The 115,343-nt window shown below is 64.3% G+C and carries 101 protein-coding genes and 1 pseudogene (1 of these 102 running past the window's edge); 58 read left to right on the top strand and 44 right to left on the bottom strand.

The window, feature by feature from the left end; translation table 11 throughout:
• Together DN387_RS02005 and pdeM are read left to right on the top strand one after the other, a co-directional pair.
• Positions 1 to 1,571 carry the 3' portion of a ligase-associated DNA damage response DEXH box helicase gene (locus DN387_RS02005; protein WP_054914744.1) on the top strand. Its footprint begins 889 nt before the window's first position, so only the last 1,571 of its 2,460 coding nucleotides appear in the window; its start codon lies beyond the left edge, outside the window; its stop codon occupies positions 1,569 to 1,571.
• Positions 1,572 to 2,231, top strand: coding sequence for a ligase-associated DNA damage response endonuclease PdeM (gene pdeM / locus DN387_RS02000; protein ID WP_100633607.1), 660 nt, complete (start codon positions 1,572 to 1,574; stop codon positions 2,229 to 2,231).
• A gap of 2 nt (positions 2,232 to 2,233) precedes the next feature.
• Here the strand turns inward: pdeM and DN387_RS01995 are convergent, their stop codons facing one another.
• Both DN387_RS01995 and dcd read right to left on the bottom strand, forming a co-directional pair.
• Positions 2,234 to 2,461 (bottom strand): hypothetical protein, encoded by a 228-nt coding sequence (locus DN387_RS01995; RefSeq protein WP_043861959.1) that lies wholly within the window; start codon positions 2,459 to 2,461, stop codon positions 2,234 to 2,236.
• Between the two features lie 100 nt (positions 2,462 to 2,561).
• Complete coding sequence (dcd, locus tag DN387_RS01990; protein ID WP_028943496.1) at positions 2,562 to 3,128, bottom strand: dCTP deaminase; 567 nt, start codon at positions 3,126 to 3,128, stop codon at positions 2,562 to 2,564.
• A 350-nt stretch (positions 3,129 to 3,478) separates the two neighbouring features.
• Between dcd and DN387_RS01985 the strand changes: the two genes are divergently transcribed.
• Entirely contained in the window at positions 3,479 to 3,688 is a 210-nt protein-coding gene (locus DN387_RS01985; protein ID WP_008365925.1) for a cold-shock protein, read from the top strand.
• A gap of 180 nt (positions 3,689 to 3,868) precedes the next feature.
• Here DN387_RS01985 and apbC read toward each other — a convergent pair whose 3' ends face one another.
• Positions 3,869 to 4,963, bottom strand: coding sequence for an iron-sulfur cluster carrier protein ApbC (gene apbC, locus DN387_RS01980; RefSeq protein ID WP_054914745.1), 1,095 nt, complete (start codon positions 4,961 to 4,963; stop codon positions 3,869 to 3,871).
• A 151-nt stretch (positions 4,964 to 5,114) separates the two neighbouring features.
• Here apbC and metG point away from each other — a divergent pair, with 151 nt between their 5' ends.
• From metG to DN387_RS01940, 8 genes and pseudogenes are all read left to right on the top strand, one after another.
• The gene (gene metG, locus DN387_RS01975) at positions 5,115 to 7,154 is read left to right on the top strand and encodes a methionine--tRNA ligase (RefSeq protein WP_043861961.1); all 2,040 of its coding nucleotides are present in this window, start codon (positions 5,115 to 5,117) and stop codon (positions 7,152 to 7,154) included.
• A gap of 91 nt (positions 7,155 to 7,245) precedes the next feature.
• Complete coding sequence (locus tag DN387_RS01970; RefSeq protein WP_054914746.1) at positions 7,246 to 7,821, top strand: Rnf-Nqr domain containing protein; 576 nt, start codon at positions 7,246 to 7,248, stop codon at positions 7,819 to 7,821.
• Positions 7,818 to 8,633, top strand: a pseudogene (locus tag DN387_RS01965) (RnfABCDGE type electron transport complex subunit B); the annotation flags it as partial. The gene DN387_RS01970 and the pseudogene DN387_RS01965, both read left to right, overlap by 4 nt.
• A gap of 16 nt (positions 8,634 to 8,649) precedes the next feature.
• A complete protein-coding gene (locus tag DN387_RS01960; protein WP_054914748.1) occupies positions 8,650 to 9,633 on the top strand; it encodes an RnfABCDGE type electron transport complex subunit D in 984 nt (327 codons plus the stop codon).
• Positions 9,630 to 10,244, top strand: a complete 615-nt coding sequence (locus tag DN387_RS01955; RefSeq protein WP_054914749.1) for an RnfABCDGE type electron transport complex subunit G — start codon at positions 9,630 to 9,632, stop codon at positions 10,242 to 10,244. Before DN387_RS01960 ends, DN387_RS01955 begins: the two co-directional genes overlap by 4 nt.
• Positions 10,237 to 10,758 (top strand): Rnf-Nqr domain containing protein, encoded by a 522-nt coding sequence (locus DN387_RS01950; RefSeq protein ID WP_082405709.1) that lies wholly within the window; start codon positions 10,237 to 10,239, stop codon positions 10,756 to 10,758. Before DN387_RS01955 ends, DN387_RS01950 begins: the two co-directional genes overlap by 8 nt.
• 4 nt (positions 10,759 to 10,762) lie before the next feature.
• Entirely contained in the window at positions 10,763 to 11,401 is a 639-nt protein-coding gene (gene nth / locus DN387_RS01945) for an endonuclease III (protein ID WP_054914750.1), read from the top strand.
• A gap of 104 nt (positions 11,402 to 11,505) precedes the next feature.
• Entirely contained in the window at positions 11,506 to 11,685 is a 180-nt protein-coding gene (locus DN387_RS01940) for a PA3496 family putative envelope integrity protein (protein WP_043861968.1), read from the top strand.
• 75 nt (positions 11,686 to 11,760) lie between these two features.
• On the opposite strand, the gene DN387_RS01935 is transcribed toward DN387_RS01940, so the two are convergent.
• Complete coding sequence (locus tag DN387_RS01935) at positions 11,761 to 12,387, bottom strand: response regulator transcription factor (protein WP_043861969.1); 627 nt, start codon at positions 12,385 to 12,387, stop codon at positions 11,761 to 11,763.
• Positions 12,388 to 12,854: 467 nt separating this feature from the next.
• Here DN387_RS01935 and DN387_RS01930 point away from each other — a divergent pair, with 467 nt between their 5' ends.
• Positions 12,855 to 13,382, top strand: a complete 528-nt coding sequence (locus DN387_RS01930; RefSeq protein ID WP_043861970.1) for a hypothetical protein — start codon at positions 12,855 to 12,857, stop codon at positions 13,380 to 13,382.
• Between the two features lie 51 nt (positions 13,383 to 13,433).
• Here the strand turns inward: DN387_RS01930 and DN387_RS01925 are convergent, their stop codons facing one another.
• Together DN387_RS01925 and DN387_RS01920 are read right to left on the bottom strand one after the other, a co-directional pair.
• Positions 13,434 to 14,651, bottom strand: coding sequence for an argininosuccinate synthase (locus DN387_RS01925; protein WP_043861971.1), 1,218 nt, complete (start codon positions 14,649 to 14,651; stop codon positions 13,434 to 13,436).
• A gap of 134 nt (positions 14,652 to 14,785) precedes the next feature.
• The gene (locus tag DN387_RS01920) at positions 14,786 to 15,754 is read right to left on the bottom strand and encodes an OmpA family protein (RefSeq protein WP_043861972.1); all 969 of its coding nucleotides are present in this window, start codon (positions 15,752 to 15,754) and stop codon (positions 14,786 to 14,788) included.
• Positions 15,755 to 15,885: 131 nt separating this feature from the next.
• Here DN387_RS01920 and pyrC point away from each other — a divergent pair, with 131 nt between their 5' ends.
• Positions 15,886 to 16,932, top strand: coding sequence for a dihydroorotase (gene pyrC / locus DN387_RS01915; RefSeq protein ID WP_043861973.1), 1,047 nt, complete (start codon positions 15,886 to 15,888; stop codon positions 16,930 to 16,932).
• Between the two features lie 53 nt (positions 16,933 to 16,985).
• Positions 16,986 to 17,597 (top strand): ribonuclease T, encoded by a 612-nt coding sequence (gene rnt, locus DN387_RS01910; protein ID WP_173925077.1) that lies wholly within the window; start codon positions 16,986 to 16,988, stop codon positions 17,595 to 17,597.
• Between the two features lie 110 nt (positions 17,598 to 17,707).
• Here the strand turns inward: rnt and DN387_RS01905 are convergent, their stop codons facing one another.
• Positions 17,708 to 18,310 (bottom strand): peroxiredoxin, encoded by a 603-nt coding sequence (locus tag DN387_RS01905; RefSeq protein ID WP_043861975.1) that lies wholly within the window; start codon positions 18,308 to 18,310, stop codon positions 17,708 to 17,710.
• Between the two features lie 236 nt (positions 18,311 to 18,546).
• On the opposite strand from DN387_RS01905, the gene DN387_RS01900 reads away from it, so the two are divergent.
• Both DN387_RS01900 and bfr read left to right on the top strand, forming a co-directional pair.
• Entirely contained in the window at positions 18,547 to 18,765 is a 219-nt protein-coding gene (locus tag DN387_RS01900) for a bacterioferritin-associated ferredoxin (protein WP_043861976.1), read from the top strand.
• Positions 18,766 to 18,966: 201 nt separating this feature from the next.
• Positions 18,967 to 19,437, top strand: coding sequence for a bacterioferritin (gene bfr / locus DN387_RS01895; RefSeq protein ID WP_043861977.1), 471 nt, complete (start codon positions 18,967 to 18,969; stop codon positions 19,435 to 19,437).
• Between the two features lie 140 nt (positions 19,438 to 19,577).
• On the opposite strand, the gene grxD is transcribed toward bfr, so the two are convergent.
• Entirely contained in the window at positions 19,578 to 19,913 is a 336-nt protein-coding gene (gene grxD / locus DN387_RS01890; RefSeq protein WP_038999109.1) for a Grx4 family monothiol glutaredoxin, read from the bottom strand.
• Positions 19,914 to 20,005: 92 nt separating this feature from the next.
• Positions 20,006 to 22,114 (bottom strand): molybdopterin oxidoreductase family protein, encoded by a 2,109-nt coding sequence (locus tag DN387_RS01885; protein ID WP_054914751.1) that lies wholly within the window; start codon positions 22,112 to 22,114, stop codon positions 20,006 to 20,008.
• Between the two features lie 390 nt (positions 22,115 to 22,504).
• On the opposite strand from DN387_RS01885, the gene argF reads away from it, so the two are divergent.
• Both argF and DN387_RS01875 read left to right on the top strand, forming a co-directional pair.
• Positions 22,505 to 23,425 carry an ornithine carbamoyltransferase gene (argF, locus tag DN387_RS01880; RefSeq protein ID WP_043861979.1) on the top strand — a complete coding sequence of 307 codons (921 nt, stop codon included), beginning with the start codon at positions 22,505 to 22,507 and terminating at the stop codon, positions 23,423 to 23,425.
• The gene (locus DN387_RS01875; protein WP_054914752.1) at positions 23,422 to 24,531 is read left to right on the top strand and encodes an ABC transporter ATP-binding protein; all 1,110 of its coding nucleotides are present in this window, start codon (positions 23,422 to 23,424) and stop codon (positions 24,529 to 24,531) included. The genes argF and DN387_RS01875 overlap by 4 nt, the downstream gene beginning before the upstream one ends.
• Positions 24,532 to 24,613: 82 nt before the next feature.
• Here DN387_RS01875 and DN387_RS01870 read toward each other — a convergent pair whose 3' ends face one another.
• On the bottom strand, positions 24,614 to 25,393 hold the full coding sequence (locus DN387_RS01870) for a PhzF family phenazine biosynthesis protein (RefSeq protein ID WP_054914753.1): 780 nt from the start codon (positions 25,391 to 25,393) through the stop codon (positions 24,614 to 24,616).
• A 92-nt stretch (positions 25,394 to 25,485) separates the two neighbouring features.
• The gene (gene ybaK, locus DN387_RS01865; protein ID WP_043861982.1) at positions 25,486 to 25,956 is read right to left on the bottom strand and encodes a Cys-tRNA(Pro) deacylase; all 471 of its coding nucleotides are present in this window, start codon (positions 25,954 to 25,956) and stop codon (positions 25,486 to 25,488) included.
• Between the two features lie 302 nt (positions 25,957 to 26,258).
• On the opposite strand from ybaK, the gene DN387_RS01860 reads away from it, so the two are divergent.
• The 11 genes from DN387_RS01860 (at position 26,259) to DN387_RS01810 (ending at position 38,451) form a co-directional block, all read left to right on the top strand.
• Complete coding sequence (locus tag DN387_RS01860) at positions 26,259 to 27,110, top strand: MIP/aquaporin family protein (protein WP_043861983.1); 852 nt, start codon at positions 26,259 to 26,261, stop codon at positions 27,108 to 27,110.
• 66 nt (positions 27,111 to 27,176) lie between these two features.
• A complete protein-coding gene (glpK, locus tag DN387_RS01855) occupies positions 27,177 to 28,676 on the top strand; it encodes a glycerol kinase GlpK (RefSeq protein ID WP_043861984.1) in 1,500 nt (499 codons plus the stop codon).
• A 162-nt stretch (positions 28,677 to 28,838) separates the two neighbouring features.
• On the top strand, positions 28,839 to 29,594 hold the full coding sequence (locus DN387_RS01850) for a DeoR/GlpR family transcriptional regulator (protein ID WP_043861985.1): 756 nt from the start codon (positions 28,839 to 28,841) through the stop codon (positions 29,592 to 29,594).
• A gap of 172 nt (positions 29,595 to 29,766) precedes the next feature.
• Complete coding sequence (gene glpD, locus DN387_RS01845; RefSeq protein ID WP_043861986.1) at positions 29,767 to 31,305, top strand: glycerol-3-phosphate dehydrogenase; 1,539 nt, start codon at positions 29,767 to 29,769, stop codon at positions 31,303 to 31,305.
• A gap of 339 nt (positions 31,306 to 31,644) precedes the next feature.
• On the top strand, positions 31,645 to 32,559 hold the full coding sequence (locus DN387_RS01840; protein ID WP_043861987.1) for a glutamate/aspartate ABC transporter substrate-binding protein: 915 nt from the start codon (positions 31,645 to 31,647) through the stop codon (positions 32,557 to 32,559).
• 99 nt (positions 32,560 to 32,658) lie between these two features.
• Positions 32,659 to 33,405, top strand: a complete 747-nt coding sequence (locus DN387_RS01835) for an amino acid ABC transporter permease (protein WP_043861988.1) — start codon at positions 32,659 to 32,661, stop codon at positions 33,403 to 33,405.
• The gene (locus DN387_RS01830; protein WP_043861989.1) at positions 33,405 to 34,076 is read left to right on the top strand and encodes an ABC transporter permease subunit; all 672 of its coding nucleotides are present in this window, start codon (positions 33,405 to 33,407) and stop codon (positions 34,074 to 34,076) included. Before DN387_RS01835 ends, DN387_RS01830 begins: the two co-directional genes overlap by 1 nt.
• Positions 34,073 to 34,807, top strand: coding sequence for an amino acid ABC transporter ATP-binding protein (locus DN387_RS01825; protein WP_043861990.1), 735 nt, complete (start codon positions 34,073 to 34,075; stop codon positions 34,805 to 34,807). Before DN387_RS01830 ends, DN387_RS01825 begins: the two co-directional genes overlap by 4 nt.
• 66 nt (positions 34,808 to 34,873) lie before the next feature.
• Positions 34,874 to 36,781, top strand: a complete 1,908-nt coding sequence (locus DN387_RS01820) for an ATP-binding protein (protein WP_043861991.1) — start codon at positions 34,874 to 34,876, stop codon at positions 36,779 to 36,781.
• Entirely contained in the window at positions 36,778 to 38,103 is a 1,326-nt protein-coding gene (locus tag DN387_RS01815) for a sigma-54 dependent transcriptional regulator (protein WP_043861992.1), read from the top strand. Before DN387_RS01820 ends, DN387_RS01815 begins: the two co-directional genes overlap by 4 nt.
• Before the next feature lie 21 nt (positions 38,104 to 38,124).
• Positions 38,125 to 38,451 carry a GlpM family protein gene (locus DN387_RS01810; RefSeq protein WP_173925076.1) on the top strand — a complete coding sequence of 109 codons (327 nt, stop codon included), beginning with the start codon at positions 38,125 to 38,127 and terminating at the stop codon, positions 38,449 to 38,451.
• Here DN387_RS01810 and DN387_RS01805 read toward each other — a convergent pair.
• Positions 38,448 to 39,440: an alpha/beta fold hydrolase gene (locus DN387_RS01805; protein WP_054914754.1), complete on the bottom strand. Its 993-nt coding sequence runs from the start codon at positions 39,438 to 39,440 to the stop codon at positions 38,448 to 38,450. The genes DN387_RS01810 and DN387_RS01805 overlap by 4 nt on opposite strands.
• A 180-nt stretch (positions 39,441 to 39,620) precedes the next feature.
• On the opposite strand from DN387_RS01805, the gene metR reads away from it, so the two are divergent.
• Entirely contained in the window at positions 39,621 to 40,538 is a 918-nt protein-coding gene (gene metR, locus DN387_RS01800; protein ID WP_043861995.1) for a transcriptional regulator MetR, read from the top strand.
• 18 nt (positions 40,539 to 40,556) lie between these two features.
• Here the strand turns inward: metR and DN387_RS01795 are convergent, their stop codons facing one another.
• Together DN387_RS01795 and DN387_RS01790 are read right to left on the bottom strand one after the other, a co-directional pair.
• On the bottom strand, positions 40,557 to 41,195 hold the full coding sequence (locus tag DN387_RS01795) for a LysE family translocator (RefSeq protein ID WP_054914755.1): 639 nt from the start codon (positions 41,193 to 41,195) through the stop codon (positions 40,557 to 40,559).
• On the bottom strand, positions 41,192 to 41,599 hold the full coding sequence (locus DN387_RS01790) for an NUDIX domain-containing protein (RefSeq protein ID WP_043861997.1): 408 nt from the start codon (positions 41,597 to 41,599) through the stop codon (positions 41,192 to 41,194). Before DN387_RS01790 ends, DN387_RS01795 begins: the two co-directional genes overlap by 4 nt.
• A 202-nt stretch (positions 41,600 to 41,801) precedes the next feature.
• Between DN387_RS01790 and DN387_RS01785 the strand changes: the two genes are divergently transcribed.
• Both DN387_RS01785 and DN387_RS01780 read left to right on the top strand, forming a co-directional pair.
• Positions 41,802 to 46,070, top strand: a complete 4,269-nt coding sequence (locus DN387_RS01785; protein WP_054914756.1) for a DEAD/DEAH box helicase — start codon at positions 41,802 to 41,804, stop codon at positions 46,068 to 46,070.
• A gap of 130 nt (positions 46,071 to 46,200) precedes the next feature.
• Complete coding sequence (locus DN387_RS01780) at positions 46,201 to 47,817, top strand: FMN-binding glutamate synthase family protein (protein WP_054914757.1); 1,617 nt, start codon at positions 46,201 to 46,203, stop codon at positions 47,815 to 47,817.
• 96 nt (positions 47,818 to 47,913) lie between these two features.
• On the opposite strand, the gene DN387_RS01775 is transcribed toward DN387_RS01780, so the two are convergent.
• The gene (locus tag DN387_RS01775) at positions 47,914 to 49,338 is read right to left on the bottom strand and encodes an amino acid permease (protein WP_043862000.1); all 1,425 of its coding nucleotides are present in this window, start codon (positions 49,336 to 49,338) and stop codon (positions 47,914 to 47,916) included.
• 439 nt (positions 49,339 to 49,777) lie between these two features.
• Here DN387_RS01775 and DN387_RS01770 point away from each other — a divergent pair, with 439 nt between their 5' ends.
• From DN387_RS01770 to DN387_RS01760, 3 genes are all read left to right on the top strand, one after another.
• Positions 49,778 to 52,924, top strand: a complete 3,147-nt coding sequence (locus tag DN387_RS01770) for a transglycosylase domain-containing protein (RefSeq protein ID WP_054914758.1) — start codon at positions 49,778 to 49,780, stop codon at positions 52,922 to 52,924.
• A gap of 166 nt (positions 52,925 to 53,090) precedes the next feature.
• Entirely contained in the window at positions 53,091 to 53,663 is a 573-nt protein-coding gene (locus tag DN387_RS01765) for a PadR family transcriptional regulator (protein WP_054914759.1), read from the top strand.
• Positions 53,660 to 54,424: a siderophore-interacting protein gene (locus DN387_RS01760; protein WP_054914760.1), complete on the top strand. Its 765-nt coding sequence runs from the start codon at positions 53,660 to 53,662 to the stop codon at positions 54,422 to 54,424. Before DN387_RS01765 ends, DN387_RS01760 begins: the two co-directional genes overlap by 4 nt.
• A gap of 10 nt (positions 54,425 to 54,434) precedes the next feature.
• On the opposite strand, the gene DN387_RS01755 is transcribed toward DN387_RS01760, so the two are convergent.
• Together DN387_RS01755 and DN387_RS01750 are read right to left on the bottom strand one after the other, a co-directional pair.
• Positions 54,435 to 55,094, bottom strand: a complete 660-nt coding sequence (locus DN387_RS01755) for a Pr6Pr family membrane protein (protein ID WP_054914761.1) — start codon at positions 55,092 to 55,094, stop codon at positions 54,435 to 54,437.
• 4 nt (positions 55,095 to 55,098) lie between these two features.
• Positions 55,099 to 55,320, bottom strand: a complete 222-nt coding sequence (locus tag DN387_RS01750; RefSeq protein ID WP_054914762.1) for a VF530 family DNA-binding protein — start codon at positions 55,318 to 55,320, stop codon at positions 55,099 to 55,101.
• Between the two features lie 197 nt (positions 55,321 to 55,517).
• On the opposite strand from DN387_RS01750, the gene DN387_RS01745 reads away from it, so the two are divergent.
• From DN387_RS01745 to DN387_RS01725, 5 genes are all read left to right on the top strand, one after another.
• Positions 55,518 to 57,560, top strand: a complete 2,043-nt coding sequence (locus DN387_RS01745) for a TonB-dependent receptor (RefSeq protein WP_054914763.1) — start codon at positions 55,518 to 55,520, stop codon at positions 57,558 to 57,560.
• Positions 57,561 to 57,760: 200 nt separating this feature from the next.
• Positions 57,761 to 59,113, top strand: coding sequence for a carbohydrate porin (locus DN387_RS01740; RefSeq protein ID WP_054914764.1), 1,353 nt, complete (start codon positions 57,761 to 57,763; stop codon positions 59,111 to 59,113).
• A gap of 46 nt (positions 59,114 to 59,159) precedes the next feature.
• Entirely contained in the window at positions 59,160 to 61,568 is a 2,409-nt protein-coding gene (locus DN387_RS01735) for a glucose/quinate/shikimate family membrane-bound PQQ-dependent dehydrogenase (protein ID WP_043862008.1), read from the top strand.
• 197 nt (positions 61,569 to 61,765) lie between these two features.
• Entirely contained in the window at positions 61,766 to 64,186 is a 2,421-nt protein-coding gene (gene lon / locus DN387_RS01730; RefSeq protein WP_043862009.1) for an endopeptidase La, read from the top strand.
• A gap of 135 nt (positions 64,187 to 64,321) precedes the next feature.
• Positions 64,322 to 64,720: a protease inhibitor I42 family protein gene (locus DN387_RS01725; protein WP_043862010.1), complete on the top strand. Its 399-nt coding sequence runs from the start codon at positions 64,322 to 64,324 to the stop codon at positions 64,718 to 64,720.
• A gap of 18 nt (positions 64,721 to 64,738) precedes the next feature.
• On the opposite strand, the gene DN387_RS01720 is transcribed toward DN387_RS01725, so the two are convergent.
• The 3 genes from DN387_RS01720 to DN387_RS01710 all read right to left on the bottom strand — a co-directional run bounded on the left by DN387_RS01720 (position 64,739) and on the right by DN387_RS01710 (position 67,922).
• Positions 64,739 to 65,653, bottom strand: coding sequence for a hypothetical protein (locus tag DN387_RS01720; protein WP_054914765.1), 915 nt, complete (start codon positions 65,651 to 65,653; stop codon positions 64,739 to 64,741).
• Positions 65,654 to 65,731: 78 nt separating this feature from the next.
• Complete coding sequence (locus DN387_RS01715) at positions 65,732 to 66,736, bottom strand: alpha-xenorhabdolysin family binary toxin subunit B (protein WP_054914766.1); 1,005 nt, start codon at positions 66,734 to 66,736, stop codon at positions 65,732 to 65,734.
• A 10-nt stretch (positions 66,737 to 66,746) separates the two neighbouring features.
• Positions 66,747 to 67,922 carry an alpha-xenorhabdolysin family binary toxin subunit A gene (locus DN387_RS01710; protein ID WP_054914767.1) on the bottom strand — a complete coding sequence of 392 codons (1,176 nt, stop codon included), beginning with the start codon at positions 67,920 to 67,922 and terminating at the stop codon, positions 66,747 to 66,749.
• A gap of 198 nt (positions 67,923 to 68,120) precedes the next feature.
• Here DN387_RS01710 and cmoA point away from each other — a divergent pair, with 198 nt between their 5' ends.
• The gene (cmoA, locus tag DN387_RS01705; RefSeq protein ID WP_054914768.1) at positions 68,121 to 68,864 is read left to right on the top strand and encodes a carboxy-S-adenosyl-L-methionine synthase CmoA; all 744 of its coding nucleotides are present in this window, start codon (positions 68,121 to 68,123) and stop codon (positions 68,862 to 68,864) included.
• Positions 68,861 to 69,817, top strand: a complete 957-nt coding sequence (gene cmoB, locus DN387_RS01700; RefSeq protein ID WP_043862015.1) for a tRNA 5-methoxyuridine(34)/uridine 5-oxyacetic acid(34) synthase CmoB — start codon at positions 68,861 to 68,863, stop codon at positions 69,815 to 69,817. Before cmoA ends, cmoB begins: the two co-directional genes overlap by 4 nt.
• Before the next feature lie 71 nt (positions 69,818 to 69,888).
• On the opposite strand, the gene DN387_RS01695 is transcribed toward cmoB, so the two are convergent.
• The 4 genes from DN387_RS01695 to DN387_RS01680 all read right to left on the bottom strand — a co-directional run bounded on the left by DN387_RS01695 (position 69,889) and on the right by DN387_RS01680 (position 75,836).
• Positions 69,889 to 70,095 carry a co-regulatory protein PtrA N-terminal domain-containing protein gene (locus DN387_RS01695; RefSeq protein ID WP_043862016.1) on the bottom strand — a complete coding sequence of 69 codons (207 nt, stop codon included), beginning with the start codon at positions 70,093 to 70,095 and terminating at the stop codon, positions 69,889 to 69,891.
• Between the two features lie 70 nt (positions 70,096 to 70,165).
• Entirely contained in the window at positions 70,166 to 73,318 is a 3,153-nt protein-coding gene (locus tag DN387_RS01690) for a CusA/CzcA family heavy metal efflux RND transporter (RefSeq protein ID WP_043862017.1), read from the bottom strand.
• Positions 73,319 to 73,337: 19 nt separating this feature from the next.
• Entirely contained in the window at positions 73,338 to 74,558 is a 1,221-nt protein-coding gene (locus DN387_RS01685) for an efflux RND transporter periplasmic adaptor subunit (protein WP_054914769.1), read from the bottom strand.
• A 27-nt stretch (positions 74,559 to 74,585) separates the two neighbouring features.
• On the bottom strand, positions 74,586 to 75,836 hold the full coding sequence (locus tag DN387_RS01680; protein ID WP_054914770.1) for a TolC family protein: 1,251 nt from the start codon (positions 75,834 to 75,836) through the stop codon (positions 74,586 to 74,588).
• Between the two features lie 191 nt (positions 75,837 to 76,027).
• On the opposite strand from DN387_RS01680, the gene DN387_RS01675 reads away from it, so the two are divergent.
• On the top strand, positions 76,028 to 76,702 hold the full coding sequence (locus DN387_RS01675; RefSeq protein WP_043862020.1) for a heavy metal response regulator transcription factor: 675 nt from the start codon (positions 76,028 to 76,030) through the stop codon (positions 76,700 to 76,702).
• Complete coding sequence (locus DN387_RS01670; RefSeq protein WP_043862021.1) at positions 76,699 to 78,078, top strand: heavy metal sensor histidine kinase; 1,380 nt, start codon at positions 76,699 to 76,701, stop codon at positions 78,076 to 78,078. The genes DN387_RS01675 and DN387_RS01670 overlap by 4 nt, the downstream gene beginning before the upstream one ends.
• 82 nt (positions 78,079 to 78,160) lie before the next feature.
• Here the strand turns inward: DN387_RS01670 and pdxJ are convergent, their stop codons facing one another.
• From pdxJ to lepA, 7 genes are all read right to left on the bottom strand, one after another.
• Positions 78,161 to 78,904 (bottom strand): pyridoxine 5'-phosphate synthase, encoded by a 744-nt coding sequence (gene pdxJ / locus DN387_RS01665; RefSeq protein ID WP_054914771.1) that lies wholly within the window; start codon positions 78,902 to 78,904, stop codon positions 78,161 to 78,163.
• Positions 78,905 to 78,948: 44 nt separating this feature from the next.
• A complete protein-coding gene (gene recO, locus DN387_RS01660; protein WP_043862023.1) occupies positions 78,949 to 79,632 on the bottom strand; it encodes a DNA repair protein RecO in 684 nt (227 codons plus the stop codon).
• A 57-nt stretch (positions 79,633 to 79,689) separates the two neighbouring features.
• Entirely contained in the window at positions 79,690 to 80,592 is a 903-nt protein-coding gene (era, locus tag DN387_RS01655; RefSeq protein ID WP_043862024.1) for a GTPase Era, read from the bottom strand.
• Positions 80,585 to 81,274, bottom strand: a complete 690-nt coding sequence (gene rnc / locus DN387_RS01650) for a ribonuclease III (RefSeq protein WP_043862025.1) — start codon at positions 81,272 to 81,274, stop codon at positions 80,585 to 80,587. The genes era and rnc overlap by 8 nt, the downstream gene beginning before the upstream one ends.
• Positions 81,271 to 81,411 carry a hypothetical protein gene (locus tag DN387_RS01645; RefSeq protein WP_156326207.1) on the bottom strand — a complete coding sequence of 47 codons (141 nt, stop codon included), beginning with the start codon at positions 81,409 to 81,411 and terminating at the stop codon, positions 81,271 to 81,273. The genes rnc and DN387_RS01645 overlap by 4 nt, the downstream gene beginning before the upstream one ends.
• 96 nt (positions 81,412 to 81,507) lie before the next feature.
• Complete coding sequence (gene lepB, locus DN387_RS01640; RefSeq protein ID WP_043862027.1) at positions 81,508 to 82,362, bottom strand: signal peptidase I; 855 nt, start codon at positions 82,360 to 82,362, stop codon at positions 81,508 to 81,510.
• A gap of 5 nt (positions 82,363 to 82,367) precedes the next feature.
• Positions 82,368 to 84,167 (bottom strand): translation elongation factor 4, encoded by a 1,800-nt coding sequence (lepA, locus tag DN387_RS01635; protein WP_043862028.1) that lies wholly within the window; start codon positions 84,165 to 84,167, stop codon positions 82,368 to 82,370.
• Positions 84,168 to 84,345: 178 nt separating this feature from the next.
• Here lepA and DN387_RS01630 point away from each other — a divergent pair, with 178 nt between their 5' ends.
• The gene (locus DN387_RS01630; RefSeq protein ID WP_177332938.1) at positions 84,346 to 85,629 is read left to right on the top strand and encodes a delta-60 repeat domain-containing protein; all 1,284 of its coding nucleotides are present in this window, start codon (positions 84,346 to 84,348) and stop codon (positions 85,627 to 85,629) included.
• Between the two features lie 71 nt (positions 85,630 to 85,700).
• On the opposite strand, the gene DN387_RS01625 is transcribed toward DN387_RS01630, so the two are convergent.
• From DN387_RS01625 to rpoE, 4 genes are all read right to left on the bottom strand, one after another.
• Entirely contained in the window at positions 85,701 to 87,131 is a 1,431-nt protein-coding gene (locus DN387_RS01625) for a DegQ family serine endoprotease (RefSeq protein ID WP_043862030.1), read from the bottom strand.
• Between the two features lie 249 nt (positions 87,132 to 87,380).
• Positions 87,381 to 88,346: a MucB/RseB C-terminal domain-containing protein gene (locus tag DN387_RS01620; RefSeq protein WP_043862031.1), complete on the bottom strand. Its 966-nt coding sequence runs from the start codon at positions 88,344 to 88,346 to the stop codon at positions 87,381 to 87,383.
• Positions 88,347 to 88,358: 12 nt separating this feature from the next.
• On the bottom strand, positions 88,359 to 88,952 hold the full coding sequence (locus tag DN387_RS01615; protein WP_043862032.1) for a sigma-E factor negative regulatory protein: 594 nt from the start codon (positions 88,950 to 88,952) through the stop codon (positions 88,359 to 88,361).
• Between the two features lie 31 nt (positions 88,953 to 88,983).
• A complete protein-coding gene (gene rpoE / locus DN387_RS01610) occupies positions 88,984 to 89,565 on the bottom strand; it encodes an RNA polymerase sigma factor RpoE (RefSeq protein ID WP_010220971.1) in 582 nt (193 codons plus the stop codon).
• 449 nt (positions 89,566 to 90,014) lie between these two features.
• Here rpoE and nadB point away from each other — a divergent pair, with 449 nt between their 5' ends.
• A complete protein-coding gene (gene nadB / locus DN387_RS01605; RefSeq protein ID WP_054914774.1) occupies positions 90,015 to 91,631 on the top strand; it encodes an L-aspartate oxidase in 1,617 nt (538 codons plus the stop codon).
• Here nadB and DN387_RS01600 read toward each other — a convergent pair.
• Both DN387_RS01600 and DN387_RS01595 read right to left on the bottom strand, forming a co-directional pair.
• On the bottom strand, positions 91,600 to 92,052 hold the full coding sequence (locus DN387_RS01600; protein WP_054914775.1) for a protein YgfX: 453 nt from the start codon (positions 92,050 to 92,052) through the stop codon (positions 91,600 to 91,602). The two genes, nadB and DN387_RS01600, sit on opposite strands and share 32 nt — an antisense overlap.
• A complete protein-coding gene (locus DN387_RS01595) occupies positions 92,036 to 92,293 on the bottom strand; it encodes a succinate dehydrogenase assembly factor 2 (RefSeq protein WP_043862035.1) in 258 nt (85 codons plus the stop codon). Before DN387_RS01595 ends, DN387_RS01600 begins: the two co-directional genes overlap by 17 nt.
• A 134-nt stretch (positions 92,294 to 92,427) precedes the next feature.
• Between DN387_RS01595 and DN387_RS01590 the strand changes: the two genes are divergently transcribed.
• Both DN387_RS01590 and DN387_RS01585 read left to right on the top strand, forming a co-directional pair.
• Positions 92,428 to 93,369: a folate-binding protein YgfZ gene (locus DN387_RS01590; RefSeq protein ID WP_054914776.1), complete on the top strand. Its 942-nt coding sequence runs from the start codon at positions 92,428 to 92,430 to the stop codon at positions 93,367 to 93,369.
• A 58-nt stretch (positions 93,370 to 93,427) separates the two neighbouring features.
• Positions 93,428 to 94,234, top strand: coding sequence for an HDOD domain-containing protein (locus DN387_RS01585; protein ID WP_054914777.1), 807 nt, complete (start codon positions 93,428 to 93,430; stop codon positions 94,232 to 94,234).
• Here the strand turns inward: DN387_RS01585 and DN387_RS01580 are convergent, their stop codons facing one another.
• Positions 94,235 to 95,617, bottom strand: coding sequence for a sensor histidine kinase (locus DN387_RS01580; RefSeq protein ID WP_043860097.1), 1,383 nt, complete (start codon positions 95,615 to 95,617; stop codon positions 94,235 to 94,237).
• Positions 95,610 to 96,281, bottom strand: coding sequence for a response regulator (locus tag DN387_RS01575; RefSeq protein WP_043860096.1), 672 nt, complete (start codon positions 96,279 to 96,281; stop codon positions 95,610 to 95,612). The genes DN387_RS01580 and DN387_RS01575 overlap by 8 nt, the downstream gene beginning before the upstream one ends.
• Before the next feature lie 202 nt (positions 96,282 to 96,483).
• Here DN387_RS01575 and DN387_RS01570 point away from each other — a divergent pair, with 202 nt between their 5' ends.
• From DN387_RS01570 to DN387_RS01550, 5 genes are all read left to right on the top strand, one after another.
• The gene (locus DN387_RS01570) at positions 96,484 to 97,773 is read left to right on the top strand and encodes an OprD family porin (RefSeq protein WP_054914778.1); all 1,290 of its coding nucleotides are present in this window, start codon (positions 96,484 to 96,486) and stop codon (positions 97,771 to 97,773) included.
• 35 nt (positions 97,774 to 97,808) lie between these two features.
• Positions 97,809 to 98,789: a tripartite tricarboxylate transporter substrate binding protein gene (locus DN387_RS01565; protein WP_043860094.1), complete on the top strand. Its 981-nt coding sequence runs from the start codon at positions 97,809 to 97,811 to the stop codon at positions 98,787 to 98,789.
• 127 nt (positions 98,790 to 98,916) lie between these two features.
• Positions 98,917 to 99,375 carry a tripartite tricarboxylate transporter TctB family protein gene (locus DN387_RS01560; RefSeq protein WP_043860093.1) on the top strand — a complete coding sequence of 153 codons (459 nt, stop codon included), beginning with the start codon at positions 98,917 to 98,919 and terminating at the stop codon, positions 99,373 to 99,375.
• Between the two features lies 1 nt (position 99,376).
• Positions 99,377 to 100,891 (top strand): tripartite tricarboxylate transporter permease, encoded by a 1,515-nt coding sequence (locus DN387_RS01555; RefSeq protein ID WP_043860092.1) that lies wholly within the window; start codon positions 99,377 to 99,379, stop codon positions 100,889 to 100,891.
• Positions 100,884 to 101,927 carry an AbrB family transcriptional regulator gene (locus DN387_RS01550; protein WP_043860091.1) on the top strand — a complete coding sequence of 348 codons (1,044 nt, stop codon included), beginning with the start codon at positions 100,884 to 100,886 and terminating at the stop codon, positions 101,925 to 101,927. Before DN387_RS01555 ends, DN387_RS01550 begins: the two co-directional genes overlap by 8 nt.
• Before the next feature lie 50 nt (positions 101,928 to 101,977).
• On the opposite strand, the gene DN387_RS01545 is transcribed toward DN387_RS01550, so the two are convergent.
• From DN387_RS01545 to ung, 4 genes are all read right to left on the bottom strand, one after another.
• Entirely contained in the window at positions 101,978 to 103,768 is a 1,791-nt protein-coding gene (locus DN387_RS01545) for an autotransporter outer membrane beta-barrel domain-containing protein (RefSeq protein ID WP_236171646.1), read from the bottom strand.
• A gap of 714 nt (positions 103,769 to 104,482) precedes the next feature.
• Entirely contained in the window at positions 104,483 to 106,684 is a 2,202-nt protein-coding gene (locus tag DN387_RS01540) for a hypothetical protein (protein WP_043860090.1), read from the bottom strand.
• A 233-nt stretch (positions 106,685 to 106,917) separates the two neighbouring features.
• Entirely contained in the window at positions 106,918 to 108,939 is a 2,022-nt protein-coding gene (locus DN387_RS01535) for a hypothetical protein (RefSeq protein WP_054914780.1), read from the bottom strand.
• A gap of 119 nt (positions 108,940 to 109,058) precedes the next feature.
• Positions 109,059 to 109,757 carry a uracil-DNA glycosylase gene (gene ung, locus DN387_RS01530; protein ID WP_054914781.1) on the bottom strand — a complete coding sequence of 233 codons (699 nt, stop codon included), beginning with the start codon at positions 109,755 to 109,757 and terminating at the stop codon, positions 109,059 to 109,061.
• A 129-nt stretch (positions 109,758 to 109,886) separates the two neighbouring features.
• Here ung and DN387_RS01525 point away from each other — a divergent pair, with 129 nt between their 5' ends.
• On the top strand, positions 109,887 to 110,993 hold the full coding sequence (locus DN387_RS01525; protein ID WP_043860088.1) for an enoyl-CoA hydratase/isomerase family protein: 1,107 nt from the start codon (positions 109,887 to 109,889) through the stop codon (positions 110,991 to 110,993).
• An 18-nt stretch (positions 110,994 to 111,011) separates the two neighbouring features.
• On the opposite strand, the gene DN387_RS01520 is transcribed toward DN387_RS01525, so the two are convergent.
• Positions 111,012 to 111,425, bottom strand: coding sequence for a hypothetical protein (locus DN387_RS01520; RefSeq protein ID WP_054914782.1), 414 nt, complete (start codon positions 111,423 to 111,425; stop codon positions 111,012 to 111,014).
• A gap of 213 nt (positions 111,426 to 111,638) precedes the next feature.
• Here DN387_RS01520 and DN387_RS01515 point away from each other — a divergent pair, with 213 nt between their 5' ends.
• The 4 genes from DN387_RS01515 to DN387_RS01500 all read left to right on the top strand — a co-directional run bounded on the left by DN387_RS01515 (position 111,639) and on the right by DN387_RS01500 (position 115,285).
• Positions 111,639 to 113,108 carry a sensor domain-containing diguanylate cyclase gene (locus tag DN387_RS01515; protein ID WP_043860086.1) on the top strand — a complete coding sequence of 490 codons (1,470 nt, stop codon included), beginning with the start codon at positions 111,639 to 111,641 and terminating at the stop codon, positions 113,106 to 113,108.
• A gap of 25 nt (positions 113,109 to 113,133) precedes the next feature.
• Entirely contained in the window at positions 113,134 to 113,355 is a 222-nt protein-coding gene (locus tag DN387_RS01510) for a cysteine-rich CWC family protein (RefSeq protein ID WP_043860085.1), read from the top strand.
• A gap of 32 nt (positions 113,356 to 113,387) precedes the next feature.
• The gene (locus DN387_RS01505; RefSeq protein ID WP_043860084.1) at positions 113,388 to 114,080 is read left to right on the top strand and encodes a pseudouridine synthase; all 693 of its coding nucleotides are present in this window, start codon (positions 113,388 to 113,390) and stop codon (positions 114,078 to 114,080) included.
• A 320-nt stretch (positions 114,081 to 114,400) separates the two neighbouring features.
• Entirely contained in the window at positions 114,401 to 115,285 is an 885-nt protein-coding gene (locus tag DN387_RS01500) for an alpha/beta fold hydrolase (RefSeq protein ID WP_043860083.1), read from the top strand.
• Positions 115,286 to 115,343: the final 58 nt, after the last annotated feature.

Here is a 115,343-nt window from a genome sequence, read left to right as displayed (position 1 = left end):
ACTGGGTCGAGCAGAGCCTGAAACAGGGCCAGCTCAAGGCAGTGGTATGTACCTCAAGCCTCGACCTGGGGGTGGATTTTCTGCCCGTCGAACGGGTGTTGCAGATCGGCTCGGCCAAGGGCGTGGCGCGTCTGATGCAGCGCGCCGGACGCTCGGGGCACGCGCCGGGCCGCCCTTCGCGGGTGACCCTGGTACCGACCCACAGCCTGGAGCTGGTGGAGGCCGCCGCCGCCCGCGAGGCCGTGGCAGCACGCCAGATAGAGGCAAGGCGCTCTCCGGCGCTGTGCATGGATGTGCTGGTGCAGCACCTGGTGAGCATGGCCCTGGGGGCCGGGTTTCGCCCCGCGCAACTGCTCGAGGAAGTGCGCAGCACCTGGGCCTATCGGCACCTGCGCGACGAACAGTGGCAATGGGCGCTGGAATTCGTGCGCAACGGCGGTGCCTCGCTGGGCGCCTACCCTGACTATCACCGGGTCATCGAAGCGCCGGACGGGGTATGGCGGGTGGCCAACGCGCGCCTGGCGCGTCGCCACCGCATGGGCATCGGCACCATCGTCAGCGATGCGAGCATCCAGCTGAAGTTCTGGAGCAAGGGAGGCGGCGGGCGCAACCTGGGCAGTGTCGAGGAAGCCTTCGTTGCCCGCCTGCGCCCGGGCGATGCCTTCCTGTTCGCCGGGCGCACGCTGGAGCTGGTGCGCATCGACAACATGACCGCCTATGTGCGTCGCAGCACCGCACGCAAACCTGCCGTACCACGCTGGAACGGCGGGCGCATGCCGCTTTCCAGCGAGCTGGCCAGGGCCGTGGTCGAGCAGCTCGACAGCGCCGCGCACGGTCGCTACCACGGGCCGGCCATGCAGGCGGTCAAGCCATTGCTGGAGCTGCAGCGGCGCTGGTCGGTGATCCCCACCCACGACATGCTGCTGGCCGAGACCTGGACCTCGCGTCAGGGCTGCCATCTGTTTCTCTATCCATTTGCCGGGCGCACCACCCACCTTGGGCTGGCCAGCCTGCTGGCGTGGCGCTACAGCCGCAGCCAGCCGGCGAGTTTCTCGATTGCGGTGAACGACTACGGCCTGGAACTGCTGTGCCCTGGCGAAGTGCCGTGGGCGGCCATGCTGCCGGATCTGCTGAGCCCCGATGAACTGCTCGAGGACGTGCTGGCCAGCCTGAATGCCGGCGAAATGGCCATGCGCCGTTTTCGCGAAATTGCGCAGATCTCCGGGCTGGTGTTCGGCGGTTATCCCGGCTCGCACAAGAGCACCCGGCAGATCCAGGCGTCCAGCGGCCTGTTCTTCGAGGTGTTCCGCCAGCACGACGCGGGCAACCTGCTGCTGGGCCAGGCCCGTGACGAGGTGCTGAACGCAGAGCTTGAGATCGACCGCCTGGCGCAGGTACTGAGCCGGCTGGGCGGTTTGCGCCTGCATCTGCAGCCGCTTGCGCGCCCGGGCCCGCTGGCCTTTCCGCTGCTGGTGGAAGGCATGCGCGAAACCCTGAGCACGGAAAAGCTCGCCGACCGCATCGCCCGCATGGTCGCCGACCTGGAAAAGGCCGCGAGCCGGGAGCGCTGAATGAGTCACTGCCTGAACATCGACGTACACGGCGAGCAGCTCTGGCTGCTGGGGGACAAGGCGCTGTACTGGCCGGCGCGCAGGGTGATGCTGGTGGCCGATGTGCATATCGGCAAGGCGGCGGCATTTCGCGCCCAGCACCTGCCCGTGCCCCGCGGCACCACGCAATCGACCCTGCAACGCCTGGACCGGCTGCTGACCAGCTACCCATGCGAAGAGCTGATCGTGCTGGGCGACTTTCTGCACGCACGCACCGGCCGCGCCGCGGCCACGCTGGAACGCGTGCGACAATGGCGGGAGCAGCACGCCCGACTGAAGATCACGCTGATACGCGGCAACCACGACCTGCATGCCGGCGACCCGCCCGAGGGGCTGCGCATCGATGTGCTTGACGGCCCGCTGCTGCTGGGGCCGTTCGCCTTGCAGCACGAGCCCGAGCCCCATGCCACGCACCTGGTGCTGGCCGGCCACGTACATCCGGTGTATGTGCTGCGGGGGCGCGCGCGGCAACGCCTGCGCCTGCCCTGCTTCGTGATCGGCGAACGGCTCGGCCTGCTGCCGGCCTTCGGGGACTTCACCGGCGGCTGGGCAGTGCAGCCTCAGCCGGGTGAGCGCGTGTACCTGACGGCAGACGCGCAGGTATGGCCGGTCAAGCCCTAGGCTCAGGCAACCGGTGCCGGTGGCGGTTCATCAGGGAGTGTGGGTTCACCCGGTTCCATCGGCGGGTTATCGCCTGGCTGCGCCGGCGACGGGGTGTCCGGGCCAGGCTGGCCGGGGACGCCACCGGCCTGCATCAGTGGCGGCTGCGCGAGCAATGACCAGGCCACCAGCCCGATCTGATTGGGCTGCAGCACGGCAAGTTTGGCGCTGATTGAGGGGTCGAGTTTCATAGGCGGCTCCTGAGCGAAGTCCGACACGCCTCCTGGCGTGCCGGGACGGTTCATCTGCTTGGAGTGCCTTGCCGGCGAGTAATTCCCTCGCTTCGTCGGCTCAGGTGCGCGGCAGGGTCACACCACGCTGGCCCTGGTACTTGCCGCCGCGGTCCTTATAGGACACTTCGCACTCTTCGTCGGACTCCAGGAACAGCATCTGCGCCACGCCTTCGTTGGCGTAGATCTTGGCCGGCAGGGTGGTGGTGTTGGAGAACTCCAGGGTCACGTGGCCTTCCCACTCCGGCTCGAGCGGGGTGACGTTGACGATGATGCCGCAACGGGCATAGGTGCTCTTGCCCAGGCAGATGGTCAGCACGTTGCGCGGGATGCGGAAGTACTCGACGGTGCGCGCCAGGGCGAAGGAGTTGGGCGGGATGATGCACACGTCGCTCTTGACGTCGACGAAGCTGCCGGCGTCGAAGTTTTTCGGATCGACGGTGGCCGAATTGATGTTGGTGAACACCTTGAACTCGTCGGCGCAGCGCACGTCGTAGCCGTAGCTGGAGACGCCGAAGGAGATCAGCCGGTTGTCGCTTTCGCCGCGTACCTGACGCTCGACGAAGGGCTCGATCATGCCGTGTTCCTGCGCCATGCGGCGAATCCACTTGTCCGATTTGATGCTCATGGCGGGTGTCCTGAAATAGCGTGGTGAAGAAATTCTGTGGGGCATCTTACCGGGCCCGGCGCCGGGTTCAAAGTTCCGTGCGGTGTTGGCGGCAAGATCCGCGTCATACGGGGCCCGCGCGGGGTATCGCGGCGCCGTCAGTCTTGAATTGCACGAAAGCTGAACAAGACCATTGGCACGTTCTGGAAAAAGGGTTATGGTGACGCCACTGTGCTGCACGTGTCACTGAGAATCTCTACCTGATGCAAGATCTCGATCAACCCATCTTCATGAATTTTCTGCCTCTTTGCACTCAGTCTCGGCCAGGGCGTTTCCTGAGCCGTAATTAACTTTGTCCAAGGAGACAGACCATGTCCAATCGCCAAACCGGTACCGTTAAGTGGTTCAACGATGAAAAAGGCTTCGGCTTCATCACCCCACAATCCGGTGACGACCTGTTCGTACACTTCAAAGCCATTCAAGCTGACGGCTTCAAAAGCCTGAAAGAAGGCCAGCAGGTCTCTTTCGTCGCTACCCGCGGCCAGAAAGGCATGCAAGCTGAAGAAGTACAAGTTATCTAACTTGCGCTTCACTGCTTGAAAAAAGCCCTGCCCTCACCGGCGGGGCTTTTTTTTGCCTTGCCGGTGGGGCTGCCCGTAGGAGCCGGCGTTGCCGGCGAAGGCAACACCGCAGTGCCTGCCTGGTGAAGCAGTGGGCCCTTCGCCGACAACGCCGGCTCCTACACAGGCGAGGGTATCGACTCAGTCTTCGCTGATGGTGATATTGGGCATCGCCGGCGCCGCCGCTTCCTGCAGCACGATGCGCGCCCCCACCTGCCGTGCCAGGTCCTGGTACACCATGGCAATCTGGCTTTCAGGCTCGGCAATCGCGGTCGGCTTGCCGCTGTCGGCCTGCTCGCGAATCAGCATCGACAGGGGCAGCGAAGCCAGCAGCTCCACACCGTACTGCGCCGCCAGCTTCTCGCCACCACCTTCACCGAACAGGTGCTCGGCATGCCCGCAGTTCGAGCAGATATGCACGGCCATGTTCTCGACCACGCCCAGCACCGGGATACTCACCTTGCGGAACATCTCCACACCCTTTTTCGCGTCCAGCAGCGCAAGGTCCTGCGGCGTGGTCACGATCACCGAACCGGCCACCGGCACCTTCTGCGCCAGGGTCAGCTGGATGTCGCCGGTGCCCGGCGGCATGTCGATCACCAGGTAGTCGAGGTTGTCCCAGGCGGTCTGGGTCACCAGTTGCAGCAACGCACCGGAGACCATCGGGCCACGCCATACCATCGGCGTGTTGTCGTCGGTAAGAAACGCCATCGACATGACTTCCACGCCATGCGCACGCAACGGCACGAACCACTTCTGGTCGCGGATCTGCGGCCGGGTCCCTTCGGCGATACCGAACATCACGCCCTGGCTGGGGCCATAGATGTCGGCATCCAGGATACCCACCCGCGCCCCTTCACGGGCCAGGGCCAGGGCCAGGTTGGCGGCGGTGGTGGACTTGCCCACACCGCCCTTGCCCGAGGCAACGGCCACGATGTTCTTGACGTTGGCCAGGCCCGGAATCTGCGCCTGGGCCTTGTGCGCGGCGATCACACAGGTGATCTCGACCTGTGCCGAGGCCACGCCCTCGATCCCCTCGACGGCGGTCTGCAGCACCTGGGCCCAGCCGTTCTTGAACAGGCCGGCGGCATAGCCCAGCTCCAGGGTCACGCTGACCCGGTCGCCCTGGATATCGATGCTGCGCACACACCCGGCGCTGACCGGGTCCTGGTTCAGGTAAGGGTCGGTGTATTGGCGAAGGACGGTTTCAACCGCTGCGCGAGTGACGGCGCTCATGGAGACTCCCGATAAAAGACTGAATGAAACAGGTCGCTATGCTAACCCGTGAAACAACGGCAGATACGTCCATGGGGTGAAATATATTTCCCATCGTTTTATAGTGGCCGATCACCGTTCATACCCTGTAGCCGAAAGTAGCCGAGCCCCCATGTCCGAGCCACGCCAGATTCTCGTCACCAGCGCCCTGCCCTATGCCAACGGGTCGATCCACCTTGGCCACATGCTCGAGTACGTTCAGACAGACATGTGGGTGCGCTTCCAGAAGTACCGCGGCAACCAGTGCACCTACGTGTGCGCCGACGACGCGCACGGTTCGGCGATCATGCTGCGCGCCGAGAAAGAAGGCATTACCCCCGAGCAACTGATCGCGAACGTGCAGGCCGAGCACTGCGGCGACTTTGCCGACTTTCTGGTGGAGTTCGACAACTACCATTCGACCCACGCCGACGAAAACCGCGAGCTGTCGAGCCAGATCTACCTGAAACTGCGTGACGCCGGGCATATCGCCACGCGCTCGGTCACCCAGTATTTCGACCCCGACAAGCAGATGTTCCTGGCCGACCGCTTCATCAAGGGCACCTGCCCCAAATGCGCGGCCGACGACCAGTATGGCGACAACTGCGAAAAATGCGGCGCCACCTACGCGCCGACCGAACTGAAGAACCCCAAGTCGGCCATCTCCGGCGCCACCCCGGTGCTCAGGGACTCCCAGCACTTCTTCTTCAAGCTGCCCGACTTCCAGGCCATGCTGCAGCAGTGGACCCGCAGCGGCACACTGCAGGACGCCGTGGCCAACAAGTTGGCCGAATGGCTGGATTCCGGCCTGCAGGAATGGGACATCTCCCGTGATGCGCCGTACTTCGGCTTCGAGATCCCGGGCGAGCCGGGCAAGTACTTCTATGTGTGGCTGGACGCGCCGATCGGCTACATGGCCAGCTTCAAGAACCTGTGCGACCGCACGCCGGAACTGGACTTCGACGCCTACTGGAAAAAAGACTCCAGCGCCGAGCTGTACCACTTCATCGGCAAGGACATCGTCAACTTCCACGCGCTGTTCTGGCCGGCCATGCTCGAAGGCGCCGGCTACCGCAAGCCGACCGCAATCAACGTGCACGGCTACCTGACGGTCAACGGCCAGAAGATGTCCAAGTCCCGTGGCACCTTCATCAAGGCGCGCACCTACCTCGACCACCTGTCGCCGGAATACCTGCGCTACTACTACGCGGCCAAGCTGGGCCGTGGCGTGGATGACCTGGACCTGAACCTGGAAGACTTCGTGCAGAAGGTCAACTCGGACCTGATCGGCAAGGTGGTCAACATCGCCAGCCGCTGCGCAGGGTTCATCCACAAGGGCAACGGCGGCGTGATGGTGGCCGGCGACGCCGCACCGGAGCTGACCGAGGCCTTCCTGGCTGCGGCACCGGGTATCGCCGACGCCTACGAAGGCCGCGACTTCGCCCGTGCGATGCGCGAAATCATGGGCCTGGCCGACCGCGCCAACGCCTGGATTGCCGACAAGGCCCCGTGGTCGCTGGCCAAGCAGGAAGGCAAGCAGGACGAAGTGCAGGCCGTGTGCGCCCAGGGCATCAACCTGTTCCGCCAGCTGGTGATCTTCCTCAAGCCGGTGCTGCCGCAACTGGCCAGCGACGCCGAGGCGTTCCTGAACGTCGCGCCGCTGACCTGGAACGACCACCAGAGCCGTCTCGAGAACCACCAGCTGAACCCGTTCAAGGCATTGATGACCCGCATCGACCCGGTCAAGGTGCAAGCCATGGTCGACGCTTCCAAGCAGGACCTGGCCGCCAGCCAGACCAGCGTGGTCACCGGCAACGGCGAACTGACCAAGGACCCGCTGTCGGCCGAGATCGACTTCGACACCTTTGCCGCCGTCGACCTGCGGGTAGCACTGATTCTCAAGGCCGAAGCCGTGGAAGGGGCCGACAAGCTGCTGCGCCTGACCCTGGACATCGGTGACGAGCAGCGCAACGTGTTCTCCGGCATCAAGTCCGCCTACCCGGACCCGAGCAAGCTGGAAGGTCGTCTGACCATGATGATCGCCAACCTCAAGCCACGCAAAATGCGCTTTGGCGTGAGCGAGGGGATGGTCATGGCCGCAGGCCCTGGCGGCGAGGAGATCTACCTGCTCAGCCCTGACAGCGGCGCCAAGCCGGGTCAGCGCATCAAGTAAGTGCCACGCCCCGACCCTGACCGGCCGGGGCGTTCTCATTGCACCGTGATTGCCGGATAATGGCGCACAGCCTCTTGCCTGTGGCGCGCCCATGACCGAACTGCTCCTTACCCTTATCAGCGCTGCGCTGGTCAACAACCTCGTGTTGCACCAGGCCCTCGCGCTCGACCCGCTGCTGCAGCCCGTCGAGCCGGCGTCACGTCGCCGGGTGCACGCACTGGGGTTGGCGACGCTGGTGCTGATGGTGCTGGCGGTCGTACCGGGGCAGTTGCTTTACCGCTACGGGTTGCGCCCGCTGCAACTGGAGCACCTGCGCCTGTTCGTGTTCCTGCCGCTGTGCGTTCTGCTGGCAGCGCCGGTGCTGAACCGGTTGCAACGCCAACTGCCACACTGGCCGTTCACCGGCCTCAAACCCTTGCTGCTGGGCAATGCCGCCGTCCTGGGCCTTGCCCTGCAAGCCAGCGATGCCACGCTCGACCCGTTCGCCACCCTGGCCCTGAGCCTGGGCGGCGGCCTGGGCTTCTGGCTGGCGCTGTGCCTGTTCGACGACCTGCGCCAACGCAGCGACGCGGCCCCCGTGGCCTTGCGCGGCCTGCCCATCGAGCTGATCGGCGCAGGGATCATGGCCCTGGCCTTTCTCGGTTTCAACGGACTGTTCACCTCATGAGCCTGATTCAACGCATCGACGCCCTGCTGCCCCAGACCCAATGCGGCAAGTGCGGTCATGCCGGCTGCCAGCCTTACGCCCAGGGGCTGGCGGCGGGCGAGGCGATCAACAAGTGCCCACCCGGCGGCAGCGAGACCATTGCCGTACTGGCAGCACTGCTGCAGGTGCCGGTGATTGCCCTGGATACCGACCGCGGCAGTGCGCCCGCCCAGGTCGCCTTCATTCGCGAGGCCGAATGTATCGGTTGCACCAAATGCATCCAGGCCTGCCCGGTGGACGCCATCGTCGGCGCCGCCAAGCTGATGCACACAGTCATCAGCGCCGAATGCACCGGCTGCGACCTGTGCGTGGCGCCTTGCCCGGTCGACTGCATCGACCTGCTGCCACTGCCTGCCGACAGCCCCATCGTGCCGATCGTCGGCGGCCTGGCGGACACCCGGCCACAGCAGCTCGCCCGCGCCGCCCGGCGCAGCCATGCACGCCACCGCTTCGAGCAGCGTGCCCAGCGCCTGCAACGCGAAGAGGCGCGCAAGCAGGCCGAACGCATCGCGCGCAGCCAGCGGCCCGCCCCGAACGCGGCGGCTGCGGTGCCGGCCGACGACCCGATCAAGGCCGCGATTGCGCGGGTGCAGGCGCAAAAGGCTGCAGCCGCCGATGCGGCGCTGAAAAAGGCCAAGATTGCCGCGGCCATGAGTCGCGCCCAGCTGACCAAGGCGCGCACAGCCTTTGGCGACTCGCCAAGCCCGGCGCAGCAAGCGCAACTGGCTGACCTGCAGCAAGCGCAGCAACAGGCCCAGGCTCACCTGGAATCACTGCTGGCGGTAAGCGATGCTGCCCGCGCCTGACCCGGGCGAACGCCTGCGCGCCAGCCTGCGCCTGGTGCTGCTGGCGTGCCTGCCCGGCTTGCTGGCACTGACCTGGCTGCACGGTTGGGGCACCCTGCTCAACCTGCTGCTGACCACCACCGCGGCGCTGGCGACCGAAGCGGTGCTGCTGCGCGCCCAGCGCCGCCCGGTGCGTGCTGCACTGGGCGATGGCAGCGCCCTGGTCAGCGCCACGCTGCTGGCCATCGCCCTGCCGGCCTACCTCGCCTGGTGGGTGCCGGTGATTGCCAGCGCAAGCGCCCTGGCCCTGGGCAAGCATGTGTACGGCGGGCTTGGCAAGAATCCGTTCAACCCGGCCATGCTCGGCTATGCCGTGGCCCTGGTCAGCTTTCCGGCCCAGATGACCCAGTGGCCCGGGCCGCAACCGCTGGACCTGGGCACCAGCCTCGAAGCGGTGTTCGGCTTGGCCGTCCGACCCGACGCCTGGGCCCAGGCGACGGTGCTGGATGTGGTGCGCCACAACCAGAGCCTGACCATCGAAGAACTGTTCGGCCAGCACCCGGCCTTCGGCCGATTCGCCGGCGCGGGCAGCGAGTGGGTCGCCCTGGCCTTCCTGGCCGGCGGCCTTTTGTTGCTGCAGCGCAAGGTGTTCAGCTGGCATGCCCCGGTGGCCATGCTGGGCAGCCTGTTCATCATGAGCCTGCTGGGCTGGAACGGCTCGGGCTCCGACTCCAATGGCTCGCCGCTGTTTCACCTGCTGGCCGGCTCCAGCCTGTTCGTCGCATTCTTCATCGTCACCGAACCGGTCAGCGGCCCCAGGGCGGCCAGCGCACGCCTGCTGTTCGGCGCCGGGGTGGGCGTGCTGGTCTATCTGATCCGTACCTGGGGTAGCTATCCCGACGGCAGCGCGTTCGCCGTGCTGCTGATGAACCTGTGCGTGCCGGCGCTCGAACGCTGGGCCGCGCGGCGCCAAGGGCAGCCGGCATGACCCCCCGGGCGCGTGCAGTGCTGCTGGTGGCGGCCGTGGCGTGCCTGGCCATCGGCTGCGCCATTGGCTGGGCGCAGTTGAACGCCGCGCGTATCAGCCAGGCTGAACTGCAGCTCAAGGCCAGGAGCCTGCTGAGCGTGCTGCCGGCAGAGCGCTACGACAACCAGCCGCTGCAACGCCCCCTCGCACTGCCCGCACCGACCCTGGCCCATAGCACCCTGCTGGCCGGCTACCGCGCGACCCTGCTCGGCCAGCCCAGCGCCGTGGTGCTGCACAGCCGGGTTCAGGGCTATGCGGGGCCACTGGACCTGCTGATCGCCATCGACAGCCACGGCCGCCTGCTGGCCACCCGGGTGCTGCAGCACCAGGAAACGCCAGGGCTTGGCGGCAAGTTGAGTGAACCGGGCAACACCTGGCTACGCGGGTTCGAGGGCCGCACGCTGGCGGACACCCCCGATCCGGCCTGGGCCCTCAAGCGCGATGCCGGCCAGTTCGACCAGCTGGCCGGCGCCAGCGTGACCTCCCGCGCAGTGATCCGGGCGGTGCACGATGCCCTGCGCTACTTCGACGAACACTCCCACTATCTGCTGGGTACCGGTGAACATGAATAGCCGCAGCCTGCTCATCCTCAGCCTGGCCCCGATGCTGGGCGCCAGCCAGACCCTGGCCCAGGCCGCAGCGGTGGCGTTGTTCAGCCTGGTGAGCCTGTGCCTGCACCGGTTGTGCATGACGCCCTTGCGCCCGCTGCTGCAAGGGCTGCAGACCACGCTGGTCAGCGTGCTGCTGGCGGCGATGCTGGTGACCTGCCTGGAGCTGAGCCTGCGCGCCTGGGCCCTGGAGGTTCACGCGCAACTGGGCATCTACCCGGCGCTGATCGCACTGCAATGCGTGCTGCTGGAGCAGAGCTTCGAGCGCCATCGCGGCGTCGCGCAAGGCCTGCTGCTGGTCATCGGCTTGTGTACAGTGCACCTGCTGCTGGGCCTGTGCCGCGAACTGCTGGGCTCTGCCGGGCTGCGCCTGGCCCAACTGACCCCGGGCGCACTGATCCTGCTGGGCCTGCTACTGGCCATTTTCAACCGGGTGCGGCGCAAGCCGGCCCCCTCTAGCCGTCAAGGAAGCCTCTGAGCCCATGAATGCTGCCAAACGCCTGGAAATCTTTCGCAGGCTGCACGAAGACAACCCGGACCCGAAGACCGAGCTGGCCTACACCACCCCCTTCGAACTGCTGATCGCGGTCATCCTCTCGGCGCAATCCACCGACGTGGGGGTCAACAAGGCCACTGCACGCCTGTACCCGGAGGCCAACACGCCCCAGGCCATCTACGACCTGGGCGTTGAAGGGTTGTCCAGCTACATCAAGACCATCGGCCTGTACAACAGCAAGGCCAAGAACGTCATCGAAACCTGTCGCCTGCTGATCGAGCGCCACGGCGGCGAAGTGCCGCAAACCCGCGAAGCCCTCGAAGCGTTGCCCGGGGTGGGCAGAAAGACGGCCAACGTGGTGCTCAACACCGCATTTCGCCAGCCGACCATGGCGGTGGACACGCATATCTTCCGGGTCAGCAACCGCACCCGTATCGCCCCCGGCAAGACGGTGCTGGAGGTGGAAAAGGCATTGATGAAGTTTGTGCCCAAGGACTATCTGCTGGATGCGCACCACTGGCTGATACTGCATGGGCGCTATGTATGCCAGGCGCGCAAGCCACGCTGTGGAAGCTGCCGTATCGAGGACCTTTGCGAGTACCCGCAAAAAACCTCCGACGATTGAACAAATAGTTGAATCGGTTGCGCACGATTGAAAAAATCTTTTTTACCGGCTCTGAAAATATCGCTATAAGGTGCGCCAATAGCCCTCTTGGCATGGAGTGACTTATGAGCACCGATAACGAAGAGCTGGATATCGACGTCGAGCCGGACACGGCAGACGAACAGGAAACGGAAAGCCCGCCCGAAACGGCGAAGACCAACCTCAGCAAGCGTCGCACCATCGACAACATGCTGGAAGAACGCCGCCTGCAAAAGCAGTTGGCCGATTACGACTTCGATCTTTGACGGCCCACTTCAGGTCGCGGGCGGGCCGTCTCTAGCGCATGCATGGGCCAGGCAGTCGCCCTGGCAAGGTCTGGTTCACACCAGGCCGTTACGCTGGGCCAGTTCGATAAGGTCCACCAGGGAGCGCGCATTGAGCTTGAGCAACAGGCGCGTCTTGTAGGTACTCACCGTCTTGTTGCTCAGAAACATGCCGTCGGCAATCTCCTTGTTGGTCTTGCCGCGTGCCAGTTGCTGCAGCACCATCATCTCCCGCCCCGACAGACGTTCGACCATATCCGCTTCGCTGGAACCGCCAAGGTTCGAACGCACCGAGTGCAGGGCCTGGTTGGGGAAGTAGCTGTAACCGGAGAGGACCGCCTTGATGGCGCTGAGCAGCTCGGTAAGGTCCTGCTGCTTGCAGACATAACCCGCGGCGCCCGCCTGCATGCACCGCATCGAAAAATGCCCAGGTGCCTGTGAGGTCAGCACCAGTACCTTTATGTTCACGTCATTGGAGGTCAACCTTGCGATGACCTCCAGCCCATCGAGCTTGGGCATGCCGATATCCAGTATCACGATATCGGGCAGGTGTTTCTTGACCAGCTGCAGCGCGTCCACTCCGTTGTCGGTCTCTGCGACAACTTCATAGCCATGCCGCTCCATCAGCATGCGTACAGCCAGGCGAATGACCGGATGATCATCCACGATCAGCACTTTATTCATGGGCAAAATCCAATTTTCGCTGTTCGATTTTTTGAGCCCGCACAATAGCCTAGTCAACCGGCATAGTGCATTGCAGCTTCCTTGACAGTTGCACGACAAGACCAGACCTACCTAAATAGAAGATTATTCCTACAAAACTTCCTGATAGCAGGCGTTAAGCAGAAACAATCATTGCGTCGTTCGAGGCGTGCATGCAGTGCGAACAAACACTAACACCGCACTCTCGCCACGTTCCATATGACAACGCTCGCCCGCACGCAGGAAATATCCGTGATATTTGACTAACCCGGGTATCAATCCTGTCACGGCGTTTTATCGCGTCGAAGTTGCACCGAAGTATTTCCTGAGGACGATCCATAACCCCCTGAACACCGAAGTACCCAGGCCGCATAGTGGTTCCAAAAACAATGCGAACCCTGACCCTTGCGCCCACGAAACAGCGCTCACGCCGAGCAGCAGGCACGTACATGAGCAACGTCGAACCGAAAAGCCCACTGACGATCATTGCTATTTTCGCGGGTATCATCGAAGCCTCTGCGTTGGCCTCACTGCCCTTTCTTGGCGAAGACAGCCAGGGTATCTACACGTGGTTTCTGGTGGGCTTTCCACCCTTTCTGACAATCCTGTTTTTCCTGACGCTCAACTTCAACAGCAAGACGCTGTATTGCCCGGAGTACAACGAGGACACGCCTGAAGTTCAGGATGAACCCAAAGACTGGCCAACTTCAGAACAACGTGAAAGTCACCTGCCGCCTGCCCGTTCTGCCTTTGCACAATTGACCACACAAGCCCCACCCCTGGGTTGCGACGCCATGGCACCCGCTATCTCGACCATCGTCATTTCCGGTGCACACAGCACATCGCTGATCGAATACCTTGTCACTCAGGCCATCACGCAACAGCCCAGGCTGGGCACGCTGGTCATCCACAACCTTGAAACCGGCACGCAGACCACACTGACCACCCATGCCCTGGGCGCCGAGCCACCGCAATGAACGCATAAAAAAACCCGGCCTCAGGCCGGGTTCCTTTCGTTCAAGCGCCCCTCACACCAGTGAGCGGCCCTTGTTCGCGGCAATGCGCAGGCGCAGTGCGTTGAGCTTGATGAAGCCCGCCGCGTCGGCCTGGTTGTAGGCGCCGCCGTCTTCTTCGAAGGTGGCGATGTTGGCATCGAACAGCGAATCGTCAGACTTGCGACCGGTGACGATCACGTTGCCCTTGTACAGCTTCAGGCGAACCACACCGTTCACGTTCAACTGCGAAGCATCGATCATCTGTTGCAGCATCAGACGCTCAGGGCTCCACCAGTAGCCGGTGTAGATCAGGCTGGCGTACTTGGCCATCAGCTCATCCTTGAGGTGAGCCACTTCGCGGTCCAGGGTGATGGACTCGATCGCACGGTGCGCGCGCAGCATGATGGTGCCGCCCGGGGTTTCGTAGCAGCCACGGGACTTCATGCCCACATAGCGGTTCTCGACGATGTCCAGGCGACCGATGCCGTTCTCGCCGCCGATGCGGTTCAGGGTGGCCAGGACGGTGGCCGGAGTCATCTCGACGCCGTCCAGCGCCACGACGTCGCCGTTGCGGTAGGTCAGTTCCAGGTAGGTCGGAACGTCAGGGGCGTTTTCTGGCGACTTGGTCCAGCGCCACATGTCTTCTTCGTGCTCGGTCCAGGTATCCTCCAGCACGCCGCCCTCGTAGGAGATGTGCAGCAGGTTGGCGTCCATCGAGTACGGCGACTTCTTCTTGCCGTGACGCTCGATCGGGATACCGTGCTTCTCGGCGTAGTCCATCAGCTTCTCGCGCGAGAGCAGGTCCCACTCGCGCCATGGGGCGATGACCTTGACGCCTGGCTTGAGCGCGTAGGCACCCAGCTCGAAACGCACCTGGTCGTTGCCCTTGCCGGTGGCGCCATGGGAAATGGCGTCGGCGCCGGTTTCGTTGGCGATCTCGATCAGACGCTTGGCGATCAGCGGACGTGCGATGGAAGTACCCAGCAGGTACTCGCCTTCGTAGACGGTGTTGGCGCGGAACATCGGGAACACGAAATCGCGGACGAATTCTTCTCGCAGGTCATCGATGTAGATCTCTTTGACACCCATGGCCTGAGCCTTGGCGCGGGCCGGTTCGACCTCCTCGCCCTGCCCCAGATCGGCGGTGAACGTCACCACTTCACAGTTGTAGGTATCTTGCAGCCACTTGAGAATCACCGAAGTATCAAGGCCGCCGGAATACGCCAGTACGACCTTTTTTACGTCCGCCATGCCATCACTCCACGGGTTGTACGGAAAGCCGGTGATTCTACCGGCCTTACCGCAGAATTTACAGTGGGGCGACAGCTTGTGACGACAAAGCGACAGAAATTGTCGTCGGCGCGACCGGCGGTCGCACCGTCGAATCAGGCGGCGGGTTTGCCTGCCTGGGCGGCCGGCGTCTGCGTGGGTGCCGGCGCAGGCGGGGTCGCTGCCGGTTCGGCAGGCTTGTGCGGGGCAACCTCTGCGGGCTTCTCGACCGGGGTGACGCGGTCGAGCTGGATGTTCACCCGGCGGTTGCGTGCCCGATTGGCGGCATTGGTATTGGCCGCCAGCGGATAGCGCTCGCCATGAAAGCGCACGGTGATCTGCTCTTCGGGGATGCCATGGGCCTTGAGGTAGTCCTGCACCGCCAGGGCGCGGCGACGCGAGAGGTCGCGGTTGGTCAGGCGGTTGCCGCTGTTGTCGGAGTGGCCATCGAGCTCGATGTGGTTGACCGTGGGGTCGGCCTTGAGGAAGTCGATGATCACGTCCAGGCGGGCACGTGCATCGGCATCCAGATCGATACCGCCGCCCGGAAAGCCCACGCGTGCCTGGCGCACCTGGTCATAGTTCATCGGCAGCAGCTTGGCCGCACAGGCCTGGTAGTCACCGTAGGCACGGTTGAACTTCACCGGCAGCACGCGCACTTCCATGCTGCGCCCGGCTTCGCCGGTGTAGTTGCGCACCACGGTGCTGCGCCCGTCCAGCAGGCCATTGATGAGCCGGCTGGCCTGGCCCTGGGAGCTGTTGAACAGCACGCCGCTGCGCGCCATGCGCACCGCGCCCAGGTTGATGTCGCCACGCCCGGGCTGCCACGGTGCGGCGGCGGCCAGCAGGGTCGCGGAGCCGGCGCCCAGCACATTGCTGGTGGAGCGTAGCTGGAAGGTGGCCTGCTCGCCCGCGCGGCGCACGAACTCACCGCTGCCGAAATCGGCGATCGGCTGGATCAGCCGGCATTCGAACTGATCGCCCTCGACCTTCCACTCGACGTTCTCCACGCGAGTCTGGAAGGTGAGTGCCACGGCCGGCAGGCTGGCAAACATACTGAGCAGGGCTAGGTAACGCTGGCGCACGGGCGGCTCCACAAATTTCTTACGGCATACCTGCAAGCTATCGGACGCCCTGCGCAAAACTTGATAGCGAGTGCTCGGATCGGGCTTTTCCGGTAGCATTCACCGGGAGTTCGAACCGCCTGGAATCCCCAATGTCCGACCGCCTGACCCTCCTGCGTCCCGACGACTGGCACATCCATCTTCGCGATGGCGCTGTATTGCCCCATACCGTCGGCGACGTGGCGCGCACCTTTGCCCGCGCCATCATCATGCCCAACCTGGTACCGCCGGTACGCAACACTGCCGAAGCCGACGCCTATCGCCAGCGCATCCTGGCCGCCCGCCCTGCCGGCAGCCGCTTCGAACCGCTGATGGTGCTGTACCTCACCGACCGCACCCAGCCCGAGGACATTCGCGCGGCCAAGGCCAGCGGATTCGTGCATGCCGCCAAGATGTACCCGGCCGGCGCGACCACCAACTCGGACTCCGGCGTGACCAGCGTCGACAAGATTTTCCCGGTGCTCGAAGCCATGGCCGAGGTGGGCATGCCACTTCTGGTGCACGGCGAAGTGACCCGCCCCGAGATCGACGTGTTCGATCGCGAGAAGCTGTTCATCGACGAGCATCTGCGCCGTGTGGTCGAGCGCTTCCCCACGCTCAAAGTGGTGTTCGAGCACATCACCACTGCCGAAGCCGTGCAGTTCGTCAACGAGGCCCCGGCCAACGTCGGCGCAACCATCACCGCCCAGCACCTGCTGTACAACCGCAACCACATGCTGGTGGGCGGTATTCGCCCGCACTTCTACTGCCTGCCGATCCTCAAGCGCAACACCCACCAGGTGGCTCTGCTCGACGCAGCCACCAGCGGCAGCAGCAAGTTCTTCCTCGGCACCGATTCGGCGCCCCACGCCCAGCATGCCAAGGAAGCCGCCTGCGGCTGTGCCGGCTGCTACACCGCGTTCGCCGCCATCGAGCTGTACGCCGAGGCGTTCGAACAGCGCAACGCGCTGGACAAGCTGGAAGGTTTCGCCAGCCTGCATGGCCCGGCGTTCTACGGCCTGCCGGCGAACACCGACCACATTACCCTGGTCCGCGAAAGCTGGACCGCCCCAGGCAGCCTGCCGTTCGGCGAGCAGACTGTCATCCCGCTGCGCGCCGGTGAGCAACTGCGCTGGCGCCTGCTGGAGGAGACTGTGTGAGCGACGATTACGAAGACGACCAGGAAGGTCAAGGCGGCGGTTCGCGCCATCCGATGGCAGAGCGCTTTCGCGGCTACCTGCCGGTGGTGGTGGATGTTGAAACCGGTGGTTTCAACTGCGCCACCGATGCACTGCTGGAAATAGCCGCAGTCACCATCGGCATGGACGAAAAGGGCTTCCTGTTCCCGGAGCACACCTATTTCTTCCGCGTCGAACCCTTCGAGGGCGCCAATATCGAACAGGCGGCCCTGGACTTCACCGGCATCAAGCTCGATCACCCGCTGCGCATGGCGGTCAGCGAAGAGTCGGCGCTGACCGACATCTTCCGCGGCGTGCGCAAGGCCCTCAAGGCCAATGGCTGCAAGCGCGCGATCCTGGTGGGGCACAACAGCAGTTTCGACCTGGGCTTCCTCAACGCGGCCGTGGCGCGCCACGACATGAAGCGCAACCCCTTCCACCCGTTCTCCAGCTTCGACACCGCCACCCTGGCTGGCCTGGCCTATGGTCAGACCGTGCTGGCGCGGGCCTGCCAGAGTGCCGACATCGACTTTGACGGGCGGGAGGCACACTCGGCGCGCTACGACACCGAGAAGACGGCCGAGCTGTTCTGCGGCATCGTCAATCGCTGGAAGGAAATGGGCGGCTGGCAGGACTTTCGCGACTGACCGCTTCGCCGGCCGGCGCCTGCAGACGCTACGCGACGCAGGATCCAGCCTTGCTGGCGAACAGGCATAAAAAAACCGGCCACCAGGGCCGGTTTTTTCATGCGTGGCGCTTACAGCTTGCCAGCATTCTCGCTCAGGTAGGCAGCAACGCCTTCTGGCGAAGCGGTCATGCCCTTGTCGCCTTTTTTCCAGTTGGCAGGGCAGACTTCGCCGTGCTCTTCGTGGAATTGCAGCGCGTCGACCAGACGGATCAGCTCTTCCATGTTGCGGCCCAGCGGCAGGTCGTTGACGATCTGCGAACGGACAACACCCTTGTCGTCGATCAGGAACGCGCCACGGAAGGCCACGCCGCCTTCGGACTCGACGTCGTAGGCCTGGGCGATTTCGTGCTTGAGGTCGGCAGCCATGATGTATTTGACCGGGCCGATACCGCCGGCGTTGATCGGGGTGTTGCGCCAGGCGTTGTGGGTGAAGTGCGAGTCGATCGAAACGGCGATCACTTCAACGTTGCGCGCCTTGAAGTCGTCCATGCGGTGATCCAGGGCGATCAGCTCGGACGGGCAGACGAAGGTGAAGTCCAGTGGGTAGAAGAACACCAGGCCGTACTTGCCCTTGATAGCCGAAGCCAGGTTGAAGCTGTCGACGATCTCGCCGTTGCCCAGTACTGCAGGTACGGTGAAGTCCGGGGCGTTTTTGCCTACGAGCACGCTCATTCGATATCTCCTGATGGTATTGAATGGTTTGCGCAGCCGACCCGCAGGTCCGCTGGCATGACACAAGAACTGCCCATCATACACCGACCGACGCCGTGCGCCGAGCGAATGCCAGCCCACTGCCAGACTGACCGCCGGTCGCTCTGGAACGGGCCTCTGCACAAGGTACTTTGACAAGCATTCTCATTAGCATTAAGCTCCCCGACATCAAGCCTTTACCAGCGATGGTCTCCCTTATGTATGTGTGTCTTTGTGTTGGTGTTACCGACGGACAGATCCGCGATGCGATTTACGAAGGATGCTGCAGCTACAAGGAAGTCCGTGCCGCCACCAACGTGGGCACCCAGTGCGGCAAATGTGCCTGCCTGGCCAAGGAAGTGGTACGTGAAACCCTGACCAAACTGCAGGTCAGCCAGGCCGCCCTGCCTTATCCGGTAGAATTTACCGCAGCCTGAAAACAGCGAATTTGAAGAACCGGACCTCGTGTCCGGTTTTTTTATGCCTGCAATTCAAGTAGTTAGGCTTAAAACGCGGAACACAAACATTCTTATTCCGATTAATTTTCATTTATTATTCAATAACTTAGGTTTGACACTGGAAGTTGTCGGGCTCAGACTCGTGCTTATCGACACACTTACGCAGGGCAGGACCCCATCATGAAAGGCGACGTTAGCGTCATCCAGCATCTCAACAAGATCCTCGGAAACGAGCTGGTCGCAATCAACCAATACTTCCTGCATGCGCGCATGTACGAAGACTGGGGTCTGGAAAAGCTCGGCAAGCACGAATACAAAGAATCCATCGACGAGATGAAACACGCTGACAAACTGATCAAGCGCATCCTGTTTCTCGAAGGTATTCCCAACGTCCAGGACCTGGGCAAGCTGCTGATTGGCGAACACACCAAGGAAATGCTCGAGTGCGACCTGCGCCTGGAGCAGAAAGGCCTGATCGACCTGAAGGCGGCGATTGCGCATTGCGAGACCGTGGGCGACTTCGGCAGCCGCGAACTGCTCGAAGACATCCTCGAGGCCGAGGAAGAGCATATCGACTGGCTGGAAACCCAGTTGAGCCTGATCGACAAGGTCAGCCTGGAAAACTACCTGCAGTCGCAGATGGGCGAGTAGTCACGCCCAACCGGCTGCAACCAAAGCCCCGCCTGTGCGGGGCTTTTTTTCGCCTGGGGTAACCGGCCTTGCCGGCCACCGGGCCCAGGCAGGCACAAAAAAGCCCCGCAGATGCGGGGCTCTTCAGTGCAAAACCGGATTCAGGCCTTGGCAGCCTCGGCCTTGGCAGCGGCGTCCTTGATCAGGGTCTGCAGCTCGCCGTTGGCAAACATCTCGGCCATGATATCGCTGCCGCCGACCAGCTCACCGCCCACCCACAGTTGCGGGAAGGTCGGCCAGTTGGCGTACTTGGGCAGGTTGGCGCGGATTTCCGGGTTCTGCAGGATATCCACGTAAGCGAACTTCTCGCCACAACCCATCACGGCTTGCGCCGCCTTGGCCGAAAAGCCGCACTGCGGGGCATTCGGCGAGCCTTTCATGTAAAGCAGAATGGTGTTGTTGGCAATCTGCTCTTTGATTGTTTCGATAATATCCATGAAGCACCTCGCGGCTGAACTTTCCGACCTGGTTGTCGGCACGGTGACGCATTGTATCGGAAAGCCGAGCGTGACGCTCGGCCTTGCCGATATCAGGCCGCAACCACCTCTACCACCACCCCGTTGAGCGCCGCATTGCCCGATACCGCGTCGCGCTGACGCTCGTCGGTCAGATCGTTGGCACTGGCCCCTGCTTGCGCCTGAGCGATGCCCAGGCGCATGCCTGGCCGCCCATGGCCGAAGCCGTGTGGCAGGCTGACCACGCCGGGCATCATATCGGTGCTGGCGAGCACCTCCACCTCGATGCTGCCCACGCGCGAGCTGACACGCACCCGCTGGCCGTCCTGCAAGTGCCGGCCGGCCAGGTCGTCGGGATGCATCAGCAGCTGGTGGCGCGGCTTGCCCTTCACCAGGCGATGGTAGTTGTGCATCCAGGAGTTGTTGCTGCGCACATGCCGACGCCCGATCAGCACCAGTTGCGTGGCCTGGGGCAAAGCTTGCGCGGCGAAGCGCTGAAGGTCGGCCAGGATCACCGCGGGCGCGGCCTCGACATACTGGCTGGCAGTTTTCAGCCGTGCACCGAGGTTGGGCTGCAACGGCCCCAGGTCGATACCGTGGGGATAGCGCTCGAGGGTGTGCAGCGACAGGTCGAACGCGCTGCCCTGGCCATGGGGCCCGCCGCGCAAGCCCAGGTCGATCATCTGCGCGGGTGTCAGGGTCGGTTTGAGCGGCTTGTCGGCCAGTGCCGCGAAGGCCTTGGCCAGGCCGACGAAGATCTCCCAGTCGTGCAGTGCGCCTTCGGGCTTGGGCAGGATCGCCCGGTTGAAGCGGCTGACGTTGCGCACCGCCAGCAGGTTGAAGGTGGTGTCGTAGTGATCGTTCTCCAGCGCCGAGGTGGACGGCAGGATCAGGTCGGCATGGCGCGTGGTCTCGTTGATGTACAGGTCGATGCTGAGCATGAACTCCAGCCCTTGCAGCGCCTGCTCCAGCTGCCGCCCATTGGGCGTGGAGAGCACCGGGTTGCCGGCCACGGTGACGAGTGCGCGCACCTGCCCTTCGCCCTCGCACAGCATCTCTTCGGCCAGTGCCGCCACCGGCAGCTCGCCTGCGTACTCGGGCAGGCCCGACACACGGCTCTGCCAGGCGTTGAAATGCCCGCCGCTGGTACTGGCCACCAGGTCCACTGCCGGCTGGGTGCACAAGGCGCCGCCGACCCGATCCAGATTGCCACTGACCAGGTTGATCATCTGCACCAGCCAATGGCACAGGGTGCCGAAAGCCTGGGTCGAGATACCCATGCGCCCATAGCACACGGCCTTGTCGGCGGCGGCGAAGTCGCGGGCCAACTGGCGGATCTGCTCGGCCTCGATACCACAGCGCGGGCCCATGGCTTCGGCTGTGAACGGCGCGATTGCCTCGCGTACCGCGTCCAGCCCGGCCACCGGCAGGTGCGTGGTACGGCTCAGGCCTTCCTCGAACAGGGTGTTGAGCAGCCCGCACAGCAGCGCCGCATCAGCGCCTGGGCGCACGAACAGGTGTTGGTCGGCCATGGCCGCGGTCTCGCTGCGCCGCGGGTCGACCACCACCAGCTTGCCGCCCCGTGCCTGCAGGGCCTTGAGGCGCTTTTCGACATCGGGCACAGTCATGATGCTGCCGTTGGAAGCCAAGGGGTTGCCGCCCAGAATCAGCATGAAGTCGGTATGGTCGATGTCCGCAATCGGCAACAGCAGGCCATGGCCGTACATCAGGTAGCTGGTCAGGTGCTGCGGCAACTGGTCGACCGAGGTCGCGGAAAAGCGGTTGCGCGTCTTGAGCAGGCCCAGGAAATAGTTGCTGTGGGTCATCAGGCCGTAGTTGTGCACGCTGGGGTTGCCCTGGTACACCGCCACCGCATTCTGACCATGGCGCTGCTGCAGGGCCCAGAGCTTCCGGGCGGCCAGCGCGAACGCCTCGTCCCAGCCGATGGCCTGCCATTGCTCGCCGATGCGGCGCATGGGAGTACGCAGGCGGTCCGGATCGTTCTGGATGTCCTGCAACGCAACGGCCTTGGGACAGATATGGCCACGGCTGAAGGTGTCCAGCGCATCGCCCTTGATCGACGTGATGCGCGGCGCCTGCCCAGGCTCATGGGCCACTTCCAGGGTCAGGCCGCAGATGGCTTCGCACAGATGACAGGCACGGTGATGCACGCTTTTGCTCATGGCCGCCTCTTGTTGTGGGTCTGATTAGCGACCTCGACTATGGCCCTGCCCCGCCCCCCTCGCCAGTGACGTTCGTGGCGTGAATCGCCCGGCATCAGGCAAGGCGATGGTCGCGGCGCGCTGGCACCTGTACCGCGCATGCGTTGCAAAGGCCTCGGCGGGCAGTGTACAAAGCCTGTCCGGCCCAATAAAAAGCGTCACCCAACGGCTTGCAACACATTCGGCAACGTCGAGTTCGCAGCCCCCACTTGGTAAGACGCGACATTTAATTATAGTATTGCGCCTTTCCCTATTTCGTCGCCCCGTGCGGCTTTCGCCGCAGGTCACTTCCGTTGTTTTCGAAAACCGGCTTTTGATGATCTGCGGTCTGTTGCAAAAAGGTAGTCAATGATGAGCGCTAGGCACTTTCTCTCCCTGATGGATTTCACCGCCGAAGAACTGGTCAGTGTGATCCGCCGAGGGATCGAGCTGAAGGACCTGCGTAACCGCGGCGTACTCTTCGAACCCCTGAAAAACCGCGTGCTGGGCATGATTTTCGAAAAGTCGTCCACGCGTACCCGGCTGTCGTTCGAAGCCGGCATGATCCAGCTCGGTGGCCAGGCCATCTTCCTGTCGCCACGCGACACCCAGCTGGGCCGTGGCGAGCCGATCGGTGACTGCGCCATCGTCATGTCGCGCATGCTCGACGCGGTGATGATCCGTACGTTTGCCCACAGCACGCTCACCGAGTTCGCCGCCAATTCGCGGGTACCGGTGATCAACGGCCTGTCCGACGACCTGCACCCGTGCCAGCTGCTGGCCGACATGCAGACTTTCCTCGAACACCGCGGCTCGATCCAGGGCAAGACCGTGGCCTGGGTGGGCGATGGCAACAACATGTGCAACAGCTATATAGAAGCGGCCATCCAGTTCGATTTCCAGCTGCGCATCGCCTGCCCTGAGGGCTATGAGCCCAACCCGGCGTTCGTGGCCCAGGCCGGCGAGCGCGTGCAGATCGTGCGCGACCCCAAGGACGCCGTGCGCGGTGCACACCTGGTGAGCACCGATGTCTGGACTTCCATGGGCCAGGAGGAGGAAACTGCACGGCGCCTGGCGCTGTTTGCGCCTTACCAGGTCAACCGCGAACTGCTCGACCTGGCGGCTGCGGATGCCCTGTTCATGCACTGCCTGCCCGCCCACCGTGGCGAGGAAATCAGCCTGGACCTGCTCGACGACCCCCGTTCGGTCGCCTGGGACCAGGCCGAAAACCGCTTGCATGCACAGAAGGCGCTTCTCGAATATCTTGTCGAACCGGCCTATCACCACGCATGAGTCAACCTCTACTGCTTAACCTGCGCGACCTCGCCTGCGGCTATGGCGAGCAGCGCATCGTCCAGAACCTCAACCTGCACCTCAACGCCGGCGACATCGGTTGCCTGCTGGGTTCCTCGGGGTGCGGCAAGACCACCACGCTGCGCGCCATCGCCGGTTTCGAGCCGGTGCACGAGGGCGAGATCAGCCTGGCGGGCGAAGTCATCTCCAAGGCCGGCTTCACCCTGGCCCCGGAGAAGCGCCGCATCGGCATGGTGTTTCAGGACTACGCGCTGTTCCCGCACCTGACCGTGGCCGAGAACATCGCGTTCGGCATCGGCAAGCACCCGCGCCAGCGCCAGGTGGTCGATGAAATGCTCGAGCTGGTGAAGCTGGACAAGCTTGGCGGGCGCTACCCGCACGAGCTGTCCGGGGGCCAGCAACAGCGTGTGGCCCTGGCCCGTGCCCTGGCACCCGAGCCGCAACTGCTGCTGCTGGACGAGCCGTTCTCCAACCTCGACGTGGAACTGCGCCGACGCCTCAGTCATGAGGTGCGTGACATCCTCAAGAGTCGCGGCACCAGCGCGATCCTGGTCACCCATGACCAGGAAGAGGCCTTTGCCGTCAGCGACCATGTGGGCGTGTTCAAGGAAGGCCGCCTGGAGCAGTGGGACACCCCATACAACCTCTACCACGAACCGTTCACGCCGTTCGTGGCCAGCTTTATCGGCCAGGGCTATTTCATCCGTGGCCAGCTGACCAGCCCCGAATCGGTGCAGACCGAACTGGGCGAACTGCGCGGCAATCGGGCCTACACCCTGCCCCAGGGCAGCGCGGTGGATGTGCTGCTGCGCCCGGACGACATCGTGCATGCGCCCCACAGTTCCTTGAAGGCAAGCATCGTCGGCAAGAGTTTCCTCGGTGCGTCCACCCTGTACCGCCTGCAACTGGGTACCGGCAGCCAGCTCGAAGCGATCTTCCCGAGCCATATCGACCATCAGGTCGGCGGCGAGGTGGGCATTGAAGTGGCGGCGGACCACCTGGTGCTGTTCCCGGTGGCCGGCACGGTGCCGGCACAACTGCCGGTGGCGGAGAACGGCGTGCGACGCTACAGCGCGGCGCTCTGATAAGGCTTCGCCAGCAAGGCTGGCTCCTACAGGAAATTGCCTGGCCTACTGTAGGAGCCAGCCTTGCTGGCGAAAAGGGCCGCTAGAGGAACAACGTCCCGCTCGCCACCCGCGTCGCATACCCGCCAATCTTCACCCGCGCCCCTTCCAGCCGACAGAACAGCTCCCCGCCCCGCGCGGAACACTGCACCGCGTGCAGCTCATCCTTGCCCAGGCGCTGCGCCCAGTAAGGGATCAGCGAGCAGTGCGTGGAGCCGGTCACCGGGTCTTCAGGGATACCGATCCCCGGCGCAAAGTAGCGCGACACAAAATCATGCTCGCGCCCTGGCGCCGTGACAATCACGCCCAGCCCCGGCAACGGCACCAGCGCCGCCATGTCAGGGCGACAATCCCGCACCGCCTGTTCGCTTTCGAGCACCACGAACAGTTCATTGGTCTGCCACACCTCGACCACCGGGCACCCCAGCGCCTGCGCCACCGGCGCCAGCTCGGCCAGCGGCTGCGGGTCGTAGCGCGGGAAGTCCAGCACCAGGCGCCCCGCCTCGCGGCTCACGGTCAGCGGCCCCGAACGGCTGTCGAACGCCAGGCGCTCGGCATCTTCCCCATACACCTCGAACAGCACATGCGCGCTGGCCAGGGTCGCATGCCCGCACAGCGGCACTTCGGTGGAGGGCGTGAACCAGCGGATGCGCCAGCGCTGCGCCTCGCGCACGACGAATGCGGTTTCGGCCAGGTTGTGCTCGGCCGCAATTTTTTGCATCAGTTCATCGGGCAGCCATTGCTCCAGGCGATACACCATCGCCGGGTTGCCGCTGAAGGGTTGGGAACTGAAGGCATCGACCTGGTGAAATTCAAGCTGCATGGGTTGGCTCCTGCATGGGAAGGCAGCGAGCATGCCTGCCCGGGCGCTCGCGCTTCCATATACAGAATGGCCGGATTTGGAGGATACAGATGCTACTCGCGGCCGATCGCCGCAAAGCTGCCCCGGGTGTGCTCGGCCAGCACCGCCGCCGCCAGTTCCACCTCCAGCCCGCGCCGCCCGGCGCTGACATGAATGGTTTCGAACTGCTGCGCCGAAGCATCGATGAAGGTGCGCAGGCGCTTCTTCTGCCCCAGCGGGCTGATCCCGCCCACCAGGTACCCGGTGGAACGCTGTGCGGCCATCGGGTCGGCCATTTCGCACTTCTTTGCACCCGCCGCATGGGCCAGGGCCTTGAGGTCCAGGCTGCCCACCACCGGCACCACCGCCACCAGCAACTCGCCCTTCTCGGTGCTGGCCAGCAGCGTCTTGAACACCCGCGCTGGCTCCAGGTTGAGCTTCTCGGCGGCTTCCAGGCCGTAGGAAGCCGCCTTGGGGTCGTGTTCATAACTGTGGATGCGGTGTTCGGCGCGGGCTTTCTTGAGCAAATCCAGGGCGGGGGTCATGCAGGGCTCCAGGCAGGGTGATCGGTCTCCAGTCGCTGGCTACTTTAGGGCAAAACGCCGGAGCCAACCATTACCCGCCCGGTTGCCACCGACACCACCTGAGCCACCGGCAGTCAGAATATGAATGGCAGTTCACTTTCGACCTTTGACATCAGCGTTTCTTGTCTATATTTTTTCGATTCTGAATATCGAACTGCCCCAATACCGTGCAGTTCTGCCGTCAACCCGACCAGAATGGGGATTCTGCTCGGGTTTTTGTCGAGCGCACACGCGCCTCACAACAACAAGAACCGAGGTCACGAATGACGACTGCTCTACGACAACCAACGCTGTCTGCCCAATGCATGGCCGAATTCCTCGGCACCGCATTGCTCATCTTTTTCGGTACCGGCTGCGTCGCGGCACTCAAGGTCGCGGGCGCCAGCTTCGGCCTGTGGGAAATCAGCATCATCTGGGGCGTGGGGGTCAGCATGGCGATCTACTTCACCGCCGGGGTGTCGGGTGCACACCTGAACCCGGCCGTGAGCATCGCCCTGAGCCTGTTCAGCGGCTTCGAAAAGCGCAAGCTGCCGTTCTACATCGTCGCCCAGGTGGCCGGTGCCTTCTGCGGCGCGGCGCTGGTATACACCCTGTACAGCAACCTGTTCTTCGATTACGAACAGACCCACGCCATGGTGCGCGGCAGCACCGCCAGCCTGGAGCTGGCCTCGGTGTTCTCCACCTATCCGCACCCGTTGCTGTCCACCGGCCAGGCATTTCTGGTGGAGGCCGTGATCACGGCCATCCTGATGGCGGTGATCATGGCCCTTGCCGACGACAGCAACGGCCTGCCCCGGGGCGCACTGGCACCACTGCTGATCGGCCTGCTGATCGCGGTGATCGGCAGTGCCATGGGCCCGCTGACCGGCTTTGCGATGAACCCGGCGCGCGACTTCGGCCCCAAGCTCATGACCTTCCTGGCCGGCTGGGGCAACGTGGCCTTTACTGGCGCACGTGACATTCCCTATTTCCTGGTTCCCATCATTGCGCCGATCATAGGTGCAAGCGTGGGTGCCGCCCTGTATCGCGGCGTGATCGCGCGCAACCTGCCCACGGCAGACGGCGCGAACGCCCAGACCGACGACAACGCTCGGGGCAAGACCCAGGCCTCCTGATGCCGAACCGGCGAGCCAGGCTCGCCCTGCCCCGACTTCCACCTTTTCGAGTGCAAGGCCCACACCATGACCGACACCCCGAACAAGCACTACATCATTGCCCTGGACCAGGGCACGACCAGTTCACGCGCGATCATCTTCGACCGTGACGCCAACGTGGTCGGCACCTCGCAGCGCGAGTTCGCCCAGCATTACCCCCAGGCCGGCTGGGTCGAGCATGACCCGATGGAGATCTTCGCCACCCAGAGCGCGACCATGGTCGAAGCACTGGCCCAGGCGGGCCTGAGCCACGACCAGGTGGCAGCCATCGGCATCACCAACCAGCGCGAGACCACCGTGGTGTGGGACCGCGAAACCGGTCGCCCGGTGTACAACGCCATCGTCTGGCAGTGCCGACGCAGCACCGAGATCTGCGAGCAGCTCAAGCGTGACGGCCACGCGGACTACATCCGCGAAACCACCGGCCTGGTCACCGACCCGTACTTCTCGGGCACCAAGCTCAAGTGGATCCTGGACAACGTCGACGGCGTGCGTGAACGCGCCGAACGCGGCGAGCTGCTGTTCGGCACCGTGGATACCTGGCTGATCTGGAAGTTCTCCGGCGGCAAGGTGCATGTCACCGACTACACCAACGCCTCGCGCACCCTGATGTTCAACATCCACACCCTGGAATGGGACGAGAAGATGCTGCAGGTGCTGGGCATCCCGAAGCAGATGCTGCCCCAGGTACGCTCGTCGTCAGAGGTGTACGGCCACACCAAGAGCGGCATCGCCATTGCCGGCATCGCCGGCGACCAGCAGGCTGCGCTGTTCGGCCAGATGTGCGTGGAGCCGGGCCAGGCCAAGAACACCTATGGCACCGGCTGCTTCCTGCTGATGAACACCGGCGACAAGGCCGTGCAGTCGTCCCATGGCCTGCTCACCACCATTGCCTGCGGCCCGCGCGGCGAAGTGGCCTATGCCCTGGAAGGCGCGGTGTTCAACGGCGGTTCAACCGTGCAGTGGCTGCGTGACGAGCTGAAGATCGTCAACGACGCCCACGACACCGAGTACTTCGCCAGCAAGGTCAAGGACAGCAACGGCGTGTACCTGGTGCCGGCATTCACCGGCCTGGGTGCGCCGTACTGGGACCCGTACGCGCGCGGCGCCCTGTTCGGCCTGACCCGCGGGGTCAAGGTCGACCACATCATCCGCGCCGCGCTGGAGTCGATCGCCTATCAGACCCGCGACGTGCTCGACGCCATGCAGCAGGATTGCGGCGAGCGCCTGAGCGCACTGCGCGTGGACGGTGGCGCGGTGGCCAACAACTTCCTGATGCAGTTCCAGGCCGACATTCTCGGCACCTGCGTGGAACGCCCGCAGATGCGCGAAACCACTGCGCTCGGCGCCGCCTACCTGGCCGGCCTGGCATGTGGCTTCTGGAGCGGGCTGGACGAGCTGCGCGGCAAGGCCATCATCGAGCGCGAGTTCACCCCGCAGTTGGAGGAGGCGCAGAAAGAGAAGCTGTACGCCGGCTGGCTGAAGGCGGTGGACCGTACCCGCGACTGGGAACCGCACGAGGAATAAAACCTGCGCAGGCTTCTTCGCCAGCAAGGCTGACTCCTACACTGTAGGCGCCAGCCTTGCTGGCGAGGCGCCCACAGGATCGTTTCAGCCAGCCCCGCGCTGGCCCCCGCCCCCATCCTGCGGCATCATGCAGATTTGCCCGGCAGCCCAAAAGGACCGCCCATGAATCTGCCCCCTCGCCAACAACAAATTCTCGAGCTGGTCCGCGAACGCGGCTATGTCAGTATCGAGGAAATGGCGCAGCTGTTCGTTGTAACCCCGCAAACCATCCGCCGTGACATCAACCAGCTGGCCGAAGTGAACCTGCTGCGCCGCTATCACGGTGGCGCGGCCTATGACTCGAGCATCGAGAACACCGCCTACGCCATGCGTGCCGACCAGATGCGCGACGAAAAGCAGCGTATCGCCGAAGCCATCGCCGCGCAGATCCCCGATCACGCCTCGCTGTTCATCAACATCGGCACCACCACCGAGTCCATCGCCCGCGCCCTGCTCAACCACAACCACCTGAAGATCATCACCAACAACCTGCATGTGGCCTCCATCCTCAGCGCCAAGGACGATTTCGAAGTACTGCTGGCCGGCGGCAACGTGCGCCGCGACGGCGGTGTGGTCGGCCAGGCCAGCGTCGACTTCATCAACCAGTTCAAGGTCGATTTCGCCCTGGTCGGCATCAGCGGCATCGATGAAGACGGCAGCCTGCTCGACTTCGATTACCAGGAAGTACGCGTGTCCCAGGCCATCATCGCCAATGCGCGCCAGGTGATCCTCGCCGCCGACTCCAGCAAGTTCGGGCGCAACGCCATGGTGCGCCTGGGCTCGATCAGCCTGATCGACTGCCTGGTGACCGACCAGCCCCCCGTCGCCGCCCTCGCCCAGTTGCTCAACCAGCACAAGATCCGCCTGGACGTGGTGTAGCGCCATCGCGGCCCTCGCAACGGGGGCTGCTCGAATGTTCATAATTTTTCATTTATTTGTCATCCGATCAGTATTTTCTATTGAAAGCGACTGGCGGGCGCCATTTTGTTGCGCTACCATTTTCGCAAACGAACATTAATGTTCATATTCGATAGAAACCAGAGGCCGCCTCGTGTCCCAGTCCAGCTCGCCATCGCCCGCCCTTGCCGAAATCTACGACGTTGCCGTGATCGGTGGCGGCATCAACGGCGTCGGTATCGCCACCGATGCGGCCGGGCGCGGCCTGTCGGTACTGCTCTGCGAAAAGGATGACCTGGCCAGCCATACGTCCTCGGCCAGCAGCAAGCTGATCCACGGTGGCCTGCGCTATCTGGAGCACTACGAGTTCCGCCTGGTGCGCGAAGCGCTGGCAGAACGCGAAGTACTGCTGGCCAAGGCGCCGCATATCGTCAAGCCGATGCGCTTCGTGCTGCCGCACCAGCCGCACCTGCGTCCGGCCTGGATGATCCGCGCCGGCCTGTTCCTGTATGACCATCTGGGCAAGCGCAAGCAGCTGGGCGCCTCGCGCAGCCTGCGCTTCGGCCCGGGCAACCCGCTCAAGCCGGCCATCACCCGCGGTTTCGAATACGCCGACTGCGCAGTGGACGACGCCCGCCTGGTGGTGCTCAACGCCATGGCCGCGCGTGAGCTGGGTGCGCACATCCTCACCCGTACCCGCTGCGTCAGCGCACGGCGCGTGGGCAAGCTGTGGAACGTGCAGCTCGAACGCGCCGACGGCAGCCAGCAGACCATCCAGGCCCGCGCCCTGGTGAACGCGGCCGGCCCGTGGGTGGCCAGGTTCATCAAGGACGACCTCAAGCTGGAGGCGCCCTACGGCATTCGCCTGATTCAGGGCAGCCACCTGATCGTGCCCCGGCTGTACGAGGGCGAGCATGCCTACATCCTGCAGAACGAAGACCAGCGCATCGTGTTCGCCATCCCGTACCTGGAGCGCTTCACCCTGATCGGCACCACCGACCGCGAGTACAGCGGCGACCCGGCCCAGGTGAGCATCACCGAGGCCGAGACCGACTACCTGCTCAAGGTTGTGAACGCGCACTTCAACCACCAGCTGGGCCGCGCCGACATCCTCAGCACCTATTCCGGTGTGCGCCCGTTGTGCAACGACGAGTCGGACAACCCCTCGGCGGTCACCCGTGACTACACCCTGGCCCTGTCGGCGTCTGCCGGCGAGGCGCCGCTGCTGTCGGTGTTCGGCGGCAAGCTGACCACCTACCGCAAGCTGGCCGAATCGGCCATGGCCGAGCTGGCGCCGTACTTCACCCAGATGACCGGTAGCTGGACCGCCACCTCCAGCCTGCCGGGCGGTGAACAGATGACCACGCCGCAGGCGCTGTGCGACGAGATTCTCGCGCGCTTCGGCTGGCTACCAGCGGATATCGCCAAGCGCTGGGCGCTGACCTACGGCAGCCGCGTATGGCGCCTGCTCGAGGGCGTCCAGGGCCCGGACGACCTGGGTGATGCGATTGGTGGCGGGTTGTTCACCCGCGAGGTGGATTACCTGTGCAGCGAGGAATGGGCGGTCAGCGCCGACGATATCCTGCTGCGGCGCACCAAGCTGGGGCTTTTCACCAGCCCGGCCGAACAACAGGCTCTGCGGGTTTACCTGCAACGGGTAGAACTGAGCCGCGGGCGTATTCAGGCGGCCTGACACCGCCAAATCGCATCGAGGGTCAAGCCCGCTCCCACAAGCTCACCAAACCAGTGGGAGCGGGCTTGACCCGCGATGAGGCCAACAAAGGACTATCTGTTCGGTTTCCCGAACGAGCCATTGGCCCTTAATCGGAAACCCGGACATCCCTCCCCCGCCATACCCCGGCAAAAAATGCCCGCCGCCGCTATTTGCATGGGGTTATGATCAAAATCAGAGTTTGGCATGAGTCATGCTCTACACTCAGTACCCGAATGCGCAACCGCTTCATTGCTGTGTTCGCTGAACGAAAGAGCCCGCCAACGGCTCAATAAGAAAAACAACGTCGAGGAAAATTTGATGCGTATCGTTCCCCATCTGTTGGGCGCCGCCATGGCGACCGCTTTGATCAGCACGCCGGCCCTTGCCGCCGAACTGACCGGCACCCTGAAGAAAATCAACGACTCGGGCACCATTACCCTGGGGCACCGCGACGCTTCCATCCCGTTCTCCTACATCGCCGACGCTTCGGGCAAACCCGTCGGTTACTCCCACGACATCCAGCTGGCTATCGTCGAGGCCCTGAAAAAGGACCTGAACAAGCCGGACCTGAAGGTCAAATACAACCTGGTCACCTCGCAGACCCGCATCCCACTGGTGCAGAACGGCACCGTTGACGTCGAGTGCGGTTCCACCACCAACAACCTCGAGCGCCAGCAACAGGTCGACTTCTCGGTCGGCATCTTCGAGATCGGTACCCGCCTGCTGTCCAAAAAGGACTCCTCCTACAAGGACTTCCCGGACCTGGCCGGCAAGAACGTGGTGACCACCGCCGGTACCACATCCGAGCGCATCCTCAAGTCGATGAACGCCGACAAGCAGATGAAGATGAACGTCATCTCCGCCAAGGACCACGGCGAGTCGTTCCAGATGCTCGAGTCCGGCCGCGCCGTCGCCTTCATGATGGACGACGCCCTGCTCGCCGGCGAAATGGCCAAGGCCAAGAAGCCGACCGACTGGGCCGTGACCGGTACCCCGCAGTCCTATGAAATCTACGGCTGCATGGTGCGCAAGGGCGATGCCCCGTTCAAGAAAGCGGTCGATGACGCCATCGTCGCCCTGTACAAGTCGGGTGAGATCAACAAGATCTACGACAAGTGGTTCAACCAGCCAATCCCGCCTAAAGGCCTGAACCTGATGTTCCCCATGAGCGACGAGCTCAAGGCGCTGATCGCCAATCCTACCGACAAAGCTGCAGACGAAAAGAAGTCCTGACCCCCAGCTAGTTAGTGTCTAACCTTTCATCCGAGGGCGCCCAGCGCCCCCGGATGCTCGAAGGTGCCCGTGAAACAACCGATCTGAGGGGAGACCCCGATGAATTACAACTGGGACTGGGGCGTTTTTTTCAAGTCCACCGGCGTTGGCAGCGAGACCTACCTGGACTGGTATATCACCGGCCTGGGCTGGACCATCCTGATCGCCGTTGCCGCCTGGATCATTGCGCTGCTGCTGGGCTCGGTGCTCGGCGTCATGCGTACCGTACCGAACCGTCTGGTGTCGGGTATCGCCACGTGCTACGTGGAACTGTTTCGCAATGTGCCGCTGCTGGTGCAGCTGTTCATCTGGTACTTCCTGGTACCCGACCTGCTGCCCGAAGGCCTGCAGGAGTGGTACAAGCAGGACCTCAACCCGACCACCTCGGCGCTGATCAGCGTGGTCATCTGCCTGGGGCTGTTCACCGCTGCACGGGTGTGCGAGCAGGTGCGCACCGGCATCCAGGCGCTGCCCCGTGGCCAGGAAGCCGCTGCCCGCGCCATGGGCTTCAGCCTGCCGCAGATCTACAACAACGTGCTGCTGCCGCAAGCCTACCGGATCATCATTCCGCCGCTTACCTCCGAATTCCTGAACGTGTTCAAGAACTCCTCGGTGGCGTCGTTGATCGGCCTGATGGAGCTGCTGGCACAGACCAAGCAGACCGCCGAGTTCTCGGCCAACCTGTTCGAGGCCTTCACCCTGGCCACGCTGATCTACTTCACCCTGAACATGGGGCTGATGCTGCTGATGCGCCTGGTCGAGAAGAAAGTCGCGGTGCCGGGCCTGATCTCCGTGGGGGGTAAATAATGGACATGGATTTCAGTGGAATCGTGCCAGCCCTGCCGGGCCTGTGGAACGGCATGAAGATGACCCTGCAGCTGATGCTCATGGGCATCATTGGCGGCATCGCGCTGGGTACCGTGCTGGCACTGATGCGGTTGTCGTCGAGCAAGCTGCTGTCGCGCCTGGCCGGCGCCTACGTGAACTACTTTCGCTCCATCCCGCTGCTGTTGGTGATCACCTGGTTCTACCTGGCGGTACCGTTCGTGCTGCGCTGGATCACCGGCGAAGACACCCCGGTGGGTGCGTTCACCTCCTGCGTCGTGGCATTCATGATGTTCGAGGCGGCGTACTTCTGCGAAATCGTGCGGGCCGGCGTGCAGTCGATCTCCAAGGGCCAGATGGCGGCTGCCCAGGCACTGGGCATGAACTACGCGCAGACCATGCGCCTGATCATCCTGCCCCAGGCATTTCGCAAGATGACCCCGCTGCTGCTGCAGCAGAGCATCATCCTGTTCCAGGACACCTCGCTGGTCTACACCGTGGGCCTGGTGGACTTCCTCAACTCGGCACGGGCCAGTGGCGACATCATCGGGCGCTCCAACGAGTTCCTGCTGTTTGCCGGCGCCGTGTACTTTGTCATCAGCTTCTCCGCTTCCTTCCTGGTCAAGCGTCTGCAGAAAAGGATAACCGTATGATTTCCATCAAGAACGTCAACAAGTGGTACGGCGATTTCCAGGTTCTGACCGACTGCAGCACCGAGGTCAAGAAAGGCGAAGTGGTGGTGGTGTGCGGGCCGTCTGGCTCGGGCAAGTCCACCCTGATCAAGTGCGTCAACGCGCTGGAACCGTTCCAGAAGGGCGACATCGTGGTCGACGGCACCTCGATCGCCGACCCCAAGACCAACCTGCCCAAGCTGCGCTCGCGGGTCGGCATGGTGTTCCAGCACTTCGAACTGTTCCCGCACCTGACCATCACCGAGAACCTGACCATCGCGCAGATCAAGGTGCTGGGCCGCAGCAAGGAAGAAGCCACCAAGAAGGGCCTGCAACTGCTTGAGCGCGTCGGCCTGTCGGCCCATGCGCACAAGCACCCCGGCCAGCTCTCCGGCGGCCAGCAGCAGCGCGTGGCCATCGCCCGCGCCCTGGCCATGGACCCGATCGTGATGCTGTTCGACGAACCCACCTCGGCCCTGGACCCGGAAATGGTCAGCGAGGTACTCGACGTGATGGTGCAACTGGCCCACGAAGGCATGACCATGATGTGCGTGACCCACGAAATGGGCTTTGCGCGCAAAGTGGCCAACCGGGTGATCTTCATGGACAAGGGCAACATCATCGAAGACTGCACCAAGGAAGAGTTCTTCGGTGACCAGAGCGTGCGCGACGAGCGTACCCAGCACTTCCTCAGCAAGATCCTGCAGCACTGATGCCGCCCGGTGCCCCTGCCCGGCCCACGCCGGGCAGAGGGCGCTGGTCGTGACAAGGCCACTGTGATGAAATGCGATCCCACGCTCTTTCGCCCAGCCAAGCCTGACCTTGCCGTGAAACCTCGCCTGATCCGCCACCTGTTCCTGCCCCCACTGGTCCTGCTGCTGATGATCGGCCTGGGTGTGATCGGCTACCTGATCAGCGAGCACAACGGCATCCGCACCCTCAGCGAGACCGGCGAGCGTCAGCTTGAACTGCATGCCCGCGCGGTCGAGAGCGAGATCAGCAAGTACACCTACCTGCCCAGCCTGCTGGAACTCGAAGACAGCGTCTCCAGCCTGCTGAACTCCACCGATGGCGACCAGCGCCAGGCGGTCAACGAATACCTCGAAGGGCTCAACCGGCGCAGCCGCAGCCGCGCCATCTATGTGCTCGACACCACCGGCCGGGTGCAGGCCACCAGCAACTGGCGCGACGTCGACAGTTACCTGGGCGAAGACCTCTCGTTCCGTGCCTATTTCCAGAATGCCGTGCGCGGCCAGCCCGGGCGCTTCTACGGCATCGGCAGCACCACCGGCGAACCTGGCTACTACCTGGCCCATGGCCTGGAAGAACACGGCAAGATCATCGGCGTGGCGGTGATCAAGGTGCGCCTGGAAGCGCTCGAAGAGCGCTGGCAGCGAGCCCGCCTGGAAGCCTTCGTCAGCGACGAGAACGGCATCATCATCCTCTCCAGCGACCCGGCGCGGCGCCTGAAGTCGGTGCGCCCGCTGACCCCGGAAATCAAGGAGCGCCTGGCGCGCAGCCTGCAGTACTACTGGTTCCCGCTCAACGAACTGCAGCCGCTGGCGCGCGAGAAGCTCGCCGACGGGGTCGAGAAGCTGACCTTTCCGGCCAATGCCGAACTGGGCGACAGCAACCGCAAGGTCACCTACCTGGCCCAGACCCGGCGCCTGAGCGACACGCCCTGGCACTTCACCCTGCTGACCCCGCTGCAGGACCTGCGCCACGAATCGATGATCCAGGGCGTGCTGGTGGCCGTGGCCTTCGCCCTGCTGGCGATCCTGCTGATAGCCTGGAACGAGCGGCGCAAGGTGATCGCCACCCGCCTGGCCGCCCGCGAGGCGCTGGAAGAAGCCAACAACCAGCTCGAACGCAAGATTGCCGAGCGCACCGCCGACCTGCGTGCCAGCAACGAACGCCTCAAGGGCCAGATCCGCGAACGCCGGCACGCCGAGCAGACCCTGCGCCATGCCCAGGACGAACTGGTGCAGGCCGGCAAGCTGGCGGCCATCGGGCAGATGTCGACCAGCATCGCCCATGAGCTGAACCAGCCGCTGGCGGCGCTGCGCACCCTGTCGGGCAACACCGTGCGCTTTCTGCAGCGCGGTGCGCTGGAAACCGCCAGCGCCAACCTGCTGACCATGAACGAACTGATCGACCGCATGGGCCGTATCACTGCCAGCCTGCGCTCGTTCGCCCGGCGCGGCGATGACCGTGGCCAGGCCTCGCTGGAAAAGGCCGTGACCGCCGCCCTGCAACTGCTCAATGCGCGCATCGAGGGCTGCCACCTGAAACTGCACCTCGAGTACGCCGACCAGCAACTGACCATCGACCAGACCCGCCTGGAGCAGATCCTGGTCAACCTGATCGGCAACGCCCTGGATGCCATGGCCGCGGTGCCGCTGCCGCAACTCTGGCTCGAAGGCGAGCTGGTGGGCGACAAGTATCGCCTGCGCGTGCGCGACAACGGTCATGGCATCGACGATGAAGCGCGCAAGCACCTGTTCGAACCGTTTTTCACCACCAAACCGGGCGAGCACGGCCTGGGCCTGGGCCTGACCCTGTCGGCCAGCCTCGCCGCTGCAGCCGGCGGTACCCTGAACGTCGAACACCCCGCCAGCGGCGGTACCGCGTTCGTGCTCAGCCTGCCGCTGGTCGATGCCCCCACTGAACCTGCCGAGTCCCTATGACCCCATCGCCCCTTACCGTCCTGATCGTCGAAGACGATCCGCATGTGTTGCTCGGGTGCCAGCAGGCGCTGGCCCTGGAAGATATCGCCTGCGAAGGCGTCGGCAGTGCCGAACAGGCACTGGAGCGCATCGGCGATGATTTCGCCGGCATCGTGGTCAGCGATATCCGCCTGCCGGGCATCGATGGCCTGGAACTGCTCAGCCGCCTCAAGGCCCGCGACAAGAGCCTGCCGGTGGTGCTGATCACCGGCCACGGCGACATCGACATGGCCGTGGGCGCCATGCGCAACGGCGCCTACGACTTCATGGAAAAGCCCTTCTCGCCGGAGCGCCTGGTGGATGTGGTGCGCCGGGCGCTGGAACAGCGCGGCCTGGCCCGCGAAGTGTTCTCGCTGCGCCGCCAGCTGGCCGAGCGCAGCACCCTGGAGGGGCGCATCATCGGCCGCTCGCCGGCCATGCAGAACCTGCGCGAGCTGATCGCCAACGTCGCCGATACCTCGGCCAACGTGCTGATCGAGGGCGAGACCGGCACGGGCAAGGAGCTGGTCGCGCGCTGCCTGCACGACTTCAGCCGGCGCCAGAGCCAGCCCTTCGTGGCGTTGAACTGCGGCGGCCTGCCGGAGAACCTGTTCGAGACCGAAATCTTCGGCCACGAGGCCAACGCCTTCACGGGTGCCGGCAAGCGCCGCATCGGCAAGATCGAGCACGCCAACGGCGGCACGCTGTTTCTCGACGAAGTCGAGAGCATGCCGCTCAACCTGCAGATCAAGCTGCTGCGCGTGTTGCAGGAGCGCACCCTGGAACGCCTGGGTTCGAACCAGAGCATTGCGGTGGATTGCCGGGTGATCGCCGCCACCAAATCGGACCTGGATGCCCTCGGCCAGACCGGCCAGTTTCGCAGCGACCTGTACTACCGCCTCAACGTGGTGACCCTGGAACTGCCGCCGCTGCGCGAGCGCCGCGAAGACATCCTGCAACTGTTCGAGCACTTCCTGCAGCAGTCGGCCCTGCGCTTCGACCGCGAGGCACCGCCGCTGGACAGCCAGACCCTGTCGCGCCTGATGGCCCATGACTGGCCGGGCAACGTGCGCGAGCTGCGCAACGTGGCCGAGCGCCACGCCCTGGGCCTGCCGGCGTTCAAGAAGGCCGGCGCCAATGTGGCGCAAAGCCTGGGCTTTGCCGAGGCGGTCGAGGCCTTCGAGCGCAACCTGCTCAGCGACGCCCTGCAGCGCACCGGCGGCAACCTCAGCCAGGCCAGCCAGGAGCTGGGCATGGCCAAGACCACCCTGTTCGACAAAGTCAAAAAATACGGCCTGGCCTGAGCGAGCGTTTCGATGGACATGATTCTCAAGGCCTGCCTGGGCGCCGTGGTGGTGCTGATCATCGCGGCCCTGGCCAAGACCCGCAATTACTACGTGGCCGGGCTGGTGCCGCTGTTTCCCACCTTTGCCCTGATTGCCCACTACATCATCGGCAAGGGCCGCTCGCTGGAGGACCTGAAGGCCACCATCGTGTTCGGCATGTGGTCGATCATCCCCTACTTCGTGTACCTGGCCGCGCTGTACGTGCTGGTCGACCGCCTGCGCCTGGAGCTGTCACTGGCGCTGGCGGCAGTGGCCTGGCTGATCGCCGCCACCGTGCTGGTCAGCGTATGGGTGCGCCTGCACTAGCGTTGGGCCAGATGGCCCAGCTCTTCGCGGTGCGCCTTCAGATAAGGCAGTACCGCCGCCAGCAGCGGGGCCTTGAACGGCTCCTGGAAGCGGTGCGCCAGGCCCGGTATCAGGCGTAGCTGGCTGCCCTGGATGTGCGCGGCCAGGTGCACGCCGTGCATCACCGGCAACAGCGGGTCGGCCGTGCCGTGCACCACCAGGGCCGGTACCCGCAGGTTGTCGAGCAGCTCGACACGGCTGGGCTCGGCAAGTATGGCCATGACCTGGCGCTGCACGCCTTCGGGGTTGAAGGCCCGGTCGTAGGCGGTGGCGGCCTGCCGCAACAGTGCCTGGCGATCATCCTGCACCTGCGGGCTGCCCAGCGCGGCCAGCAGGTCGGCCTGCTGCTCCAGGGCCACCTGGCGATTCGGCGCACCGCGCCGGGCCAACTGCCGAACCAGCGCCGGCGCAGGCGCCGGCAGCCCCTGCGCCCCCGAACTGGACATGATCAGGGTCAGGCTCTCGACCCGCTCGGGCGCCATCGCCGCCAGGTGCTGGGCAATCATTCCACCCATGCTCACCCCCAGCACATGAAAGCGCTGCGCGTGCAGCGCATCCATCAGCGCCAGGCCATCAGCGGCCATGTCGCTCAGGCTGTAGGGCGCCGCCACCGGCAGGCCGAGCCGGTAGCGCAGCGCCTCGACCGTCAGGTTGGCCTGGGCGGGGGGCTGGTTCCAGCGCGACAGGCCGACGTCGCGGTTGTCGTAGCGGATCACCCTGAAGCCCTGCTGGCACAGCGCGAGTACCACCTCGTCGGGCCAGTGGATCAACTGGCCGCCCAGGCCCATGACCAGCAGCAGGGCCGGGTCGCTGTCACGCCCGATGCTCTGATAGGCCAGGCTGACCGGCCCCGCCTCGGCGTATCGGATAGCTGAAGTGATGTCGCAGCGAGGCGCCGCGAACGAAGAAAAGGCGCTGCACAGCGCCACCAGAAACAGGATTGCCCGCATGAAAGAAACACCAGAGTGCAGTTCGCCAGTAAAGCGCGAGTCTGATGAAGTTCATGCCGGCGCGCTGCCACAGATCGGTGACCGTTTGATGACAACTGCCGGGCGGTCGACAGCATCGTCAACATGAGACAAACTCAACGAATTGTCTCATCCATCAAATTCTGTTCATGGAGCACCCTGGTGCTGGAAATTCGCCACCTCAAGACCCTGCACGCCCTGCGCGAAGCCGACAGCCTGGTGGAGGCCGCCGAGCGCCTGCACCTGACCCAGTCGGCGTTGTCCCACCAGTTCAAGGAACTCGAAGAACGCCTGGGCATGCAACTGTTCACCCGCAAGACCAAGCCGATCCGCTTCACCAGCGCCGGCCTGCGCCTGCTGCAACTGGCCGATGCCACCCTGCCGCTGCTGCGCGGCGCCGAACGGGACATTGCGCGCCTGGCCGGCGGCACTGCCGGGCGCCTGCACATGGCCATCGAGTGCCACAGCTGCTTCCAGTGGCTGATGCCCACCATCGACCAGTTCCGCGATGCCTGGCCAGAGGTGGAGCTGGACCTGGCCTCGGGCTTCGCCTTCGCCCCGCTGCCGGCCCTGGCCCGTGGCGACCTGGACCTGGTGGTGACCTCCGACCCGCTGGAGCTGACCGGTATCACCTACGTGCCGCTGTTCACCTACGAGGCGATGCTGGCGGTAGCCAACCAGCACGTACTGGCCTCCAGGCCCTACGTGGTGCCGCAGGACCTGGCCACGGAAACCCTGATCACCTACCCGGTGGAACGCGACCGCCTGGACATCTTCACGCGCTTTCTGGAGCCTGCCGACATCGAGCCCGGGCAGGTGCGCACCGCCGAGCTGACGGTGATGATGATGCAGTTGGTGGCCAGCGGACGCGGGGTGTGCGGCATGCCGCACTGGGCCCTGCACGAGTACAGCTCGCGCGGCTACGTGAAGGGCAAGCGCCTGGGTGAGAAGGGCCTGTTCGCCACGCTGTACGCCGCAGTGCGCAGCGACATGCTCGATGCACCGTACATGCGCGACTTTCTGCTGACCGCCAAGGACACCTCGTTCTCGACCCTGGATGGGGTCAGTGCAGTGCGCTGAAGGTTCAAGCGGCAAGCATCAAGCCAGTTTGCGTTGTTCCTGCACCAGGCGCAGCGCAAGGGCCGCCAGCACAAAGCCCATCACGTAGCGCTGCAACATCAGCCACAGCGGGTAGCGCGCGAACCAGGCCGACAGGCCGGCGGCGAACAGTGCGATCAGCAGGTTCACGGTGAAGCTCACGCCGATCTGGGTCAGGCCCAGGGTCAGGCTCTGCGCCAGCACCGAGCCGTGCTCGGGCGAAATGAACTGCGGCAGCACCGACAGGTAGAACACCGCCACCTTGGGGTTCAGCACGCTGGTCAGAAACCCCATCGTCACCAGCCGCGCCGGTGAATCAGGGGCCAGCTCACGGGGCTCGAACGGCGAGCGCGCACCCGGCTTGACCGCCTGCCAGGCCATCCACAGCAGGTAGCCGGCACCGGCCCAGCGCAGCAGGTCGTAACCCAGCGGCACGGCCATGAACAACGCGGTGAGGCCCACAGCTGCGGCCGTCATGTGCACCAGAAACCCGCCCACCACACCGATCAGCGACGTCACGCCGGCCATGCGGCCCTGGCAGATCGAGCGCGAGATCAGGTAGATCATGTTCGGCCCGGGGGTCAGTACCATCAGCAGCGCGGCGCCGCTGAACAGCAGCCATTCGTGCAGCGGGATCATTGTGCGGCCCGTTGCAGGTGCAGCGGCAGGATCAGGTCACGGGTCAGCGGCGCCAGTTCGAGGTGATCCACCTGGTGGGCGTCGACCCAGCAGGCTTCCTCGATTTCCGCTGCGGGTTCAAGCGTCAGGTCGGTGTGCAACTGAAACAGCTCGGCCTGCACTTCGAAACCCGGCTCGTTGGCCGCCGGTGCGCTGAACTGGCCCAGGTACTGCGCCTGCTGCGGGTCGATGCGCAGGCCCAGCTCTTCGAACAGCTCGCGGGCCAGGGCATCGACGGGTTGCTCGTGGGGTTCGATCTTGCCGCCAGGCTGCATGAAGGCCAGGGTGCCGCGCTTGCGTACCAACAGGGTACGGCCCTGAGCATCGAGCAACAGGGCAGCGGCGATACGGATGGTTTTGCTCATGGTAGGCGGCTCGTGGCGGGGAAGGCGCGCTAGGATCACATGCTGGCGCAGGGCTTTCAATCTTGCTGAGCGCTTCGCCGGCAAGGCCGGCTCCCACAGGTTCGGCGCATTCCCTGTAGGAGCCGGCCTTGCCGGCGAAGCGGCCGCAGCAGCCTGACGAAAGCCCCTTGCAACCAGGGCGCAACGGCCGCATAAACAGCTGATGAACCTGCCCGCCCGCAATCACCCGGTACTCGACGCCTTCCACCCCGCCGTCCGTGCCTGGTTCCAGCACCGTTTTGCCACGGTGACCGCCGCCCAGGCCCAGGCATGGCCGCTGATCCGCAGCGGGCAATCGCTGCTGGTGGCGGCCCCCACCGGCTCCGGCAAGACCCTCACCGCGTTTCTCGCTGTCCTCGACGAACTCTTCACCCAGGCCCTGCACGCCGGCGGCGAGCTGCCCGAACAGACGCTGGTGGTGTACGTCTCGCCGCTCAAGGCGCTGTCCAACGACATCCAGCTCAACCTGCAGGCCCCCCTGGCCGGTATCAGCGCCGAACTGGCCGCCCTCGGGCTGCCCACCCCTACCCTGCGCACCGCAGTGCGCAGCGGCGATACCCCGCAGAAGGAACGCGCGGCCATGCGCCGCCAGCCCCCGCATATCCTGGTGACCACCCCCGAGTCGCTGTACGTGCTGCTCGGCTCGACGTCCGGGCGCCAGGGCCTGGCCTCGGTGCACACGGTAATCGTCGACGAGATCCACGCCGTGGCCGGCAACAAGCGCGGCAGCCACCTGGCGTTGAGCCTGGAACGCCTGCAGGCGCTGTGCCAGCGCCCGCTGCGGCGCATCGGCCTGTCGGCCACCCAGCGTCCGATCGAGCGGGTGGCGCAGTACCTGGTGGGCGATCAGCGCCCGTGCGCCCTGGTGGATATCGGCCATGCGCGCCAGCGCGACCTGGCCATCGAGGTACCGCGCGCGCCACTGGGCGCGGTGATGGCCAACGATGTGTGGGAGCTGGTCTACGATCGCCTCGCGCAACTGGCCCGCGAGCACCGCACCACCCTGGTGTTCGTCAACACCCGGCGCCTGGCCGAGCGCCTGGCGCGCCACCTGAGCGAGCGCCTGGGGCGCGAGGCGGTGGCCGCGCACCATGGCAGCCTGGCCAAGGAATTTCGCCTCGACGCCGAGCAGCGTCTCAAGCGCGGCGAGCTGCAGGTGCTGGTGGCCACCGCCTCGCTGGAGCTGGGCATCGACATCGGCGAGGTCGACCTGGTGTGCCAGATCGGCTCGCCTGGCTCGATTGCCGCGCTGCTGCAGAGGGTTGGCCGCTCCGGACACCAGGTGGACGGCACCCCCAAGGGTCGTGTGTTCGCCACCACCCGCGACGAGCTGATCGAGTGCGTGGCCCTGCTCGACTGCGTGCGCCGTGGCGAGCTGGACGAGCTGCATATCCCCAACGCACCGCTGGACGTGCTGGCCCAGCAGATCGTCGCCGAGGTCAGTTGCCAGCCCTGGGACGAACAGGCGCTGTTTGCGTGCCTCACCCGCGCGATGCCCTACGCCAATCTCGACCAGGCACATTACCAGGCCCTGCTGCGCATGCTCGCCGAAGGCTACAGCGGGCGCCAGGGCGTACGCGGCGCGTACCTGCACCGCGATGCGGTCAGTGCCCAGTTGCGTGGACGGCGCGGCAGCCAGCTGGCCGCCCTGACCAGTGGCGGGGCGATACCGGACAACGCCGACTACCGCGTGCTGCTCGAACCCCAGGCCTTGAACATCGGCAGCGTGAACGAAGACTTCGCGGTGGAGAGCATCGCCGGCGACATCTTCCAGCTGGGCAACGCGTCGTACCGCATCCTGCGCGTGGAGGCCGGCAAGGTACGGGTGGAGGATGCCCACGGGCAACCGCCGACCATCCCCTTCTGGCTGGGCGAGGCGCCGGGGCGCAGCGACGAGCTGTCCTTCGCGGTGGCACGCCTGCAAGCCGAAATCGACCAGCGCCTGGATGCCAGCGGCGGCCAGCTGCAACCGCTGCTGACCTGGCTGCACGCCACGCTCGGGCTGAACGCGGACAGCGCCGAGCAACTGCTCGACTACCTGGCCCGCACCCGCCAGGCCCTCGGCGCCCTGCCCTCGCAGGACACGCTGATCATGGAGCGCTTTTTCGATGAGTCCGGCGGTACCCAGCTGATCATCCACTCGCCCTTCGGCAGCCGCATCAACCGCGCCTGGGGGCTGGCACTGCGCAAACGCTTCTGTCGCACCTTCAATTTCGAGTTGCAGGCGGCAGCCAGCGAGGATGCGCTGATCCTGTCGCTGTCGGCCGGCCACAGTTTTGCCCTGGAAGAGGTGTGGCGCTACATTTCCAGCGCCAGTGCCGAGCACCTGCTGACCCAGGCCGTGCTCGATGCGCCGCTGTTCGGCGTGCGCTGGCGCTGGAACGCCGGGGTGTCGCTGGCACTGCCGCGCTATGCCGGCGGGCGCAAGGTCGCCCCGCAGATCCAGCGCATGAAAAGCGAAGACCTCACCGCTGCCGTGTTCCCCGACCAGCTGGCGTGCCTGGAAAACATCGTCGGCGAGCGCGAGATTCCCGACCACCCGCTGGTGGAGCAGACCCTCGACGACTGCCTGCACGAGGCGATGGATTGCGAGGGCTGGCTGAACTTGCTGCGGCGCATCGAAGACAAGCGCATCCGCCTGATCTGCCGCGACCTGCCGGCGCCTTCGCCCCTGGCGGCGGCGATCCTGAATGCACGTCCATACGCCTTTCTCGATGACGCACCGCTGGAAGAGCGGCGCACCCAGGCCGTGCTCAACCGGCGCTGGAGCGACCCGCAAAGTGCCGACGACCTGGGCGCACTGGATCCGCAGGCGATTGCCGCAGTGCGTGCCGAGGCCTGGCCGTTGCCCGGCGGCACCGACGAAATGCACGAGGCACTGATGAGCCTGGCGGCCGTGTGCGATGCCGAGGTGCAGGCCAACCCGGGCTGGCTGGCATGGCTGCAGCAACTGGCCGCCGGCGCACGCGCCTGCCACCTGAAGCTGCCGCAGGGTGGCGGCCTGTGGCTGGCCCGCGAACGCCTGCCGTGGCTGCTGGCGCTGTACCCGCAAGCGGCGCCCACCCCATTGCCCGGGTTCGATCAGCCCATCGATGCCGACAGTGCTGCCGTGGAACTGCTGCGCGCGCGCCTGAGCGGCTTCGGCCCGCTGACCAGCAGCGAGATCGGCGCGCCGCTGTGCCTGAGCCCCTCACAGGTCGAGCAGGCCATGCTGCGCCTGGAAGCCGAGGGCTATGTGATGCGCGGGCACTTCAGCCCGGGCCACACCCCTGAACAATGGTGCGAACGCCACCTGCTGGCGCGCATCCACCGCTACACGCTCAAGCGCCTGCGCCGCGAAATCGAGCCGGTCAGCCTGCAGGACTTCATGCGCTTTCTGTTCGACTGGCAGCACCTTTCGCCCGGCACACGGCTGGAGGGCCCGGCGGCGCTGGGCGAGGCGCTGACCCAACTGGAAGGCTTCGCCGCAGCGGCCTCGGCCTGGGAAAGCGACCTGCTGCCGAGCCGGCTGCGCGACTACAGCGGGCAGTGGCTGGACGATGCCTGCCGGGCCGGCAAGTTCGTGTGGGCTCGCCTGGCCCCTTCGGGCAAGGCTGCGGCCAGTACCCTGCGCAGCACCCCTGTCGTGCTGTTGCCACGGGCGCGGCTGGGGTTGTGGCGAGCACTGGCCGCCACCGACGACGCCCCGGCACCGTCGCCCCGCGCGCAACGTGTGCTGGCCGCGCTCAGCGAGCACGGCGCACTGTTTTTCGATGAGCTGCGCGACGAGGCACGCCTGTTGCCCAGCGAGCTGGAGACAGCCCTGCAGGAACTGGTGGCGGCCGGGCAGATCAGTGCCGACAGCTTTGCCGGCCTGCGTGCACTGATCACCCCGGCCAGCAAGCGCCAGGCACGCAGCCATCGGCGTGGTCGCGGGGCATTCAGTGGCGGCATGGAGGACGCCGGGCGCTGGGCATTGCTGCGCCGCGCCGGCACGCCGGCCGAGGACGCCCTGGAACAGGTGGCCCTGACCTTGCTGCGCCGCTATGGCGTGGTGTGCTGGCGGCTGCTCGAACGCGAGGCCGACTGGCTGCCGAGCTGGCGGGACCTGCTGCGCACGTTGCACCGCCTGGAGGCGCGTGGCGAGATCCGTGGCGGTCGCTTCATCAGCGGGCTGGCCGGCGAACAGTTCGCCTTGCCCGAGGCCATCGGCGTATTGCGCGAAGTACGCAGGCGCCCGCTGGATGGCAGCCTGGTGGCGGTGAGTGCCAGCGACCCGCTGAACCTGGTGGGCACCTTGCTGCCCGGCAGCAAGGTGGCAGCGGTGAGCGGCAACCGGGTGGTGTACCGCGACGGCGTGGCGGTAGCGGCGCGGGTGGCGGGCAAGGCGCAGTACTGGGTGCAGGAGGATGCGGCGCTGCGTGAGCGAGTGGTGCGCGATGTCCATCACTGATCCCGAAGCTTTGCGGTGTGTGCAGGAGCCGGCATTGCCGGCGAAGGCCGCAACGCTGTCTTGATGGGTTCACTGGCATCCAATCCCCCATTCGATATAAGGTCTTGGATTGCCTGCAAAAGGAACCCGCATGAGCCTCTCCCTCCTCAGCCGTTATGCCTTCTTCGCCGCGTGTGTCGTGTTCACCCTCGCCAGCCTGCCGTTCCTGCACCACGACTGGCTGTGGCCCTTCACCCTGGTCACCGGCCTGCTCAGCCTGCTGGGCCTGTTCGACCTGCTGCAGAGCCGCCATGCGGTGCGGCGCAACTACCCGATCCTGGGCAATATCCGCTACCTGGTGGAGGGCATCCGCCCGGAAATCCGCCAGTACCTGCTCGAATCCGACAGCGATGCGCTGCCCTTCTCCCGCGCCCAGCGCTCGCTGGTGTACTCGCGGGCCAAGAACGAAACCGCCGACAAGCCGTTCGGCACCCTGATCGACGTCTACCAGTCGGGCTTCGAGTTCATCGGCCACTCCATGCGCCCGGCACCGCTCAGCGACCCCGAGAGCTTTCGGGTGATCGTCGGCGGCCCGCAGTGCACCCAGCCCTATTCGGCCTCGGTGTTCAACATCTCGGCCATGAGCTTCGGCTCGCTCAGCGCCAACGCCATTCGCGCCCTCAACCAGGGTGCCAAGCTCGGCAACTTCGCACATGACACCGGCGAGGGCAGCATCAGCCCCTACCACCGCGAACATGGCGGCGACCTGACCTGGGAACTGGGCAGCGGCTACTTCGGCTGCCGCACCTCGGACGGTCGCTTCGACCCCGAGCGCTTCGCGCAGCAGGCCAGCAGCCCGCAGGTGCGCATGATCGAAATCAAGATGAGCCAGGGCGCCAAGCCCGGCCACGGCGGCATCCTGCCCAAGCACAAGGTGACCCAGGAAATCGCCGACACCCGCGGCATCATGATGGGCGAAGACTGCATCTCGCCGTCGCGCCACAGCGCGTTCTCCACCCCCATCGAGCTGATGCAGTTCATTGCCCAGCTGCGCGAGCTGTCCGGCGGCAAGCCGGTCGGCTTCAAGTTCTGCCTGGGCCACCCGTGGGAGTTCATGGGCATTGCCAAGGCCATGCTCGAGACCGGCATCCTGCCCGACTTCATCGTGGTCGACGGCAAGGAAGGCGGCACCGGCGCCGCGCCGGTGGAGTTCACCGACCACATCGGCGTGCCGCTGCGCGAAGGGCTGCTGTTCGTGCACAACACCCTGGTGGGGCTGAACCTGCGCGACAAGATCAAGCTGGGCGCCAGCGGCAAGATCGTCAGTGCGTTCGATATCGCCAGCGTGCTGGCCATCGGTGCCGACTGGGCCAACTCGGCGCGCGGCTTCATGTTCGCCATCGGCTGCATCCAGTCGCAAAGCTGCCATACCAACAAGTGCCCGACCGGCGTGGCCACCCAGGACGGCCTGCGCCAGCGGGCGCTGGTGGTGCCGGACAAGGCGCAGCGGGTGTTCAGCTTCCACCGCAACACGCTCAAGGCGCTGGCCGAGATGCTCGCCGCCGCCGGGCTGGATCACCCCTCGCAGCTGGAGGCCAAGCACCTGGTGCGGCGCATGTCGGCCACCGAGATCAAGCTGTTCTCGCAGCTGCACGTGTTCCTCAAGCCGGGTGAACTGCTTACCGGCGAGGTGAACGGCGAGTTCTACTCGCGGATGTGGCAGATGGCGCGGGCAGACAGTTTCGAGCCCAACGCCGAAGCGGCGTAACGGCGTCGCCGACTCCTCACCTGCAGAAGCCGGCATTGCCGGCGAAGGGGCAGTACAGCCACATAAAAACCCCGGCCTGGGCCGGGGTTGTGTACATCAGGATGCGCTGGATGCCGCCACTGCTTCACTGTCGCCCTTGGGCGCCAGCTTGAACACGTGGTACAGCACCGTCAGCATTACCAGGAACGCCGGGCCGATGAACAGCGCCACGCGGGTTTCCTCGAAGTAGGCCATCAGGCCGACCACCAGGATCAGGAACGCCAGGGCCAGGTAGGAACTCAGCGGCCACAGCCACATGCGGTACTTGAGCGCGGCCCGTTCGGCCTGGCTCAGCCCGGCGCGAAAGCGCAGTTGCGCCAGCAGGATCATCACCCAGGTCCAGATCGCGCCGAAGGTAGCGATCGAGGTCACCCACACGAAGACCTTTTCAGGTACCAGGTAGTTGGCCAGCACGCCCAGCAGCAGCGCGCCGATCGACAGCAGCAGTGCATTGCGCGGCACGCCGTTGCGCGAGGTGCGCGCAAAGCTGGCCGGGGCCTGGCCGTTCTGCGCCAGGCTGTAGAGCATGCGCCCGGTACTGAAGATACCGCCGTTGCACGACGACAGCGCCGCGGTGATCACCACGAAGTTGATGATGCCGGCTGCGGTCTTGATGCCCAGGCGCTCGAAGGTCATCACGAACGGGCTGCCCTGGCTGCCGATCTCGTTCCACGGGTACAGCGACAGGATCACGAACAGCGCGCCGACGTAGAACAGCAGGATGCGCCAGAACACCGAGCCGATGGCCTGCGGGATGGTCTTTTGCGGGTTGCGCGCTTCACCGGCGGTAAGGCCGATCATCTCCACGCCCAGGTAGGCGAACATCACCATCTGCAGCGACATCAGCACGCCGGTCACGCCGTTGGGCATGAAGCCGCCGTGACTCCACAGGTTGGAGATGCCCAGCGCCACACCGTCGTTGCCGAAGCCGAAGGCGATCACGCCGATGCCGCCCAGCACCATGGCGATGATGGTCACGATCTTGATCAGGGCGAACCAGAACTCGAACTCGCCGAAGGCCTTCACCGCCACCAGGTTGATCGCGCCCATGCTACCCAGCGCCGCCAGCGCCCAGATCCAGCGCGGTACGTCCGGGAACCAGATGCCCATGTAGATGGCCACCGCGGTGATCTCGGCGACACAGGTCACCAGCCACAGGAACCAGTAGTTCCAGCCGGTCAGAAAGCCCGCCAGCGGGCCCAGGTAGTCTTGTGCGTAGCGGCTGAAGGACCCGGCCACCGGGTTGTGCACGGCCATCTCGCCCAGCGCGCGCATGATCACCAGGATCGCCAGGCCGCCGATGATGTAGGACAGCATGATCGCCGGCCCGGCCATTTCGATGGCCTTGGCCGAACCGAGGAACAGCCCGACACCGATACAGGCGCCCAGCGCCATCAGGCGAATGTGACGTTCGCCGAGTTCCCGCTTGAGTGGGCCGCCCTGGGCGGTCTCACCATGAGAAGGGTGGTTGCCGACTGGCATAGGAATACAACCTCATTTTGTTATTGGATATAACCCTTCGTGCAGGCTGTACAGCGCCGATAGGCTGCTGTTTCGCCGCGCCGGGCTCACCTTGTGGGCAAGCACGTCGACCGGGGCGCGGAGCACCGGCCGAGCGAAAGGGGCGAGCAGTATAGGAAGGCCGCTACAGGGCTTTTCACTATATAAACCCCGATATTTGGCGAGAACTCTCGGCAATTACCGCTTATTCGGAGTGGCATTTCCCGCGCTTGGTCGTGCGGGTGTCAACCGGGCGGCTAACATAGCACCAAAACGGGGCAACACAACCTTGCACCAAAGGCGCATGTTCGCGCCGTGATTGGCGAACCTGCCGCTGGCAACCCACAAATTTTTCATCAATTGCGACCAGCGTCTAAGCTTCAGGCAAGCGAGACGAACATACGCAGCCGGGCTGAACACTATGGGCGCACAGTGGCAAACGGAACCAGACAAGACGCAGGCTGCCGCAGAACAACCGGATACTCCCGCATTGCCCAAACGTCCCCGCCGGCGCTATGGCTGGTGGCTGTTCGGCCTGCTGGTGCTGGGGGCCCTGGTACTGCTGGGCCTGGCGATCGCCCGTGAAATGCACACCTCGCGCCTGCAGGCGCGCGAGTTCAGCCAGTTCGCCGCCACCCTGAGCTATTCGATGCACAAGGGCCCCAGCGATGCCGTCATCTACCCGGGCGAAGGCCCGTTCGACAAGCGCCTGGGCTACAGCGCGCTGGGCGAGTTTCTGCCGCGGCTGTTCAAGCGCGATTACGTGATCGTCGAGCAGGCGCGTTTTTCGCCGGCGCTGATGAACTATGTGCAGCACGGGTTCTTCGTGCCCTATGCCGAGAAGATCCAGGCCGGCCTGTCGATCACCGACTGCAAGGGCGACGCGCTGTACCAGTTCCATTACCCGCAGCACCTGTACCCGGATTTCGCCTCGATCCCGCCGGTGATCGTGCACAGCCTGCTGTTCATCGAGAACCGCGACCTGCTCGACCACGCCGATCCGCGCAGCAACCCGGCGGTGGACTGGCCGCGCTTCGCCATGGCCGCCTACAGTCAGGTCGCCAAGCACCTGGCCCTGCCCGGCCAGTCGGCCGGCGGCAGCACGCTGGCCACGCAGCTGGAAAAATACCGCCACTCCCCCGATGGCCTCACGGTGTCGGGCAGCGAGAAACTGCGCCAGATGATTTCGGCCAGCGTGCGCGCCTACCAGGACGGGCCGCAGACCCTGGGCGCACGCCAGCGCATCGTGCGCGACTACCTCAACAGCGTGCCGCTGTCGGCGGTGCCCGGCCACGGCGAAGTGCACGGCATGGCCGAGGGCCTGCGGGTGTGGTACGGCGCCGACTTTGCCGAGGTCAACAAGACCCTGGCCAGTGCCGACAGCGACCCGGCCAGCCTGGCCGCGCGTGGCCTGGCGCTGCGCCAGGTGCTGTCGCTGATGATTGCCCAGCGCCGCCCGTCGCACTTTCTGTCCAAGGGTCGCAACGAACTGGCCACCCTCACCGACAGCCACGTGCGCCTGCTGGCCGCCAACAACATCATCGACCGCCCGCTGGCCGATGCCGCGCTGGCAAGCAAGGTGGTGTTTCGCGACTGGGTGGCGCAGCCGACCATCGTGCCCATCGTCACCAACAAGGGCATCAGCGTGGCTCGCAGCCGCTTGTCGTCGGCGCTGGGGCGCCCGCTGTACGACCTGGACCGCCTCGACCTGTCGGCCACCAGCACTTTGCAGGCCGACCTGCAGGGGCAGGTCAGCGAGTACCTCAAGAGCCTCGCCGATCCGGCCTTTGCGGCGCAGATGGGGCTGATTGGCGAACGCCTGCTCACCCCCACCAGCACCACCCAGGTGCGCTACAGCTTCACCCTGCTGGAACGCACCGCCGACGGCTCGCGGGTACGGGTACAGACCGACAGCACCGACCAGCCGTTCGACATCAACGAGGGCAGCAAGCTTGAGCTGGGCTCCACCGCCAAGTTGCGGGTGCTGACCCAGTACCTGGAAATCATCGCCGAGCTGCACGACAAGTACGTCGACATGACCCCGGCCCAGTTGAGCAAGGTGGAGGTGGCCGACACCGACTTCATCAGCCGCTGGGCCCTGGATTACCTGGCCCGCAACAAGGACCGCAACATCACCGCGATGCTCGACGCGGCGCTGGAGCGCAAGTATTCGGCCAGCCCCGGCGAAGCCTTTTTCACCGGCGGCGGCATGCATGTGTTCAACAACTTTCGCCGCGAGGACAACGGCCGCATGCCGACCCTCAAGGATGCCCTGCGCGAGTCGATCAACCTGCCCTTCATTCGCCTGATGCGCGACCTGGTGCGCTACAGCACCTATTCGGCACCGGGCAACAGCGGCAAGTTGCTCAAGGACGATGCCGAGCCGCGGCGCCAGGAGTACCTGGCACGCTTCGCCGACCGCGAGGGCACCGACTTCATGCGCCGGTTCTGGAAGAAGTACCAGCGCAAGACCTCCCAGGAACGCCTGGACACCTTTCTCGACAGCCTGCGGGTCACGCCGATCCGCCTGGCCGCCGTGCACCGCTACCTGTTCCCCGAGGCCGACCAGGCCACCTTCAACGCCTTCGTGCGCGCGCACATGAAGGCCGAGCCAGGGGCGGCCAAGCGGCCACCGCTGAAAAAGGACCAACTGACCGACCAGCGTCTGGAAGGCCTGTATGCCGCCTACGGCCCGGGCACCTACGACCTGCCCGACCAGGGCTACATCGCCCGGGTGCACCCGCTGGACCTGTGGCTGCTGGGCTACCTGCTGAAGAACCCCACCGCAAGCTTTCAGGACGCGGTGCTGGCCAGCCATTTCGAACGCCAGGAAGTCTACAGCTGGCTGTTCAAGAGCCGGCACAAGGGCGCCCGTGACAGCCGTATCCGTACCATGGTCGAGATCGAGGCGTTCCTCGACATTCACCAGCGCTGGAAGCGCGTGGGCTACCCGTTCGATCACCTGGTGCCATCGCTGGCCACCGCCATCGGCAGCTCGGGCGACCGCCCGGCGGCGCTGGCCGAGCTGGTGGGCATCATCCAGAACGACGGCGTGCGCCTGCCGGTGCTGCGTATCGACACCCTGCACTTCGCCGCCGACACGCCCTATGAACTGCGCCTGGCCGGTGACCCGGACCGGGGCCAGCGGGTGCTGTCGGTGGAAGTGGCGCGGGCCCTGCGCGGGGCCATGTCGCAGGTGGTGGACGCCGGTACGGCACGACGGGTGTCGGGGAGTTTCAAGTTGCCCGACGGCACCCTGCTGACCATGGGCGGCAAGACCGGCACCGGGGACAACCGCATCGAGAGCTTCGGTGCTGGCGGGCGGCTGATCGGTTCGCGTTCGTTGAACCGCACCGCGACGTTCGTGTTCTTTCTGGGCGACAACCATTTCGGCACCTTGACGGCGTTCGTGCCGGGGCGCGCAGCCGAGGCATTCAAGTTCACCTCGGCGTTGCCGGTGCAGGTGCTCAAGGGCATGGCGCCGATACTGCTGCCATACCTGCAGCCGGGGGGCAACACGTTGTGCACGCCGCCGCTGGTGGCAACGCAAGACCTTTCGAAGCCCTGACGCCATTCGCCCGCCTGCAGCAACCACACGCTTGCGTGCAGGAGCCGGCCTTGCCGGCGAAACAGATCAGCGCTAAATGCGAAAAATAATCATCTCCATGTCTTGCGTTAAGATATATCTTGAGTAATATCTTTAGATACATCGCAACGCAGACAGGAGACAGTCCATGCGTGACCATCACCCACCCCACCGCGACAGCGGCGAGCGCCATGACGGCTTCGAGCGCCGGCACGGCCGTGAACGCGGCGACCGTGGCCCCCGCGTGTTCGCCCCCGGCGATCTCAAGTTGCTGCTGCTGGCCATGCTTTCGGAAAAGCCCGGGCACGGCTACGACCTGATCCGCCAGATCGAGGCCGAGTTCGACGGCGGCTACAGCCCCAGCCCCGGCGTGATCTACCCGACCCTGACCTTTCTCGAAGAGAGCGAGCTGATCAGCGGCGAAGTCCACGGCAGCAAGAAGCTCTACAGCGTCACCGACGCCGGGCGCCAGTCGCTGGTCGACCAGGCCATCGCCCTGGACGGCGTGCGCACGCGCATCGAGGTGAGCAAGCGCTCGATGCGCGTGCACGACCGTCCGCCGGAAATCCACGAAGCCGTACACAACCTGCGCCATGCCTTGCAGATCCACGCCGGGCGCTGGAACCCCGCAGAGATCGAGCGGGTACGCACCCTGCTCAACGACACCGCAAAAGCCATCGTTGCCGGCCCGGCAACCCCCACCCAGGAGACTTCCGAATGACGGACAGCCCCAACCTTTCGATCCATCGCGTCAACCACGAGATCAAGCGCCGCCGCCTCGAGGTACTGCGCGTGACCGAGCTGACCCCGCGCATGCGCCGCATCACCCTCGGCGGCGCCGAGCTGCAGGGCTTTCTCAGCGTCGGCAGCGACGACCACGTCAAACTCATGTTCGCCTGCTCCCCCGAAGAACAGGTGGCCCTGGACAACCCCGCCGCCACCGACGTGCGACCGACCATGCGCGAGTACACCCCGCGGCGCATCGACCTGGCCGCCGGCGAGCTGGACCTGGACTTCGTGCTGCACGGCGACGGCCCCGCCTCCACCTGGGCGGCCCAGGCCGAACCCGGCCATTACCTGCATATCGCCGGGCCACGCGCCTCGCTGGTGGTACCGGACATCTTCGACAGCTACCTGCTGGTGGGCGATGAAACCGCCATCCCGGCCATCGGCCGCCGGCTCGAAGAGTTGCCAGCCGGACGCAAGGTGCTGGCGGTGATCGAAATCGAGGACGACCAGGAACGCCAGCCACTGCCCAGCGCGGCGCAGGTCGAGGTGATCTGGGTACGGCGCCACCAGCAGGACGTGCTGCAGGTGTTGCGCGACCTGAGCCTGCCGTCGGGCACGCTGTACGCCTGGGTTGCCCTGGAAAAGGCGCTGACGCGCAAGGCCAAGAGCCTGCTGCTGGAAGAGAAAGGCGTGAACGAGGCGTACCTCAAGGCGGCCGCCTACTGGCGACTGGACCCCAACGACGAGGAATAAGCGTCGACCTTCAGGGTTGCGCCTGGGCCCGTGCCAGGCGCCTGCCCTGCCAGCGGTCGAGGAGAATCAGCAGCACGCCGACCAGAATGAAGCCCCCCAGCATGGCCAGCGCATTGAGCAGCACCTGCGCATAGCCCAGGCTCGCCACATCGACGAACGGGTACGGATAGAAACCGATACCGTGACCGCGCGCCAGCACATACGCAAAGTACCCCAGCGGGTATACCAGCCAGCCCAGCAGGTGGGTGAAACGCAACTGCCCCTTGGGCACGCACCACCACCAGTACAGCGCATAGGCCGCCGGCATCACGTCGTGCAGCAGCTCATCGGCCAGCCACTGCCAGCCCTGCGGTTGCCACAGGTGACGCAGCAACAGGCTGTAGGCCAGCGCCACGAACACGATGCTCACCGCCACCCCAGAACTCACCCAGGGCGACAGCCACCAGCGCCGCGCCGCCGATTCACGGCCAAAGGCCGCCTGGGTCAACACCGTGGCCACCAGGGTATTGCTCAATACCGTGAAATAACCGAACAGATTCACCAACCCGCCCAGCAGGCTGGCCTGATCCTGCCAGCGCGCCAGCAGCACCAGATACAGCTGGATGGTCAGCGCCGCCCAGCCAAGGCCCGCCAGCAGGCCGATGCCCATGCGACGGTCAGCCACCGGCATCGGCTCAGCGACCGCGTTGCAGCTTCAGGTACAGGCGCTCGACCTTCTCCCGCGCCCAGGACGTCTTGCGCAGGAAGGTCAGGCTCGACTTGATGCTCGGGTCACTCTTGAAGCAGCGGATATCGATGCGCTGCGCCAGCCCTTCCCATTGGTAGTGCGCCACCAGCGCGGTGAGGATCTGTTCCAGTGTCACGCCATGCAGCGGGTTGTTGTCAGCGGCAGTCATGCCTGTGCTCCAGCCAAACGAAGGTGCGCACCTTAGCCCAGGTGCGGCGGCGCGTCAGCACCTGGTGCGGCCTTTCTCGATCAAGGGCACCTGAGGTGATTCTAGTGACCGCGAAGGCTCTGGACAGCACCTTGGCATTTATTGTTTTACGGTAATGTTATATTGTAACCAAAACGATAACTGCCAAGGACCCCACCATGCGTCACCTGCCGCTCCACCTCTCCCCCCTTGCCGCCGCACTGTGGCTGGCCTCGCTGCCCAGCCACGCGGTTGAACTGCAACCCCAGGTCATCACCGCCAACCCGTTGGGCACCCCGCTGGCAGCCCCCAGCAGCGTGCTCGAAGGCGACACATTGACCCTGCAGCAAAAGGGCAGCCTGGGCGAAACCCTGAACACCCAGCCCGGCGTCGCCTCCACCTGGTTCGGCCCGGGCGCCAGCCGCCCGGTGATCCGCGGCCTGGACGGCGACCGGATCCGTATCCTGCGCAACGGCGTGGGTGCACTGGATGCCTCTTCGCTGTCGTACGACCACGCCGTGCCACTGGACCCGGTGAACGTCGAGCGCGTCGAGATCGTGCGCGGCCCGGCCGCCCTGCTCTACGGTGGCAATGCCATCGGCGGGGTGGTCAACACCTTCGACAACCGCATCCCCGACGCGCCGGTGCAAGGCATTCATGGTGCCGGCGAGCTGCGCTACGGGGGCGCCGACACCACCCGCAGCAGTGCGGGCAAGCTGGAAGCCGGCGATGGCCGCTTCGCCCTGCACCTGGACGCCAACAGCCGCCAGTTCAACGATTTGCGCATCCCCGGCTACGCCCGCAGTTCGAAGGTGCGCGATGCCGACGAACCCGGCGGCAAGCATCGCCTGGAAAACAGCGACGGGCGCCAGGACGGTGGTGCCGTCGGCGGTTCGTACAACTGGGAACACGGTTACGCGGGCCTGTCCTACAGCCGCTACGATGCCAACTACGGTTCGGTGGCCGAGCCCGGCGTGCGTCTGGCCATGGAACAGGACCACTACGCCTTTGCCTCCGAACTGCGCGACCTCGACGGCCCGTTCAGCTCGCTCAAGTTCGACGCCGGCTACACCGACTACAAGCATCAGGAGCTGGAAGGCGGCGAGGTGCATACCACCTTCAAGAACAAGGGCTACGAGGCCCGCGTCGAGGCTCGGCACCAGCCGCTGGGGCCGGTGGAAGGCGTGATCGGCGCCCAGGTAACCCGCAACGAGTTCTCGGCGCTGGGCGAAGAAGCCTTCGTGCCGCAGACCGATACCGACAGCCTGGCGCTGTTCGTGCTCGAACAGTGGAAGGCCACCGACCGCCTCGACCTGAGCCTGGGCGCACGCCTGGAGCACACCCGGGTCGACCCCGACAGCCAGGGCAGCGAACGTTTCGCCCAGGCCGACAGCGCCAGCAGCTTCACCGCCGCCAGCCTGTCCTCGGGTGCGGTGTACCAGTTGACCCCGGTGTGGTCGCTGGCCGCCAGCCTGGGCTACACCGAACGTGCACCGACCTTCTACGAGCTGTATGCCAATGGCGCTCACGTCGCCACCGGCACCTACGAGGTGGGCGACCCGGGGCTTTCGAAGGAGAAGGCGATCTCCAGCGACCTGGCCCTGCGCTTCGACAACGGCACGCACAAGGGCAGCGTGGGCGTGTTCTACAGCCATTTCCGCAACTACATCGGCCTGCTGGCCAGCGGCAACCTGCGCGAAGGGCATGATCACGATCACGGGGATGACGATCACGACCATGATCACGAGCATGGCGACGTGCCCGAATACCTCTATCACGGCGTGCGCGCCCGCTTCTACGGCATCGAAGCCCAGGACCGCTGGCAACTGCTGGAAAACGCCTACGGCAGCTTCGCCCTGGAACTGTCTGGCGACTACACCCGCGCCAAGAACCTGGATACCGGCGAAGACCTGCCACGCATTGCCCCGCTGCGCCTGAACAGCGGCCTGACCTGGAACCTTGAACGCTGGCAGGCACGGGTCGACGTGCAGCATGCCAGCAGCCAGCATCGCAAGCCGGCCAATGAAACCAGCACCGACGGCTACACCACCCTGGGGGCCAGCGTGGGCTATCGCTTCGAGATCGGCCAGAGTGAATGGCTGGCCTTCGTGCGCGGCGAAAACCTCACCGACCAGACCGTACGCTATGCCAGTTCGATCCTGCGCGACATCGCCCCAGCGCCGGGTCGCAGCGTCCAGGTAGGCCTGCGAACCACCTTCTGAACCCACACCGTTGCCGGATTGTTACCCATCCGGCAACGGTCACTCTTGCTGATCCGGCTTTTTTTCCGGCACGTTCGCCTATATCCTCCCCGCCTCAAGCTGAACCGCTTCACCTATTCCTGATACTGCCTTGCCCTCGACGATGCCTGCATCTCGGGCAATTTGCCGTTTTTCCAACAATCAAAAGACAGCGCTATCTCATGCATCAGTTCCATCATCTGCCCCCCGCCGCCGCGACCTTGCTGGCAGGCCTGGCCGCCAGCACGCTGGCCTGCAGCCTGCAGGCCGCCCCCCTCTTGGACGGCGACTCGCCCTGGATGCTCGGCGACTGGGGCGGCACACGCTCGGCGCTGGCCGAGCGCGGCTACGACTTCACTCTGGGCTACACCGGGGAGATGGGCAGCAACCTGCACGGTGGCCACGACCACAGCAACACCGCCCGCTACAGCGACCAGTTCAGCCTGGGCAGCCACCTGGACCTGCAGAAGATCCTCGGCTGGCAGGGCGCCGAATTCCAGTTGACCGTGACCGAGCGCCACGGCAACAACATCAGCAACGATCGCATCAACGATCCGCGGGTGGGCGGCTTCACCTCGGCCCAGGAAGTCTGGGGCCGTGGCCAGACCTGGCGGCTGACCCAGATGTGGTTCAAGCAGACGTACCTGGACGGCGACCTCGACGTGAAGGTCGGGCGCTTCGGCCAAGGCGAGGACTTCAACAGCTTCCCCTGCGACTTCCAGAACCTGGCCTTCTGCGGCTCGCAGGTGGGCAACTGGGCCGGCAGCATCTGGTACAACTGGCCGGTGAGCCAGTGGGCACTGCGCGTCAAGTACCACCTTACGCCGGAACTCTACGCCCAGGTCGGTGCCTACGAACAGAACCCCTCCAACCTCGAGCGCCAGAACGGCTTCAAGCTCAGCGGCAGCGGCACCCAGGGCGCAGTACTGCCGGTGGAACTGGTGTGGACGCCGGCCATCGACGGCCTCAAAGGGGAATATCGCGCCGGTTACTACTACAGTAGTGCCAAGGCACAAGATGTTTACAAGGACGGCAACGGCCAACCGGCAGCCCTCAGTGGCCAGGACTATCGCAGCAGCTCGAGCAAGCACGGGTTCTGGTTGGGGGCACAGCAGCAGGTGACGTCGTTGGCCAGCGATCACTCACGTGGCCTGAGCGTTTTTGCCAATGCCACGCTGCACGACAAGAAGACCAATGCCATCGACAACTATGTTCAGGCAGGTGTGGTTTACAAAGGGCTGTTCGATGCCCGCGCCAAGGACGACATCGGCTTCGCCCTCGCTCGCGTGCACGTCAACCCGGCCTATCGCAGGAACGCCGAGGCCCGCAACCGCGCCAATGCCCTCTTCGACTACGACAACCCCGCCTTCCTGCCCGTCCAGGACACCGAGTACAGCGCCGAGCTGTATTACGGCATCCACCTGGCCCAGTGGCTGACCGTGCGCCCGAACCTGCAGTACATCCGCCACCCGGGCGGGGTCGGGCACGTGGACGACGCGCTGATCGGCGGCCTCAAGATCCAGAGCAGCTTCTGAACGGGCCCTGCGGCTCGAACCTTTTCACCTTGATGGAGAACACACGATGAGCACTGATGGTGCCTTGAGTAGAACCCGCTGGCTGCCGAGACTGCTCGGCGTGCTGCTGTTGCTGATGGGGCTGGCGCTGCTGGCCGGCGGTATCAAGCTGAGCCAGCTCGGCGGCTCGCTGTATTACCTGATCGCCGGTATCGGCTTTGCCCTGTCGGGCGTGCTGCTGCTGGCACTGCGCCGCACCGCGCTGGGCCTGTACGGCCTGGTGCTGCTGGGTAGCACCCTGTGGGCATTGTGGGAGGTCGGCCTGGACTGGTGGCAACTGGTACCGCGCCTGTCGCTGTGGTTCGCCCTGGGCGTGGTGTTGCTGCTGCCGTGGGCACGCCGCCCGCTGCTGGGCCAGCCCGGCAAGCTCAACACCGGGCTGCTGAGCCTGGCGGTGGTGCTGTCGGGCGCCACCGCAGTGGCAAGCCAGTTCACCTTCCCGGGTGAAATCAAGGGCGAGCTGGGCCGTGACAGCACCGAGCTGAGCAGCACCGCGCCGGCCATGCCCGATGGCGACTGGCAGGCCTACGGGCGCACCGAATTCGGTGACCGCTACTCGCCGCTGCGTCAGATCACCCCGAACAACGTGCACAAGCTCGAAGAGGCCTGGCGCATTCGCACCGGCGACCTGCCGACCAGCGATGACCCGGTCGAGCTGACCAACGAGAACACCCCGCTCAAGGTCAATGGCAAGCTGTATGCCTGCACCGCGCACAGCAAGGTGCTGGCCCTGGACCCGGATACCGGTGCCGAGATCTGGCGCTTCGATCCGCAGATCAAGAGCCCGGTGGGCTTCAAGGGCTTTGCCCACATGACCTGCCGTGGCGTGTCGTACTACGACGAAAACAACTACGTGAACATGGACGGCGCCCCTGCGCCGAAAATCTCCGAAGCCGGCCAGGCCGTGGTGCGCAGCTGCCCGCGTCGCCTGTACCTGCCCACCGCCGATGCGCGCCTGATCGCGATCAACGCCGACACCGGCAAGGTCTGCGAAGGCTTCGGCAACCAGGGCGTGGTCGACCTGACCCAGGGCATCGGCCCGTTCACCGCCGGTGGCTACTACTCCACCTCGCCTGCCGCGATCACTCGCGAGCTGGTGATCATCGGTGGCCACGTCACCGACAACGAGTCCACCAACGAGCCCTCGGGCGTGATCCGTGCCTACGACGTGCATGACGGTCGTCTGGTCTGGAACTGGGACAGCGACAACCCGGACGAGACCGCGCCGCTGGCACCGGGCAAGACCTACAGCCGCAACTCGGCCAACATGTGGTCGCTGGCCAGCGTCGACGAGAAGCTGGGCATGGTGTACCTGCCACTGGGCAACCAGACCCCTGACCAGTGGGGCGCCGACCGCACCCCAGGTGCCGAGAAGTTCAGTGCCGGCATCGTTGCCCTGGACCTGGCCACCGGCAAGGTACGCTGGAACTACCAGTTCACCCACCACGACCTGTGGGACATGGACGTCGGCAGCCAGCCGACCCTGCTCGACCTGAAGACCGCCGACGGCGTCAAACCTGCGCTGATCGCTCCGACCAAGCAGGGCAGCCTGTACGTGCTCGACCGTCGTGACGGCAGCGCCATCGTGCCGATCCGCGAGATCCCGGCGCCCCAGGGCGCGGTCAAGGGCGACCACACCGCACCGACCCAGGCCCGCTCGGACCTGAACCTGCTGGGCCCGGACCTGACCGAGGCGGCCATGTGGGGCGCCAGCCCGTTCGATCAGATGCTGTGCCGTATCCAGTTCCGCGAACTGCGCTACGAGGGCCAGTACACCCCGCCGTCGGAGCAGGGCAGCCTGATCTACCCGGGCAACGTGGGCGTGTTCAACTGGGGCGGCGTGTCGGTCGACCCCGTGCGTCAGCTGCTGTTCACCAGCCCCAACTACATGGCCTTCGTGTCGAAGATGGTGCCGCGTGCCGAAGTGGCCGAGGGCAGCAAGCGCGAAAGCGAGACCAGTGGCGTGCAGCCCAACACCGGCGCACCTTACGCGGTGATCATGCACCCGTTCATGTCGCCCCTGGGCGTACCGTGCCAGGCCCCGGCCTGGGGCTATGTGGCCGGTATCGACCTGACCACCAACAAGGTGGTGTGGAAGCACAAGAACGGCACCAGCCGCGACAGCTCGCCGATTCCGATCGGCCTGCCGGTGGGTGTACCGAGCATGGGCGGCTCGATGGTGACGGCTGGCGGCCTGGGCTTTTTGAGCGGCACCCTGGACCAGTACCTGCGTGCGTATGACGTGAACACCGGCAAGGAGCTGTGGAAATCGCGCCTGCCGGCTGGCGGCCAGGCCACGCCGATGACCTACACCGGCAAGGATGGCCAGCAGTACGTGCTGGTGATGGCTGGCGGGCACGGTTCGCTGGGCACCAAGATGGGCGATTACGTGATCGCCTACAAACTGGCGCAGTGATCGACCGCTGAACCTGGGCTGCCGTGCAGCCCTTCGCCGGCAAGGCCGGCGCCTGCAGGACCATGTGACAGCATGGCCCGGCAGGCGCCGGCCTTGTCGCTGAAGGGGCCGCCCGGTACTGCACATACCTGTCCGCCCATTGAAACCTCCCCCCTCCCGCCCCATCTAAGCACCATAGTCATTCACGCAGGTGCCCCATGAGCGACCAGCAGGATCTCCCCGAACATCCCGACCAAGACGCTGAAGTCGAGCATCTCGACGCCTCCGACCACACCGGTCGCACCCTCGCCATCCCCGGCCAGCAACTGCCGGACAAGGTCTACGTGATCCCGATCCACAACCGCCCGTTCTTCCCCGCGCAGGTACTGCCGGTGATCGTCAACGAAGAACCCTGGGCCGAGACCCTGGACCTGGTGGCCAAGACCCCGCACCACAACCTGGCGCTGTTCTTCATGGACACCCCGCCCGAAGACCATCGCCACTTCGATACCTCGGCCCTGCCGCTGTACGGCACCCTGGTCAAGGTGCACCACGCCAGCCGCGAGAACGGCAAGCTGCAGTTCGTCGCCCAGGGCCTGACCCGCGTGCGGATCCGCACCTGGCTCAAGCACCACCGCCCGCCCTACCTGGTGGAAGTCGAATACCCGCACCAGCCCAGCCAACCGACCGACGAGGTCAAGGCCTACGGCATGGCCCTGATCAACGCGATCAAGGAGCTGCTGCCGCTCAATCCGCTGTACAGCGAAGAGCTGAAGAACTACCTCAACCGCTTCAGCCCCAACGACCCTTCGCCGCTCACCGACTTTGCCGCCGCCCTGACCTCCGCCACCGGCAACCAGCTGCAGGAAGTACTCGACTGCGTGCCCATGCTCAAGCGCATGGAAAAGGTGCTGCCGATGCTGCGCAAGGAAGTCGAGGTGGCACGCCTGCAGAACGAGATCTCTGCCGAGGTGAACCGCCAGATCGGCGAGCACCAGCGCGAGTTCTTCCTCAAGGAACAGCTCAAGGTCATCCAGCAGGAGCTGGGGCTGACCAAGGACGATCGCAGCGCCGACCTGGAGCAGTTCCAGCAGCGCCTGGCAGGCAAGACCCTGCCCGCTGCGGCGCAAAAGCGCATCGACGAAGAAATGGGCAAGCTGTCGATCCTGGAGACCGGCTCGCCCGAGTACGCCGTCACCCGCAACTACCTGGAATGGGCCACCGCCCTGCCCTGGGGCGTGTACGGCAAGGACAAGCTCGACCTCAGGCATGCACGCAAGGTGCTCGACCAGCACCACGCCGGCCTGGATGACATCAAGGATCGCATCATCGAGTTCCTTGCCGTGGGCGCCTACAAGGGCGAGATCAGCGGTTCGATCGTGCTGCTGGTGGGCCCGCCGGGCGTGGGCAAGACCAGCATCGGCAAGTCCATCGCCGAGTCCCTGGGGCGGCCATTCTACCGCTTCAGCGTCGGCGGCATGCGCGATGAGGCCGAGATCAAGGGCCACCGGCGCACCTACATCGGTGCCCAGCCGGGCAAGCTGGTGCAGGCGCTCAAGGACGTCGAGGTGATGAACCCGGTGATCATGCTCGACGAGATCGACAAGATGGGCCAGAGCTACCAGGGCGACCCGGCCTCGGCCCTGCTCGAAACCCTGGACCCGGAACAGAACGTCGACTTCCTCGACCATTACCTGGACCTGCGCCTGGACCTGTCCAAGGTGCTGTTCGTGTGCACCGCCAACACCCTCGATGCCATCCCCGGGCCGCTGCTCGACCGCATGGAGGTGATCCGCCTGTCCGGTTACATCACCGAGGAAAAGGTCGCCATCGCCAAGCGTCACCTGTGGCCCAAGCAACTGGCCAAGGCCGGCGTGGCCAAGGCCAGCCTGGGTATCAGCGACAGCGCATTGCGCACGGTTATCGAAGGCTATGCCCGTGAAGCCGGGGTGCGCCAGCTGGAAAAACAACTGGGCAAGCTGGTGCGCAAGGCCGTGGTGCAGTTGATCGACACACCCGATGCAGTGATAAAGATCGGCCCCAAGGACCTCGAAGCTTCACTCGGCATGCCGGTGTTTCGCAGCGAGCAGGTGCTGTCGGGCAAGGGCGTGATCACCGGCCTGGCCTGGACCAGCATGGGCGGCGCCACGCTGCCGATCGAGGCGACTCGCATCCACACCCTCAACCGCGGCTTCAAGCTCACCGGCCAGCTGGGCGAGGTGATGAAGGAATCCGCCGAGATCGCCTACAGCTACGTCAGCGCCAACCTCAAGCAGTACGGTGGTGAGGTGGGCTACTTCAACGAGTCGTTCATTCACCTGCACGTGCCCGAAGGGGCCACGCCCAAGGACGGCCCGAGTGCCGGGGTGACCATGGCCAGCGCCCTGCTGTCCCTGGCACGCGACCAGGCACCGAAGAAAGGCGTGGCCATGACCGGCGAGCTGACCCTGACCGGGCAGGTACTGCCGATTGGCGGGGTACGCGAGAAGGTGATTGCGGCGCGCCGGCAGAAGATCCACGAGCTGATCCTGCCGGAGGCCAACCGCGGCGACTTCGAAGAACTGCCCGGCTACCTGAAGGCCGGCCTGCAGGTGCATTTCGCCAGGCGCTTCAGCGACGTGGCCAAGGTGCTGTTCTGAAACAGCGGTAACAGAAACAGCGCGGGCTGCAGGCAGCCCGCGCGGGCACCCGGCAGCGAAGCGTGAGAATCTTCCCAAGGCAGCACACTTTCCCTATTATCGGCTGCCCGGACCCTCCCCGAGCCAGGAGTCATGATGACCGCATCCCGTGTGTTACTGAGTTCGAGCCTGATACTCCTGGCCAGCTGTGCCAGCCAGCCCACACCTCCACAGCCGCTGCTGGTGGAAAAACAGAGCCAGTGCCCGGTCACGCTCGATGTCGGCCAGGCCATCACCCTGGCGTTGCCCAGCAACCCCAGTACCGGTTATCGCTGGCTGCTGCAGAATCCGGCCAACGGCGTACTTGCGGCGCTGGGCCCCGAGGTCTACAGCAACCCCGAAGACACCGGCCTGGTGGGCAGTGCCGGCCGATCGCTGTGGCGCTTCAAGGCCAGCGCCAGCGGCAGCGGCCACCTGCTGCTGGTGTATCAGCAACCCTGGGCACCGGAGGTCAAGCCGGCGATGAGCTTCGACTGCGACATCCAGGTACGCTGAGGCTGCGCCCCGGAGTATTTACTCAAGGCGTTTCTGAAGACGCCTGGCGCACTCTTCGATGAATGACCACTGCGCCAGGAAGTTCTTGAAGTGAATGACGAATCTGGCCAGTTGCTGACTGTCCTGCATGCTGTGCAACTTGCCGATCGAGGCGTCCAGATAGGTCTCGATGAACTGCCAGGCGGTCTGCAGGTGCGACGCAGCAGTGGTGACGTCTTCCAGGCGTACCACCAGATTTCGCATGCGCTGCGCCAGTAGCCCCAGGTTCCCTTCCTTTGTGCCGGATGCCACCAGGCGCTCGATCTTGCGCCCCAGTGCCGGCCTCAATTCGAACCGGGCGTCATCACGAAACCTGTCGGTCTCCTTGCGTACTTCGCCGACCTGGAACTGGAAGACGCCCGCCGAGTTCTTGAGGTTGGCCACCCACCGTGCCATCTCCAGCACAAGGGTTCGGTCTGGTGCATCCAGTTGCACGGGCACCTCGAACTGCACGCCTTGCCAAGCCTCCCTGCGCCCGCCCAACGCCTTGGTACGTTCACAGGCCAGCAGCGCACGCTCCCCTGACAGGCTGATGGAGCTGGCGCAGTTGATCAGCGCGATGGGCAACTGAATGCTTTTCTGCTTCAACCGCCCCCATGAGTCGGCGTGGAGGTTGATGCGATGGAACAACACCTGCATCGGGTAGAAGTCGAGCTCGGGGTCCGGGTGACGGTAGTATCCCAACCACTGCAGAAAGGCCTCCCGCCGGGTCGGTATCGCCATCACATGGTCCATGTAGGCATCCAGCACGGCAACGTGTTCGCGGGTGAACGTCAGGTCGATCCGCCCCTCCTCCTCCAGATCCTGCACCAATTGCAGCGGAATCAGGGCTATCTGGGTATCCAGCTCATCCTGAGGCAGTGGATGCCTCAGTCTTTGAATAATGTTGTTCATTGTGGTCATCACCAGAGCAATCCAGAAGCCGCAAGGCGCTGCTGGCCAGCACAGCCTGCAGCGCCTTGCGCCCTTCACTCAAAGGCCGGCAACATACTCGGCCTTGATCTTTTTCTTGTAGGCTTTCAACGCCTCGACCAGCTCGCTGACCGCTCTCAACGCCTGCACATCGTCGATGCTGCAGGCGATGAGCCGATCCCACACCGGTTTCAGTTGCACGGCGATGCGCCTGATGCCGGCCAGCCATTGCTCGCGTGACGTGATCAGCTCGGCATAAGCCTCAAGGTGCTGACACTGGGCCTGGAGGCGCGTCTTGTCCCGTGCCATTGCGGTCAGTTGCAGTTGCAGTTCATCGTGCTGCTTCTGCATCCCTCGGCGCTGCTCGAGCATCGTTGCATAGCGCATGCCTTCCATTGCCGCACCGATGATTTCGCCGATTTTCTTCAGCGCGCCTTGCACTGCCTCGACCGACAGTCCGCCCGTGGCGATGACATCCGCCGCCGCCTTGAGCTGCTCGGTGGTCGGCAACAGGCCGCCGAAGGTGGATTCCACCTTGGCCGCCTCAAGTACCTTGATCGCCTCGTCAAGACTGGCCAGGGCCTCGCGCCGCACGGCCAGTTCGTCTTCGCAGGCCTTGCGATTGGCCGCCAGCCTGTCGAGCTCGCCCTGATAGCGAGCCTTGTCGGCACTGGAGTCATAGACCGGGATGGCCGTGATCTGAGCCGTGGCCGTGCGCAACTGCCCCAACTGATCGTTGAGCTTGACGGCAATCTCGCCGATGGCGTCCTGTGCCACCTCCAGATACTGCGCAATGTCCTCGGGATCATCGTTCGGGTCGATGTCCTTTTCGAGGCCGCCCAGGTCATTGCTCTTGATCGCGACGATGATGCGATCGGCATGGCGCATCAGTTGCTGGAGGTTGTCGTCAAGACAGCGTGCATTGCGCTCCACACGCTCGTGCAACAGGGGCAGGAAGGCATAGCGGCTTTCCTGGGCGGCCTTCAGGTAGGCGGCACCGGCACGCAGGACCCTGTCGAACTGCGGATCATCCCAGCCCAGCGGAAATTGAAGAATGTTGCTCATGGGTAGCTCCTTATTGGGCCCACAGCGTGTCGTCGAAGACCCGGCTCATGGTGATGGAGCAGGCTTCGATAAACGCCCACTGCGAAAGAAAGTTTCTGAAATGGATGATGAAAATGCCCAGCTGCCGGCTGTCGTTCATCTTTTCGAGCTTTTCGATGGACGCTTCGATGTAGGTGCCGATGGTCTGCCAGGCCGTCTGCAGGTGCGAGGAAGCGGTCACCACCTCCTGCAGGCGGGTGGCCAGTTCATCCATATGGGTCGTGAGTACCTGCAGGCGTCCCTCCAGGTTGACCGCCGCCGTCAGGCGCGCCCCCACAGCCTTGCGTTCCTTCTGCACCCGGTTGCGGGTCTTGCGCACCTTTTCGGCCTTGGAGCCGTAGATCGAGCCTGAGATGACCGCCCCCAGCGGGCCGGCCGCCAGCCCGGACAGGGCCGCCTTGACGTACTCGTCGTACTGCTTGTTGAGGTTGTCGATTTCCTTGTCCAGCGCCGCCAGCTCATCGCGCAGGGCCTGGGTGGCACCGCTGGCCTGGTGACGCTCGATGGCGTCGGTTTTGAGGGCGACCTCGTTCATCAGCTCGAAACGCGCGGTGTCGCGAAAGGTTTCGGTGTGGCTGCGCACACTGCTTACGCGCGCGTGAAAATGCTCGACTTCATCCTTGAGCACCTCCATGTAGTCCACCAGCGACGAGACGATCTCCCGGTCGCCGAAGCTCAACGCAACCGGCGCTGCGAACTGCACGGACTCCCACGTATCACGCCGCCCGCCAAGGGCCTTGGTCTTCTCGCATTCCTGCATCACCCCCTCGCCGGTGGTGTTGATGCCACGGGCACACACCCCCAGCTCGGCGGACAGCTTCTTGCACTCGTCGGACAGCGTGCCCCAGGCACGGGCATGCTTGTGCAGGTTGAGAAAGGTCGTGCGCATGGCACTGACCGACAGTACCGGCTCCTTGATGTCGGTGTAGCCAAGCCAGGGCACCAGCGACGCGGTTTCGGTCGGCAGGCCGGTGACATACTTCACATACTGATTGAGCGTGACGATATGTTCGCGGGAAAGCGTCAGCCCTCCCTCGTTTTCGCCATCACGCTGGTTCATGCCTTCGATCAGGTTTCTGGGCAGCAGGGCCGCTTCCTTTTCCAGTTCACCGGTATCGTACGAGCGCGCGCCAGGTTCGAGTTTCATTTCACATTCCTTGTGAGTGAGCCAATAGGGTCAAGCCACTTCACTCTAAGGACCCGCCGGCAAGACAAATAGCCGGCAGGCTTTCCTCGAAGCCGGCATTGGAATGCAGCGGCCAGCCGCGCCGGTCAGTCGGCCATGCATCCTGTTGCAACATTGGCTAAAATGCCGGCCCTTTACCGCCGAACGCCTGGATTGCCCGTGAGCAAAGAGCCCGATCGCCTGTTCGCCACCCCGCTGGCGCAGGTCCCCGATTTCACCTTCAACGAAGATGTCGTGCGGGTTTTCCCCGACATGATCAAGCGCTCGGTGCCCGGCTACCCGACGATCGTCGAGAACATCGGCGTGCTGGCTGCCCAGTTCGCCCAGCCCGATACCCTGCTGTACGACCTGGGCAGCTCGCTCGGTGCGGTGACCCAGGCGATGCGCCGACATGTACGCAGCGAGGGCTGCAAGGTGCTGGCGGTAGACAACTCCCCGGCCATGGTCGAGCGCTGCCGCGAATACCTCAGCCACCAGGACGCGATGCACCAGGAGTTGCTGCCGGTGCAGGTGATCGAGGCCGACATCACCGCGCTGGACCTGCAGCCGGCGTCGGTGGTGGCGCTGAACTTCACCCTGCAGTTCATCAAGCCGCAGGCACGCCTGGCCCTGCTTGGCCGCATTCGCCAGTGCCTGGTGCCTGGCGGCGCACTGATCCTGTCGGAGAAGCTGCGCTTTGCCGACCCGCAGCAACAGGCCCTGCTCACCGATCTGCACGTGGCCTTCAAACGCGCCAACGGCTACAGCGAACTGGAAATTGCCCAGAAGCGCAGTGCCATCGAAAACGTGATGAAACCCGACAGCCTCGAGGAACACCGTCAGCGCCTGCTGGCAGCCGGTTTCTCGCAGGTGGTGCCGTGGTTCCAGTGCCTGAACTTCGCCTCGCTGATTGCCCTGCCATGATCGATCTGACTCCCCTGGTCCGCCGCATGGCGGGCACCCCATTGGCGCACTGGGCCCAAGGCCTGCAAGCGCAACTCGATGCCAAGCTGGAAAAGGGCCATGGCGACCTGGAGCGCTGGCAAAGCGCACTGGATGCGCTGCCGGCCCTGGAGCCCAGCCAGGTCGACCTGCTGCACGGCCTGCGCCTGGACAGCGATTGCGACGACGCCACCCGCGCACAGGTGCGCACCGCGCTGATGGGCCTGTCGCCCTGGCGCAAGGGCCCGTTCGACCTGTTCGGCGTGCACGTGGACACCGAATGGCGTTCGGACTGGAAGTGGTCACGGGTCGCGCCGCACCTGGACCTGCGCGGCAAACGCGTGCTGGATGTGGGCTGTGGCAACGGCTACTACCAATGGCGCATGCTCGGCGCCGGCGCCGACAGCGTGATCGGCGTGGACCCCAACTGGTTGTTCTTCTGCCAGTTCCAGGCCGTGCAGCGTTACCTGCCGGACCTTCCCGCCTGGCACTTGCCGTTCGCCCTGGAAGACCTGCCGGCCAACCTGGAAGGTTTCGACACGGTGTTCTCGATGGGGGTGTTCTACCACCGCCGCTCGCCGATCGAGCATTTGCTGGCGCTCAAGGACTGCCTGGTCAAGGGGGGCGAACTGGTGTTGGAAACCCTGGTGGTCGAGGGTGACGAGCATCAGGTGCTGGTGCCTGAAGACCGCTATGCGCAGATGCGCAATGTATGGTTCCTGCCCTCGGTGCCGGCACTGGAGCGCTGGTTGCGTCGCGCCGGCTTCAGCGATGTGCGCTGCGTGGATGTGAGCGTGACCAGCGTCGAGGAACAACGCAGCACCGACTGGATGCGCTACCAGTCGCTGAGCGACTTCCTCGACCCTACCGACCCGACCCGAACCGTCGAAGGCCTGCCGGCACCCAGGCGGGCGGTGCTGGTGGCGCGCAAGTAATCAGAAGGGGGCCTCTTCGCCTGCAGGAGCCGGCCTTGCCGGCGCAGAGGCCCTTGCGAACACGGCGTGCGTCAGTCCTTCACCACCTGCTGCTGCACCTGCTGCTGCACCTGCTCCTTCTTCTGCGCTACCTCCTTCCTGCCCTCCCCATGCACCCGCTCCTGGCTCTTGCGAAACTCGGCCCAGAACGCCTTGGTGCGCTCGGCGCCGCCTTCGGCCATTGCCGCGCTGCTGCCCAGCAGCAACGCGGCGATCAGTGCGTACTTGCTCAGGTTCATCGACCTTCCCTCATGATTGGATTCGAACCGATCATAAGCAGCCCAAGCTAACGCCAAGGTGAGCCGCACATTACAGTGCTGCAAGATTGTGCTCCTCCTCCTTGCGGTGCGCCCAGTGGTACAGGGCCGGCAGCACCAGCAGGGTCAACGCGGTGGACGAGAGGATGCCGCCGATCACCACGGTGGCCAGCGGGCGCTGCACCTCGGCACCGGTGCCAGTGGCCAGTGCCATCGGAATGAACCCCAGCGACGCCACCAACGCGGTCATCAGCACCGGCCGCAGACGCGTCAGCGCACCTTCGTCGATGGCCACGCGCAGCGGCCGGCCCTGCTCGCGCAGGCTGCGGATGAAGGCGATCATCACCAGCCCGTTGAGCACCGCCACCCCCGACAGGGCGATGAAACCCACCCCCGCCGAAATCGACAATGGAATGTCGCGCAGCCACAGCGCCACCACCCCGCCGGTCAGCGCGAACGGGATGCCGGTGAACACCAGCAGGCCGTCCCTGACGCTGTTGAACATCATGAACAGCAACCCGAACACCAGCAGCAATGCCACCGGCACCACCACCTGCAGGCGCTTGGCCGCCGATTGCAGCTGCTCGAACTGACCGCCCCAACGCGTCCAGTAGCCAGGCGGCACCTCCACCTGCGTATCGATGCGCTCGCCGGCCTCGGCCACGAACGAACCGATGTCGCGGCCACGCACGTTGGCGCTGACCACCACCAGGCGCTTGCCGTCTTCGCGGCTCACCTGGTTGGGCCCCTGTACCAGCGCCAGGCTGGCCACCTCGGCCAGGCTGATGAAGCCGATACCGCCGTCGCTGCCCGCACTGGCCGGTACCGGAATCAGCAGCTGCGACAAGCCTTCGATATCGGTACGCACGTCGTCCGAGAGGCGCACCACCATGTCGAAACGCCGGTCGCCCTCGTACAGCGTGCCGGCCTGGCGGCCGCCCACGGCCACGGCGATGGTGTCCTGCACATCGCCGACGTTGAGCCCGTAGCGTGCAGCCTTGTCGCGGTCGACCTCGATGGTCAGCACCGGCAGGCCCGAGGTCTGCTCGACCTTGACCTCCGATGCCCCCGGCACCGCCTGCAAGGTTGCGGCAATCTGTGCTGCCGTGCGGTTGAGCACCGTCATGTCGTCGCCGAAGACCTTGACCGCCACATCGCTGCGCACCCCGGAAATCAGCTCGTTGAAGCGCAGTTGAATCGGCTGCGACAGCTCGTAGTTGCTACCCGGCACCCGCGCCGCCGCGCGCTGGATATCGGCGATCAGTTGCTCGCGCGACTTGCCGGGGTCGGGCCACTGCGCCTGCGGCTTGAGCATCACGTAACTGTCGGAGATGTTCGGCGGCATCGGGTCGGCGGCGATCTCGGCGGTGCCGGTGCGCGCAAATACGCGCTGCACCTCCGGCACCTGGCTGACCACACTCTCCTCCAGGCGCTGCTGCAATTGCACCGACTGGCTCAGGCTGGTGCCCGGCACCCGCAGCGCCTGCAGGGCGAAATCGCCTTCGCTGAGGCTGGGCACGAACTCGCTGCCCATGCGCCCGGCCAGCACCGCGCACAGCAGCACCGACGCCCCGGCCAGGGAAAACGCCAGCCCACGGTGCCCCATCACCCAGCGCAATAGCGGCGCATAGCCGGCCTTGGCGCTGCGCATCAGCAGGTTTTCCTCTTCCTTGACCTTGCCGGTGACGAACAGCGCGATGGCCGCCGGCACGAAGGTCACCGAGAGCAGCATCGCTCCCAGCAGGGCGATCACCACGGTGAAGGCCATGGGGTGGAACATCTTGCCCTCAACCCCGCTCAGGGCAAAGATCGGCAGGTACACCACCATGATGATCAACTGGCCGAAGATCAGCGGGCGGCGCGCCTCGCGGGCGGCATTGAACACTTCGTGCAGGCGCTCGGAGCGGGTCAGCAGGCGGCCATGGTGCTGCTGGGCGTGGGCCAGGCGGCGGATCGCGTTCTCCACGATCACCACCGCGCCATCGACGATGATGCCGAAGTCCAGCGCACCCAGGCTCATCAGGTTGGCACTGACCTTGTTGCCGAACATGCCGGTGAAGGTGAACAGCATCGACAGCGGAATCACCATGGCGGTGATCAGCGCGGCGCGGATGTTGCCCAGAAACAGGAACAGCACCGCGATCACCAGGATCGCACCTTCCACCAGGTTCTTCTTCACCGTGGCGATGGCCTTGTCGACCAGGTCGGTGCGGTCGTACACCGTGACCGCGCTGACACCCGCCGGCAGCGTGCGGTTGATCTGCGCCAGCTTGTCGGCCACTGCCCGCGACACGGTGCGGCTGTTCTCGCCGACCAGCATGAACACGGTGCCCAGCACCACCTCACGGCCATTTTCGGTAGCCGCGCCGCTGCGCAGTTCGCGGCCGATGCCCACCTGGGCGACATCGCGCACGCGAATCGAGGTGCCGTCGACAGTGGCCAGCACGATGTTGGCAATGTCGTCGATGCCTGCCAGTTGCCCCGGCGCACGAATCAGCAGTTGCTCGCCACGGCGCTCGATGTAGCCGGCACCGACGTTGGCGTTGTTGCGCTCCAGGGCCGTCAGCAGGTCGCCCAGGGTCAGCTTGTAGGCGGCCAGGCGCCTGAGGTCGGGGGCAATCTGGTACTCCTTGGCGTAGCCGCCGATGCTGTTGATCTCGGCCACGCCGCGCACGTTGCGCAACTGCGGTTTGATGATCCAGTCCTGGATCTCGCGCAGGTCGGTGGGCGTGTACTCGCTGCCGTCGGCCTTGCGCGCATCCGGCGCGGCTTCCACGGTCCACAGGAAGATCTCGCCCAGGCCGGTGGAGATCGGCCCCATGGCCGCCTCGACGCCGTCGGGCAACTGCCCGCGCGCCTGTTGCAGGCGCTCGTTGACCAGTTGCCGGGCGAAGAACAGGTCGGTGCCCTCGTCGAAGATCACCGTCACCTGTGACAGCCCCGAGCGTGACAGCGAACGGGTCTGCTCCAGGCCCGGCAGGCCGGCCATGGCGGTCTCGATGGCGAAAGTGATGCGCTGCTCGGTTTCCAGCGGTGAAAAGCCCGCCGCCGAGGTGTTGATCTGCACCTGCACGTTGGTGATGTCGGGCACCGCATCGATCGGCAGCTTCTGGTAGCTGGCCAGCCCCAGCCCGGCCATCAGCAGCACCGCGAGCATCACGATCAGACGCTGCTCGATGGCAAATTGAATGATCCGTTCGAACATGAGGAGTACTCGTGGGGGCTCAGTGGGAGTGCTCGGCGCTGGCTTTGCCCAGCTCCGACTTGAGGATGAAGCTGCCCTGTGCCGCCACCTGCTGGCCGGCCTGCAGGCCCGCCTTGATCTGCACGAAGCCGTCGGCCACCACACCCGGGGTCACCGCCTGGGCGGTGAAGCCCTCTGCACTGCGCACGAACACGGTGGGCTGCTCTTCGAGGGTCTGCAGCGCGGCCTCCGGTACCGCCAGCGCCTCGTCCAGACGCTCGGTAGGCACCCGCACTGCCACGAACAGGCCGGGGCGCCAGGCGCCGCGAGGGTTGTCCAGGGTGACCCGCACGGTGGCGGTGCGGGTCTGCTCGCCGAGCAGGCTGCCCACATGGCTGACCGTGCCGCTGGCCTGCTCGCCCAGTTCATTGGCCAGCACCGTCACCGGCATGCCGACGCGCAGCCTGGCCAGGTCACGCGGGGCCACGCCAAAGGTTGCCCACACCCGCGACAGGTCGGACAAGGTGAAGGCCGCACTGCTCTCGCTGACCACTTCGCCCGGCACCAGGTGCTTTTCCACCACCTGCCCGTCAAACGGTGCACGCAGCTCATAGCGGTTGCCGCCGGCCAGCACCACGCTGCCACTCAGCGCGCTGATCTTCTGCCGGGCATTGGTGGCGGCGATCTCGGCTTCCTGCAGGGCCTGGCGCGCCTGCAGGTAGTCCTGTTCGGCAGAGATGCCCTCCTGCCACAGGTCTTTCTCGCGGGCGAAGGTGCCGCGCGCCAGTTCCAGTCGCCGCTGGCTGGCCGCCAGCTCGCTGCGCTGCTCGGAGATCTGCGGGCTGGCGATCACCGCCAGCAGTTGCCCGGCCTTGACCTGCTGGCCGAGCACCACGGCCACCGATTCCACTACCCCGGCCGCGCGCGGCACCAGGTGCGCGGTACGGTCCTCGTCGAAGCGGATCTCGCCCGGCAGGCCGAGGCTGCGGCTCAAGGTGCGCGGGGCCACGGTGGCCAGCTCGATACCGGCCACCTGGATCTGCTCGTCGCTCAGGGTCAGGTGGCCCTCCTGCTGTTCTTCGCCATGGCCTTCCTCGCCATGGGCGTCGTCGCCATGGCCCTTTTCCTCATCGCCATGGCCCGCCTCGGCATGCGCCGCGTGGGAGGCCTGCGGCGCATTCATCTGGTGACCCAGCACAACCCCCAGGCCAACGCCCAGGGTCAGGGTGACGGCCACCAGCGTGATGGTTTTGCTGTTCATGCACATTCCTCGGCAAATCGTCGGGGGTCAGCGGCTGGCGGTGGCCAGGTCGCCGAAAAGTCGTTCCAGGCGGACTCGCGCATCGCTGCCCTGGGCCTGCGCCGCCAGGTATTGGGTGCGCGCCGCCACCAGCGTGCGCTGGGCGTCGAGCACCTCGAGAAAGCTGAACTTGCCGCGCTCGAAACCCCGCGTGGCGGCGTCCACCGCCTGCTGCGCCGCCGGCAGTATCGAGCGGTCGAAGGCCTGTACCTCGCCCGCAGCCACCTGCCACTGCGCCAGCGCCTGCACCACTTCGCTGCGCACCCGCAGTTCGGCGCCGTTGCGCAGGTCGCGGGCCTGATCGGCACGCCGCGCCGCCGCCAGCACATTGCCCTGGTTGCGATCGAACAAGGGCAGCGGTATCGACACCCCGACCACATTGATGCGCTCGCGGTCGGCCTCGCTGTACTGGCTACCCAGGCTGACGGTGAGGTCGGGGATGCGCTGGCTGCGAGCCAGCCCCAGGTCAGCTTCGCGCTGCTCGATCTGCAGGCGGGCCAGACGCAGCTCGGCCGTGCGCTCGAGGCGGGCAAGCAGCGTGTCGCCCTCGGCTGGGGTCAGGGCGTCGGACGGCATGCCTGCCACCCGCTCGAACCCCGCCTGCGGCGCCCCCGTCACGCTGGCCAGTTGCTGATAGGCCACGGCCACGGCCTGCTGGGCACGGCCTCGTTCCAGGCGCATCTCGGACACCTGCACCTGCGCGCGGGTGGTTTCGATGGGGGAAGCGCTGCCGGCCCGCACCCGCCCCTGCACCACCTGCAGGCCACGCTCAGTCAGGCGCAGCGACTGCTCGGCCAGTTGCAGCCGTTCCTGGGCCTGCACGGCGGCATGAAACGCAGCCAGCACCTCGGCGCGCAAGGCATTGCCCTGGCGTTCCAGTTCCAGCGCCGCCAGGGCCTGCTCGCGCTGGGCCACCTCCACCCGCGCACCGCGCTTGCCGCCCAGTTCCAGGCGCTGGCTGAGGCTGACGGTGGTGGTCTGCGAGCCGCGGCGGGTATCTTCCTGCTCCCAGCTCAACTCCGGGTTGGGCAGCAGGCCGGCCTGGTTGCGTTCGCCCAGGGCGATCTCGGTGCCCCAGCGCGCCGCGGCAAGCTCGGGGTTGTTGTCCTGCGCGGTGCGCAAGGCGGCATCAAGCGTCAGCACGCTCGCCTGCAGCGCTGTCGAAAGCCCCAGCAGCACCCCGGCCAGCGCCGCCAGCCGCGCCACGCGCTGTGGATGAAGCCTGTGCCTGCACGTCATGCGTGAATCCCCCGCGCCCATTTCGAAGCGGGCACTTTAGGGAGCGGGCTTTATCGTCAACATGACCCCAGGATTACAAATCTGTTATCCAGCGCCGCTCAGGACCGGCTTGGCTTACCATGCGCGACACGCCTTGACCCTGAAGTGACTCAAGGGTTGAGAATTGCCGTTTTGCACGCCGCGAGTACCCCATGCGCCTATTGATCATCGAAGACGAAGTCCGTACCGCCGAGTACCTGCAGCAGGGCCTGAGCGAGAACGGCTACATCGTCGACTGCGCCGCCACCGGCATTGACGGCCTGCACCTGGCCCGCCAGCACGCCTACGACCTGGTCATCCTCGACGTCAACCTGCCGCAGCTCGACGGCTGGAGCGTGCTGCAACGCCTGCGGGCGGAGTCCTCGACCCGTATCATGATGCTGACCGCCCACGGCCGGCTCTCGGATCGGGTCAAGGGCCTGGACCTGGGCGCCGACGATTACCTGCTCAAGCCGTTCGAGTTTCCCGAACTGCTGGCACGCATTCGCAGCCTGTTGCGGCGCAGCGAGCAGAACCTGGCGCCGGCCACGCTCAGGGTCGCCGACCTTGAGCTGGACCCCAGCCGCCACCGCGCCTACCGGCGCAACCAGCGTATCGACCTGACGGCCAAGGAGTTCGCCCTGCTGCACCTGCTGATGCGCCAGAGCGGCGAGGTGCTGTCGCGCACGCAGATCATCTCGCTGGTGTGGGACATGAACTTCGACTGCGACACCAACGTGGTGGAGGTGTCGATCCGGCGCCTGCGGGCCAAGATCGACGACCCCTTCGAGGACAAGCTGATCCACACCCTGCGCGGCGTGGGCTATGTGCTGGAAGCGCGCGAATGAAACCGGCACGACTGTCGTTGCGCCTGGGCCTGAGCGTCAGCCTGATGGGCGCGGCGCTGGTGCTGCTGCTGGCGAGCCTGGCGGTACTGGCGCTGGACCACGAACTGGACAACCGCGCCCGCAAGGTGCTGGCACGCAAGATGGAGCAGATCGAGCACAGCCTGGGGGTGGACCTGAAGGCCAGCGACCTGGGCTCGCGCGCCCACCCCCTGCTCGACCTGGTGATGGGCCACGACGACCTGAGCCTGAACATCATCGCCCAGACCGGACGCCACCCGGCCCTGTTGAGCCTGGGGCCTGCAGTGGAGGCAGAGCCGCTGCGGCGTATCGCGGCCGGGACAGCGCTGGGCTACAGCGAATGGCAGGACAGCGCCGAGGCCCGCCTGATGACCGCCGCACGCCTGATGACCCTGCGTGACGGCACCCCGGTGCGGGTACTGCTGACGCTGAACCGGGCCGACGACCTCGGCCTGCTGCAGGCCTACCTGCGTTCGACGTTGCTGGCGTTGCCACTGCTGTTGCTGCTGATCGGCATTGCCGCCTGGAAGCTGGTGCAGCGTGGTCTGCTGCCGCTGCGCAGGTTTCGGCGGATTGCCGCCCAGGTGTCGGCGCAGGAGCTGAGCCACCGCCTGCCCGAGGACAAGCTGCCCCAGGAACTGAGTGCCCTGGCACGCGGCATCAACGTGATGCTCGACCGGCTGGATGGCGGCGTGCAGCGTCTGTCGCAGTTTTCCGATGACCTGGCGCACGAACTGCGCACGCCGATCAGCAACCTGATGGGCAGGGCCCAGGTGACCTTGTCACGGGTGCGCTCGGCGCAGGATTACCGGGTGGCGCTGGAGGACAGCATCGAGGAGCTGACGCGCCTGAACCGGATCATCACCGACATGCTGTTCCTGGCCCAGGTGGACGCGCCGCGTCAGCAACTGGCGTTGAAGCCGGTGGCGCTGGCCGACGAGGCGCAACGGGTGGTGGAGCTGTTCGCGCTGAGCGCCGAATGCAAGGCGATCACCCTGAAGGTCAGCGGCTGGGGCACGGTGCAGGGCGACCGGCTGATGCTGCAGCGGGCGCTGTCGAACCTGTTGAGCAATGCAATTCGCCACAGCCCCGAGGGCCGCCTGGTGGAAATCGGCATCGAGCAGAGCGCACGGGGCGTGCAATGCTGGGTGCGCAACGAGGGGCCGGGGATCGAGGCGGTGCACTGGCCGCACCTGTTCGAGCGGTTCTACCGGGTGGGCTGCGGGCGCTCGCGGGTAGAGGGCGGCACGGGGCTGGGGCTGGCCATCGTGCAGTCGATCATGCAGGTGCATGGTGGGCAGGTGGAGGTGACCAGCGCGGCGCAGGGGCCTACGCGCTTCAGTCTGATATTTGGCTAGGCGGCTTCGCCGGCAAGGCCGGCTCCTACAGGAATCGCAGCGCCTGTTGGAGCCGGCCTTGCCGGCGAAGGTCACGACGCATTCAGCGGTTGCTGGCTGCCAGAATCAGCTGTTTCATCTCGCTGACCGCACCCTTGAAGCCCACGAACAACGCATGGGCCACCAGTGCATGGCCGATGTTCAGTTCGTTGATGCCCTTGATCGCCGCCACCGGCTCGACGTTGTGGTAGTGCAGGCCATGCCCGGCATTCACGATCAGCCCCTGGGCCAGGCCGAAGGCCACGCCATCGGCCACGCGCTGGAGCTCTTCGGCCACCTCGGCCGGGGTCTGCGCATCGGCGTAACGCCCGGTGTGCAGTTCGATCGCCGGCGCGCCGACGCGGCGCGAGGCCTCGATCTGGCGCTCGTCGGCATCGATGAACAACGACACCTCCGACCCCAGGCGCGACAGGCGCTCCACCGCCGCCTTGATCCGCGCCTCCTGCCCCGCCACGTCCAGGCCACCTTCGGTGGTCAGTTCCTGGCGTGTCTCGGGCACTAGGCAGATGTGCGCCGGGCGAATGCGCTCGGCAAACTGCATCATCTCTTCGGTGACGCCCATCTCGAAGTTCATGCGCGTCTGCAGCACCTCGCTCAGTACCAGCACGTCACGGTCCTGGATATGCCGGCGGTCTTCGCGCAAGTGCACGGTGATGCCGTCGGCACCCGCCTCTTCGGCGTCCAGCGCGGCCTTGACCGGGTCCGGATATCGCGTGCCACGGGCCTGGCGCAGGGTCGCCACGTGGTCGATGTTCACGCCAAGGAGGATGCGGTTGCTGGTGGTCACGAAGAGACTCTCCTGAAAATTGAGCCTCACAGCATACGTCGTGATCAAGGCTTGCGAAACAGTTCCCGGCTGACCAGCGGGCGCCCGCCCAGGTGCACCGCCAGCGCCTGGCGCATCAGGCGCTTGGCCGCGCCCAGCGCGCCCGGCATCGACCACTCGGCCTCGGCCATGGCCAGCAGGTGCGCGCCACTGAACAAGCCTGGCTGCACCAGGTACACCCGCTCCAGGCCCGCGTCCACCTGCAGGCGGTACAGGCCATCGGCCACCAGAGGATCGCCATTGATGTCGTGCTCAAGCGCAAAGCCATAGCCCAGCTCGTCCAGCAGGCGCCATTCGAAGGCACGCAGCAACGGCTCCAGCGGGCGCCCCGCACCCAGTGCCTGCAAGGTGGCAGCGTACTGCTCGAACATCACCGGGTGCGGGTCTTCGGCCTGAAGCAGGCGAATCAGCAGCTCATTGAGGTACAGCCCGCTGAACAGCGCGTCGCCGTTGAGCCAGACCGCCACGCCTGCGCTGTCCATGCGACCGACATTCTTGAGCTCGCCGCGCCCATGGAACTGCACCTCCAGCGGCACAAACGGACGCGCAAGGCTGCCGGCCTTGCCGCGCGCACGACGCAGCACGGCGCGCAGGCGCCCCTGGGGGGTAAGGAAGTCGACCAGCGCACTGGTTTCACGGTACGCCCGGCTGTGCAGCACGAAGGCCGGTTGGCCGTCTGGCATGTCCATGATTCAGCGCTTCACGAAGAGGTGGGCCCGACACCGGCCGGTGTCGGGCCAGGGCATTCAGAGGTCGCCGTAGCCCAGCGAACGCAGGGCGCGCTCGTCGTCGGACCAGCCACCCTTGACCTTGACCCACAGGTTCAGCATGACCTTGGCGTCGAACAGCAGCTCCATGTCCTTGCGCGCCTCGGTGCCGATGCGCTTGATGCGCTCGCCCTTGTCGCCAATGATGATCTTCTTCTGGCCGTCACGCTCGACCAGGATCAGTGCATGGATATGCAGCACGTTGCCCTGCTGCTTGAATTCCTCGATCTCGACGGTGATCTGGTACGGCAGCTCGGCGCCGAGCTGGCGCATGATCTTCTCGCGTACCAGTTCGGCAGCCAGGAAGCGGCTGCTGCGGTCGGTGATCTGGTCTTCGGGGAAGAAGTGCTCGTTTTCCGGCAGGTGCTTGGCAATCAGTGCTTCGAGGGCATCGAGGTTGTGCCCGTGCTGCGCCGAGACCGGCACGATCTCGGCGTTGGGCAGTTGCTCCTGCAGCCATTGCAGGTGCGGCATCAGCTCGGCCTTGTCCTCGATGCGGTCGGTCTTGTTGATGGCCAGGATCACCGGGCCCTGCACGTACTGCACGCGCTCGAGCACCAGTTGGTCCTCGTCGGTCCACTTGGTGCGATCGACCACGAAGATCACCACGTCGACGTCTTTCAACGCCGCCGAGGCGGTACGGTTCATGTAACGGTTGAGCGCCTTCTCGTTGCCCTTGTGCATGCCGGGGGTATCGACGTACACCGCCTGCACATCACCTTCGGTCTTGATACCGAGCATGTTGTGGCGGGTGGTCTGCGGCTTGCGCGAGGTGATCGCGAGCTTCTGTCCGAGGATGTGGTTGAGCAGCGTCGACTTGCCCACGTTGGGGCGGCCGACGATGGCCACGTAGCCGCAACGGGTAGTGTTCTGTTCAGTCATTGCCATTCTCCACGCCCAGGGCGATCAGTGCTGCGGCGGCCGCGACCTGCTCGGCGATACGCCGGCTCACGCCCTGCCCTCGGCTTTTTTCAGTCAACAGGGTCACTTCGCATTCGACGAAAAACGTCCGGCAATGGGGTTCACCCTGGATATCCACCACTTCGTAGCGGGGCAGTTCGCAGGCCCGCGACTGCAGAAACTCCTGCAGGCGGGTTTTCGGGTCCTTGTTGGTGTCGACCAGGGTCAGGCTCTCGAACTCACCGGCCAGCCATGCCAGCACGCGATCGCGTGCGGTGTGCATGTCCGAGTCCAGGTAGATCGCACCGATCAGCGCCTCGAGGGCATCGGCCAGGATCGACTCGCGCCGGAACCCGCCGCTTTTCAGCTCGCCCGAGCCCAGGCGCAGGTACTCGCCCAGGTCGAAACCGCGGGCCAGCACGGCCAGGGTTTCACCCTTGACCAGGCGGGCGCGCAGGCGCGACAGCTGGCCCTCGCGGGCCTGGGGGAAGCGCTCGAACAGGGCCTCGCCGGCGACGAAGTTGAGGATCGCATCACCAAGGAACTCCAGCCGTTCGTTGTTGCGGCCGGCAAAGCTGCGATGCGTGAGGGCCAGCAGCATCAGCTCCTGGTTCTTGAAGGTGTAGCCGAGCTGGCGCTCGAGGCGGCTCAAGGAAACGCTCACAGTGTACCCACGCGCTGTTCGTGGTCGATTTTCAGCAGCGGCGCCAGGGCGCCGGGCTCACACAGTTCTGTCCGGCTCGAAGCCGACGGGGTTAACGCGTTGTTCAAATGCAAATCCTGAAAGACGGTTTTGTTCATGCCTGACGTCCGGCCGGGGCGCGTCTTGTGGACGCCCTTGTACAGCCTATGCCAGAAAAGCATTCGGCGCTGTCGAAGGACAGCGCCGTTAGGGTGTTACTTGATCAGGCCAACCCGCGAAAGGCTCGGGAAGTGGCTGAGCTTGGGCTCTGGCCAGCTCATCCAGATGGCGAAGGCCTTGCCGACGATGTTCTTGTCGGGAACCATGCCCAGCAGTTCCTTGGGAATGTTGGGGTCATCCCAGTAGCGACTGTCGTTGGAGTTGTCGCGGTTGTCGCCCATCATGAAGTAGTGCCCGGCAGGCACCACCCACTGCTGGTCCGGCGGCATGCGATAGCGGCTCATCTCCTTGCGGATCAGGTGCTCGGCCTCGCCCAGCTTCTCCTTGTACAGCTCGGCGCTGCCCAGGGTGCCCGGCTCGCTGCCGACCAGTTGCTCGGCAATCGGCTGGCCGTTGACGAACAGACGCTTGTCGCTGGTGTAGCGCACCTGGTCGCCCGGCAGGCCGACCACACGCTTGATGTAGTTGACGTTCGGGTCGCTCGGGTAGCGGAATACCATCACATCGCCGCGCTGCGGATCACCGACCTCGATGACCTTCTTGTCGATCACCGGCAGGCGGATGCCGTAGGAGAACTTGTTCACCAGGATGAAGTCGCCCACTTCCAGGGTCGGCTTCATCGACCCCGAAGGGATCTGGAACGGCTCGACCAGAAACGAGCGCAGCACCAGCACGATGAACAGCACCGGGAAGAACGATTTGCCGTACTCGACCAGCAACGGCTCCTTGTTCAACTGCTCGACCACCGCCATCTCGGGCTGGCTGACGCTGCCCTGATAGGTGTTGATCGCCGTGCGCCGGCGCGGGGCCAGGAACAGCAGATCGATCAGGGCCAGCAGTCCACACACGGCAACGGCGATGACTAGCAACAGCGGGAAATTTAGTGACATAGGACCTAGCTATCCAACCTGAGCACGGCGAGGAAGGCTTCCTGTGGAATTTCCACGTTGCCCACCTGTTTCATGCGTTTCTTACCGGCTTTCTGCTTTTCCAACAGCTTGCGCTTACGGCTAACGTCGCCACCGTAGCATTTGGCCAGTACGTTCTTTCTGAGCGCCTTGACAGTGGTACGCGCCACAATCTGCCCGCCAATGGCGGCCTGGATTGCCACATCGAACATCTGCCGCGGGATCAGTTCCTTCATCTTCTCGGTCAACGCGCGGCCTTTGTAGTGCGCATTGTCACGGTGCACGATCAATGCCAGGGCATCGACCTTGTCGCCGTTGATCAGTACATCGAGCTTGACCAGGTTGGCCGACTGATACCGGTCGAAATGGTAGTCCAGCGAAGCATAGCCGCGGCTGGTGGATTTGAGGCGGTCGAAGAAGTCCAGTACCACTTCGTTCATCGGCAGGTCGTAGCGCACCTGCACCTGGGAACCGAGGAACTGCATGTCGCGCTGTACGCCACGCTTCTCGATGCACAGGGTGATGACGTTGCCCAGGTGCTCCTGCGGCACGAGGATGGTGGCGGCCACGATCGGCTCGCGGAAGTCTTCCACCGACGACACGTCCGGCAGCTTGGACGGGTTGTCGACGTAGATGGTTTCACCGGTCTTGAGCTTGACCTCGAAGATCACGCTCGGCGCGGTGGTGATCAGGTCCAGGTCGTACTCGCGCTCCAGGCGCTCCTGGATGATCTCCATGTGCAGCATGCCGAGGAAGCCGCAACGGAAGCCGAAGCCCAGTGCGTCGGAGCTCTCAGGCAGGTACTGCAGCGACGAGTCGTTCAGGGTCAGCTTTTGCAGCGCGTCACGAAAATCTTCGAAATCTTCGGAACTGACCGGGAACAGGCCGGCATATACCTGGGGCTGGATACGTTTGAAGCCTGGCAGCACTTCCACGTCGGGCGTGGAGCTGAGGGTCAGGGTGTCACCGACCGGTGCACCGTGAATGTCCTTGATGCTGGCGATGATGAAACCCACTTCGCCGGCCTTGAGGTCGGCGGTGGCGGTGTGCTTGGGGTTGAACACGCCCACGCTGTCGACCAGGTGCACCTTGCCGGTGGACTTGACCAGAATCTTGTCGCCCTTCTTGACCCGGCCATGGCGCACGCGCACCAGGGACACGACGCCCAGGTAGTTGTCGAACCAGGAGTCGATGATCAGCGCCTGCAGCGGTGCATCGATGTCGCCGGTAGGGGCCGGAATGGTCTGCACCAGGCGCTCGAGCACCTCGTCCACGCCCATGCCGCTCTTGGCACTGCAGGCCACGGCGTCGGTGGCGTCGATGCCGATGATCTTCTCGATCTCGTCCTTGACGCGGTCCGGATCGGCCTGGGGCAGGTCCATCTTGTTCAGTACCGGCATGACCTCCAGGCCCTGCTCGATGGCGGTGTAGCAGTTGGCGACCGACTGGGCCTCCACGCCCTGGCCGGCATCGACCACCAGCAGCGCGCCTTCGCAGGCGGCCAGCGAACGGCTGACTTCATAGGTGAAGTCGACGTGGCCGGGGGTGTCGATGAAGTTCAGCTGGTAGGTGATGCCGTCGTTCGCCTTGTAATACAGGGTAACGCTATGGGCTTTGATGGTGATCCCGCGCTCGCGCTCGAGGTCCATGGAGTCAAGTACCTGCGCTTCCATCTCGCGCGCGGTGAGGCCACCGCACATCTGGATGAAACGGTCGGCCAGGGTCGACTTGCCATGGTCAATGTGGGCGATGATGGAGAAATTGCGGATATGACTCAAATCACTCACGGGTCAACACTCAAAAAGGCTGCGGGGCGAACGCCCGCCGAAAAATAGCCGGGAATTGTACCTTATGAAGGGGCCAGCCGCCACGCCCGCCCCTCCAGTTTCATGGTGCCTGATATTTCTGTCAGTAGATGGCCGCTCGCGCAGACCCGAATATAGGGCACCAGACGGAGAAATGGCCATGGCACATGTTCAACCAGCAGTCCCCGGAAGCCCCGATACGAGCTTTGGTGACAACGGCGAGCGCTCCCTACCGCAAATTGCGGACACCGATCGTTTCATCACTGATGTGGCAATACACGATGACACAATCACCGTGTGTGGCCTGACCGGGGACCACGAGCAGTCCCGCTATACCTTGCTTCGCTTCGATGATAAAGGTGATCTGGACCCGACGTTCGGCAACAAAGGGATAGTGTTCGGAACATTCGACCCGGTGGCCGAATCGGGCGCGGAAGCCATCGTCGTCGATGCCAACGCGAAGATATGGATGCTGGGATGGGTGAACAGCGCCGGCAAGCCCCACAGACTGGTGGTGGCACGTTTCGACGCGCAGGGCGCGCTGGACACCAGCTATGCCTCCCCCTACGGTTACCTTGCCCTGGATCAGGACAACAGCCTTCATCTGAAGCTGCATTCCACGTCACTCCAGCTGCGGGCCGGACACCTGCTCGCCAGTGCTACGCTGGAGTCGGATTGGCTGGCTACCCATGCTTGCGTCTATCGACTGGATCTTGCCGGCAATGCCGGTTTCCCGAGCGGTCAGTTCATCGAGATCACGCACCCTTCCGGGACGGTGCAGATCGCCAATGTCATTGCGCAGGAAAGTACATTTCTCGTTGCCGGAACCTTGCGCAACGGGCCTGAGACCCGAGGCTTCATCGCACGCTTCAGAAACGACGGCACACCCGACCCGTCCTTTGGCGACCGATACGGTTTCAAGCTGTATGAATCCCCGCTGTCGCGCTGGCTGCGCTGGTTGCCGCGCTGGCTCCGCTGGCTTGCTCCGCGTCGAAACGCCAACATCCGCTTCAACACGCTGATTCAACGCCCCGATGGCCAACTGATCGTCGCGGGGAACCTGCCCGGCGAGCGCCCCGAAGACACGAACGCCATGACTTGGCAATTCGATGCCGAAGGTGTGAGGGACGCGACCTATAACCACGGCAACCCGACGGTGCTGACCTTCAACACGCACACCGAAGACGAATGGGAAGCCGCAGCGCTGCACCAGGACGGCAAGCTGGTGGTGTTTGGCCTGGGCGGTCAGCGCACCTACCGTGCCCGCTATACAGTCCATGGCCGACTGGATACTGCCTTTGGCAACCAAGGTATCGCCTTCCAGGACTACCCCAAGGACAGAAAGATGATCGCCGTCGCAATGACGCCCGCCGCCACACTGATTGGCTTGAACAGCCAGCACGCATGGGGTTTCTCCGGTCTTCTGGCACGCTTTCGCAATTGACTGCGCGCCCATGAAAAAGCCCGACGCATCGGCGTCGGGCTTTTTCTTACCGCGACCTTCTCGGTCAGGCCTTACTCGGCCAGCTTGAAGGTGATGAAACTGGCACGGCCCTGACGCAGCACGCGCATCGACACCGAACGGTTCTTCGGCAGTTCCTTGGCGATTTCGGTGAAGTTCTTCGCCGAAAGGATGGCCTGGTTGTTCAAGTGGCTGATGACGTCACCGGGACGCAGGCCGATCATCGCGGCCGGACCATCCTGCACTTCCTTGATGACCACGCCGCCCTTGAGCTCCAGAGTCTTTTTCTGCTCTGCGGTCAGGTCGGCTACCGATACGCCCAGGCGGTTGCTGCTGCGCTCGACGCCGCCATTGGCACCGGTGGTCACGTCCTGATCTTCATCGGGCAGTGCACCGATGGTCACGTCCAGGTTCTGGCGCTTGCCGTTGCGGATGATCTCCAGCTTGGCCTTGGCGCCATCTTTCAGGCCACCGACCAGGTGCGGCAGGTCAGCCGACATGACGATCGGCTGACCGTTCATGCTCAGGATCACGTCGCCCACCTGCAGGCCGCCCTTGGCTGCCGGACCATCTTCCAGCACCTGGGCCACCAATGCGCCGGCCGGTTTGTCCAGGCCGAAGGATTCGGCCAGGTCCTTGTTGACCTCCTGGATCACCACGCCCAGCCAGCCACGGCTGACCTTGCCGTCCTTTTTCAGCTGGTTGGAAACATCCAGTGCAACATCGATCGGGATAGCGAACGACAGGCCCATGAAGCCACCCGAGCGGGTGAAGATCTGCGAGTTGATGCCGACCACTTCGCCATTCATGTTGAACAGCGGGCCACCGGAGTTACCCGGGTTGATCGCAACGTCGGTCTGGATGAACGGCACGTAGGTGTCGTTGGGCAGGGTGCGGCCCTTGGCGCTGACGATACCCTTGGTCACCGAGTGATCGAAGCCGAACGGCGAACCGATGGCCAGCACCCACTCGCCCACCTTGAGTTTCTCGGAGTCGCCCAGCTTGACCGTGGGCAGGTTCTTGCCATCGACCTTCAGCAATGCCACGTCGGTACGCGGGTCGGTGCCGACCAGCTTGGCCTGCAGTTCGCTGCGGTCGGACAGGCGCACGATGATTTCATCGGCATCGGCCACCACGTGGTTGTTGGTGAGGATGTAGCCGTCGGCCGAAATGATGAAGCCCGAACCCAGCGACTGGGCCTCGCGCTGACGATCGCCACGGGGTGAGCGCGGGGCTTGCGGCATGTTGCGCTCGAAGAACTCGCGGAACATCGGCGGCAGGCCTTCGAGGTCTGGCATCTGACCCGCAGCATACTTGCGATCAGGCAGCTTCTGCTTGGTACTGATGTTGACCACCGCCGGCGAGGCCTGCTCGACCAGGGTGGTGAAATCAGGCAGGGCTTCGGCCTGGGCGTTGAGCACCTGCCCGAGCATGAGCACGGCGGCGAACAGCGACAGATAGGATTTCAAGCGAGGTATTGACATACGGCTCCCGTCACAACGAGCGTGGTTAAGCAGTAGGGACCAGCCAACGCACAAAGCCCGGCAACATCCTCGAAAGGCTGCGACCAGGCTCGGTGGATCGGCATTGTTGATGCTGCAACAGCAGTAAAGGCCAGCCCCCGAAAGAACTGACCTATAGATAAATCTGGAGAATTTTGCAAATTCGAAGGCTTACGAATCATGTCAACGCCTTGGCGGCCCATCGATCATCAACGCATTACCTGTGGCTCGTCATTGGCTGGCGTGGGCGTCTTGGGCACGCATCGACAAGGCGACCCGCTCGGCCGTACCGATGGGGATCTCCCCTACCACGGTGACCACCACATCACCCTTGGGCGTGGTCAGCCGGCGCGAAACCGCGACCGTCGGGCCAAGCTGGGTACGGGCGTCGATGCCCGAATTGCCTGCAACCGGCTCCAGAAACACCGAGAAGCGTGCCAGGCCATCATCGTACATCAGGCTGCTGACGATGCTCTTGTGCTCCGGATCCTTGCGTACCGCGCTGTTGACCAACTCGAAGCCGGGTGGCAACCAGTCGGAACGCCATCCCGATGCGGCCTCGGCAACCTGCTGAGTGGCCTGGGCCACCGGCTTGCAGTTGCTGCTGGGCTGCAGTTGGGCATCATCCGGCGCCTTGTCGGTCTCCAACCGGGTGAACTGGAAGCGCTCCAGCAGTTGCTCCTTGTCGTTGAGCAGCAACGACTTGAGGGGCAAACCCGACTGTCGATCCAGGTGCAGCTCGAAGGCATAACGATGCTGATCGCGCGGCCTGAGGGTGATGATCTCGACCTCGCGACCGGCCACCCGGGAGCGCCCTGCCACACTCAGGTCGTACCAGTTCATCAGCTTCAAGGGGTCCAGTACACGGGGCGAAGACTGCGCCGCATTGCCCACTCCGCGGGCCAGGGCGCCGCTCACGCACTGGGTACGTCCATCTACCCGCACAACCTCAAGGGCTGGGCCATCGAGTTGCAACAAGCGTTCACGAACCTTGCCCTCCTGCACCCGATGCCAGATGTCATGGGTGGAAAAGCTGCCGTTACGCTCGTAGACGAAAGTACCCTGATAACTCTGCTGCTGCTCGGCCTTGGCCAGACGGTTGAGCCAGTCTGCGGCATCAGTGGAGGAGTTGGCGGCCAGGGCCGGCACCGACAGACATCCTCCGAGCAAGAGCGGTAGTAGAGTTGGCGCGCGCATGATCCTCCTTACTCAGCGATTTTCCAGGCTGGCCGCACGGGCATAAGGCAGAGCACTTTCAGTCCCTTCCACGGCGGCTTCCTGAGCATGCTGGCGCAGGTAGCCCGGCAGACGTTCGTCCTGCCAGCCGCTTTGACCTTGCAGCACGCCATTGGCCATCGGGCCGGTCGGCTGTTCGGCACTCTCGGTGTAGCCTGCCAGTACTGCCGGGCCTTGCACCTGAGGTACGGTCACGCCTTGCTGCACAGGCTGCTGGGCAGCCAGTTGGGCACCGCTGATGTCGTCCTGGTTGTACAGGCGCACCCCTGCCAGTACTGCAACGGTCACCGAAGCTGCAACAGCCAGACGACCCAGGCTGCGCCATGGACCACGGGCAACCTTGACCGGCGTGGCTTCGTCAGCCAGTGCGGCACTGACCGCGGCGGCGATATCCAGTTTTGGCAGCAGCAGTTCCTTGTGCATCGCTGCTCGGGCAACCTGGTAACGCGACCAGGTGGCACGGGTTTCATTGTCGTCGACGGCATTCAATACCCGACGCAACTCCAGTTCGTCCGCTTCGTTATCCATCACCGCGGACAGCGATTCCTGCAAAGCTTCACGACTCATGGCGGTTCCTCTCTTGGCTGTCGCCGCTGTCTCAGGTTTCCTGCAACAACGGCTGCAGGGCTTTATCTATGGCCTCCCGAGCGCGGAAAATTCGAGAGCGCACGGTACCCACCGGACACTGCATGACGCTCGCAATGTCCTCGTAACTCAGACCATCGAATTCACGTAAAGTTAACGCCGTACGCAAATCTTCTGGCAGCTGCTGGATGGTTCGGTGGACGGTGCCCTCGATTTCATCTCGTAACAGCGCGCGCTCTGGTGACTCGAGATCCTTGAGGCCATGATCGCCATCGTAAAATTCCGCATCCTCGGAACTGACATCACTGTCTGGCGGCCGTCGACCGCGGGATACCAGATAGTTTTTCGCCGTGTTGATCGCAATGCGGTACAGCCAGGTATAAAACGCACTGTCGCCACGGAAATTGCCAAGCGCACGGTAAGCCTTGATGAACGCTTCCTGTGCCACATCCTGGGCTTCATGGGTGTCGTGCACAAAACGCACGATCAACCCGAGAATCTTGTGCTGATACTTCAGCACCAACAGATCAAACGCTCGCCTGTCGCCACGCTGCACGCGCTCGACAAGCTGCTGATCCTCTTCCTGGGTTAGCATGAACACTCCTCGGTGGACCTGGAGGAGTGCTGCAGCGGCCATCGTTCAGGCTTGCAACCATAGACTCGGGCTTTTCGCAAAAGTTCTCCCCTCCAAGCAAGTTTCCTGCGGCCCTTGAACGGCTCGCACGAAAAACGCAGCACGGTCACGGCCGGCTGCGTCAATATTCTGGTCTCGTGTACGCAGGCAGAGCCGATATCAGCCCCAGGCCTCCCGTCGCCGCCGCTTCCTGGCATGCAGGCAACCTTCTATGGATAGGCAGGGTTCCAGGAAAGTTCCCACATGCAAGCATCAGGTCGCACCGCACGTCATGGAAATCAGGCCCTCGAGGCTGTTATAAAGGCAACCCAGCCCGTTTCACGATAGTTTCACAATGCCATAAACACCTGACTATTGTGCCGATACCCCCGTCCTTATACTAGTGGTCGCCTCGCTCGGATATCCCTGACATGAGCCAACAATTCCAACATGACGTTCTGGTGATCGGCAGCGGTGCCGCCGGCCTGAGCCTGGCCCTGAACCTGCCGGCGCACCTGCGCATCGCCGTACTGAGCAAAGGCGAGCTGGCCAACGGCTCGACCTTCTGGGCACAGGGCGGTGTTGCCGCCGTGCTCGACGACACCGACACGGTACAGTCCCACGTGGAGGATACGCTCAATGCCGGCGGCGGGCTGTGTCATGAAGACGCGGTGCGCTATACGGTCGAGCACAGTCGCGAGGCGATCCAGTGGCTGATCGACCAGGGCGTGCCGTTTACCCGTGACGAACAGGCCGGCGTCGATGAACGCGGCTTCGAGTTCCACCTGACCCGCGAGGGCGGCCACAGCCACCGGCGCATCATCCACGCGGCCGACGCCACTGGCGCGGCGATTTTCACCACGTTGCTGGAGCAGGCCCGCCAGCGCCCGAACATCGAGCTTCTGGAACAGCGCGTGGCGGTCGACCTGATCACCGAACGGCGCCTGGGCCAGGCCGGCGAGCGCTGCCTGGGGGCCTATGTGCTCAACCGTGCCAGCGGCGAGGTCGACACCTTTGGCGCCCGCTTCACCGCGCTGGCCACCGGCGGGGCGGCCAAGGTCTACCTCTATACCAGCAACCCGGACGGCGCCTGCGGCGACGGGATCGCCATGGCCTGGCGCGCCGGCTGCCGGGTGGCGAACCTGGAGTTCAACCAGTTCCACCCCACCTGCCTGTACCACCCGCAGGCCAAGAGCTTCCTGATCACAGAAGCACTGCGCGGTGAAGGCGCCCTGCTCAAGCTGCCCAACGGCGAGCGCTTCATGCCGCGCTTCGACCCGCGCGCCGAACTCGCCCCGCGCGACATCGTGGCCCGCGCCATCGACCATGAGATGAAGCGCCTGGGCGTCGACTGCGTGTACCTGGACATCAGCCACAAGCCTGCGGAGTTCGTCAAAAGCCACTTCCCGACCGTGTACGAACGCTGCCTCACCTTCGGTATCGACATCACCACCCAGCCGATCCCGGTGGTACCGGCGGCGCACTACACCTGTGGCGGCGTGATGGTCGACGACCACGGCCAGACCGACGTACCGGGGCTCTATGCCATTGGCGAAACCAGCTTCACCGGCCTGCACGGTGCCAACCGCATGGCCAGCAACTCGCTGCTTGAATGTTTCGTCTACGGCCGCTCGGCGGCAGCCGACATCCTCGCCAGGCTCGACAGCGTGGCCATGCCCCAGGCCCTGCCCTGCTGGGATGCCAGCCAGGTCACCGATTCGGACGAAGATGTGATCATTGCGCACAACTGGGACGAGCTGCGCCGGTTCATGTGGGACTACGTCGGCATCGTGCGCACCAGCAAGCGCCTGCAGCGCGCCCAGCACCGGGTACGTCTGCTGCTGGACGAAATCGACGAGTTCTACAGCAACTACAAGGTCAGCCGCGACCTGATCGAGCTGAGGAACCTTGCCCAGGTAGCGGAGCTGATGATCCGCTCGGCCATGCAGCGCAAGGAAAGCCGGGGCCTGCACTACACCCTGGACTACCCGGACATGCTGCCCGAAGCTCTGGACACTATTCTACGGCCGCCCACCTACGCCGACTGAACTTCAACCGCAAGCGCAGGCGCCGGTGCAGCACCGGTTCCAGCGCATCGGGGGCGATGCACTGGCTCTGGCTGAACAGCCGCCCCGGCCGGCGATAACGCAGCACTACCAGGGCGGGCAAGGCGAGGCTGTCGCGGCGCAGTTGCACCTGCTGCCAGCCCGTGGCCGCGCTGAACAGGTGCCAGCCAGAAGGATCACGGCGCAGGCCGGTGACGGCACGCGGGTGGGTAAGCAGGATATGCCGGGGCACGACCCAGGCTGCGTGTGCCAGGCAAAGCGCCAGGCCAAGCAGGGTCATGTATAGCGAAATGGCCAGCAGGCACAGCGCGGCCAGCGCCAGCAACTGGCATGCGAGGTAGGCCGCCAGCAGGGCCCGCGAGCCCTGCCAGCGACACTCGAAGCGGTCACTTGGGCTGGACACGGTCCAGGATCATGCGCACCATGCGCTGCAGCTCAGGGTCGTCGGACTCGCTGCGTTCCATGAACCAGCCGAACATGTCCTGGTCTTCACAGGTCAGCAGCCGGACATAGAGCGCGCGGTCGACGTCGTTCAAGGTGCTGTACACCTCCTGGGTAAACGGCACCAGCAGCACGTCCAGCTCCAGCATGCCGCGGCGGCTATGCCAGAAGAGCCGGTTGAGTTCAGATTGTTCGACGACCATGGAGCCCTCCTCAAATTGGCCGCCAGTATACAGGCCGAGCCTGTGAACGGCACAAGGCGTTGGTCTAGGTCGGCTACCTATTTTGCCGACAGCACTCTATGATGACCCCCAGTCCTGATTACCTGCGAAGACCCATGGCCGACTCCGCTTTTTTCTGCCCCCTGTCCCACGAGGGCGTCCTCGCCGTCCGCGGCTCTGACGCCGGCAAGTTTCTGCAAGGTCAACTGACCTGCAACATCAATTACCTCGACGAGCACACCTCCAGCCTCGGCGCGCGCTGCATGGTCAAGGGGCGCATGCAGTCGAGCTTTCGCATCGTGCCCCACGCCGACGGCTTCGTGCTGGCAATGACCCACGAACTGCTCGAGCCGCAACTGGCCGACCTGAAGAAGTACGCCGTGTTCTCCAAGGCCAAGCTCACCGACGAGAGCAGTGCCTGGGCGCGCTTCGGCCTGCAGCATGGCGACAAGGCGTTGCAGGCGCTGGGCATCGAGCCGCCGACGCAAGATGGCGCCATCAGCCGGCACGCCCCCCTGTTCGCAATTGCCGTATCGCCGGGCCGCACCGAACTGTGGGTACCGGCCGAACAGGCCGCAGCCGTACGCGAGCAACTGGCCGAGCACCTCGACGAAGGCCCGCTGGACGCCTGGCTGCTGGGGCAGGTCCGCGCCGGTATCGGCCAGGTGATGGCCCAGACCCGCGAACTGTTCATCCCGCAGATGATCAACCTGCAGGCCGTGGGTGGCGTCAGCTTCAAGAAGGGTTGCTATACCGGGCAGGAAATCGTCGCGCGCATGCAGTACCTGGGCAAGCTCAAGCGTCGCCTGTATCGCCTGGCCCTGGCCGAGGGTACTGCTCCGCCCCCTGGCACCGAGGTGTTCTCCCCTACCCATGCCTCCTCGGTGGGTGAGGTGGTGCTGGCCGCCACGAGCGCGCAGGGCAGCGAGCTGCTGGCGGTGCTGACTGCCGATGCGGTAGCAGACGACAACCTGCACCTGGGCAGCCCCGAGGGCCCGCGCCTGGAACTGCTGAGCCTGCCTTACGAACTGGACCGCGATCGCGAAATCCAGCGCTGAGCCCACCTGCCCCGCCGCGTGTGGCGGTGGGGCCCCTGAATGCGCTAGAGAATCCACGATGAACACGCTGGCCCAGATCGTTGAAGCACAATTGCTCAGCGCCATCGACAACGATGACCTGGTGCTGCCGACCTTGCCGGAAGTGGCCCTGAGCATCCGCGAAGCGGCTGAAGACAGCGAGATCAGCGTCAGCACCCTGAGCAAGGTGATCGGCCGCGACGCCGCGTTGTCGGCACGCCTGATCAAGGTGGTCAACAGCCCCCTGTTGCGTGCGGCCACCGAAGTCACCGACCTGCAGACCGCCATCACCCGCATGGGTATCAACTACAGCTGCAACCTGGCCATCGGCCTGGTGATCGAGCAGATCTTCCATGCGCGCTCACCGGTGGTCGAACAGAAAATGCGTGAAATATGGGCCAAGAGCCTGGAAGTGGCCGGCATCAGCTATGAGCTGTGCCTGCGCTTCACCCAGCTCAAGCCCGACCAGGGCGCCCTCGCCGGGCTGGTCCACCAGATCGGCGCATTGCCGATCCTGACCTATGCCGAAGAACACAACGAACTGCTCTCCGACCCGGTCTGCCTGAACCATGTGATCGACCTGATCCACCCGGTACTGGGCGACAAGATCCTCAGCGTGTGGGAATTTCCCGAGCAACTGGCCGGGCTGCCGAGCCTGTCGCAGAACCTGGAGCGCAGCACCGACAAGCTCGACTATGTCGACATCGTGCAGATCGCGCGCACCCTCAGCGATGGCAACGAACATGCCCTGGCGCGCCTGCCGGCGATGCGTCACCTGAAGCTGCCACCCAACAGCCACCTGCAGGTCAGCGAGCTGATCGGCGCCAAGCACATGTTTCGCGCCTGATCAGTCGCCCGGGTTGAAGCTGACCCGAACCTTGAGCCCGCCGCGCTCGCCATCGTGCAGGCTGATCTGCGCCAGGTGCGCGCGGCAGATCTCACCGACGATGGCCAGCCCCAGGCCGGTGCCCTGCGCACTGCGCCGATAGAAGCGTTCGAACACCCGCTCGCGCTCCTGCGGGGGAATCCCCGGCCCGTCGTCCTCCACCTCCAGTACCGCCGGGGCCGTCACCCGCAGAATCACGTTGCCATTGGCCGGGGTGTGCGCCAGGGCGTTGTCCACCAGGTTGCTCAGCAATTCGTTGAGCAGCGTCGGCTCGCCGCGTATCCACACCGGCGCCTGTGCTTCCAGTGCCAATGCCACACCCCGTGCATGCGCCAGCGGCGCCATGGCCATGCCCAGCTCGCGGGCCAGCTGGCTGAGGTCGAGCAACTGTGCACCGCCCTCGGCAATGGCGCGCGCACCGTTCTCCACCCGGGCCAGCGACAGCAGCTGGTTGGCCAGGTGGGTCAGCTTGTCGGTGCCCTGGGCCGCCAGTTCGAGCGTGGTGCGCCATTCCTGCGGGTCCTTGGCGCGCAGGCCCAGTTCCACCCGCGCCTTGAGCGCCGCCAGGGGGGTGCGCAACTCGTGCGCGGCGTCGGCGATGAACTGCGCCTGGCGCTCGAACTGGCCCCGCAGGCGCTCGGTGAAGTGATTCAGTGCACGCACCAGAGGCCCCAGTTCGCGCTGAACCTGAACCACCGGCAGGGCGCGCAGGTCGTCGGGCTGGCGTTCTTCCACGGCGCTGCGCAGGCGCTCCAGCGGGCGCAATGCGGCGCTGACCGCAAACCACACCAGCAGCAACGCCCCCATCGCCAGCATGCCCAGGCGCAGCAGGGTATCGGCCATCAGGCTGCGGGCCATGCTCACGCGCGCCTCTTCGGTTTCGGCCACGCGGATCTCCGCCATGCCGTTCATGTTCGGCTCGCTCACCGCCTTGAGCAGGCTGACCACCCGCACGTCCTGGCCCAGGTAGCGCGCATCGTAGAAGCGCGCCAGGGCCGGATAGTCATCGGTACGCGGGGTATCGGGCGGCGGTGCGGGCAGGTTTTCGTAGCCGGAAATCAGGCGTTGATGGATGTCGTTGACCTGGTAGTAGATCCGCCCCGCGCTGTCGTAGGCAAAAGTGTCCAATGCCACGTAGGGCACATCGGCGCTGAGGGTGCCGTCGCGTTGCGAGAGCCCTGCGGCGATGGTGCGCGCCGAGGCCAGCAGGGTACGGTCATAGGCAGTGTCGGCGGCCTCGCGACCGTTCCAGTAGGCACTCAGCCCGCTGGCCACCATCAGCACCACCAGCAGCAGGGCGAGGTTCCACAGCAGGCGCCCGCGCAGGCTGCCGGCGTCACGCATCACGGTGCTCGAGCAGATAGCCCAGCCCACGGAAGGTGACGATCGCCACGGCATGCCCGTCGAGCTTCTTGCGCAGGCGGTGCACGTAGATCTCGATGGCGTCGGGGCTGGCCTCCTCGTCCAGGCCGAACACCTGCGCCGCCAGTTGCTCCTTGCTCATCACCCTGCCGGGGCGGGCGATCAGTGCCTCGAGCACGGCCTGTTCGCGGGAGGTCAGGGCCAACAGCTCGCCCCCCAGGGTGAAGCGCCGGGTATCCAGGTCGTACACCAGCGGGCCGCAGGTCTGCTGGCGCTCGCCACCGAGCACGCTGCGGCGCAGCAGGGCCTTGACCCGCGCCTCCAGCTCGGTCAGTTCGAACGGCTTGGCCAGGTAGTCGTCAGCCCCCAGGTTCAGGCCGTGCACCCGGTCCTTGACGTCGCTGCGGGCGGTCAGCATCAGCACCGGCACGGTCTTGCCGCGGGCCCGCAGGCGCGCCAGCACCTCGAAGCCGTCCATGCGCGGCAGGCCCACATCGAGCACCGCCACGGCATATTCCTCGCTGGCCAGGGCCAGGTCGGCAGCAACCCCATCGTGCAGCACATCCACCGTCAGGCCGGTGCTCTTGAGGGCCTGGGCCACGCTCTCAGCCAGTTGCAGATGGTCTTCGACGAGCAGTACACGCATCGATTTCTCCTGGTCGTGTCGCGTTCAATGGCGCGGAGTTTACAGCGCGGCGGGCGCCTGTGAAGCCATCGAAACATTGAAAGGCCACTGAAAGGTTAGCGAAAGGTTGAGCCCCTAGCATCGCCTGACGGCCCGTTGTACAGGCCGTAGATCGAACCGAAGCGTTCGACCCGAATAAGAACAATAACGGAGTCACCCCACGATGCTGTCCACCCAGCCTCAGGCGCCTGCGCCTGCCCGTCGCCTGCACCCTCGTCCCTCTGCCATCGCCAGTGCCCTCGCCTTTATCGGCGTCGCCCCGCTGAGCCAGGCCGCGTTCATCGAAGACAGCACCGCCACCTTCGAAACACGCACCATGTACTTCAACCGCGATTTCCACAACGAGCCCAGCACCACGCAATCCAAGCGCGAGGAATGGGCCCAGGGCTTCATGCTCAACCTGGAATCGGGCTACACCGAAGGCACCGTCGGCTTCGGCGTCGACGCCCTGGGCATGCTCGGGGTCAAGCTCGACTCCGGCAAGGGCCGCACCGGCACCGGCCTGCTGCCGACCCATGACAACGGGCGCGCCGCCGACGAGTACTCCAAGCTCGGCCTGACCGGCAAGGTCAAGGTGTCGGCCACCGAGCTGAAGGTCGGTACGCTGATCCCGCAAACGCCCACCCTGCGCCCCAACGACGGGCGTATCCTGCCGCAGACGTTCGAGGGCGGGCTGCTGACCTCCCAGGAAATCAGGCACCTGACCTTCACCGGTGGCCGCCTTGAAAAGGTCAAGGACCGCAACGACACCAACAAGGAAGACATCGCCCTCAACAACAAGAACGGTCGCTTCCTGGGCACGGCCGAGGGCAACCATTTCGACATGGCCGGAGTGGACTACAAGCTCACCGACCGCATCACCGGCAGCTATCACTTCGCCCAGCTCGACGACGTGTACCGCCAGCACTTCGTCGGCCTGCTCGCGACCCAGCCGTTCGGCCCGGGCACCTTCGGCGCCGATGTGCGTGTGGCGTTCAGCGGCGACCAGGGCCAGGCCCGCGGCGGCAGGATCGACAACACCGCCTTTGGCAGCCTGTTCAGCTATGCCCTCGGCGGCCACAAGCTGAGCACCGGCTACCAGCGCCTGTCGGGCGACAGCGCCTTCCCCTACGTCGATGGCGCCGACCCCTACCTGGTCAACTTCGTGCAGATCAACGACTTCGCCCAGGCCGACGAGCGCTCCTGGCAAGTGCGCTACGACTACGACTTCGCCAAGCTCGGCGTACCCGGCCTGAGCTTCATGAGCCGCTACCTCAGTGGCGACAACGTCAGCCGCGCCGGCGGTGGCGAAGGCAAGGAGTGGGAGCGCAATACCGAATTCAAGTACGTGGTACAGAGCGGCGCCCTGAAGAACGTCGCCGTGCGCCTGCGTAACGCCACCTTCCGTTCCAACTTCTCCCGCGACGCCGACGAAGTGCGGCTGCTGGTGAGCTACAGCGTGGCGCTTTGGTAATCCGCCCATAACAACAATGTTCACGGAGACTGACGATGACTTTTTCACTGCGCAAGATCGCCCTGGCCACCGGCTGCCTGCTGCTGGCCGGCAACGTGCTGGCCGCCGAACCCAAACGCCCCGAGTGCATTGCTCCGGCCTCGCCCGGCGGCGGCTTTGACCTGACCTGCAAGCTGGTGCAGAGCGCGCTGCTCAACGAGAAGATCCTGAGCAAGCCGATGCGCGTCACCTACATGCCCGGCGGAGTCGGCGCGGTGGCCTACAACGCGGTGGTGGCCCAGCGCCCGGCCGACGCCGGCACGCTGGTGGCGTGGTCCAGCGGTTCGCTGCTGAACCTGGCCCAGGGCAAGTTCGGCCGCTTCGACGAGAACGCAGTGCGCTGGCTGGCAGCGGTAGGCACCAGCTACGGCGCCATCGCGGTGAAAAAGGACTCGCCCTACAAGACCCTCGATGACCTGGTGGCGGCACTGAAAAAAGACCCTGGCAAGGTGGTGATCGGCTCGGGCGGCACCGTTGGCAGCCAGGACTGGATGCAGACCGCACTGATTGCCAAGGCCGCCGGCATCAACCCGCGCGACCTGCGCTATGTGGCACTGGAAGGCGGTGGCGAGATTGCCACCGCATTGCTGGGCGGGCACATCCAGGTGGGCAGCACGGACATCTCCGACTCGATGCCGCACATCCAGAGCGGCGACATGCGCCTGCTGGCGGTGTTCTCCCCCGAACGCCTGGACGAGCCCGAGATGAAGGACATCCCTACCGCCAAGGAACAGGGCTACGACATCGTCTGGCCAGTAGTACGCGGGTTCTACCTGGGGCCGAAGGTGAGCGACGAGGACTACGCCTGGTGGAAGGCATCGTTCGACACGCTGCTGGCCTCGGATGAATTCGACAAGCTGCGTGACCAGCGCGAGCTGTTCCCGTTCGCCATGACCGGTGAAGCGCTGGACGTGTATGTGAAGCAGCAGGTAGCGGACTACAAGGCACTGGCCCAGGAATTCGGACTGATCCAGTAATCCATCGCTTCACCTGTAGGAGCCGGCCTTGCCGGCGGATCACCGCGGTCCCGCCAGGTCGGTGGCGCGTCATTCGCCGGCAAGGCCGGCTCCTACGGGTGCAGGTTTGCCCTTCGAGGATTCCCCCATGATCCTGCAACGCCTTTTCGCCCTGACCCTGCTGGCCGCCTGCGCCGCACTGGCCGTCATGGCCTGGCCCTACCAGGCCGCCTTCTCCTACGAACCGGTCGGCCCGCGCGCCTATCCGTTGCTGATGCTCGGCCTGATGGCCATCGCCCTGCTCTACCTGGCGATCCGTCCCACGCCCATCGTGCGCAAGGACGACGAACCAGAGCTGGACCGCGCCAGCCTGATCAAGATCGGCCTGTGCACCGGCCTGCTGCTGGTGTTCGCCGCCACCTTCGAATCCCTGGGCTTCATCCTCAGCAGCACGCTGATCGGCATCCCCATGGCGCGCCTGTACGGCGGACGCTGGCTGCCCAGTGCGGTCATCGTCGGATTGATGAGCATCGCCCTGTACCTGCTGTTCGACCGCGCCATGGATGTGCCCCTGCCCCTGGGCCTGCTCGACGTTCTGGAGAATTGACATGGATACTTTCAGCTACCTCGGCCAGGGCTTCGGCGTCGCCCTGAGCCCCTACAACCTGGTGACTGCACTGTGCGGCACCCTGATCGGTACGGTGGTCGGCCTGCTGCCGGGCCTGGGCCCGATCAACGGCGTGGCGCTGCTGATCCCCATCGCGTTCGCCCTGGGCCTGCCGCCGGAATCGGCGCTGATCCTGCTGGCCGCGGTGTACCTGGGCTGCGAATACGGCGGGCGCATCAGCTCGATCCTGCTCAACATCCCCGGTGAAGCCTCCACCGTGATGACCACCCTGGACGGCTACCCCATGGCTCGCCAGGGCCTGGCCGGGGTGGCGCTGTCGCTGTCGGCCTGGAGCTCGTTCATCGGTGCGTTCATCGCCACCTGCGGCATGGTGCTGTTCGCCCCGCTGCTGGCCAAGTGGGCGATCGCCTTCGGCCCGGCGGAGTATTTCGTGCTGATGGTGTTCGCCATCGTGGCGCTGGGCGGCATGGCCGGCGACAAGCCGCTCAAGACCTTCATCGCCGCCCTGATCGGGCTATTCCTTTCAGCCGTGGGCATCGACGCCAACAGCGGTGTGTACCGCTTCACCGGTGACAGCATCCACCTCACCGACGGCATCCAGTTCGTGGTGCTGGTGCTGGGCCTGTTCTCCATCAGCGAGATCCTGTTGCTGCTGGAAAAGACCCACCACGGGCACAAGGCCGTGGAAGCCACCGGACGCATGCTGTTCAACCTCAAGGAAGCCGCCTCGGTGTTCGTGGTGAACATCCGCTGCGGCCTGCTCGGCTTCTTCATGGGCGTGCTGCCCGGGGCCGGTGCGACCCTGGCCAGCGCCGTGGCGTACATGACCGAAAAACGCCTGGCCGGTGCCAGCGGCACCTTCGGCAAGGGTGACAAGCGCGGCCTGGCCGCTCCGGAAACTGCCATCGGCGCCTCCTGCTGCGGCGCCCTGGTGCCGATGCTGACCCTGGGCGTACCGGGCTCGGGTACCACGGCGGTGATGATCGGTGCCTTGAGCCTGTACAACATCACCCCCGGCCCGCTGCTGTTCGAACAGCAGCCGGATATCGTCTGGGGCCTGATCGCCTCGCTGTTCATCGCCAACATCATGCTGGTGATCCTCAACATCCCCATGGTGCGCCTGTTCACCCGCATCCTGTCGGTGCCCAACTGGGCGCTGGTGCCGGTGATCGCGATCATCACCGCGATCGGCGTGTATGCGGTGCATGCCACCACCTTCGACCTGTTCCTGATGATCGGCATCGGCATCTTCGGCTACATCCTGCGCAAGCTGGACTTCCCGCTGTCGCCGCTGCTGCTGGGCTTCATTCTCGGCGGGCTGATGGAGCAGAACCTGCGCCGGGCGCTGTCGATCTCCAACGGTGAACTGGAGATTCTGTGGGCCAGCCCGATCAGCCTTGGGGTGTGGGCGATGGTCGCGTTGATGCTGACCCTGCCGTTGCTGCGTATCTGGCGCCGCCGCAGCGCCCAGCGTCGTGCCCTGGCCGATGTCTGAATCCACCTTGCGCACCTGGTGGGCCACTCCACTGGTCGGCCTGGCCGGCGGATATCTCGCCAGCCTGGTCGGCTGGCCGCTGCCATGGATGGTCGGCTCGCTGCTGGCGGTGATTCTGGTGCGCTGCCTGACGCCCTGGCAGATCGGTGAAATACCCAACGGGCGCAAGTGCGGCCAGTGGATCATCGGCGTCGGCATCGGCCTGCACTTCACCCCCCAGGTGGTCGAACAGGTGGCCAGCCATTTCGGCTTGATCTTCTTCGGCGCGCTGATCACCAGCGTATCCAGCCTGATCGGCGTATGGCTGTTGCTGCGCACCGGTGAAGACCGGGCCACGGCGTTCTTTTCCAGCATGCCGGGCGGCTCGGGCGAGATGGTCAACCTGGGTGCACGCAACGGCGCAGTGCTCAGCCGCGTCGCCGCCGGGCAGAGCCTGCGGGTACTGGCGGTCGTGCTGTGCGTGCCCGCAGCGTTCAAGTTCCTGCTCGGCGACGGCGTACCGTTGAGCCATGCCGGCACGGTGGATGGTTACTGGCTGGCGTTGATCGCGCCGCTCGGGGTGCTGGCCGCACTGCTCTGGCAGCGCCTGCGCCAGCCCAACCCGTGGCTGTTCGGCCCGCTGCTGGTGGCCTCGAGCATCAGCATCGGCGCCAACCTGCACACCGGCCTGCCCGACGGCGCCAGCCAGCTCGGCCAGTGGCTGATCGGCAGCGGCCTGGGCTGTCACTTCAACCGCGCGTTCTTTCGTCGCGCGCCGTCATTTCTGGGCCGTACCCTGGTCGCCACGGCGCTGACCATGCTGCTGGCGGGCCTCGCGGCCTGGGCCTTGAGCGCGTTGACGGCGCTGGACCTGCGCTCGCTGACCCTGGGCATGATGCCCGGCGGCATCGCCGAAATGAGCCTGACCGCCGAAACCCTGCAACTGTCGGTACCGCTGGTGACCGCGCTGCAGGTGATGCGCCTGCTGTTCGTGCTGTTTCTGGCCGAGCCGTTGTTCCGGCACTGGGCGGGCGAACGAACATCCGCCAACCCCTGAAACGAGAAAAGGAAGCCGAGGCTTCCTTTTCTTTTCTACTGCTCGCCTGATCAGAAGCGATAGCTTGCGCCGAGGCTGAAGCTGTACGGCATCTCGATGTTCTTGCCGTTCATGTAGCCAGCCTCGCCGTACACCTGGAAGTCCTTGGCGACGGTCCAGGCAACCCCTGCGCCCAGCTCGGCGCGCGAACCGGACAGGTCGTTGTTGAACACGTTGTTGTTCACCTGCACCTGGTTGCGCTGTGCGAACTCATGGGCAAACGCAGCCTTCACATAGGGCTGGATCATGCTGTCGCCGTCCAGCGAGATGGTCTTGCCGAGCGTGGTACCGACCTTGCCCAGCAGCGAGCGGCTGACATCGCCATTGGCGTCGAAGCCGTTGTCCAGGGTGAAGTCCTTGCCGGCCACCGCCGCAGCGGCCACCTGGGCGAAGGGTTCGATGAAGTAGCCATCGTCGAGCTTGATGTGCTTGCCGACTTCGACCGAGGCGCTGATGCCGTGGGTGTCGTAGTCGCCCTTGGTGCGGGTGCCATCGCTCAGGCCGACCTTGGCGTCATTCTGGTAGCGGTTGTACTTGAGCACGCTGTCGACGTAATAGCCGCTCTCAGGGTCCATCCAGGTGGCGTAGCCGCCCACATAGTAGCTGTCGATGCTGCCCGAACTGCCGTAGCTCAGGTTCAGGTCCGAGCGGCTGTGGCCGGCCAGCAGGCCCAGGGTCCAGTTGCTTTCGCCCAGTTGCGCATCGGCCCCGAAGGTCAGCCCGCGCTGGTTCTGCTGGTACCCTACGCCCGACGAGGCGTCGGCAATGTTGTGCTGGTTGCCGTAGGCACGCATCCACACCCCGGCGTTCTTGCCCTGGTTGTAACGCAGCTCCCCCATGCGGCTGCGCAGCGAGGTCATTTCGCCGTAGGCGATGGTGATCGGGGTGTTGAACAGGGCCATGACCGTGCGGGTCATCGGGCTGATGGTGCGGGTTTCCCTGTCCAGGTACCAATCCTGATCGCCCTTTTGCACCAGCTTGTAGGAGTAGGCGCCCAGGTCTACCTGTTCACCCTGGTTGAGCAGGCTGAATTGCGCGTCGCCAGAGCCCATGTGCACCACTTTAAGGCTATCCAGGGAAGGGTCTGCGCCATTGGAGCCCATCAGCAGGCCATGGCTGCCGCTGGCGTTGCCAGTGACATTGAGGAAATCGGTGTTGCCATTGGAAAAGTCCGATGCCATGACGAAGGTGCCATTGCCCGAGAGGTTCTCGACGTTCAGACGATAGAACGTGGCGTTGTCGCCGAAGGTGACCTGGCCGCCGTTCATGGCCAGGTTGGCGACCGTGTTGTCTGCGTTCAGCGTCCAGTTGGAATTGTTGTTGATATTGACCTGCTGGACGTTTTCAAGGCGGCCAGTGAGCTGAGAGCTGTTGTTCAGGGTCACCGACGCCGTGCCACCACTTGCAGCCACCACATCGCCCGTAATGCGCGACTGGTCAAAGCGCAGGTTGGCGCTGCCCGTGTCGCTGACATTCACATTTCCGTTGAGCGTGGATTGAGTAAAGGTTGCCGTGGTCGCCCCGGCAGTGGCGACATCACCTTCTAGCGATGAAGACGCGACAGTGAGGTCAGTTGTGGTGCCGATGGCCGTATCGAGAATCACCCCATTGCCGGCTGTAAGCGTCGAGCCATTGAGTACTTCGATGATCGCGGTGGCATTCGAAGCGACCTGGATGGCTGGGCCATTTACGCCCCTGACCACGCTGTTGTTCAATCTCAGCACCGGAGCGTCAGGCCTGGCCGCACCTTCGCGGCTCATGCGCACGCCGGCATTCTGGCCAGTAATTGTACTACCAGTCACATTGGCTTCTGCGCCGAGCAGACGCAGGCCATGAGCATTGGGGCCCGTCCCTGTCACATTCGAATCCACAAGATTCAGCACACTGCCGGCAGTCGCCTGCGCCCCCGTGGTGGCACCGGTGATCTGACTGTTGGTCACCGTGGCAGTGGAACCGACGCCACTACCGTGTACCAACAACAAGCCGAAGTTGCTGGAGCTGGTGATGGAAGCATTGGCAATCGTGGCCTGGCTATCAGCCAGTTCTATACCACGGCCGGTCGCTGTCACTGTTCCGCTTAGAATATTCAAGCCAGAGCGGTTGAGTCGCAGACCGAAAGTCTGTGCACTATCGACGATCAACAGTGATTGATTCACCAGTTGGTAATCGGTCGGTGCATCCAGTGAAGTAATGGTGAGTGTCTGGTTATCCAGCACCACCGCAAAGATCTGAGGGCTGACCAGTGTCATCGACAGTGCCGTGGCCCACTGAGTAACAGCAATTATTTTTTTAAATGGTGTAATAATAAGCGTGCTCGTGCGCATATCCGAATTCCTGTTTATTTCAGTAATCAGAAGCCGGCAAGTCACTCCCCTACCAGCTCTATCAGAAGCGCCGCATCCTACGCAAAATAACCTAGTCTTTTATGTAGGAATTTTCGACATCAACAGCTGGATTCATTGATACGCTCATGAGTCGAGGCCGTCGCACTACGACGGCCTCGAATTCATTCACCGTTACGCGTTACCCCATGCTGAACAAGCAACGCCCCCTTCGTTTGTGCTGTAGCGCACCATTGTTTTTGGCGAAACACCGGTGACGGTGCCGCGAATAAGTGTGAAGTTACAAACAATCGCGCCTTCGTTTAGGTTTGGGACATGCGGAGGTTTACCCGGTAACGGCGGAAGGTCCTCGCCAAAAATACGCGGCTGATAAGGGACGGTGAAGCTGACTGTCCTGGCCGCCGCCCCCGCCGGCACGCGCACATCCATCTCGAATAGGGTCGACGGCGCTTCTACCGTGGCGAGAGCGTCACGGTAAAATACCCAGTTCAAACGAATGATATCGCCGGCCAGCACTTCCCCAGCCGCAAACCTGATTTTGAGTTTTACCCCGTTCCACGGTTTGGTCAGACAGTTCAGGATACCCGTATCACGAATGGCCGACCCGGGACGTTTGTTTTGTTTGGCGGCAGGAATAGTGCCGTAGTCATACTCGATGTAGTTACCCACTGCGACGGTATTGGCAGTGACGTTGACGTCCGTATCCACCGATTGCTGATAGTTTGTCGTCGTCGAATTTTCAAAAACCTGGTACATCGTCGGGAAGGTACCATTGCCCAGTGCCTTGATCGTTTCCCATGGGAGTTCTACCGAGACAATATCACCCTCCGCCTCCGTCGAGATGGTGAGTGGTGCATTGGTACCCGTGACTTCGACGCCGTTGTAGAAAAAGTGAACAATATGGCCGGCGGCGGCTCCTTCATAAACGGTAAATCGAATATTTGCCGGCTTATCGGCATCGGCTGTAGTAATCTCATTCTCCGGGCTGGTCCCTGCACCCCCGAACACCGTCAGTTTGGTCAGCTCAGGGTTAACCGGTCCTGGCTCCTCCGGGTTGATCGGCCCAACCACGCGCAGATCCACCGGCACATTATTAATGGGCGAAGGGCCGACAATATCCGTACCGCGTAGCACCTTGTAGGTCACTTTCGCGGTATACACACCCCGCGGATCCGGGTTAGCCAGGATGCTCCACCCGACACTGGTGGTACCGACGGAGTACTTGAACAACGGCAACGTGATCGAACCATTGGACGACTCCAGGGTGACTTCGATGTCATCGTTGGGGTTGGAGTTGTCATAGGATGGAATATTGATTGCTACACCCCGACGAGCATCCTCGCGGTCGATTGGGCTTTGCGGTACCAAGGGTGCTTGAAGCCTGGCGGGCCGAGGCGCGAGTTGAATCGAGATAGGCCGCACCCGTGACGTGCCCGAGGAAAGGCCAGTGCGATCCTTCAACTTGAAAACCAGTTGCTTGGGGCCAGCACCCAATGCCAACAGAGCGGCAGAGGATACAGGAACGCCTAGCGCACGCTCCGGGTCTCCCTCCGGCCAGAGCACGCCCTCATAAATGATGATATCCGTGCCAAACTCGTACACCTGGATGGTGTCCCCCTCCCACGCGGCCGGGTAATCCGGTACGGGCAGGGTGACAGTCGTGTTGGCATCCAGGTATTCCTTGCTGATTACACCTGGCTCAGTAATCCCCGCTGGCAGCCCCAGCGGTTGCGGATCGACGTTCGGCGAGGGTGGGGTACGGTCGATATAAAAAAGTTGCTCGAGCGATTCATTACGGTTACCCACACCATTGTTGGTCACAAAGTAACTGATGGAATTAATGCCAGACGCCAACTTTTCGAGCATGCGCGGCGTCAACTGAACATCGATCGGAAACGCCTGACCTTCATCGATAGGGAACGGCAGACTGAAAGGCGTCTCACCATTTTTTTCATAGTCCCAATCCTTACCATTGAGAATCAGACGAACCTCATCATCACTTTCACCTTCATACTGCTCGTCCTCTGTGGTTCGCTCCCACTTCGGGATTTGAAGTGTCACGTAATTGTTCTGGTCATTGGTTTCCAGATAAGCATCCGCCTTCAACGTATTGGAGCGCCCATCATTGATTTCATCCAACACCCCGTTGGCAAATTTGAACTCGTCTGCCAGCCCCCCCACCCCCATCACGCCAAATGAGCTTAGCCCGGGTTTTACAACGACTCCCACCTTGCTACCGCCTGATTTTTCACGCTCAGCGCGAATTTTTTCATTACGCGCATCCAGTTCGGCTCTTTGCGCAGCCGCAACCTGCAACTGCTCGTCACGAGTCAGTACTTCCTTGCCAACACCTTTGACATCTTCAATTGTGCCCATGATAATCTCCACCCACGAAGGAAATGATCTGCGACCCCACGACTAAAGGCGTCGCTATTTAACCCCAACACCAACTGAGTATTGAAGCGCGTCACACTACCAAAGCGTTGTTGCGCACTGCACACACAGCAACGCCCCTTGCCTTTACCTAGACAAATGCCTGTGTAAATTTCACACTAGAACTAAAAACTCTGCACACCGAGAATGCACAATGTGCCATTTAATTAACGCAGCTAATTCACCACACACATTGTTCCACCGCCCCTGACCAAGGAAACACCGTAACAACTGCTCAGTGATTCGCCCCATCGCCCATCAGGCTTGCGCACTCTGTAGCCCACCCACACCGACCCTTCCAGCAAGGTCGGCGGCACACCCTCTATCGGCTTCCTAAGTTCATCTACAATCAGCGACTGAATACGGTCCATGCGTAAATCAATACCGTTGATCAAATACTCAGGTTTATCGACGTCGAACGGTGGAAAAAAATAAACCGGGGAAATTGGCGTTTGACCATTCAATGATCGGCACATCTGCCAACTCAATTCGATGCGGTCGTTCAGGGCCAGATTGGCTTGCCCGCCGGGCACGTGAAACAGCAAGGCATCGCGATACTTGTCTGGCTGTTTGACTGACGTTTTTTTCACTAGGATGGATTCGCAATTGATCCACCCCCACAAGCTGACATGAGGTGGGTCCGCCACCAGTTCCTCGAACGTACCGAGACTGCCGTCTATCACGTCGACCGGTGTAATCGGCGCACGCTGGCGATTGACGCCATTGAAGGTGGTGTAGAAGACAGGCACTGAGCCAAAACCGCCCTGGCGTACCACCTCGTAATCAACCGGTGTGAACCTTACCACCTGACCCGCCACGTCTCCTGACTTCACCATGTAGGTGGCCACAACACGACCCAAAGCCCCCCAATACAACTCGAGAATTTCACCCGCATGCGGCATTTCGTATAAAGGCACCTCTACAGTCACAGGCAGGTCTACATCGCCCAGGCCAAGCTGGTTGTCGCCGCCCACTCCCTTGATCACGACACGCTTCAGCCGAGGGTTCTCAGGGGCTGGCCCGATGGGATCAGGACCTGCTACGCGCAAGTCGAGCCAGACATCCACATAGGGCGAATCGAGGGGGGCGCCAGACCGAATCCCCGTGTAGTAAACACGGCGCTGAACAGGCCCGACAAAACCGTCTTGGGTGATGACCAGCCAGGGCACGGGCACATCGATGGGCCAGGCCTGGTTTTCCCCCACCGTGACTGGTTGCAGGGCGTGGCCGTTCCAGTACGCCTGTAATACATCGCCTGGAAGAGCTGCCTCGATGAAGGGAATACGCACCTTAACGGGCTGGCGCGCGTCCTCCAGGTCTACCAGCCCATCGGCGGCGAGTGGCACAGACGGTGGTGGCAACTGAATGCCTCCACCAAGGCTGACCTTTACTGGCAGCAGGATCGAAGGTGGCCCGATGTTGCCAGTGCGGTCTTTGAGCCGACAGAACAACCTGTAGAAACCGTTTTTCAAGCGCTCTGCTGGGATAGAGGCAGGAAAGGGATCAAGCATCTTGTTGGCGACATCAACCTTTTGTATAGCAATCGGCTCGCTGGGGCTGCCCACTTCATCGACTGGCACCAGGAACAGCAATACCTCATCATCGAGGCGGACATCAGTCCATCGGTCCAGAAAAAAGATGGCGCGCTGATCATTGAGGTCCAGATAGGCCTGGTCGATGACAGCAACATTCTTGTCAGGCCCCAGCAGTGGGCAGGGGTTCTGGAAGTTAGGTGCAGTTCTGTCGATTCGGATCAGTTGAGGATCCGCTGTACTCTTGTTGTCGATGTATTTGATCCAACGTCTGTAGCTGACCCTTGCGACCCCCTCCGCCTGTAACAAGAACTGAGGCATCTCCAGTACCAACGGGAAAAGACCGGCAGGGTCCTTGACCATTGTCTTTGTAACGGGCTCGCCGATCTCTTCGCCATTCCAGAGCGCCTGAAAGACAACTTCAGGAGGCGAGTAACCCTTGTCGACCAGATCTGCGTACTCAGTTTCGTAGTAGCCCCACTTGTCAATCTCTAACCGCAACCGCGATGTTTGCGCGGCTTGGGACAACGTGGGGACGCCCTCCTCATCCGCACGCAACTCCATCAGGCCTAGAACACGCACAACCTGAAGCGCCAGTGTATTCTCACCATCGGTATCGGCAGCGGTGAGGCCGGCCGCACCTTGGTCCTGTGTAATTTTTGTCATTACTGCCCCTACCTGAATAGATCCAAGAGCAACAGTGCTGGCGGGTGCCAACTGAACGGGTCTTGGATCAAATCTAAGGCAAGGCCAGACTTCGCGAAACTGACAGAAATACTAGGTCTTCACGCCCCCAGCGCCGGTAGCGCCCACTGCACCGGCGCCAGCCCGTGCTGTTCCAGAAACTTGTTGGCCCGGCTGAAATGCCCGCAGCCGATGAAGCCACGGTAGGCCGACAACGGTGAAGGATGCACCGACTTGAGCACCAGATGCTTGGTACCGTCGATCAGCACAGACTTGCTCTGGGCATGCTTGCCCCACAACAGGAACACGGTGGCGGGCTGGCGCTCACTGACCAGCTGGATGATGCGGTCGGTGAACGACTCCCAGCCTTTTTTGGCATGCGACGCGGCAATCGAGCGCTCCACGGTCATGGTGGTATTGAGCAGCAGCACGCCCTGTTCGGCCCAGCTCTGCAGGTAGCCGTGGTTCGGGATCGGGATGTTCAGGTCGCGCTGCAACTCCTTGTAGATGTTCACCAGCGACGGCGGCGCGGGCACCCCAGGCTGCACCGAGAAGCACAGGCCGTGTGCCTGGCCCGGGCCGTGGTAGGGGTCCTGCCCCAGAATCACCACTTTGACCTGGTCCAGCGGTGTGGAGTTGAGCGCATTGAAGATCAGCGGCCCCGGGGGATAGATCTCCTTGCCGGCCGCATATTCCTGACGCAGGAACTCACGCAGTTGCTGCATGTAGGGCTGTTCGAATTCGCCGCGCAGAGCGTCTTTCCAGCTCGGTTCGAGTTTGATGCGGTCATCGTTGGTCATGGGCACTCCCGTAGGCAATGGGGGCGGACACTAGGAAAGCTGCCAGCGCTTGTCAATCGATCCGACCGGCGACCGGCATGATCGCTGACAGTAGCCATACTTGTCGGGATAACCGCAGTGAGGTGGCCCATGGCCGTAGCGTTCGAAGTACTCACCGGCGTCGATGGCGCCCGCATCGGCGTTGCCAGCCTGGATGCGCCCCAGTCGCTCAACGCCCTGTCGTTGCCGATGATCGAGCAGTTGAGCACCCACCTGCAAAGCTGGGCCAAGGATGACGGCATCGTCTGCGTGCTGCTGCGCGGGCTGGGTGACCGGGCGTTCTGCGCGGGGGGCGATGTGCGCAGTCTTGTGGAGGCGTGCCGCGCACAGCCTGGTGAAGTGCCGCCGCTGGCGGCGCGTTTCTTCGCCGCCGAGTACCGGCTCGACTATGACCTGCACCATTACCCCAAGCCTCTGCTGTGCTGGGGGCACGGGCATGTGCTGGGCGGCGGCATGGGCCTGCTGCAGGCCAGCACGGTACGCATCGTGACCCCGAGCAGCCGCCTGGCGATGCCGGAAATCAGTATCGGCCTGTACCCGGACGTGGGCGCCAGCTGGTTTCTGAACCGGCTGCCAGGGCGTCTCGGCCTGTTCCTTGGGCTGACTGGCGCGCCGATCAATGCACGCGATGCACTGGACCTGGGCCTGGCGGACCGCTTCATGGGCGAAAACCAGCAGGACGAGCTGATTGAAGGGCTGTTGCAACTGAACTGGCAGGAGCAGACCGCGATGCAGCTCAACAGCCTGCTCAAGGCGTTGCAGCAGCAGGCGCTGGCCGAGTTGCCGCCGGCCCGATGGCTGCCACGCCGGGCGCAGATCGACGCGCTGCTCGACGTCAGCGACCCGGCCTGTGCCTGGCGGGCGATTGCACAGTGGCGCATGCACGACGACGAGGTCCTGGCCAAGGCGGCACGCACCCTCACCGAAGGCTGCCCGCTGACCGCGCACCTGGTGTGGCAGCAGATCGCGCGGGCGCGCTACCTGTCGCTGGGGCAGGTGCTGCAGATGGAATATGCGATGAGCCTGAACTGCTGCCGGCATCCGGAGTTCAGCGAAGGGGTACGCGCGCGCCTGGTGGACAAGGACCAGACGCCGCATTGGCATTGGCAGGAAGTTGCTCAGGTCCCCCAGGCAGTGGTGCAGGCGCACTTCAGCAAGGCATGGGAGGGGCGGCATCCGCTGGCTGACCTTGTGTGAAGCCAGCGAATGCGATGTTCACCGGTGCGAGTTGCGATCGCCCCAGCCGTTGTCGCTGCGACCCCGGTCACGCCCATGATCGCGCCCATGGTCATTGTCCCGCCCCTGATGCCACTGCTGCCCCTGACCATAGCGCGGGTTCTGGTAGTAACGCCCTGGGGCGGGGCGCACATTGTAGTAGCCATGCCCCGGTACCGGGCGGTACTGAGGCACGGGCGCCGGGCGGTAGTAACGCGGCGCGGGGGCGTAATAGCGAGGCTGCGGCACCACGTAGTACCCCCTGTTATAGGGATAACCACGGTCGTAACCACGGTATTCATAGCGGTCCACGGTGTACACATCACTGCGGTAGTAGCCCTGGCCACCGTAATACGGAGCACAGGCGGTGGTCAGCACACCCAGCACAACAATCAGCAAAAGTCGGCGATACATGGCGGCCTCCCGGACCGCTGAACTGCACATCCCAGCGGCGCTGGTCGGCGTCGATCGGCAAGCGTTCATCGACATAGGCTAAGACCACCGAATCGACGTGCCGTGCGTTTTTTGAAATAAATTGTGACAAGGCCGATACCCCTGAAAATCGTCCAGTTATTTTCTGCGCGCCCCTCTAGAATAAGACGCATCGGTACCCGCCACGGATCTGCCATGCCGCTTCGTTACGCCCTGTTCTCGCAACGCTCGTTGATGCTGGCATTGCTGTTGTTGCTTGGCTGCGGCTTTCTGGCCACGTCGCTGCTCAGCTACTTTGCCTCGCGCAGCGAGATCCGCGACAACATCATCAACACCGAGCTGCCGCTGACCTCCGATACCGTCTACTCCGAAATCCAGCGGGACCTGGTGCGCCCGGTGGTGATCGCCTCGATGATGGCCCAGAACACCTTCCTGCGTGACTGGGCCCTGGCCGGCGAACAGGACCCGATGCCCATCACCCGCTACCTCAATGAAGTGATGGCGCATCAGAATGCCTACACGGCGTTTTTTGTCTCCGAGGCCAGCGGCATCTACTACCAGGCCAAGGGCGTACTCAAGCATGTCGACCCGCGCACCGAGCGTGACCGCTGGTACGCACGCGTCAAGGCGATGGACACGCCCTACGAGATCAACGTCGACCTGGACATGGCCAACCAGGACAAGCCCACCGTCTTCATCAACTACAAGGTGTTCGACTACCAGGGCAGGTTCATCGGCGCGGCTGGCGTCGGGCTGACGGTCGAAGCGGTGATCAGGCGCCTGAGCGACTACCAGTTGCGCTATCAGCGTACGGTGTATTTCGTCGATGCCAGCGGTCGCATCGTGCTCACCGGGTCTGCCGGCGGCCCCGAAGGCGTACACAGCGGGCTCACGCTGCGCGAGGTGCCAGCGCTGGCCGACCTGCAGCAGAAAATGCCCGTGCCGGTGGAGGGCAACCGCGAATACAACCATGATGGGCACAGCCACTTTCTCAATGTGCGCCTGATCCCCGAGCTCGACTGGTACCTGTTCGTCGACAAGCGCGACGGCACGGCCCTGGACAGTGCACGCCAGTCGCTGTACATGAACCTGGTGATCTGCGCGATGATCACCCTGGTGGTGCTGTCGCTGCTCAATGCGATGATCCGTCGCCATCAGGACAACATCCAGACCCTGGCAACAATCGACAGCCTGACCGGCCTGCCCAACCGACGCGCCTTCGACCTGCTGGCGGCACAGGCCCTGCTCGACACCGAGCGCGAGCCCATGCCACTGGTGGCACTGCTGCTCGACCTGGACCACTTCAAGGTCCTCAACGATACCCACGGCCATCTGGCCGGCGACGAAGTGCTGCGTCAGTTCGCGCGCATCCTGGAAAGCTGCCTGCGCCATACCGACATCATCTGTCGTTGGGGCGGCGAGGAGTTTCTCGTGCTGCTCAAGAACACCGACGCCGACGCCGCACGGGCGGTTGCCGAAAAGATTCGCCTGCGCACCGAGCAACTGGCCTTCGGCTATGCCGACAAGGTGCTCGACCTGACCGTGAGCATCGGCTTGAGCGCCCATCGGTCCGACGATACCTTGCACACCCTGATCGCCCGCGCCGATGATGCGCTGTACCGCGCCAAACAGGGTGGACGCAATCGCGTCTGCTCGGAACTGTAAAACGTCGCCCCCGGTAGCCACCACCATGAACGATACCCGCCTGTGCCCCGCCTGCGGCGCCAGCAACCAGTGCAGCCTCGCCGACCCGCGCAGCGCCACCCAGGCCTGCTGGTGCTACAGCGTGCAGATCGATCCCAGCGTGCTCGAAGCGCTGCCGGCGCATTTGCGCAACAGTGCCTGCCTGTGCCCGCGATGCGCCCAGGTCGATGCCCGATTGCAGGCAGCCAAGCCTGCGCCGAACCGTTAGACTGCGCGCCCACCTCTGTACGCCCAACCGCCATGCGCCTCGACCGTTTTCTCAGCAACTTGCCATGTTTCAACCGCCAGCAGGTGCGCCTGCTGCTGGTGCAACGACGGGTGCGGGTGGATGGCGTGGCCATCGCCGACCCGCACCATGAGGTACGCGAGTTCAGCCGTGTCGAGGTCGACCAGCAGGTGCTGCAAGCCGGGCGTGCACCGCGCTACCTGATGCTGCACAAGCCGATGGGTTGCGTCAGCGCCACCGTCGACCCGCAGCACCGCACCGTGCTCGACCTGCTCGACGAACCCGACCGGAACGACCTGCACATCGCCGGGCGCCTGGACTTCAACACCACCGGGTTGCTGCTGCTGACCAACGATGGCCAGTGGTCACGTCGCCTGACCCAGCCCAAGACAGGGCTGGCGAAAACCTACTACGTCGAGACCGAGCAGCCGATCACCGACGCCTATGCGCCAACCTTTGGCCAGGGCATCTACTTCGCCTTCGAAAACCTCACCACCCTCCCCGCCGAGCTCACCCTGCTGGGCAGCCACAGCGCGCGCCTGAGCATCGTCGAGGGGCGCTATCACCAGGTCAAACGCATGTTCGGCTTCTTCGACAACAAGGTCACGCGCCTGCACCGCGAGCGCATGGGCCCGCTGCACCTGGACCCGCAGCTGGCCCCGGGGCAATACCGTGCGCTGAGCCAGGATGAAATCCTGGCCATCTGACGCCACGACCGCTCGGCAAAAAAATCATCGATTGCGCCAACGGCACTTGCGGGTTGGCCGGGCGCCTGCTTGAATCCAACCGTCAGTCTGCATGTGACCAATCGGTCACGAACGCAGTCCAAGGCACCTTTCTGCAGGTGACCGGCGCCCCGAAGCGCTGGCGTCCGGCAGATTGCCCACCTAACAACAATACCCGTCGACCAGCCGGCAACGGATCGACACAGGGCCCCTCGTTTCATTTCAAGGCGTATGCCTACCTGTCATGAAGACCGGGCAAGCTTGCTTGCACGGATACCCTTTTTGCGCCAGGAGTCGATGACATGAGGCCAGAAATTGCTGTGCTGGATATACAGGGTCAGTACCGGGTTTACACGGAGTTCTATCGCGCGGACGCCGCAGAGAAGACGATCATCCTGATCAACGGCTCGCTCGCCACCACAGCGTCTTTCGCCCAGACGGTGCGCAACCTGCATCCGCAGTTCAACGTCGTGCTGTACGACCAGCCCTACTCGGGCAAGTCCCGGGCACACAACCGCAACGACCACCTGCTGACCAAGGAAACCGAAGGCCGGATCCTTCTGGAACTGATCGACCACTTCGCCGCCGACCACCTGATGTCGTTTTCATGGGGCGGTGCCTGCACCCTGCTGGCACTGGCCAGCAAGCCGCGGCGCATTCGCAAGGCCGTGGTCAGCTCGTTCTCGCCGGTGATCAACGAACCGATGCGCGACTACCTGGAGCGCGGCTCGCACTACCTGCGCACCTGCGACCGCCAGCAGATGGGCAAACTGGTCAACGACACCATCGGCAAGCACCTGCCCTCGCTGTTCAAGCGTTTCAATCATCGCCACGTCAGCAGCCTGGCCGAGCATGAGTATGCGCAGATGCACTTCCACATCCATCAGGTGCTGGATCACGACCTTGGGCGGGCCCTGCGGGCCGCACAGGCGATCGACATTCCGGTGCTGTTCATGAACGGTGAATGGGACGAATACACCACTGCCCACGACGCCCGGCAATTTTCCCGGCACGTGCGCCACAGCCACTTCAGGCCGATTCGCAGCGCCGGCCATTTCCTGGACATGGAACACAAGGCGGCCTGCCGCGACACCCGCGAGGTGCTGCTGGAGTTTCTAGGCCCGCAACCGCGTGAAACGCGCTCCCCGTATCACTTCGTGCACGGCCAGCATGCGCAGGCCATCTGAGTGGTCGCGGCCAGTGTAGCGCCGGTGTGCAGCAGACCGGCGCTACGGCTCGCGAGCC

The sequence above is a fragment of the Pseudomonas sp. FBF18 genome, from assembly GCF_024261405.1.
Taxonomy (GTDB): domain Bacteria; phylum Pseudomonadota; class Gammaproteobacteria; order Pseudomonadales; family Pseudomonadaceae; genus Aquipseudomonas; species Aquipseudomonas palmensis.
Note: the sequence above shows the minus strand (reverse complement) of the source record. Positions and strands in the feature narration are given on the sequence as shown.

Coding starts and splice junctions, on each gene's coding strand:
- pdeM (WP_100633607.1), top strand. CDS start 1,572: ATGAGTCACTGCCTGAACATCGACGTACACGGCGAGCAGCTCTGGCTG.
- DN387_RS01995 (WP_043861959.1), bottom strand. CDS start 2,461: ATGAAACTCGACCCCTCAATCAGCGCCAAACTTGCCGTGCTGCAGCCC.
- dcd (WP_028943496.1), bottom strand. CDS start 3,128: ATGAGCATCAAATCGGACAAGTGGATTCGCCGCATGGCGCAGGAACAC.
- DN387_RS01985 (WP_008365925.1), top strand. CDS start 3,479: ATGTCCAATCGCCAAACCGGTACCGTTAAGTGGTTCAACGATGAAAAA.
- apbC (WP_054914745.1), bottom strand. CDS start 4,963: ATGAGCGCCGTCACTCGCGCAGCGGTTGAAACCGTCCTTCGCCAATAC.
- metG (WP_043861961.1), top strand. CDS start 5,115: ATGTCCGAGCCACGCCAGATTCTCGTCACCAGCGCCCTGCCCTATGCC.
- DN387_RS01970 (WP_054914746.1), top strand. CDS start 7,246: ATGACCGAACTGCTCCTTACCCTTATCAGCGCTGCGCTGGTCAACAAC.
- DN387_RS01960 (WP_054914748.1), top strand. CDS start 8,650: ATGCTGCCCGCGCCTGACCCGGGCGAACGCCTGCGCGCCAGCCTGCGC.
- DN387_RS01955 (WP_054914749.1), top strand. CDS start 9,630: ATGACCCCCCGGGCGCGTGCAGTGCTGCTGGTGGCGGCCGTGGCGTGC.
- DN387_RS01950 (WP_082405709.1), top strand. CDS start 10,237: ATGAATAGCCGCAGCCTGCTCATCCTCAGCCTGGCCCCGATGCTGGGC.
- nth (WP_054914750.1), top strand. CDS start 10,763: ATGAATGCTGCCAAACGCCTGGAAATCTTTCGCAGGCTGCACGAAGAC.
- DN387_RS01940 (WP_043861968.1), top strand. CDS start 11,506: ATGAGCACCGATAACGAAGAGCTGGATATCGACGTCGAGCCGGACACG.
- DN387_RS01935 (WP_043861969.1), bottom strand. CDS start 12,387: ATGAATAAAGTGCTGATCGTGGATGATCATCCGGTCATTCGCCTGGCT.
- DN387_RS01930 (WP_043861970.1), top strand. CDS start 12,855: ATGAGCAACGTCGAACCGAAAAGCCCACTGACGATCATTGCTATTTTC.
- DN387_RS01925 (WP_043861971.1), bottom strand. CDS start 14,651: ATGGCGGACGTAAAAAAGGTCGTACTGGCGTATTCCGGCGGCCTTGAT.
- pyrC (WP_043861973.1), top strand. CDS start 15,886: ATGTCCGACCGCCTGACCCTCCTGCGTCCCGACGACTGGCACATCCAT.
- rnt (WP_173925077.1), top strand. CDS start 16,986: ATGGCAGAGCGCTTTCGCGGCTACCTGCCGGTGGTGGTGGATGTTGAA.
- DN387_RS01905 (WP_043861975.1), bottom strand. CDS start 18,310: ATGAGCGTGCTCGTAGGCAAAAACGCCCCGGACTTCACCGTACCTGCA.
- DN387_RS01900 (WP_043861976.1), top strand. CDS start 18,547: ATGTATGTGTGTCTTTGTGTTGGTGTTACCGACGGACAGATCCGCGAT.
- bfr (WP_043861977.1), top strand. CDS start 18,967: ATGAAAGGCGACGTTAGCGTCATCCAGCATCTCAACAAGATCCTCGGA.
- grxD (WP_038999109.1), bottom strand. CDS start 19,913: ATGGATATTATCGAAACAATCAAAGAGCAGATTGCCAACAACACCATT.
- DN387_RS01885 (WP_054914751.1), bottom strand. CDS start 22,114: ATGAGCAAAAGCGTGCATCACCGTGCCTGTCATCTGTGCGAAGCCATC.
- argF (WP_043861979.1), top strand. CDS start 22,505: ATGAGCGCTAGGCACTTTCTCTCCCTGATGGATTTCACCGCCGAAGAA.
- DN387_RS01875 (WP_054914752.1), top strand. CDS start 23,422: ATGAGTCAACCTCTACTGCTTAACCTGCGCGACCTCGCCTGCGGCTAT.
- DN387_RS01870 (WP_054914753.1), bottom strand. CDS start 25,393: ATGCAGCTTGAATTTCACCAGGTCGATGCCTTCAGTTCCCAACCCTTC.
- ybaK (WP_043861982.1), bottom strand. CDS start 25,956: ATGACCCCCGCCCTGGATTTGCTCAAGAAAGCCCGCGCCGAACACCGC.
- DN387_RS01860 (WP_043861983.1), top strand. CDS start 26,259: ATGACGACTGCTCTACGACAACCAACGCTGTCTGCCCAATGCATGGCC.
- glpK (WP_043861984.1), top strand. CDS start 27,177: ATGACCGACACCCCGAACAAGCACTACATCATTGCCCTGGACCAGGGC.
- DN387_RS01850 (WP_043861985.1), top strand. CDS start 28,839: ATGAATCTGCCCCCTCGCCAACAACAAATTCTCGAGCTGGTCCGCGAA.
- DN387_RS01840 (WP_043861987.1), top strand. CDS start 31,645: ATGCGTATCGTTCCCCATCTGTTGGGCGCCGCCATGGCGACCGCTTTG.
- DN387_RS01835 (WP_043861988.1), top strand. CDS start 32,659: ATGAATTACAACTGGGACTGGGGCGTTTTTTTCAAGTCCACCGGCGTT.
- DN387_RS01830 (WP_043861989.1), top strand. CDS start 33,405: ATGGACATGGATTTCAGTGGAATCGTGCCAGCCCTGCCGGGCCTGTGG.
- DN387_RS01825 (WP_043861990.1), top strand. CDS start 34,073: ATGATTTCCATCAAGAACGTCAACAAGTGGTACGGCGATTTCCAGGTT.
- DN387_RS01820 (WP_043861991.1), top strand. CDS start 34,874: ATGAAATGCGATCCCACGCTCTTTCGCCCAGCCAAGCCTGACCTTGCC.
- DN387_RS01815 (WP_043861992.1), top strand. CDS start 36,778: ATGACCCCATCGCCCCTTACCGTCCTGATCGTCGAAGACGATCCGCAT.
- DN387_RS01805 (WP_054914754.1), bottom strand. CDS start 39,440: ATGCGGGCAATCCTGTTTCTGGTGGCGCTGTGCAGCGCCTTTTCTTCG.
- DN387_RS01795 (WP_054914755.1), bottom strand. CDS start 41,195: ATGATCCCGCTGCACGAATGGCTGCTGTTCAGCGGCGCCGCGCTGCTG.
- DN387_RS01790 (WP_043861997.1), bottom strand. CDS start 41,599: ATGAGCAAAACCATCCGTATCGCCGCTGCCCTGTTGCTCGATGCTCAG.
- DN387_RS01785 (WP_054914756.1), top strand. CDS start 41,802: ATGAACCTGCCCGCCCGCAATCACCCGGTACTCGACGCCTTCCACCCC.
- DN387_RS01780 (WP_054914757.1), top strand. CDS start 46,201: ATGAGCCTCTCCCTCCTCAGCCGTTATGCCTTCTTCGCCGCGTGTGTC.
- DN387_RS01775 (WP_043862000.1), bottom strand. CDS start 49,338: ATGCCAGTCGGCAACCACCCTTCTCATGGTGAGACCGCCCAGGGCGGC.
- DN387_RS01770 (WP_054914758.1), top strand. CDS start 49,778: ATGGGCGCACAGTGGCAAACGGAACCAGACAAGACGCAGGCTGCCGCA.
- DN387_RS01765 (WP_054914759.1), top strand. CDS start 53,091: ATGCGTGACCATCACCCACCCCACCGCGACAGCGGCGAGCGCCATGAC.
- DN387_RS01760 (WP_054914760.1), top strand. CDS start 53,660: ATGACGGACAGCCCCAACCTTTCGATCCATCGCGTCAACCACGAGATC.
- DN387_RS01755 (WP_054914761.1), bottom strand. CDS start 55,094: ATGCCGGTGGCTGACCGTCGCATGGGCATCGGCCTGCTGGCGGGCCTT.
- DN387_RS01750 (WP_054914762.1), bottom strand. CDS start 55,320: ATGACTGCCGCTGACAACAACCCGCTGCATGGCGTGACACTGGAACAG.
- DN387_RS01745 (WP_054914763.1), top strand. CDS start 55,518: ATGCGTCACCTGCCGCTCCACCTCTCCCCCCTTGCCGCCGCACTGTGG.
- DN387_RS01740 (WP_054914764.1), top strand. CDS start 57,761: ATGCATCAGTTCCATCATCTGCCCCCCGCCGCCGCGACCTTGCTGGCA.
- DN387_RS01735 (WP_043862008.1), top strand. CDS start 59,160: ATGAGCACTGATGGTGCCTTGAGTAGAACCCGCTGGCTGCCGAGACTG.
- lon (WP_043862009.1), top strand. CDS start 61,766: ATGAGCGACCAGCAGGATCTCCCCGAACATCCCGACCAAGACGCTGAA.
- DN387_RS01725 (WP_043862010.1), top strand. CDS start 64,322: ATGACCGCATCCCGTGTGTTACTGAGTTCGAGCCTGATACTCCTGGCC.
- DN387_RS01720 (WP_054914765.1), bottom strand. CDS start 65,653: ATGAACAACATTATTCAAAGACTGAGGCATCCACTGCCTCAGGATGAG.
- DN387_RS01715 (WP_054914766.1), bottom strand. CDS start 66,736: ATGAGCAACATTCTTCAATTTCCGCTGGGCTGGGATGATCCGCAGTTC.
- DN387_RS01710 (WP_054914767.1), bottom strand. CDS start 67,922: ATGAAACTCGAACCTGGCGCGCGCTCGTACGATACCGGTGAACTGGAA.
- cmoB (WP_043862015.1), top strand. CDS start 68,861: ATGATCGATCTGACTCCCCTGGTCCGCCGCATGGCGGGCACCCCATTG.
- DN387_RS01695 (WP_043862016.1), bottom strand. CDS start 70,095: ATGAACCTGAGCAAGTACGCACTGATCGCCGCGTTGCTGCTGGGCAGC.
- DN387_RS01690 (WP_043862017.1), bottom strand. CDS start 73,318: ATGTTCGAACGGATCATTCAATTTGCCATCGAGCAGCGTCTGATCGTG.
- DN387_RS01685 (WP_054914769.1), bottom strand. CDS start 74,558: ATGAACAGCAAAACCATCACGCTGGTGGCCGTCACCCTGACCCTGGGC.
- DN387_RS01680 (WP_054914770.1), bottom strand. CDS start 75,836: ATGACGTGCAGGCACAGGCTTCATCCACAGCGCGTGGCGCGGCTGGCG.
- DN387_RS01675 (WP_043862020.1), top strand. CDS start 76,028: ATGCGCCTATTGATCATCGAAGACGAAGTCCGTACCGCCGAGTACCTG.
- DN387_RS01670 (WP_043862021.1), top strand. CDS start 76,699: ATGAAACCGGCACGACTGTCGTTGCGCCTGGGCCTGAGCGTCAGCCTG.
- recO (WP_043862023.1), bottom strand. CDS start 79,632: ATGGACATGCCAGACGGCCAACCGGCCTTCGTGCTGCACAGCCGGGCG.
- era (WP_043862024.1), bottom strand. CDS start 80,592: ATGACTGAACAGAACACTACCCGTTGCGGCTACGTGGCCATCGTCGGC.
- DN387_RS01645 (WP_156326207.1), bottom strand. CDS start 81,411: ATGAACAAAACCGTCTTTCAGGATTTGCATTTGAACAACGCGTTAACC.
- lepB (WP_043862027.1), bottom strand. CDS start 82,362: ATGTCACTAAATTTCCCGCTGTTGCTAGTCATCGCCGTTGCCGTGTGT.
- DN387_RS01630 (WP_177332938.1), top strand. CDS start 84,346: ATGGCACATGTTCAACCAGCAGTCCCCGGAAGCCCCGATACGAGCTTT.
- DN387_RS01625 (WP_043862030.1), bottom strand. CDS start 87,131: ATGTCAATACCTCGCTTGAAATCCTATCTGTCGCTGTTCGCCGCCGTG.
- DN387_RS01620 (WP_043862031.1), bottom strand. CDS start 88,346: ATGCGCGCGCCAACTCTACTACCGCTCTTGCTCGGAGGATGTCTGTCG.
- DN387_RS01615 (WP_043862032.1), bottom strand. CDS start 88,952: ATGAGTCGTGAAGCTTTGCAGGAATCGCTGTCCGCGGTGATGGATAAC.
- rpoE (WP_010220971.1), bottom strand. CDS start 89,565: ATGCTAACCCAGGAAGAGGATCAGCAGCTTGTCGAGCGCGTGCAGCGT.
- nadB (WP_054914774.1), top strand. CDS start 90,015: ATGAGCCAACAATTCCAACATGACGTTCTGGTGATCGGCAGCGGTGCC.
- DN387_RS01595 (WP_043862035.1), bottom strand. CDS start 92,293: ATGGTCGTCGAACAATCTGAACTCAACCGGCTCTTCTGGCATAGCCGC.
- DN387_RS01590 (WP_054914776.1), top strand. CDS start 92,428: ATGGCCGACTCCGCTTTTTTCTGCCCCCTGTCCCACGAGGGCGTCCTC.
- DN387_RS01585 (WP_054914777.1), top strand. CDS start 93,428: ATGAACACGCTGGCCCAGATCGTTGAAGCACAATTGCTCAGCGCCATC.
- DN387_RS01580 (WP_043860097.1), bottom strand. CDS start 95,617: ATGCGTGACGCCGGCAGCCTGCGCGGGCGCCTGCTGTGGAACCTCGCC.
- DN387_RS01575 (WP_043860096.1), bottom strand. CDS start 96,281: ATGCGTGTACTGCTCGTCGAAGACCATCTGCAACTGGCTGAGAGCGTG.
- DN387_RS01570 (WP_054914778.1), top strand. CDS start 96,484: ATGCTGTCCACCCAGCCTCAGGCGCCTGCGCCTGCCCGTCGCCTGCAC.
- DN387_RS01565 (WP_043860094.1), top strand. CDS start 97,809: ATGACTTTTTCACTGCGCAAGATCGCCCTGGCCACCGGCTGCCTGCTG.
- DN387_RS01560 (WP_043860093.1), top strand. CDS start 98,917: ATGATCCTGCAACGCCTTTTCGCCCTGACCCTGCTGGCCGCCTGCGCC.
- DN387_RS01555 (WP_043860092.1), top strand. CDS start 99,377: ATGGATACTTTCAGCTACCTCGGCCAGGGCTTCGGCGTCGCCCTGAGC.
- DN387_RS01550 (WP_043860091.1), top strand. CDS start 100,884: ATGTCTGAATCCACCTTGCGCACCTGGTGGGCCACTCCACTGGTCGGC.
- DN387_RS01540 (WP_043860090.1), bottom strand. CDS start 106,684: ATGGGCACAATTGAAGATGTCAAAGGTGTTGGCAAGGAAGTACTGACT.
- DN387_RS01535 (WP_054914780.1), bottom strand. CDS start 108,939: ATGACAAAAATTACACAGGACCAAGGTGCGGCCGGCCTCACCGCTGCC.
- ung (WP_054914781.1), bottom strand. CDS start 109,757: ATGACCAACGATGACCGCATCAAACTCGAACCGAGCTGGAAAGACGCT.
- DN387_RS01525 (WP_043860088.1), top strand. CDS start 109,887: ATGGCCGTAGCGTTCGAAGTACTCACCGGCGTCGATGGCGCCCGCATC.
- DN387_RS01520 (WP_054914782.1), bottom strand. CDS start 111,425: ATGTATCGCCGACTTTTGCTGATTGTTGTGCTGGGTGTGCTGACCACC.
- DN387_RS01515 (WP_043860086.1), top strand. CDS start 111,639: ATGCCGCTTCGTTACGCCCTGTTCTCGCAACGCTCGTTGATGCTGGCA.
- DN387_RS01510 (WP_043860085.1), top strand. CDS start 113,134: ATGAACGATACCCGCCTGTGCCCCGCCTGCGGCGCCAGCAACCAGTGC.
- DN387_RS01505 (WP_043860084.1), top strand. CDS start 113,388: ATGCGCCTCGACCGTTTTCTCAGCAACTTGCCATGTTTCAACCGCCAG.
- DN387_RS01500 (WP_043860083.1), top strand. CDS start 114,401: ATGAGGCCAGAAATTGCTGTGCTGGATATACAGGGTCAGTACCGGGTT.